Origin of the sequence: Streptococcus lishijunsis (assembly GCF_047290665.1) — a bacterium.
In the GTDB taxonomy this organism is placed as follows: Bacteria; Bacillota; Bacilli; order Lactobacillales; family Streptococcaceae; genus Streptococcus.
This window is the reverse complement of the sequence record NZ_JBLBUC010000001.1, coordinates 1-115343: the sequence shown is the minus strand read 5'-3', so window position 1 is coordinate 115343 and position 115343 is coordinate 1. Positions and strand designations below refer to the sequence as shown.

The following is a 115343-nucleotide window of genomic DNA, read 5'->3' as shown; positions in this document are numbered from 1 at the left end:
CTAGAAAAGGCTACGCAGGAACTATGTTTCTCTATAAAAAAGGGCTTAATCCTATCATCACCTATCCTGAAATTGATGCTCCAAGTACCATGGATCAAGAAGGACGTATCATCACTTTAGAATTAGCTGATTGCTTTGTCACACAAGTCTATACACCTAATGCAGGTGATGGCTTAAAACGCCTTTCTGAACGCCAAATTTGGGATCAAAAATACGCTGACTATCTAGCTTCTTTAGACAAAGAAAAACCTGTCCTCGCAACAGGTGACTACAATGTCGCTCACAAGGAAATCGATCTAGCTCATCCTAAGAGCAATCTTCGCTCACCAGGCTTTACTCAAGAAGAGCGAGATGGCTTTACCAATCTCCTCGCTAAAGGATTTGTCGATACTTTTAGATATGTCAATGGCGATCTTCCTCATGTCTATAGCTGGTGGGCACAGCGTAGTAAAACCAGCAAAATCAACAACTCTGGTTGGCGCATTGACTATTGGTTGACTAGCCAACGTATCGCCGATAAGGTCATCACTTCTCAGATGATTGACTCAGGAGAGCGCCAAGACCACACACCTATTCTTCTTGAGATAGCATTATAAAAAGGACCGCTGGTCCTTTTTATCATTTTTATGACAGCAACGTCTCATAGTCACTACGATAGCCGATTTGAAGAAGCTGATCATCCTTTACTAAAAGTGGGCGCTTAATCAGCATCCCGTCACTAGCTAAAAGTGCTGCTGCCTCTGCTTGAGACATATCAGCTAGTTTATCCTTTAAGCCAAGCTCTCGGTAGCGCTGACCACTGGTGTTGAAAAATTGCTTCAAGGTAAAATCACCTTGACTCATCCAAGCCAGCAAGCTCTCCTCACTTGGCGGATTCACTTTGATATTGATGTCGTGATAATCAAGAGCTAGCTGATCTAGTTCTTTTTTAGCACGCTTACACGTACTACACGGTGGGTATTGATAAAATGTAAACATAATGGCCTCCTCTACCTCTATCATATAAAAGGACTAGAATCTTGTCAACGACTAGGTCCTAGAGGATACCTTCATGTTGTAAAAGCCATTCTTTTCGAGAAAGTCCTGCTACATAGCCAGTCAACTTACCATCACGCGCTACAACACGGTGGCAAGGAATAAAGAGCACTAGCGGATTTCTAGCAATAGCCCCACCTACTGCTTGAGCTGAAGCACAGCCCAACTGCTTTGCGATTTGCCCATATGTTGCTACTTGGTGATGCTCAATACAGGACAACTGATACCAAACGTCTTTTTGAAACGAAGTCCCTTGAGTAATGATTGAAGGGCTAGGATAGCTAAAATCTCCTGAAAAATAAGCATCTAACCACGCCTTTGCTTGATATAGATGCTCCGTTTTCCTTGAGATTGTCTCTAGTTGTTGCCACCTCTCAAGATGCTTTTGCCCCACAAACCAAGCTCCGATAAGACCGTCTTGACTTGCTAAGAGAGACATCCTCCCAATAGGGCTTTCATAATCCCTCTTAAAGAAGACCATCACGCCATTTTTCGTTAATCTTTGGACTGCCATCAGTATTATAGAGAGGTGTTATCGCATGAAAATCACTTAAAATCCCACCTGTCTCAAGATACTCAAGTCCTGTTTCTTTATCAATAAGAAGCGCTAGATTTTGCTTACTATTGTCAAAGGTTATCGTTGTAAATCGTTCTTTTAGGTCATTTTTATAGGCCTTTAAAGCTGCTTTGTCCATAAGCCCTCCTCTATGGTAATGAAATGATCATTACATTTAACACTGTCAGTATAAAAAATCCGATACCAAAAGTCAAGCATCTACTCAATGAGAACTCTCTTAATCGAACCCCTTGATTAAGCGTACACGGACGATATTGTCATCTTCTTCAAAGGTTGACACTAACTGCTCAATCTTAGCCTTATCTCTTTCGTCAAGATCTAATAAGGTATAAGCAAAGTCCCCTTTTGAGCGGTTGATGATATTGTCAATATTGATCCCAAAATCAGACACCGCTGTTGAAATCTTAGCGACAATATTAGGCACATTTTTATTGATAAGGGTGATACGATAAGGAGCACTTAGAGCTTGATGGACATTAGGGAAGTTGACCGCATTGGTAATCTCACCTGTCTCCATGAAGCGACGAATCGTCTGCGAGGCCATAATCGCACAATTGAGCTCTGCTTCTTCTGTCGAGCCACCAACATGAGGAAAGACAGTGATAGCTTCTTTATTGAGAAGCTCTTCAGAGCCAAAATCAGTGATATAGCCTTTTACGACACCCGTCTCAATAGCATCAAAAAGAGCTTGGTTATCCACTAATTCAGCACGAGCAAAGTTGATAATGGTCACACCTTTTTTCATACTAGAAAAGGCAGCCTCATCAAAAGTATGACGTGTCGTCTCTGTCAAAGGCACGTGAACAGTGATATAATCACTACTTTCAAAAATTTCTTTTAAATCAGATACACGCTTGACATGGCTTGAGATATTCCACGCTGCCTCGATGGATACATATGGGTCATACCCCAGAACATTCATCCCTAAGCGGCGTGCGTCATTAGCGATACGAGCCCCAATAGCACCAAGTCCAATAACGCCAAGGGTTTTTCCTGCAATTTCACTACCTGCAAATTGTTTTTTACCTGCTTCGATTTGCTTTGGCACGTCTGCTCCAGACAAGGTATTGACCCATTTATTGGCTGCTAGATAGTCACGCGCTGACAACAGCAACGAACTTATGACAGCCTCTTTAACAGCATTAGCGTTGGCACCTGGCGTATTAAAGACAACAATTCCTGACTTAGTCGCCTCTTCAATGGGAATATTATTGGTCCCTGCCCCTGCACGAGCAATCGCTTTTAAGTTGTCTGGAAAAACCGTATCATGCAAGTTTTGACTACGAATGATATAAGCATCAGGATTTTCGGCTTTATCGCCATCAATTTGAAATTGATGGCCCAACTCCTCGAGCCCAATCGTGTTTATGTTATTGTATGTTTTGACACTAAAAACCATATCTCTACTAGACTAGCTCAGCTAGCACCTTTCTATTTTTACAAAAGACTGGCTTCATCTATTTCTTGATAAAGACTCGTCTCACTTTTATGTTTTATTTTTTGATACGCTAGACGGACACCATCTAAAGGCACTTTACCACAGTAGAGAAAGCCTAGTTTATCTAGAAGTTTTTGCATGGCCATATTTTTTTCATGCGTATCACATCTAAAGTCTGGCCCCTTATGCCCCTCTATCAAGCCTTGTAAGAAGATTTTCCCAAATCCCTTACCTCTATACTTTGTCGAAATCGCTATGCGATGAAAAGTGGTATAGTGATAGTTGTTGTGGCGCCATTTTCCCTCATAAATCTTATCATAAACTGACTCATGCCCCTCACAGACAGCTGCGTAAGCGACCAGCTCACCATCTTCTAACCCTACCCAGGCTTGTGCATTCAAGATATCAGCCATAATGGTCTCCTGAGTCGGATAACCATCATCTCCTTGCCACTGGTCACTTCCTGACTGCGCCAAAAAGGCACGCGCCTCCTCGATAATCGTCATGATAGCCTTTAGTTCATTTGGATAAGCTAAACGTATTTGCATCTCTACTCTCCTTTGACAAACTAGCTATTAGCCTCTTCAAAGTCTTTCATAAAGGCAATTAAATCAAGCACACCTTGACGCGGAAAAGCATTGTATAGACTAGCACGCATACCACCAACCGAACGATGTCCCTTGATATTTTTAAAGCCAAGTGCTGTGGCTTGTTCAACAAACAAGCTATCTAACTCTCTACTTGGTGTCACAAAAGGAATATTGGCTAGAGAACGTTCCTTTTTGTGGAGGACTGGGCTTGTGTAAAAGTCAGACTGATCGATAAAATCATACAATAGACCTACTTTTTCACGATTCATGGCCTCCATCTTATCGACGCCACCTTGTTCTTTCACCCATTCAAAGACTAATTTTGAGATATAGATACTAAAAGCAGGAGGCGTGTTATAAAGAGAAGCTGCTTCAGCTTGAATACGATAGTCTAGCATACTAGAGAGCGCTTGGTTATCATTTAAGAAATCCTCACGTATAATGACAATCGTCACTCCTGCAGGACCTATATTTTTTTGAGCTCCAGCATAAATCATAGCAAAATCCTCCACACGATAACGTGCAGCAAGGATATTTGAGGACATGTCTGCTATTAAAGGAACACCATTAGTATCTGGCGTCTCATAAATCGCAGTGCCTTCAATGGTATTATTGGTCGTTATATGCACATAAGAAGCACTTGGATCGATTAGGGCAGGATCAAAGCTTGGAATATGATTGTAACAACTCTCTTCTGATGACGCTAATAAAATTGGCTCAAAAGGAATGGTTTGTGACAATTTCACAGCTTCTGTATAAGCTTTTTTCCCCCAGGAACCACCGACCAGATAGTAAGCTTTAGCCCCTTTAGCAAGGTTTAGCGGAATCATCGAAAATTGAGTTGAGGCACCGCCTTGCATAAAGATAACTTTATAATTATCTGGTATTGCCATCAATTCACGAAGCAAAGCCTCAGCATCCTTGATGATAGCATCAAATTCTTTAGAGCGGTGGGACATCTCCAAGACGCTCATACCACTAGATTGGTAGTCAAGTAATTCGCTTTGCGCTTTTTTAAGAACTGACTGTGGCAAAACAGCAGGACCTGCTGAAAAATTGTAAATTGTCATTATTTACCTCCATATATAAGCTAGATTATAGCATAATTGTCTGAATTTTGTAAAGATTTTAGAGCGCTTTTTTCATATTGATAGCTTCTTTTTCGTGTTATAATACTTATAAAAACTAAAGGAGATCCCATGATTATCAAAGAATTTTGTGCTGAAAATCTCACCGACCTACATCAGTTAGATCCAAGTGATATTAAGCGTGTCGAGTTGTGTGACAATCTAGCTGTTGGAGGAACTACTCCTAGCTATGGTGTCATCAAAGAAGCTAGTCGCTATCTGCATGACAAAAATATCAGTCTTTCTGTCATGATCAGACCTCGCGGTGGGGATTTTTGCTATAACGACTTAGAGTTGAGAGCTATGGAGGAGGACATCTTAAAGGCTGTCGAATTAGAAGCAGACGCCTTAGTCTTTGGTGTCTTGACCAAGGAACTGAGGATTGATACCGAAGCTATTGACTATCTGCTTCCTGCTAGTCAAGGTGTTGACCTTGTGTTTCATATGGCTTTTGATCTGATTGCTAAAGAAGAGCAAAAAGAAGCCATTGACCAGCTGGTAGCCTTAGGTTTTAAACGTATTTTGCTACATGGCTCAGCCAAAAAAAGAGACATCTTTGACAATAGTAGCCACTTAAAAGAGCTAATCGCTTACGCTGATAATCGTATTGAGATATGTCTAGGTGGTGGTGTGACTGCTCATAACTATCAAAAGCTCTGCCAAGATACAAAAGCAAACTACGTTCACGGAACACATATTCACCGTATATAAAAAAGAGGAGTAGTACTCCTCTTTTTTAGCTTCAAAAGACTAATGTATAAAACACAGCTGCCAATAAACCACCGATAATAGGTCCCACAACAGGCACTAATGCATAACCCCAATCAGAGTCTCCTTTGTTCTTTAAAGGGAGAATCGCATGCATGATACGAGGACCTAAGTCACGTGCCGGGTTAAGAGCATAACCTGTCGGACCTCCCAGCGAAACCCCCAATGAGACGATCAAGCCACCCACCACAAGGGTACCCAAGCCAACAGGCATATCGTATTGGCTAAAGGCTAGCAGGCCCAAAACCAAGACAAAGGTACCGATTGCTTCTGTTATCACATTAGATAGCGGATTTCTAATGCCAGGACCTGTCGCAAAACTGCCTAAAATGGCTCCCTTATCCTCCGTTATATCATAGTGGTCCTTGTAGGATAGATACACTAAGATACTACCGATAAAGGCACCGATAAATTGTGCTAAGATATAAGGAAGCACAGATGACCAAGTGAGATTGCCAGCGTAAGCCATGGCAATAGATACTGCTGGATTGAGATGAGCTGGACCTAGTAGTCCTGAGACAAATGCCGCCATAGCCACTGCCAAGCCCCAACCTACGGTAATGACAATCCAACCTGCATCTTTTGCCTTACTTTTATCCAAGACAACGCCTGCCACAACGCCATTTCCTAATAAAACCAGCAGAGCGACTCCGATAACTTCGCCTAATAATTCCTTTGCCATAATATCTCCTTTTGATTAGTTTTTCAAATACGCCAAATCATTTTGAACAAGTGTATCAGCCAATAGTTGTGCTTGATAAGCGATGTCCTCAGCTGACCAATTGTAATAATGCGCCATCTCTGCCATGATGTCTTCAGAAACACTATCTAGCTGTTCTCTCATAAAGAGCATATAGTTGGTACGACGTAGCAGATAGTCAACAACACTCAAGGCCATCTCCTCACGCATAGCATAGTGGAGAGAGAGTAAATCACGCTGATTGAGTTGGCTAACAGGCTCTATTTGATGATTGAGGGCATAGACTTTTGGGGCATTAGAGCCGTATAGATTAGCTAGATAAAGGGCATCATCATGAGAAAGTCCTTTTTGGACACCTAATTGCGCTAGGTGCTCCAACTCTTCGTCCACATTAGAAGGGTTGAGCTCTCCGCCTGATACAGGATAAGTCTTTGAGTTGACTAGCTTGAAAGTCCTGGCATGCTCTTCTTTTAAGATAGCTGCAATCATCTCAAGAGCCCCTTCTGCCATCTTGCGAAAATCTGTAATCTTGCCACCAGCAAGCGTCAAGAGACCATTGTCATCACGCTCTAAGCTAGAGCCACGAGAAACAGCTGATGGGTCGAGAGTCTTTTCAGAAACACTGCCTTCTAGGTGTGTCAAATCATGCTCAACATCGTCACGTGATTTTTCATGATTGAGATAAGCCTTCACAGTATCAATCAGCTGATTAAAGCTATCATCACTGAGTTTGCCGTTGTTACCGCCATTATAATCAGATGCGCCATTTCCAGAGAGCAGTGGACGAAGCCCTGCCCAACCACTCTCAATATCATCAATCGTCAAGTGCGCTTCTGGGAAGCGATTATTGACAATATCAAGCAGGTAATCAACATCTTCTTGAGTCACTTGTGGGTGAGCTAGATCACCTGTATAATCCGTATCTGTCGTTCCAAAGTAAGTCTTGTTTTCACGTGGTAAGACAAAGACCATCCGCCCATCAGCACGACCTGTATCAAAATAAGTCGGTTGTGGTACGGATAGACGTGAGCTATCTACCACCAGATGGACACCTTTGGTTGGACGCATTTGAAGAACACCACTACCTTCGCCACCGAGATTGCGCACCTCATCGCTCCAAGGACCTGTCGTATTGATGACAAGACGAGCTCGGATTTCAAAGGTCTCATCCGTCAGAAGATCACGCGCCAAGATACCGATAACTTTTCCTGAGTCATCTTTTAAGAACCGCTCAGCTTTAACACGACTAGCAATCAAAGCACCATCTGTAGCTGCGCGCTTGATATTTTCAATAACCAATCTAGCATCGTTATTTCTAAAATCAAGGTAAACACCACCACCAAGCAATCCTTCTGCTTTCAAATGAGGCTCACGCGCCAAGACCTCTTCTTTAGTCAAGACTTTATTAGCCATATCAGTGTTATTGACACCTGCTAAGAGGTCATATAAATCCATGGCTACTTTAAGTCTAAAGAGACTAAAAGTAGAGCCTTCTTCATCATAGACAGGAAGAAGCATTGGGTCAGGCTTTGGGATGTGAGGGGCAATTTGTTGAACCACTGCACGCTCTGAAACAGTATCAGAGACGACTTCAACATCAAATTGTTTTAAATAACGAAGCCCACCATGAACTAGCTTAGTTGAGCGACTGCTAGTGCCTTCTGCGAAGTCCTGCATCTCAATCAAGCCTGTCTCCATACCACTAGCAGCAGCTTGAAGAGCTACACCTGCACCAGTGATACCTCCTCCGATAATCAAGAGATCGAGCTGTCTGTCTGCCATTTTATCAATAGCCAAACGTCTTGTTTCTTGTGAAAATGCCATAATTCATTCCTCTCTAGTCTTCTTTATCTAATTCTGCAAAGAGCTGTGTCGCAGCTACCGCTTTTTTCCAGCCTTTATAGAGCTGCTCTTTTCGAGCGTTATTCATCGCTGGCTGGAAGGATTGTCCGACAGCATTAAGGCTCTTTAGCTCATCCATATCTTTCCAAAAACCAACAGCTAAGCCTGCTAAGAAGGCTGCACCAAGAGCGGTCGTCTCTAGATTTTTAGCGCGTGCAATCTCAATACCCAAGATATCCGCTTGGAACTGCATCAATAGACTATTCATCGCTGCACCACCATCGACTTTAAGCATCGAGATATCCATACCTGAGTCAAGCTGCATAGTATCAATAACATCACGCACTTGATAAGCAATAGACTGGAGTGTCGCCTTAACAAAATCTTCTTTGGTTGTTCCACGCGTTAGGCCAAAAACAGACCCACGAGCATCCGAATTCCAATACGGCGCTCCTAAGCCTGTAAAGGCAGGTACAACATAGACTTCGTCATTATTTTGCGATTGACGCGCTAGCTCTTCTGATTCTGGTGATTCTTTGACCATACGCATGCCATCACGTAGCCATTGAACCGCGCTTCCTGCGATAAAGATAGAGCCCTCAAGAGCATAATAAACCTTACCGTTGATACCGTAGCCAATCGTTGTCAGCAGACTGTTTTGGGACAATTGCATCTCCTCACCAGTATTCATGACAATAAATGAGCCTGTGCCGTAAGTATTTTTAACCATACCAGGTTCAAAAGCCAACTGACCAAATAAGGCTGCTTGCTGGTCACCTGCCATCCCTGAAATCGGCACTTCTGCCCCGTAAAAATGAAATGGTGCCGTATGACCATAAATCTCAGAGTTAGACTTGACTTCTGGAAGCATAGCCTTAGGGATATTCAAAAGACTTAAAATCTCATCATCCCACTTGAGTTCTTTGATATTATACAGCATCGTACGTGCCGCATTAGAGTAGTCGGTCACATGACACTTACCATCGGTCAACTTCCACACCAACCAGGTATCAATCGTCCCAAAAAGCAATTCCCCACGCTCAGCACGCTCTTGACTACCTGGGATTTGGTCTAAAATCCAACGCACCTTAGTCGCTGAAAAATAAGCGTCAATCACAAGTCCTGTCTTTTGGTGAATCATCTCGGAATGCCCATCTACCTTGAGCTGATCGGCAATAGGAGCTGTCTGTCTCGACTGCCAGACAATCGCATTGTAGATAGGACGCCCTGTCTCTTTTTCCCAGACCACTGTCGTCTCACGTTGATTGGTAATACCGATACCTTCGATTTGCGTAGGGTTGATACCACTTTCGATAAAAGCACCTGCAATAACAGACTGTACTGAATTCCAAATCTGATTGGCATTATGCTCCACCCAGCCTGGTTTTGGAAAAATTTGTGGAAATTCTTTTTGGTAGCTTCCTATCTTCTCGCCTTGTTTATTAAAAATAATGGCACGAGAACTGGTTGTCCCTTGGTCAATAGCCATGATATATTTTTCTTGCGACATACAATATCCTCCTTTTTAAAAACGCTTTCACTTTTAACTATTTCCATTGTATCGTAATTTCTCAGAACTATCCTATCAAAAAAATAAAACGTTTACAAAAAAATGATAGATCTATTAACGTTCAAAATCACGCTGTGGCTTAAGGCTTAAAGAAAGCGGGGAGCTTGCTGTCTTGTCTTTTCTCACACGCTCAATCCATGCTTTCAAAAAGGCAATATCTTGCTCATACAAGTCACCATGTAGCATATAACTGTGCTCGTCCTTTTGATAAATGCCATCTGAAATCACTAGGTCATAGTCTTTATTATCGATTTGCCAGTCAATCAAAACCGTATAATGATTGGCCAAATGAGCACGTAAGCGCTCTAGTAATAAGCGTGCCACAATTTTGGGCTGACAAGAGACAAAAGCAATCTCCACTCTTTGTGGTCTCAGTTGGTGGACATAATCATATAAGAGCTGGATTTTAGACATCATATAAGTCGTATCAAAGCTTACTAGACTGACATAAGTCTGATAGATACCAATCACACCCTCGCTCAAATGAGCCGCACAGCCATCATAAGGAGAGGCTAACAGCTCCTCATCTAGTGCATAAACCACCTGCCCTTTAAAAAAATAAATATGATTTAGCAATTGATTCAGATAATAAAGCCCATCCTCCTGCAATGTAAAACCAGCTCCTACATCCTTCCGTAAGGTCTGAAATGCCCAACTCGCCGCTTCCATAAGGGGTCCAGAAAATCCCATCAACTGCTCTAGATGATGAGGTGGCAACATAAAATCACTCACCAAAAAAGCAAACATCGCTAAGCTATCACCTTCTCTAAGACGTAGTGATTGCTGCTGAGAAAACGTCACTAAAAGTCCCCTTAGCTTTTGATAGAGACGATGCTGACTATAAAAGGACATCTTACGCTCCAAAGCACTAAAGTCAACCTCAACAGCACGCCATCTCTTTTGAGAAATACCTAACCACAAGACCAACTGAGTAAGCTGATAAGAACTCAAGCTAGTCTCGTAGAATCGCTCAAAAATAGGTAAGAGCAAAAAGCAAGACTTAAAGGGTTGCTCCCCTTTTAAATCGTCTAACTCTTTTAACTGACCAAACAAACAATAATAAAAATAACGAATTTGTAGCTCGTCCCCTCGCAATTGCCCTTGACGGATACTAATCTCAAAATCAGACAAGAGACGATTTAGCTGAGCTAGATGACGGTTAAGAGTAGCTTCGCTAACAAAAAAAGATTGAGATAATTGTTGAATACTAAAACGCCCCTCTTCAAACAAGGTCACTAAAATCTGATATTTAATACTAGATTGGCAAAAATAAGCCAACAGTGCCTTTTCAGACAGCTGCATCTCCCTATCATAACGAACCTCATCCTCACTAAGCTCTAAGGATATGCCCAGTTGGTAAGCCTCGATATCTTCTCTAAACGAGCTTAAATAACGGACTAGCGTTGCTTTTGATACCTTTAGGCCTTGACTGAGCGTTTTTAGTGATACAGGATTTTTAGACTGTCGTAAGTACAGCAAAGCTAGCGCTAACAGGCGCTCTTTTTTAGCAAATAAATCCTCAATACGCATCAGACACCTCCCTACGGTTAGCGTATTGCCAGCAAGCTCTGCTCAACAATGGCTCTAGTGGGGTCTGCCGTGGCGCTGAATGAAAAGACTGATTGAGACAATCATAGGCTGTCATCTCCTTAGCAATCGCTAAAGCAATTGCATCCATATGATTATCATGTAGCACTTGTGATACCAACTGTGCTCCCAAAAGGCGATGTGTCTTTTTTTCAATAATCAACTTAAAATGAAGCTGTTCCTTACGCCATTGGTCAAACTGCTCCTCAATCACAACTGTTTCAACATCTGTCCACAGACTTGCTTGTAGCTGGGTTAAGCCCACACTAATCAAATGATAGCCAAACACATGACTAGAGACAATACGCTCGACCTCCTTTAGAGGAAAACGTTTTTGTACTATATTGTGAGCTGCTAAGCGTCCTGTCAGCAGCGCGTGATTGATGAGAGGGAGATAGCTACGTCCAAAAAAAGCAAACGGCATCTGGACCACATCTCCAATCGCAAACACATCTTGGCAACTCGTCTCTAGGTAATTATCCACCCATAGCGTCCCATCAGCATTCAAGTCTAAAAGCCCATAAAACACCTCTGTATGTGGCCTAAAATTAGTAGCTAACAAGAGATAATCCGCTTTATAAGTGGCAGACATGGTCTCAACACAGATACCACCATCTTTTGTTACGATCATCTGCTCTGCGATAGCTCCAAAATGCAGACGAACACCTTTTTCTTCCAACAACTGTTCAATAGGTAGTAGCATTTCTTTGTCAAAATACTTAGATAAAAGCCCATCTTGAGCTTCAATCAACTCAATTCTTATGCCTAGAGTCGTCAATGCTTCTAAGCTTTCTAACCCAATATGCCCACCTCCAACGACTAAGACAGACTGTGCTTGTTGCAATTTAGCATAACTCTCTTTAGCCTCAGATACGGTCTTACTAGCCAAAAAATGCTCTTTTAGCTGACTATCTTCTTGGTGCCAACTTTGCTTAGCCCCCATAGCTAAGATAAGCTTATCATATGATATGAAACCCTCATGGTTTTCCTGTTTATACTTGATTTTTTTCTTATCGGGATAAAGGGCTACAAGCTCACTGCCCAGTTGCCAAGTAACCGCATTGATCGCTAAAAGCTCTCTATAAAGAGCAATCCTAGCCTCCTCAAAATCCTCAATCACACCTAATAATTTCCAATTAAGACTATTTGGAAAATAAGCCACTTCTCTAGCCTTATCAAGCACTAAAATCTCAGCGTTAGGATAGCTTCTACTTGCTTCCAAAGCAGCACTCAAACCTGCAAACGAAGCTCCAATAATAACAATTTTCATAAGCTTCCTCCTCACTTTATTATAGCACCCTGACAGTTATTTTTCTAAGAAAAGGACTATACTTATAATACAAAAAAACTGCTCAAAAGCAGTTTTTACAAGTTATGATAGCGTTGATAGAGCTCTTGGCGACTCATGCCTAATTCTTTAGCGGCCGCTTTAATCGCCTGATTGGGTTTGTGACCTGCTTTTAGATAGTGCTCAATCAAAAGCATAGGGTCTTCTGATTTTGTGTCACTCATCTGACTAGCATCATAGCCTGCCACAACTAAAAGGCACTCTCCTTTTAGAGGGTGAGTTGTCACATAATCAATCAACTCACTGATGCTGGCACGCTGGTATTCTTCATAAAGCTTCGTCAGCTCACGCACCAAGACAATCTGGCGTTCCCCATAAACAGCTCTAATCTGCTCTAGTGTCTCTACAACACGATAAGGCGATTCATAAAAAATCTGGGTTTCAGGATAGTGTTTTTTACTCTCTAAAAAAGTTGACTTAGCGCCTTTTTTGCGTGGCAAAAAGCCATAAAAGATATGCGGTTGTGGCATTAAACCACTAGCAATCAACCCTGTAATACCTGCACTAGCTCCTGGCAATGAGATAACTGGGATTCCTTCTTTAATCGCGGCTTTAACCAAATCATGCCCAGGGTCAGAAATAGAGGGCATTCCTGCATCTGACACCTGCGCCAAAGATTGCCCTTTTTGAAGAAGAGAAAGCAAAAAAGGGATTTTTTCTCTCGCATTATGCTCATGAAAGCTGACTTGCTTGGTGCTAATATCAAAATGTTTGAGTAAAAGCCCTGTATTACGTGTGTCTTCGGCACAGATAAGATCAACTGTCTTCAAGATCGTGATAGCCCGAAAAGTCATATCCTCCAAATTACCAATAGGAGTAGGCACTAAATACAATTTACCTTGCTTTGTCTGGTCTTTAAAACTTCTTTGAACCTGCATTGTCTAGCCTCTATCTAATAGTTCTTGGCAAAACATACACTCTTCTTCATTTTCACGTCGCTGTCCATAAAAGGAATTGCAAATATGAAAGCCATCTTCATAGATACCTTCTAAATGTGCTTTTCCTTGTGTGGATTGTTTTGCTTGCTTTTCATGCTCTAGCTGCCCTAAGCGCTCACGCAGTTTGATATTTTCTAAGTGTAGTTGTGTGTTTTGTTCCATCAAGGTTTCAAATTGTTTTTTCATTTTATCTGCTTCTGCTAAGGTAACTATCAAATTTTGTGTCAAGTCATCAAAAGCATCAAATAATTCTTTCTTATCCATTTTCGACTACCTCCTCTAAAGCGTATATCACAGGGCTTATATGACCATCTAGGCGAGCCTTTATGGTCTTTGTAAAGACATCTATGGAGATAACCTCACATAAGCCATCCTCGGTATTGATATATGAGCCAACATCTGGAAAAGCTTCCTTTGCTTCCTGATAAAAAGTATCTTCATAGCTCAAGCAGCACATCAAACGACCACATAAGCCATTTGATTTTCCGGAGTTGAGCGACAGACCCTGATTTTTGACCATTTTGATAGAGACAGGCGGAAATTCGCCTAGAAAGCTAGAGCAACACAGTGCCCTGCCACAAGGGCCTAAGCCACCATACACCTTGTACTCTTCACGATGGTTAAGCTGACGTAGCTCAATACGCATCCGAAAATGTCCAGCTAAATCACGTAAAAGCGCTCGAAAATCCACTCGCCCTTCTGCTGTAAACGTAATCAACACATGGCTACGTTCAAGTGGAAAGACAATTCTCAAAACCTTCATCTCAAGACCATTTTTAGCCACTAGACTAGAGACTACAGGCATAGAAGCCTTTGCAAAAGCCTTATTTTTAGCGTAGCGCTCCTTATCTTTTGGGGTTGCTAGCCGTACAAACTGCACAGCTCCTTTTAAATCAAGAGTCGTATCGACTTTTTTAGCAGGCGTCACTACCCTGGCTAGATAGCTACCTTTGCCTTCCTTGACAACAACCAACTCATCCACTAGCAAATCCTCCTTAGCTAGCAGATAAGCTACTTGTCCAGTTTCTTCGTATTTTATACCAATCACTTGTGTCATGATAATACCATATACTCCAATGCATTTTGAAAATGAACATGTCGCTGCCACATCTCTTTTGAGACCGCCACTTTAGCTAATAAATCACGTGCCTTAGGATTTGTCATCTCTTGTGACAACAATAATGTCAAAAACCCAAAACTTTTTTCTTCCTCTTTTTTATCACTTGCTAGGCTCACTAAGCGTGCTACTTGCAAATAAGCTAATCCTTTATCGTTAAACAAATAAGTCACTAAATCTTGACACGCTTGAATGAGAGAAAAGGTTAGTCTATCTTGGCACAGGCTAAGAAGCTCACTTGGGCTATCTGCTAAGTTTGCCACAAGAGTCGCCTGACTCTTGAGAAGCCCCTCTTTTTCAGCAAGTTCGATCAAATAAGCCGTGTTTTTAGGGAAATGAAAGATCTGCGTTCGACTTTTTATCGTCGTCAATACTTTACTCTCATCACTTGTCAACAATAGGATATACGCTTCTATCTGAGGCTCTTCAATAGCTTTTAATAAGCTGTTAGCCGCGTTTGGATGCATTTTCTCACAATCTTTGATGATAAAGACTTGCCTTGCCCCCTCAAATCCTGATCTATAAAAATCTCCCAGCAACTGACGAATGGTCTCGGTTTTTATGGTTTGCCCTGTCGGCTCTACCACTTTCACATCTGTAAACTCACCTTGACTAATCAAGCGACAAGACCTGCATTCACCACAAGGGAGATTATCCTGTAATTGCTGACAAAACCTGCTCTGTGCCAAATAAATAGCCATCTCAAAGCTTCCAAAACCACCTGAAAACAAATAAGCATGGCTCAACTTACCTTCTTGTAAAATACGCTTAAAAGACGCCAATAAAGCTGGTTGTAATTGAGATAGCGTCCTTGTCATGCGTTTCTCTTTTCCATGAATGACATGATAGCATAAAAGGCTTGGTCTATCACCTCATGAAGTGGTTTACGAGCATCAATGATAACCATACGACTACTCTCTTTGTCTGCCAAGTCCAGATAGCCCTGACGAACCTTTTGATGCAACTCAAGAGCCTCTAAATCAAGACGATTCACCTCACGATCAGCATTTTTAGCAATACGTGCCAAGCCAACCTCTGATGGTACATCAAAATAAAGGGTCAAATCAGGTTTGATGCCATCTGTGGCATAGTGATTTAGCCAATCAATCGCCTCTATATCCAATCCTCGTCCAAAACCTTGGTAAGCCACAGAGCTATCAATAAAGCGATCCATCATCACCAAATGCCCTTCTTTTAGTGCAGGAGCTACTTTTTCCACCCAATGTTGGCGCCTAGCGGCAATATACAACAGTAACTCTGTCTTACTATCCATCTCAGTATGCCTAACATCTAAGATAAGCTCACGAATATGCTCTGAAATAGACACCCCCCCAGGCTCTCTAGTCACTAGAATCTCCTGCTCTAGCTGATCTTTTAGCAGAGGGAGGATGGCATTTAGCACAGTTGTCTTGCCTGCACCATCTGGTCCTTCAAATGATAATAAAATGCCCTCTGTCATAGTTTTTAGCTTCTCCTTTTTAGATTTCTTCTATTATACCAAATTTTTGGCAAATTTCTTGAGAAAAAAAGATATCGCTTAATCAAAGCGACACCTTTTCTTATAACATTTTAGCCTCAGTATGCTCAATCGCTTCAATAGTGACAGCAACATCCTTAAAGATAGCCTTGATAGCCTCATCTGTCAAAATACCATCTAGCTGAATTTCAATTGTTGTCTTATCCGTTTGATGGTTAGCAACCACAGTACGCTTGATATTGACAGAAGCATCCGCAATCGCATCAACAATCTTCGCCAATGTCCCTGCACTATCCTCACCAAGAAAAATCACGCGTGTCCCTGCTTCACCATATCCCGAAACTTCTAAAAATGCTTTAAAAATATCTTTATCTGTGATGATACCATACACTTGATTATTATCCACAACTGGTAGCACACCGACCTTATTTTTCATCATGGTGTAAATAGCATCTTCTAGGCTAGCATAGCGAGAGATGCTATAGACATCTTTAATCATAATGTCACGAATTTTAGTTTTATTGAGCAAATAATTCATCTCATAAATGGATAGACTCGTTGCCTTAGAAGGCGTTGCTTCTGCCATGACACCTTCTGTGACAAGTCCTACCAGCCTATCATTTTCAATAACTGGTAAGCGACGCAAACCTTGCTCGCGCATCAAATCTGCTGCGTGAGCAACTGTGGTATCAGGTGAGATGAAAATTACTTTTTTGGTCATATAATCTTTTACTGCCATTTGACTCTCCTTTTTCTATTCGTAATCATTGTCTGTCATATTTATTATAGCATTTTAAAACCGTTTTCACATCTTCTAAGAGCTACTAAAGAACACTGGCTCTTTCTTAGTAAAAAACAGAAGCTGATACTTCTGTTAGATACTAACCACCAAGATAAGCTTTACGGACATCATCTGAAGCAAGTAGGTCTTTTCCTGTGCCTGAGAGGACAATCTTACCTGTTTCTAGGACATAACCTCGATCCGCAATCGCTAAAGCTTTGTTAGCATTTTGCTCAACGAGTAATACAGTTGTCCCTTGCTTTTGAATATCTTGAATGATATCAAAGATTTCTTGGATAAAGATAGGTGCAAGTCCCATAGATGGCTCGTCTAAGAGCAAGAGCTTAGGGCGACTCATGAGCGCACGTCCCATAGCCAACATCTGCTGCTCACCACCTGATAACGTCGCAGCATCCTGATTTTTTCGCTCTTCAAGACGTGGGAAACGATCAAAAATCATTTTCAGATTTTTTTGATTTTGCTCACGATCGTTGTGTAAGAAAGCTCCCATCTCTAAGTTTTCCATAACGGTCAAACCAGCAAAGACATGACGACCTTCTGGTACTTGAGATAGACCACTAGAGACAATTTTGCGAGCAGGCGCCTTATGAATCTCCTCACCCAAAAAGGTGATAGAGCCCTGACTTGGTCGTACCAGACCAGAAATGGTTCTTAAAATAGAGGTTTTTCCAGCACCATTGGCACCAATCAAGGTCACAACTTCACCTTCGTTCACCTCAAAAGAGATGTCCTTGACGGCTTGGATAACACCGTAATGAATGGATAAATCCTTAACACTTAGCATTGCAGTCATTAGGCTTCACCTCCTAGATACGCTTCAATAACACGCTTGTTTGTCTTAATCTCATCAGGAGTCCCGTGGGCAATCACACGACCATACTCTAGGACGTAAATGCGCTCCGTTACTTCCATCACCAAGCTCATATCATGCTCAATCAACATGATTGTAATATCAAAATTTTCCTTAATCTGACGAATCAACTGGGTCAACTCTGCCGTTTCTTGCGGATTCATCCCCGCAGCAGGCTCATCTAAAAAGAGAATTTTAGGCTCTGTGGCAAGAGCTCTGACAATTTCTAAGCGACGTTGTTGCCCATAAGGTAAGTTCTTAGCTAGTGTCTCAGCAGAATCAGCTAAATCAAAGATAGCTAACAGGTCTAGTGCCTTTTGTCTCAAAGCTTCCTCGCTCTTATAATAAGCTGGAAGTCTTAACAGACTAGACAGAACGTTTGGTTTTTGTGTATTTGCCATACCGACTAAAACATTATCCATCACAGTCATGTCTTTAAAGAGACGGATATTTTGAAAAGTGCGAGACAAACCAAGTGATGCGATATGATATGGTTTTTTACCATTCAAGAGTGTCCCATCAAGCGTAACAGTCCCCTCGCTTGGCTCATAGACTCCTGTTAATAAGTTAAAGAGCGTTGTCTTACCCGCACCGTTTGGTCCGATAAGTCCGATGAGCTCACCCTTATTTAATTCTAAACTCACATCCCCAACAGCCGTCAAGCCACCAAAATGCTTCGTTAAATCTTTTACCTCAAGAAGTGCCATTAGTTCTTGCCCTCCTTATCTTTTTTTGAAAAGAATGTTGAAAATCGTAATTCACGTGTCCCAAGAAGACCTCCAGGACGAAAGACCATGACAAGAATCAAGGCTAGTGAGTAGATCACCATACGTAATTCTGAGAAGTTTTGCAGATACATATTCAAAACACCTAATACCACCGCAGCGACAATGGTTCCTGTCATCGAACCAAGTCCCCCTAAAACAGCGATAATCAAGTAATCAATAGACTTCATAATAGTGAAATCTTTTGGCACGACCGTTCCAATGTAACCCACATAAAGCGATCCTGCAATACTAGCTGTCATGGCTGCAAAAGCAAAGGTCACCACCTTAATTCTAGTCGTGTTGACTCCCATTGATTCTGCTGCAATCTCATCTTCACGCACCGAAATAACTTTACGTCCAGTAGCGCTTCTCAAAAAATTCATCATTAAAATAGCAATGATAACTACAAAAGCATACACAACTGGCCATGAGGTATATTGCAAAATATCTGTCAAACCTGCTGCACCATTAGTAAAGTCACCACCATTGACAATCGCAATACGAATAATCTCAGCAACACCAAGCGTTGCAATAGCTAAGTAATCACCCTTTAGACGCAATGTCGGAAAACCTACGATAACAGCAATCAAACCTGCTAGCAACATACCAACTAGCATAGACACATAAAAGCTAGCATAAGTATCGTTGTAGCCTGTCATGATAGCTGTCGCATACGCTCCAATAGCCATAAATCCTGCTTGACCAAGGGGAAACTGCCCAGAAAAACCAAGCACTAAATTAGTTCCCATAGCCATAATGATGGAAATACCAATGCCCATCAAAATTTGAATATAATAAGCTCCTAAAATCCCTGTCCCTGTTAAAAATGCAAGGATAAGATAACCTACTACGATCAATGCAGCCCAAGCCATAATTGATTTTAGATTTTGTTTCATATTCTACACCTTCTCCTTTACATTTTTTCCAAGGATACCAGCTGGGCGAATCAACAGAATCAGAATCAAGACGGCATACACAACGATATCACGATAACTTGAATAGCCAATTGAGATCGCAAATGTCTCCAAAAGACCGATAAGCACACCACCCAAAGCAGCACCAGGAATAATCCCAATACCACCAAGAACCGCCGCTACAAAGGCTTTGATACCTGGTGTCATCCCCATAAGTGGATCAATAGAGTTGTAGTACAAGCCAATCAAGACACCAGCCGCACCTGCAAGTGCTGATCCCAAAGCAAATGTGAAGCTGATGGCGTTGTTGACATTGATCCCCATCAGTTGTGCCGCATCACTATCGACTGAAACCGCACGCATGGCTTTCCCTATTTTTGTCTGTTTGACGATATATTGAAGCGCAATCATCAAGACAATAGAGACACATAAAATAATCAATTGCACATTTGTAATGGTAATCGGACCAAAATTGTATTTGACCGTCTCAATTGCTTGTGGAAAGGCACGTTTGTCTGCACCCACAAAGTACACCATGATGTACTCAAGGAAAAAAGACACACCAATGGCTGTAATCAAGGCTGCAATACGTGTCGAATGACGTAGCGGACGATAAGCCAAAAACTCAATGACAACGCCTAAAAACGCCGTAATCAACATAGTCAAAATCAGTGCCACAAAGAAATTTAGCTGGAACGTATTGATGAGGTAATACCCCACAAAAGCTCCCATCATATAAATATCACCATGCGCAAAGTTAATCAGCTTGATGATACCATAAACCATCGTATATCCTAAGGCAAGCAGTGCATACACGCTCCCTAGGATAAGCCCATTGACGAGCTGTTGTAACATGTTGTTCACCCAACTTTCTATCATAATAACAAAGGGAGTAGGAGAACCTAATATTGAGGTGGCTCTCCACTCCCATCTAATGACTGACCTAACGTCAGATTATCTCTATTAGTCTGGATTAACAATGACAGAAGATGACTCTTGTCCGTCTGTCAAGCCAATAACAGGCACAGACTTAACAGGATTATGCTTAGTATTCATTGTCATTTTTCCTGTCACACCATCAAAGTCCTTTAATGTGGCTAAGGCCTTAGCCACATCTTTAGAATCATCAGCACCCTTAGCAGCATCAGCAATCATATAAACTGAGTCATAACCAAGCGCAGCAAACATAGATGCTTCCTCACCGTATTTGTCAGCATAAGCTTTAGCAAAAGCCTCTGCTTTTGGAGAACTTTTCGCTGAAAATCCTGAGATGTAATACACATTTGTAGCATTTTTAGAGCCAGCCAACTCAATCAACTTAGCGTCAGCAAAGCCATCAGAACCAGCAATCGTTTGAGCAATACCTAACTCACGTGCTTGCTTGATGATAGTACCTGTTTCATTGTAATAACCAGGCATAATAATCGCATCAAAATCTAGCTTACTGATGTTGGTCAAGGCTGATTGGAAGTCAGTATCTCCTGACTGGAAGGTCTGCTCACTGACAATATTACCTTGATAATGCTTCTTAAACTCCTTAGCGATACCTTTTCCGTAGTCACTAGAGTTATCGTAGTAGAGGACTACTTTTTGGGCATTGAGGTCATCTGTTGCAAATTTAGCCAATACTTGACCTTGATAACTATCGATAAAGGTCGTTCTAAAGACATATTCTTTAGTCTCTCCTTTTTTAGTAACGGTAAGACTATCCATTGTCCCTGACGGGGTCACCATAGGCACACCATAAAGCTGAGAACTTGGTGATGATGACGCAACCGCACCTGAGGTTGCTGGTCCTACAATAGCATTGACTTTTTCTTGAGTCGTCAAGCTAGTCGCTACTGTTGCAGATTCACTGTTATCAGATTTATTATCTTTTGAGATAACTTCGATTTTTTTACCATCAATGCCACCAGCCTTGTTGATTTCTTCAACTGCCATCATGGCACCTTTTTTCTCAGCCGAACCATAGGCTGAAACACTTCCTGTAAGCTCAAAGTTCATCCCTAATTTAAAGGTATCTCCAATCTTAGTGCCTTCTGCTGACGAGCTGACACTTGGAGGAGAACTACAAGCTGCTAAAAGGACAGTGGAGATAAAGGCAACTGCTATAAAAGCCAATTTTTTCTTCATCTTTTATTCTCCTTAATAGAATCTTAAAAATAAATACAAATACAAGGATACAGAATTATCAGAAAATTGTCAAGAACTTTATTTCACAAATAATCAGACTAGATTATTTAGAGCCTTTATATGGCTATTCTAATAAGGTTATATCTTTTTTGGGATAAATGGTTAATTTATCATCTTGAGCAATATCCGCTAGATTACCGACAAAATGAACGTCAACTTCATCTTGGTGTGAACGCCTTACAGATTTAACATATTTTAATTTTTTTAATTCTGCTATAATATCATTTTCTAAAAGTGCATCTATATATAAACTCACATAGCGCATGCGTCTTGAGTGGTAATTGATATCTCCATATTTTTGAAGTTTTCGCACATCTCTATTGTAGTAGAGATAGACGATAAGATGCGTCCGCTTAGGATTATTCAGCATGAGAACTCCTTTCTCTGATAGGATTTTCATTAGGTTTATGGTGGCGCTTGTGAGGTGCCAAAGGAAGCCCTGTATCGACAAAAATATCGCTGGAAACCGCTTCTGATAATTGCCGACTAATCTTAGCTAGACTCTCTTGTAAGCGGGTCTCTGATTGGCGCAAGGCTACTAGCTTAGGATGGAGATCTAGCTGACGTTTTAAGCGATAGAGCTCTTTTTTCTGTTCTTTGATTTCAGAGCGAAAAGCGCTATAGGCTGCCTCTTTTTCATAACTAGAGCGCTTTTCTTCAAATATCGCCATCTTTTGGGCTAAGTCTCTATCTTTAAGGACAGCCTCTTTAGCTAAACGGTAGCACTTAGCCTCTTCTTGAATCACAAAGGCTTCTACTAACTCTTCAATCGCATCATCTATAGCAAGTAACTCTTCATCAATACGTAACATACCTTCATTATACTATAAGTTGATAGACAAAAAAAGCACCAATCACCTTCCAGTGATCAGTGCTTAGCTCACGCTTTATTGCAATTCATTATTTTCCATAATTTCGTCAATAAAACCATACTCTAGGGTTTCTTTAGCAGACATCCAATTGTCACGTTCAGCATCAATATGGACTTTTTCAAGAGGCTGACCAGAATTCTTGGCTAAGATTTGCTCTAAGTTTTGACGTGTTTTCAGCAAATGTTCAGCCGCGATAGCCATATCCGTCTGCTGAGTGCCACCGCCAGTACCACCCATTGGCTGATGAATCATATACTCAGCATTTGGTAGCATAAAGCGTTTGCCACGTGCACCGCTTGAGGCAATAACAGTCCCCATAGAAGCTGCCATCCCCATGACAATCGTTTGCACATCAGATTTGATGAAGTTCATCGTATCCACAATCGCAAGACCTGCTGACACAGAGCCACCTGGCGTATTAACATACAAGTAGATATCTTTGGTGCTATCTTGTGCATCCAAAAATAACAACTGAGCAATGATAGAGTTGGCCATATTGTCCTCAACAGGACCTGTCAACATGATAATACGGTCTTTCAATAAACGTGAATAGATATCATAAGAACGTTCACCACGACTAGTTTGTTCGATAACTACTGGAATCATAACGAGTTATTCTCCATTTCTTTGATAATTGATATTATTATAGCTTTTTGGTCAAAAAAGGTCAAATAAAAACTATTGTTTTTAGCAAAGGTTTAGCAGGAGTGCTAATTAGACAGGCTCCATATAGAAAAACGACCCTCAAACTCCAAGGGAGCTAACGGTCGTCTCAAGCCTATCTCTTGATAAGTAGCTTATTTAGTACCAAAGAGGCGATCCCCAGCATCACCAAGCCCTGGAACAATATAACCATGCTCACTGAGCTTTTCATCCAGAGCCGCTGTATAGATGTCAATATCAGGATGAGCATCTTGTAGGGCCTTAACCCCTTCTGGTGCTGCTACTAGACAGACAAACTTGATATTGGCTGCTCCACGTTTTTTCAGCGAATCAATAGCCAAAATCGCAGAACCACCTGTCGCTAGCATAGGGTCAACCACAAAAATCTGACGTTGATCGATATCTTCTGGTAGCTTAACAAGATATTCAACAGGCGTCAATGTCTCCTCATCACGATACATCCCAATATGACCAACCTTAGCCGCAGGTACCAAGCTCAACAGCCCATCAACCATACCAATACCTGCACGAAGGATAGGAACAATAGCTAACTTTTTACCAGCTAATTTCTTTTGGACAGTCTTTGTAATGGGAGTCTCTATCTCCACATCTTCAAGAGGCAACTCACGTGAGACCTCATAGCCCATCAACATGGCAATTTCATTGACTAATTCACGAAAATCTTTTGTTGATGTTGATGTTTGACGTAAAATAGACAATTTGTGTTGAATCAATGGATGTGAAATCACTTGAAATTTTCCCATAATAAAACCACCTTTTCTAGTCTGAGACTTTCTCTATTGTGAGCTTATTATACCATAAAAAGTTGATTTTGACGATCTTTTACGTGGGAATGCCTTAACCAAAAACCTGACACAACCGCTTTACAGCTTCTCTAATGATCGCTTTGGGAGCTGCTGCATTTAACCTAAAATGCTTCTCTCCTTCACGTCCAAAAGTAAGACCGTCATTTAACAGCAGCTTAGCTTCATGACGAAGTTTATAGGCTAACTCTTCATGGCTAAGATGGTAAGCCGAAAAATCTAGCCAGATAAGGTAGGTCGCTTCTGGTTTCATCACCTTGATCTGTGTCTCTTTTGCCAAAGTATCTACGACATAGGTAATATTGTCTTCTAACACCTGCTTTAAGGCATTTAGCCAAGACCTTCCTTCTCTATAGGCTGCCTCAGTTGCTACATAGCCAATAGTTGCTATCTCATGTTGGTTATTGACCAGCTGCTGATGCGTAAAAGCTTTTTTTAATGTTTCATTTTCAATAATAGCAAAACTATTTTTTGTCCCTGCGATATTAAATGTCTTTGTCGCACTAGTCAACACTACACTAAAGTCTTTAAAAGCTTCGTCAACCGTGTTTATCGTATGATGCTTATGAGAAAACAAGGTCAAATCTTGATGAATCTCATCCGAAACTAGGATAACACCATATTTCTGACAAAGCTGCCCTATTTTTTCTAACTCTGCCTTGGTCCACACGCGTCCTCCAGGGTTATGAGGATTGCACAAAATATAGAGTTTGACCTGATGGGCTACTATGTCTTTTTCTAGCTGTTCAAAATCCAACTCAAAATGCCCATTTTGCTCAATCAAGGGATGTGATAGCAATTGGCGTTTATTAAGTTTCACACTACGTGCAAATGGAGGATAAACAGGGGTATTGATTAGTACCGTCTCACCTTCTTTAGTAAACGCCTGAATGGCTAAACTAATAGCCGGTACAACTCCTTGCACAAAGACAAGCGCTTCTTTATCAAACACATAATCATGCTCTCTTTTTTCCCATTCTAAAATAGCTTGATAAAGACTTTCTTTAGGTGCGTCATAGCCAAATACTGACGTTTTGGCATACTCCGCTAAAGCCTCACTCATCTCAGGAAAGACTGGAAAGTCCATATCTGCTATCCACATAGCCAGTAGGTCCTTATCCTCTCTTACTTCCTGCCATTTGATAGCATTGGTTGAAAATCGCTCTGGTAATGTTGTAAAATCGTATGTCATAAGCCCTCCTTACCCTCAAGTGCTATGGTTAAATCCTCAATCAAATCCTCAATCGCCTCAATTCCAATGGATAAGCGCAATAAATCATCAGTTAAGCCATACGATGCCCTGACATCTGCTGGAATATCGGCATGAGTCTGCGTAGCAGGATAGGTAATGAGACTCTCGACACCACCTAGACTTTCTGCAAAGGTAAAGACCTCTAAATGATTCAAGACATAAGGAATAATGCTCTTATCCACAACCCTAAAGGAAATCATGCCACCTTTTCCTGTGTAGAGGACATCCTTTATTGCAGGATGCTGCTCTAGAAAAGCTACAATTTGCTGCGCATTTTGAGTTGAGCGCTCCATACGCAATTTTAACGTTTTTAACCCTCGCATCAACAAGTAGGAATCAAAAGGAGATAGAGTCGGTCCTGTGGTGTTTGATAGATAAAACAACTGGTCATAAAGCTCTTGATCATCTGTCACAACAACACCTGCCAGCACGTCATTGTGACCTGAGAGATACTTGGTTGCTGAGTGAATCACTATATCTGCTCCTAAACTGATAGGATTTTGATAGATGGGACTATAAAAGGTATTGTCCACCACTACTTTAGCGCCAACAGCATGTGCTTTTTGGCTAATTAGGGCAATATCAAACTCAATCATCAAAGGGTTAGTTGGCGTTTCGATAAAGACAAGGTCACACTCCTCACAAATCGCCTCAAGTAGCTCGTCTTGGCTATTAGCGTAGATAAAGCTAAAGCGCCCTTCATCTTCCTTTTGCTGAAACCAGCGAAAAGAGCCACCATACAAATCACGCGCTGCTACAACACGACTCCCTACAGGAAAAATCTCCATCGTTAAGACTAAAGCACTCATACCAGAGCTTGTCGCTAAGGCAAAAGAAGCCTTTTCAATCGCTGCTAGTGTCTTTTCTAAAGTCGCTCTGGTAGGATTTTTCGTCCGTGTATAGTCATAGCCTGTAGATTGTCCAAACTCAGGGTGCTGATAAGTTGTTGAAAAATGAAGAGGTGCCGTCAGAGCCCCTGTCTGCTCGTCTGAGCGGATCCCTGCATGCGCTAAAATGGTATCAATACGTTCTTTTCTACTCATTGTTTTTCTCCTTGCCTGTCATTGCCCTCTATTCTACCACGAATCACTTGTCACTAGTAGTCTTTAAGCTATTTTCATTTTACATATTTAGTTATAGTTTTAAACTATATAAAAACACTAAGTCAACACTTAGTGTTTATTACTATAAGCCTATTTTTTGACGCCATGTATTTGCCCTGCTACCGATAATCTTGTCTAACAGCCTAGTAGCTAGTGCTAAAAAGCCATAGACTGCTGCACCAAGACTTCCTATCAATAGCAGATAAATCACACTGGTCAGTCGATTGTCTGCTGGTAAGATAAGACCTAATAAGAAATCACCTACAAAGACCACCAAAGACATAATAGCTGTTAAAATCAAGACTAACAATGTTGAGCGTCTTACAGCCAAGCGGCTAAAGCCTGTGATACGCTGAATTTCAAGATACATCAAAACAATTGGAATCAATAGGGCAATAGACGTTGAAATCAAGGGGCCATAAGCGTGGAAAAGGTAAATCAAAGGCACTTGGATAATCAGCTTAACCAGCATACCATAAGCAAAATAAATCATAGCCTTACGATTTTCAAAAAGCGCCTGCAACATCGGTGCTAATACGGTGTAGAGCGAAAGTAAAATGACTTGTAACATAGACACAATAAACAGCCCTAAAGCTTGCCCTTGTGGTTGACCATAAAAGACTGTATATAAGGGCTTAGCCAAAATGACTGAACCAATAACAGCAGGTAAGATAAAAACTAGTAACATGCGAATATTGTTGATCACTAACCTAGCTGCTGCAAGTCGATCTTGCTTGACAAAGTTCTCTGTCAACAAGGCAATACCAACACCACCAATAGAGCTGGCTACGGCAATCAAAATCATGGTCACCTTACTTGGATTGCTAGAAAAATAGGAAAAGAGAACCTGCAAATCAGTACTCGAATAATCCGTAAATAAAGACATCACATTACCAAAGGTAAATTGGTCAATGATTTTGAAAAACTGAATGGCCGATCCTGTGATGATAAAAGGAATGGCTTCTTTGACAGTCTCAAGGATAAGCGCATTGGTATCAATAACCAAATGACTAGGCTCAACAGGCCCAAAGATCCCTTTTAGAGAACCATCTTTCCACAAGAAATACACCAAGATAGCAATACTAGCAAACATACCGACAAAAGCGGCAAAAGTTGATTGAGTCACAGCACTGACATAATCACCTGAGCCAAACTTCATGATGTAAAAGGCTGTCACAAGCATCCAGATAACACGCACAATCTGCTCTGCTATTTGACTAAGAGCCCCTGGTTTCAAGTCATTGTAACCTTGAAAATACCCTCTTAAAACACTCATCGCGGGAAATAATAGAACCGCTAACGTCAAACTCCGTAAGACCTTGACCAAATCCTCGCCACCATGGCTCAAAGACGCAAAAAGAGGTGCTCCTATATACATGATAGCTGCAAAAATAGCCCCTAAGAGTGCCATGATATGTAAGACTTTACGTACCATATAGATACTCGTTTGCGTTTGCCCTAAGGTATTGTACTTAGAGACCAGTTTGGCCACAGCAACAGGAATCCCTACCGTTGAAATGGAAAGAAAAAGAGCGTAAATTTCATATCCCATGCCAAAGAGAGCATTGGCTTCTGGACCATGATTGCCCATCCAAGCATACCAAGGAATAATATAGAGAGCACCTATTAGACGACTCACAAAATTACCGACAGTTGACCAAGCAGTCCCACGGACCATCGTCTCTTGCTGAGACATTTTTCTAGTTTCTGACATAGTCTTCTTTCTTTTTAGGAGATTTTACTAAAGTTATTATAAACTTTTACACAAGACTTGTAAAACAAGAACATTAAGTCTAAAATAGAAGTTATGATAACCATACAAACTGTTTTAGAAATTTTAAAGGCAGACCATAACTTTAGAGAGATGAGTCTAGCTGGATGCTATCACTACGAAGCTAAATCTGACAAAGTATTTACCAAAGTATCTTATGATAGTCGTGATATTGATAAGGATACTCTCTTTTTTGTCAAGGGGGCTACCTTTAAAAAAGACTATTTGGCTGATGCTATTGCTAATGGACTTGGCTACTATATTGCTGAAAAAGACTATGAGCTAGCGGCTACGGCTATTATTGTTAATGATGTCCGTCGCGCTATGAGCTTGATTGCACAACACTTTTATGGTAACCCTCAAGAACGCCTTAAGATTATCGCGTTTACAGGGACCAAAGGCAAGACAACAGCGGCTTATTTTGCCTACAACATCCTAAAAGAAAATCACAAGCCAGCCATGCTCTCTACAATGAGTACAACCTTAGATGGTAAAACCTTCTTTAAATCTCAATTGACCACCCCAGAAAGTCTTGATTTGTACCGTATGATGGCGCAAGCACTTGACAACAAGATGACCCATCTCATCATGGAAGTCTCTAGTCAAGCTTATCTGATGAATCGTATCTATGGGCTCAGTTTTGATGTAGGGGTCTTTCTTAATATCAGCCCAGACCACATCGGACCCATCGAACACCCGACTTTTGAAGATTATTTTTACCACAAACGCCTACTCATGACCAATAGCAAGGCTGTGGTAGTCAATAGTGATATGGCCCACTTTCAAGTGGTCAAGGAGCAAGTGGCTTCAAAGACACATCTTTTTTATGGGCAAAATAGCCAAAATCGTATTGAAAACTCTGAGGCTTTCTCTTTTGATGTCAAGGGACTGCTAGCTGGACATTATTCTATTAGGCTTATTGGTCACTTTAATCAAGAAAATGCCCTAGCTACTGCTCTTGCTTGCCATCTACTTGGTGTTAGTCAAGAAGATAGTCTAGCAGGTATCCAAAAAACGCAAGTCCCTGGTCGTATGGAAGTCTTGACACAATCTAATGGCGCCAAGGTTTTTGTGGACTATGCTCATAATGGCGATAGCTTAGAGAAGCTTCTCAGTGTTATTGAGCCACATCACAGTGGACAAGTCACCCTTATCTTGGGTGCTCCTGGAAATAAAGGCGAGAGTCGTCGTCGTGATTTTGGTGATGTGATCAATAAACACAAGGACCTCTCTATCATCCTAAGTGCCGATGATCCAAACTTTGAGGATCCTTTAGCTATCTGTCAAGAAATTCAACACTACATCAAGCGACCTGTGGACATTATCGTCGATCGAGATGAGGCCATAAAGACCGCCCTTAGTCGCACACAAAGCAATCAAGATGCTGTCATCATTGCTGGTAAAGGGGCTGATGCTTTTCAAATTGTCAAAGGGGTACGCACCGACTACCCTGGAGATAGGGCTATTGCTGAGCGTTATTTATAAGCTTGTCTTATTTTTAATGACTCCAATTTAAGCAGTTTCTTAAAAAAGGCTTATTAGAGCCTTTTTTCTATGTTATAATAAGCTTATTGTTGTGATATAACTCTACACAACGCTAGACTAGATTAGATTCTTAGGTCATCATAAACTAGAAAGGAGACTCTGATGTCGCGTCTATCCGCTGATCATATCACAGTAGCTTATGACAATAACGTTATCTTAGATGATCTTTCTCTTGAGATACCTGAAGGTCAAATAACGACTATCATAGGGGCTAATGGCTGTGGAAAATCAACACTCTTAAAAGCTCTTACTCGCATTGAAAAAGTATCTAGCGGCGCAGTCTTTATCGACGGGCAAGCTATCGCTAACCTCTCTACCAAAGACGTTGCCAAAAAAATAGCACTTTTGCCGCAGGTTCTAGAAGCCACAGAAGGTATCACCGTCTATGAGCTTGTCTCTTATGGACGCTTTCCTCATCAGCGCTATCTAGGCAGTCTCACCAGTCAAGATAGAGATAAAATCCACTGGGCAATGGAGGTCACCAAAATCACCGACTATGCCAATACAGAAGTCGATAGTCTATCTGGCGGACAAAGACAACGTGTCTGGATTGCTATGGCACTAGCGCAAGATACGGATACTATCTTCTTAGATGAGCCAACAACTTATCTGGATATGAACCACCAACTTGAGATACTCGAATTGCTTGATAAGCTCAATAAAGACGCGCATAAAACCATTATCATGGTTCTTCATGATCTTAATCTCTCAGCACGCTTTTCAGACCATCTCATCGCTATGAAAAGTGGTCATATCAAATACCAAGGTGATGTCAAAGAGATTATGTGCCCTTCTGTTCTTGAGGACATATTTGCTATCAAAGCACAGATCATCAACGACCCTATCAACCATCGTCCCATTTTACTGACTTATCAGTTATTATAGATTTAGGAGATTAACACATGAAAAAACTCATCTCTATCCTTATGACACTAGCTCTTGCCACTATCCTTGTGGCCTGCTCTCAGCAAAGTCAATCACAATCATCTACCACTGAACTCTCTAGCAAGCCTAAAATTGCTGGATTTAGTTATCATGGTGATATCCCTAAAAACCCTAAAAAAGTTGTCAACTTTGCCTACTCTTACACAGGCTATCTCCTCGAACTTGGTGTCAATGTCAACAGTTATTCACTAGATTTGGAAAAAAACAGCCCTGTTTTTGGTGACGACTTGAAAAAAGCTAAGGCTGTCCAATTAACTTCTGATGATACAGAAGCTATTGCTGCCCAAGAGCCTGATTTGATTATTGCCTTTTCAACAGACCAAAATGTCGAATCACTCAAAAAAATCGCACCTACTCTGGTCATCACCTATGGAGAGCGCAATTATTTACAAATGCTTACCGATCTTGGTAAAGTCTTCGGTAAAGAAGATAAGGCTAAAGCATGGTTGAGCCAATGGCAAACATCGGTTGATAACGCTAAGAGCGAGCTAGCTAACTACATTTCACCTGATACAACCTTCACTGTCATGGACTTCTACGATAAGGACCTCTATCTCTATGGTAAAAATTGGGGACGTGGCGGAGAGCTTGTCTATGACGCTCTTGGTTACAAAGCTCCTCAAAAAGTAGAAGAAGATGTTTTCAAACAAGGTTGGCTAGGTATCTCTCAAGAAGTGATTGGCGATTATATCGGTGATTATGCTCTGCTTAATGTCGATAGTAGCACAAGCCAAGCAGCAGCCTCACTCAAAGAAAGTGACGTCTGGAAAAATATCCCTGCCGTTCAAGCTGATCACGTCCTTGATGTGACAGAGGGTGTCTTCTATTTCTCAGATCCTTTATCGCTTGAGCGCCAACTAAAAGAATTTGTCGCAGCTATCAAAAACAGTTCAAACTAAAGGAATGTGACATATGGTGACACCTCATCTTCGTCCCAAAAAGAAGCCTAGTCACCTCTGGCTTCTTTTTTCAATAACGCTACTTCTATTTGTGACAGGTTGGTATTTGAGCTTACGCTTTGGAGCTATTGCTTATCGCCATGATGAGCTTATCCAAGTCTTAACACACCCACTGACTAACTCTAGCCAGCAAGATGTTATTTTTGATTTACGCCTTCCTAGAAGTCTGGCTGCTATTTTAGTCGGAGCTGCAATGTCTTGTGCTGGAGCTATTATTCAAGGTGTGACGCGCAATCCTATTGCAGATCCAGGGTTACTGGGTATCAATGCTGGAGCTGGGCTGGCACTCATTATAGCTTACGCTCTCTTTGGCAGTATTCACTATACTTTAGTATTATGTGTCTGCCTTATCGGCTCACTTGTCGCAACACTTCTAGTCTTTAGCCTTGCTTACCATAAAAAACGTGGTTACAACCAACTACGTCTTATCCTTGCTGGAGCTATGGTATCAACCTTATTTTCAGCTATTGGACAAACACTTGTACTCTATTTTGACTTAACAACAGCCGTCATTGGTTGGCAAGCTGGAGGATTTGTCCAGATCAATTGGAAAATGCTCTTTATTATCGCTCCTTTTATTCTTTTAGGGTTATTGATCAGCCAACTTTTATCGCATCAATTGACGATTCTAAGCCTCAATGAGACCGTCTCAAAAGCACTGGGTCAAAAAACAATGCTAATAACCATGTCCTCTCTGGCTGTCGTTTTACTCTTATCTGGTGCTTCTGTCGCTTTAGTTGGAAGTATTTCCTTTATCGGATTGATTATCCCACATTTTGTGGAAATCTTCGTCGGAAAAAACTATCGACTCCTGCTCCCTTTTAGTGCTTTTGTAGGGGCGACCTTTCTGTTATGGGTTGACTTTATCACACGCATCATCAATCCACCAGCTGAAACACCGATTAGCGCTATTATTAGTATTGTGGGCTTGCCTTGCTTCTTATGGTTAATTAGAAAGGGGAGACGATTTTGACGATGCTTAAATCCTACAAACGACACTTCCTCCTACTCGTTGCTCTCTTGTGCCTAGTCATTCTCATCGCTTTATCGACTGGCTATGACAATACCTCTATTAGCGATATTTTGAGACTCTTTGGAGGTAAGGGCAGTCAATCTACACTCTTTATTATGACAAGCATACGCCTGCCACGTATCCTTGCCTGTATGCTGGGTGGTGCCTCGCTAGCTCTATCTGGTATGTTGCTACAAACGCTAACCAAAAATGCCCTCTCAGATTCTGGTATCTTAGGTATCAATACAGGTGCAGGCTTTATGATTGCCCTTGTGGTCGGCTTTTTTGATATTACTGATAGCCACACCATCCGCTTTTTACCCTTTTTTGCCATGTGTGGTGGGATTATCACTATCGTTGTTGTCTATTTTATGTCTCGCCAAAAAAACCATAGCATTAACCCAACACGCCTCATCATAACAGGTGTCGGTGTCTCTACCATGCTATCTGGTCTGATGATTTCCATTATCAGCCACATCCGAGCAGACAAGATGGATTACATCGTCTCATGGCTCAGTGGAAAAGTAACAGGAGGCAACTGGGAATATTTAGCGCTACTAACACCCCTGCTCCTTCTATTATGGGGAATCACCCACAGCCGTAGCCGTTTTTTAAATATCATGGCACTCAATGAACAGACCGCCCTTGCATTAGGGCTTGATTTAAAAAAAGAGCGTCTCATCACACTGATTTTAGCGACTAGCTTAGCCTCTCTCAGTGTCGTCCTAGTGGGCAATATCACCTTTATCGGTCTTGTCGCTGGACATATCACACGAAAACTACTAGGGAGCGATCATCGTATTACCCTACCTGCTAGTATGCTCATTGGTATGATGATACTTCTTATAGCCGATACTCTAGGACGTAGCCTTCTGGTAGGGACAGGTATCCCAACAGGTCTAGTGGTCTCTATCATTGGTGCCCCTTATTTTCTATGGCTTATGACCAAGGTAAACTAAAAACGCCTTCTAGGCGTTTTCACTTATCAATAGCTCCTCTAAAACAACCTTAGCCTGATAAGCTGTCTCTGTCTCATCTATCGGCTCAATGTAGCCTAACAAGACTAAAGCCTGCACAAAAATATCAGGACGCTTTTGCTTAACCACTTTCTTTTTAGTCAATTTTAGTAAAAAACTAGTCATATACTTCAAGGCATAGTCTTGATTGACATCTCCTAAAAGCTGATACAGCACCTCTTGAGCTTCAGATAAAGGATAATGGTGGGAGAGTTTATAAAAATAATTTGACAGTGTCAAGCGATTTCTCAAAAAATCTGTCCTCTCAACCAATGCTAAATGATTGACATGATTGGTTAGTAGCGTTTGATATAAAGGCTCTGCGAGCTTATCATAAGATGTCTTTGTCGTATCTACAAAAAGCATCTGATCTAGCTGTGGTAATGTCTTGTCATCATAGTATTCAAGACTCAGCTGATAGCGCTTCTTGTGACGGAGAATATAACCAGCCTCAATGTAACTCTCTAGCTGTCTTTCTAAATGCTTAACCTCAGCAAAATCTGCTCTAATCTGGCGAAGGGTCACCTCATCATGACTAGCCAGATAGTTAATCAAGGCTTTAAAAAAAGGTTGGCTACTGAGTTTATCAGGATTTATAATCGTAATCATACCCTTTATTATACCACCCTTCACTCACTCTGCCTAGCCTTAGTCAACTATCTTATCAAGATTAAGCTAGCACACCCTAAAAGGAGGCGCCATGTCCTACACACCTCAACACTCTTACCAAGATTACCGTATCGCTATCACAAAGCTTAGCTACAATACTAAGCTCACCCAAAGAGAGCAAGACCTCTTTAAAAAGGCGGATAGAGCTATCGCTAGAGGGACTGAGACACAAAAGCTACTTCTAAATCTCAAAGACCAACTTGCAATACTGGCGCTACAAGAAGAACTTAGCTCTCCAGTCCTTGATTTTTATGCCAAATTAGTCAGACTACATCGCTAAAGACATGAAAATATCCTTAGGTAACCTAAGGATATTTTAGTTATGCATTGAAGCTTTCTGTCAACTGTGGAACGACTTGTTTCTTACGTGATACAGCGCCTTCTAAAAAGGCGTGATTATTGTCCAAGGTAAAGTTAAAGGCTGCTTCGACCTTATCCATGTGACTTCCAAGAGCTAAAATTTCAGAGTTTGAGTTGACAATATCTGTAATCATCAAGACAAAGTCAGAGTAACCTTGTGTTTCTTGTGCGTCTTTGATAGCTTCTTCAAGCTCAGCTTGGCGCTCCAAAACCTCAGCAATATCAACTGTATTGACCTGTGCGACACGAACTTGGTGTCCTGCTAACTCAAATGTTTTAGCATCAATATCAATCAATTCAGCAGCTGATTTACTAGCTAGATTTGTCCCTGCTTTCAACATCTCAAGACCATAAGTTTCCAAATCAACACCAGCAATCTCAGCCAATTCTTTTGCAACTTGTGGATCTGTTTCATGTGTTGTTGGTGATTTCAACAATAAGGTATCTGAAATCAAACCAGACAACATCAAGCCTGCCAATTCTTTTGGTACTTCGATCTGACTCTCTTTAAAGAGACGATAAACAATAGATGACGCTGATCCTACTGGCTCTAAGCGCATGTAAAGAGGACTAGCTGTCTCAAAGTTCGCAACACGGTGATGATCAACCACGCCATAAACGTCGACCTCTTTAATGTCTGCAACAGACTGTTGAAATTCATTGTGGTCTGTCAAAATAACTTGCTTAGCACCTTCTGCTTTAGCCGATGTGATGACACGCGGTGCTGGTACTCCAAAGTAGTCAAGTACAAAAGCTGTTTCTTCATTTGGTGTTCCAAGTGCTACGGCTTGTGTCTCTAAGCCGTATGCTTTTTCAGCCAGATAAGCAAAGGCAACAGATGATGCAATCGCATCGGTATCAGGATTTTGATGACCAAAAACTAAAATAGTAGACATAACTATACCTCTTTTTATGATTTCCTTTATTTTAGCAAATTTCAGCTCAAATGGCAAAGATAGGCTAGTGGAGATTACGCTTTATAAAAAGCGCTCAAAAAAGGTCTTTAGATAGTCGTATTCTTGGCTGACGTAAGGTTCTTTCCAGTAAGTTTCAATGTGGCTTGCTTTCTCAATAAGCTGGCGCTCTTTATAAGCAGCTTTAGTAGCTTTATCATAGACAGCATCTGTCATATAGCGCGTATCAGCGTCTTTTCCAGCAATCATCAAAAGTGGCTGAGTAATAAGCTCTACTCTATCTTCAGCATCAAAAGCCATCAAATAAGAAAGGCTTTCTGTCGTGTACCAGCTCTGCGCATTAGGATGATAATAAGTATCTCCATAATAAACCATACCGTCACGATATAGCCCTGCTGGAATCGCCTCTAATTGCTCCTGACTCAAGTGAGTTGGCCCATCAATATGAGTGCCTGTATAGTCAATCTCACCAGTCTCAATACGTTTTTGTCTTGCTTGACTAGCAGCGTTTAAGCGCTCAGTGATACTGTCTAGTTGATTATCTAAAAAGCCATTTCGACGGACACGCCCTGAGTTGAACATACTAATGGTAGCAACTGCTTTAAAGCGTTTATCTACTTTGGCTGCTTCGATAGTGTAGCCACCGCCACCACAAATACCAACAACACCAATACGTTCTTTATCAACACCTGGATAAGTCTCTAAAAAATCAGCCATAGAGAAAATGTCCTCAACACGCTGACTAGGACGATCGGTATTTCTCGGAAATCCTTCAGAAGCCCCTTGATAAGCTGCATCACAAGCAATCGTAATATAGCCTGCCTCTGCCATTTTTTGCGCCAAATAACCAGATACCTGCTCCTTGACACCACCATTAGGATGGGCAAAGGCAATCGCTGGATAAGACTTAGTCGCGTCATAGCCTGCTGGCGTATAAAGATTAGCAGAAACCTTGATGTTTCCACTCAAATAAGTCACAGGTCGAATCATCACATGACCTTCTTTGTTTTCAGTAAGCGCATGGTCATAGACCAAACCAAATGGATTCGTTGTTGTCATAATTGTTCTCCTTTGTTAGTATTGTCTTATCGACTAATAGCTGTTTTCAGTTGATTACTCAAGCTTGCTATCTCATCTTGACTTGTTGCACTGCCTTCTAGCGTCATACCAAGCTGTGCTGCAAAACGCTCCATCATATAAAGCGTATTTTCCTTCGCTAGCTCAGTTGGACTAGCTCCTTGTAAGAAAAAGTAAAGTTTCTTCCCTGCAAAAGTGTTGGTCGTCTCATCCAAGTCAGCGCTACGATCTAGCACTGCCTTTAAGCTAGCACTCATAGAATGCCAGTAAATGGGAGTTCCTATCACTAGCACCTCTGCTTGCTTGATGTCTTCTAAGAAATCAGCAAAAGCATCATCTGCCAGCTCTTGACCAAGAAAACCAATCGGATAATCCACCAAGTCAATCTGCTCATAATCAATGCCGTCCAAAAGCCCCTCTGCCATTTTCACGGTATTACCAGACTTATGCTGACTAGCATTGACAAAGACTACTTTTCCTTTTACCACATCATTTGCCTCCACATCCTGATTGATGACACTAGGTAGTTGAAAGGCAATAAGCCACCCCACTAGCAAGACTGCTAGTGCTAAAAAACTAGCTATCATAGCTTTTTTCATAGCATCCCTCCTTCTTGATTTTTCCCTTTTATCTTGCTACACTATATAATATATCAGTCGTGTCTTACACACGGTCAAGACTTTTTTTGAAAAAAAGAGGTAATTTTATGTATTCGATGAAAGAAGCTAGTCAATTAACAGGTTTAAGCTATGATACCATCAAGTTTTATTGCAACAAAGGCTTGGTCCCAAATGTCAAACGTGATAGCCGCAATTATCGTGTCTTTGACCAAGCTACCATAGAGTGGTTAAAAAGTCTCTCTTGCCTAAAGCAATGCCACTTTTCCATCAAAGAAATGTCAGATTATCTCAACCTTTGCTTAAAAGGGGAAACTAGCTTAAAAGAGCGCCAAGCTATGCTAGAAGATAAAAAAAACCATCTCTTAAAAGAAGCTCAAAACCTCAAAGAAGCACTAGCTTACATTGACCAAAAACAAGGCTACTATCAAGATGTCCTAGACCATAAAGTAGCCTACCACAGCAATCTAAAAGCTTAAAAACGCCAAGGTATATCCTTGACGTTTTTATTAAGCCTTGGCATCTGCTACATCTTTAGCAAAAAGCGTAAGCGTCACAGCTACATAAGGCAACAACCATATAAAGCCAATTCCAAAGCTGATATTAGCTAAAATAAACCAGCCAATAAAGCTTACTAAAAGAATAGCTAAATCTCCCTTATAACCATCCATAAGCTGACGGCTACGTGTCAAAAGCTCACCTGATGTCATCGTCTTGCCATAGCGCGCATATAAAAACGGTGCTTGAAAATAAGCAAGAGCTTTAACCAAAACAATAATCCAACCTATTACTGGGATTAAACCCCATAAGAATAGATAAAGGTAGATTTTAAAGCAAAGGATAAAAACAGGGACAAAATCATCTTTAGTAAAGTAACGAAAAGCCCCTTTAAAGCCGACTTGTTTGCCCTGAGGATGAGCTTGCCAATCAAGAATCTCAGCAGCCATACCGACTTTAAGCATCATTGAAAAAATCCCAAAAGCAAAACTCACCAGCGCAATGCCTATACCCCAAAAAATCGCTGCTACAATACCAAATGCCTCTAACCAGCTTCCCAGCTCACTTAGCATACCAATTCCTAAAAACGGTAAGGCAAATGTCCCAGCCAAAGTATAGGTCACTACGATAGAGAGTAACCACATGGCAAGCATCGATAAACTCACTAGACTAATCGCGCTCCACCAGTTTCCTCTTAATAATTGCTTAGCGTCTTCTTTTAAGACAGCACGTGTTCTCATGATATCTTTTCTCTCCTTTTCTTATTTGTCTTATTATATCATAGTTTTAGATATTGTGCCATATCAATGATACAAAAAATAAAAAAGATGGCTAGATATACTAGCCATGAACACGCTTGAGATAATCAGTATAAGACTCTGTTTTCATCAAGTCTTTAGCATGCTTGACACGCTCTGGAGTTGGTGGTTTAACTCCCTCTAGTGGATAAGGAATGCCCAGCTCACGCCACTTAAACTCACCCATAGTATGATAAGGCAAGATTTCAAATTTATCCACATTTTTCAAAGTCGCTACAAATTTTCCTAGTTCTTCTAAATCGGCATCGATGTCTGTCAAGCCAGGTACCAAAACATGACGAATCCACACAGGCACCCCCTTGTCTGACAAATATCTAGCACACTGCAAAATACTCTTATTCGTGTGTTTTGTGACTATCTTATGCTGCTCATCACGAATTTCCTTAATATCTAGCAAAACCAAATCCGTCACTGCTAACAAGCGATCAAAAATCTCATGATATTCAGGAGTGTCTCTAAAAGGCATAGCACAGGTATCTAAGGTACAATGAATACCCAATTGTTTAGCCTCGGTAAAGAGAGCTGTTACAAAGTCAATTTGCAATAATGCTTCACCACCTGATACCGTTATCCCGCCATTTTGTCCCCAAAAATGCTTGTATTTTAAGGCTTCTGCAAGGACATCCTCTACCGTACGTTCTCTTGATTGATTGGTCTCCATAGCCCATGTGTCAGGATTATGACAATACTGGCAACGCATCTTACACCCTTGCATAAAGACGATGAAGCGAATACCAGGTCCATCAACAGACCCAAAACTTTCGGTCGAATGCACCATTCCTGTTACTTTTTTATAATCAATAGCTGTCATGACCCTAAGCGCCTCCTCGTTTGAAACCGTTTTTATGATAGATTTATTATACCATGTTTCAGGATAAAAAGACTAGGGTTTGCCTAGTCTTTTTCCACTTCCTGTTCTATATCAGCCATGTGCATTCGAAGTTTTGTCACACGACCATCACGCACCTTATCATTTGTCAACTCGATATGCTTATCCTTGGTTTCAAAATGATAGGTCTGCTTACTTTCTTGCGTTGGGATGTTTCCTACTCCTGTCAGATAAAAACCAGCGATAGTATCCACCGTATCACTATCTAGGTCTGTATCAAAGTAATCATTAAACTCATTAAGGGTCATTGTCCCAAGAACAATATAAGTATCCTCAGCAATTTCGTGGACAAACTTTTCAGACTTGTCCGTCTCATCGTCAATCTCACCAACAATTTCTTCTAAGAGGTCCTCAAGGGTTACTAGCCCTGCCATTCCGCCATACTCATCTAAGAGAATAGCCATTTGATTCTGAGTTTTACGCAATTCACGTAGCAAGTCATCCACAAAAATCGTCTCAGGAACAAACAGAGGCTCTTGTAAAATTTTGCGAAGGTGTAGATTGTCAAAGCCAGCATCAAAACCAGCTTTCAAAAGACGCTTAGTATGTAAAATACCGACCACTTTATCCTTGTCGTCATCATAGACAGGGATACGAGAGAAATTTTGATATAAGATAGCCTTAATGTTGTCTTCAACAGGATCATTGATATCGACCATGAAAGCATCCGTACGCGGCACCATGACTTCACGCGCCATCAACTCATCTAGCGAAAAAATACCTTGGAGCATCTCGATTTCTTCAGCTGCTAGGGTCTCCTCACTATTGGTCAACATGTACTCAATCTCATCACGTGTCATCTTTTCATCAGCATCATCTAGGGTCATTGGGGTTAGACGACTTAGAAAGTTGGTCGAAGCAGACAATAACCACACAAACGGACGCATAATCGCTCCTAGAGCACTGATGACAGGAGCCGTTACAACTGCTAGATTTTCTTTGAGATTAAGGGCTATACGCTTAGGGTACAATTCCCCAAAAACGATAGACACATACGTCAAGAAAATCAAGGATAAGATACTCCCTGCACTTTGAGCCCAAACGGCGCCACCAAACCAGCCTGCGATAACCTCACCAAGACTAGCTGACAAGCTTGCTCCTGATAGCAATCCGATAAAGGTAATACCGACTTGGATAGTCGATAAAAAGTTGTTGGGTTTTTCAAGTACCTTTAAAAGACGTTGATATTGTTTACTTCCTTCTTCTGCTTTTTGCTCAACGCGTGAGCGATTAAGCGAGACTAGCGCCATCTCTGTCGCTGAGAAAAAACCATTTAATAAGGTTAAGACGATAAGTATGATAAATTGTAACAGCAGATTCTGACTGCTTGGGTCTTCCATGATAATTCTCCTAAATTGATAATATTCTTATTATACCATATTTTTGCTTTATGCTATACTATTAACATCAACTTTCTACAATAGCTTTTATAAGACAAGGAGAGATTATGACAGTGATTTCATTAAGAGACGTCACTTTGGAGCGTCAGGGAAAATACCTTTTAACTAATCTTAATTGGCAAGTCCAAAAAGGAGAAACATGGGCGATTTTAGGTTTAAATGGCTCTGGCAAATCTACACTTTTAAAACTCATTATGGCTGAATTTTTCCCTTCAAAAGGACAAGCCTCTGTCTTAGGGGCGACTTTTGGGAAAGGAGACATCAGTCATATCCGTCATCACATTGGTGTTGTCAGCAGCTTTATCTCAGAGCGACTATCTCCGCATATGCTTGCTGAGCAGATTGTCTTAACAGGTCAGTATAAAAGCAGTATCCTCTATAAGTCCTATACTCAAACAGAACTAGAAGAAGCCAGACAAATGCTTGACAATCTAGGAGCTAGCCATCTCATAGGACACTATTATGCTAGTCTCTCACAGGGCGAAAAGCAGCTCCTTCTCATCGCTAGAAGTCTTATGGACAAGCCACGTCTCCTTATTTTAGACGAAGCGACAACAGGACTTGACCTTTTTGCTCGTGACAAACTACTCAGGCAGATTGATACTATTTCTGAGCTAGAAAATGCACCAACCATCCTTTTTGTCACCCACCATCCTGATGAGATTACGACAAAAATGACTCATCTCCTTCTGCTTAGAGAAGGTAAAATAGTCGCACAAGGTCCCAAGGAGAGCATTCTCACCAAGAAACAGCTAGAAGCATTCTACCAAAGACCTGTTCATCTTATCTCTCTTGATGAGGGTCGCTTTTTCATCCAACCACGCTAAAACAACTGGACAGTTTGTCCAGTTGTTTTTAAGAAATGATTCGTTTTCTCGTGTAGTTGACAATATCATAAGACAAAGTATTGACGGTCTCTTTTAGCGAGTAATTTTCCAGTGCATTGACTTCTTTACGCAGTGCTTTAGCATAGCGATGCGAAATGAGCTCAGCGGCTTCATACTCTGCAATAATCTTACGCTCCAAATAATAACCACGCAACATTTCCTCAACATTATCAGGGAGACTGCGTGCCATGATACGCTCGATAAAGACCCCTGAGGTCACCATGGCCAGCTCCTCTTTTCTAGCATAAATCAAGTAATCAACCAAATCCGTCCGATAGACACCCTCTAGTTGTCGGAGAGATTCTAGGACTAGCTCTGTATTGGCTTTATAAAGAGCAATCAGATGCTCACGATTGTCCTGACTAATCAACTCTTTATCGTCCTTAGCCCGTAAAAATTGTCTAATGGTTGCCCCTAAAGTGACAATCTCATGGAGTATTTTGGGCAGAGCTCTCAAGAAAACAGCTAATAGATAACTAATATTAGAGATAAAACCACGATGAATACGCCCTTCTAAAAACTTAAGATAGCGCTGGTAGAGACGGTATTCTTTCATATCAATCTCACCATTTGAAAAGGCATTTTCTAGCCCCTCACTCTCGATACTTAAAATCATCACATTGATAAGCGCTAGATCAGACTTGACTTCTTGTGATTCATGATCTAAAACAAGCTCTTCAACACGATTATGGTAATTGTCAATCACTGCATAAATAGAGCTAGGGCGCTTACTATCTTTAAGGTCTTTTTGCAATTGGGCAATGACGTCATTTAAAATAGCAATCTGCATATAGTGGTTGCTTTGCTCAGGTGCCTTATCAGCTAGACGTGGTAGGACAACAATCCCTACTAAAAAACTCACCAAAGTCACGCCTGCTACGATAAAGAGTAGCATACTATTTTCTGCCGATGCTAAATTAGGCAATAACAAAATAGTAGCAATAGACACTGTCCCTTTGACCCCTGAGAAGGTCAAGACGAGGATATTATTAAAATAGCGCTTCATGTCCTTTTTCAGCTGAAAGAGACGATAAGCGTAAAAGGCCCAAATCATCACAAAACGAATCGCAAATAAAAGGACGCTCAACAAGACAATCACACCCAAAACAGCTAGCGTGTCAATCTCTTGACTAATCAAAACAGACTTGGCAAAAGCTATCAACTCCTCACCTAACATCAAAAAGACAAAACCATTTAAGACAAAGGAAATCATGTTCCATAAGACAGTACCCACATTATCCATTTGAGCATCCAAAAGAGTGATTCTCTTAAAACGACTGGCTTGTGAGATACCAGCAATCACCACAGCAATAATGCCTGAACCATGAATTTCCTCAGCCAAAAAGTAGGCTGCAAAAGGCAAGGCTAGCTCTAATAACATGGTACCTGCCACATCAGCAGCATCCATATTATCTAAAATAGCTAAAAAAAGTCTATTGATAAACGAGATGACAAGCCCTGCCAAAAAGCCTCCAAATAAGGATAACAAAAGCTTCAAACTAGCATTTTGCAATGAAAATACGCCTGTCATCAGAGCTGTCATAGCGACTTGAAAAGAAACCAAGCCACTCGCATCATTAAGAAGCCCCTCGCCTCGTAAAATATTTTGCACATGCTTAGGAAAGCTAAAACGCTTTGATAATGAGTTGAAGGCAACAAGATCAGTAGGTCCTAAAGCCGCCCCCACTGCAAAACAGGCTGCTAGAGACACGCCTGCTGGCAATAAATAATAGGTCGCAAAACCTAGGGACAAAGTGCTGATAAAAATCACAGGAAAAATAAGATATAAAATCACCTTCCAGTGCCTAAGCACATTAGTAATATCACTTTCTTCTCCCTCCCGAAATAATAAAGGCGCAATCACAAAGGCTAGAAATAGCTCACTATCTAAATGAACTGTATTGTCGCCTGCCACTAAGGAAATAAGCCCACCAAAGATAATCTGAATCAATGGCAAAGGGACTTTCGGAAAAAGGTGATTTAGCAAATTTGAGAAGATTAACACAACTAAGAAAATCACGATAAACATAGCCATATGCATAGCAATCTCTCCCCTTACGACTTGTCCTTACAAAGCTTTTTATAGGCTGATTTATTCGCAGCAATTTTAGCATCAATCTCTGCGACATCTTTTTTTACCATCATTTTCTGACAACGCTCAACCTCCAGATTCATCAGTTTTTTCTTGAGCTTAGTCAGCTTTTTCATATGACGTGCTTTTTCAAATTCTTCTTGATGTAATAATTCCTTAAACATAATCATCTACCTTAATTTTTCAATCATAATCAGAAAAGGAGGGGTGTTAATTTGATTTAGAGGCTGATAAAGCATAGTGGCATAGTGCTCTTGAGAGAGACTTTCCACAAACTCAAGAACAGCGTCTTTTTCCTTATCGCCACCCTCATGTCCATAATAGACCATCAGGGAAACACGCCCTCCTACTTGCAATTTCTCTAAAATAGCACTCAAGGCGCTAAGCGTCGTTGCTGGTTTTGTAATCAAAGATTTATCTGCACTTGGTAGATAACCCAAGTTAAAAATCGCAGCACTTATCGCTTTTGTAACATATCGAGCCACTTTTTCATGTCCATCTAAAATAAGATTGACATTAGCTAAACAATTGGCTTTTTCTAGGCGCTGACGTGTCCTTTCCAAAGCTTTTTTTTGAATATCAAACGCATAGACGCATCCTGCTTTTTGCGCTAGAAATAAGGTGTCGTAGCCATTTCCCATAGTGGCATCAACAACCACACTCTTCTCATCTATCACCTCAGCTAAAAAATCGTGCGACAGCTCAATCGGACGCTTTATCATCTCTCTACTCCTTCTACTTTACAGCCTTGATAAGAATCCCTTCGTTGCATTTCAGCATCAATGGCGTTTAATACTTCCCATTTATTAAGACTCCACATAGGACCTATCAGCATCTCTCTGGGAGCATCACCTGTGAGACGATGAATGATAATAGACTTTGGGATAATCTCCAGCTGATCACAGATAATAGAGACATACTCTTCTTGGCTAAGAAGTTTAAGACGACCTTCATGGTAATCTCGCTGCATTCTGGTATTAGTCATTAGATGAAGTAAATGTAGCTTGATGCCGTTGATGTCATTATCAGTCACACAGCGTCGGACATTTTCAAGCATCATCTCAGGAGTCTCCAATGGAAGACCATTGATAAGATGAGAAACAATCTCTACCTTAGGCGCTTTTTGACGAAGGCGTGCAACACTCTCTTTATAAAGGTCATAAGAATGTGCCCGATTGATTAGCTTTGAGGTCTCTTCATAAGTCGTCTGTAGCCCCAACTCTACAGTCACATGCATGCGCTCTGTCAACTCATGCAAATAAGCAATCACATCATCTGGTAAGCAGTCTGGGCGTGTCCCGATATTGACACCAATCACTCCAGGCTCATTGAGAGCTTGTTCATAACGCTCTCGAATAAGCTCAACAGAAGCATGCGTATTGGTAAAGTTTTGAAAATACACGAGATAATGCTTAACCTCTGGCCATTTGCCATGCATAAAGTCCACTTCTTTGTAAAATTGCTCTCGTATCGGCGCATCTGGTGCCACAATGGCATCGCCAGACCCTGATACGGTACAAAAAGTACAGCCTCCATGAGCTACTGTACCATCTCTATTGGGACAATCAAAACCCGCATCAATGGGCACCTTAAAAATCTTCTCGCCAAACAAAGAGCGATAATAATCATTTAAAGTATTATAACGTTTTTTCATACCCTTTATTGTAGCACAATCCGCTTTTTTCGCCTAGATAAGAAAAAGAAATGATACAAGGTACCATTCTTTGTCTTATTTTTGTTTTCCTGTGAAACGCCACTCAAAGCGCTTCTGATCATAATAAGGAAAAAGCAGATTGCAAATCGCATAGCCTAGCACAAAGCCACCCAAAACATCACTTGGATAGTGAACGCCTAGATAAATACGAGAGAATCCTACCAAAGCAATCTCAAGTGCTAGCAAGGTCACCACAGTCCACTTGATCACTTTATGCTGAATGCGTTGATAAGAAATAATCAAGAGACTACCAACAATCAAAAAACTTCCCATAGAATGCCCACTTGGAAAAGAATACCCACCTGCATACACCAAATGGCTAATGCTAGGACGAGGGCGTTGGTAGAGATACTTGAGTGACACAATGCAGATAGCTGCTAATAACCCATTAACAGCTAAAAAAGAAGCTTCTGCATACCATTTTTTGACTGCAAATATAATGACAAAAAGAGCTGCCACTAATACTTGCGTGCTGGTATTTCCAAGCACTGTGATTGTCTTAAAAAAGAAAGTCAAACCATCTGGTAAATCTCCTCTAACAGCTGTCTGTATAGTCTCGTCAAATGGTTGTAATACTTCAGGGTAAAATTTCACCACATATCCTAAAACTACAAAAATCAAAAAGGCAAAGGACGCACGCAACCAGTATGTTTGTCTTTGTTTCATGGTTAATTCTGATATCTTTCTAAAAGTGGTTTAGCAGGCACATACACGATGTAAAAAACAAGTGCTAATATAACTCCCTCTACTAGATTGAAAGGGATAACCATAGCCATAATGTATTTATTCAGACCGATAAAAGCATTGATATCAAATCCAGCAAACTCCGCATAAAGAGGAACAGCGTAGATAAGATTTAGCACCACCATAGCTAATGTCAAGACCAAAGTCCCAACTACACTTGCTTTAATGTAGTTAGCAATGCTAGGTTTCTTTTGCCATAATAGCGCAAAAGCTAAAATAAACAAGCCTAGGGCTACCATATTCATTGGCAAACCAATCAAGCTCCCCACATCTCTTGTGTTTAACAAGACTTTCAGAAGCGAGCGTAAAAACAAAACGCTAAAAGCACCTTTTAAATCTAGTAGCACCAATGCTAAAAGCATAGGTATCAGACTAAAATCAAGCTTTAAAAAATCCGCCCCTGGAATCAAGGGAAAACTCAAGTACATGAGTACAAATGATAGGGCTGAAAGCACTGCAAGCAGCGTCAAACGTCGTGTATTTGTCATAAAAAATTCCTCCAATTTTTACAAATTGAAAGAAGTGCCAAAGGTATGTCAAACCTTCGTCTTCTCCCATCCAGACTATACTGTCGGTTGTGGAATCACACCACATCAGCTCTCGCTCGCGGACTTAGGCTTAAAGCCATCACCACCGGTCGGGAATCACACCCTGCCCTGAAGACACCTCTAGCATATCAAAAAAGCCCTGCAATTGCAAGGGCTTTGCTTATGATGGTTAAGCATCTGTGATTTTGATGAATGTAGAAGGAACACCAGCACGGTCTTCTTGATAACGACTTTGTTCAGACCAAAGTTGAGAGACAGAATACCAGCCTGACAACATTGGAGTGTATGGATCTGAAACGTAAGTTTTTCCATTTTCATAGCCTTTTAGGACAAGCTCATGGCTTCCATTACGTACGAAAATATTATTTTGAATGGCTGCTACTAGATAGTGACCTTCTTGAAGAGCAGTGGTCACAGCTGATAAGCTCGGTAGAGCAGTTGCCTTATAGCCAAAACCATCTACTGCTTGCAAGAGACCTCTGACACCTGTCCCAGTCCATTTTTTATTAAATTGATCAGTCTTTTGATAAAGATAGCTGGCTACATCTGTCGGAAGGACAGCTTTATCATCGAGTGCCGAAAATACCATAGCTAGACTAGTTGGTACACAGCCTGTTTGATCCATATTGGCAAGACCATAGACTTGACTAGCCCACTTAGGATCACGCTGACGGTAATAAGGCGCCTTAAAATCAGCCTTATCAACAGCAAAGCTATCCTCAAACAGGAAGTTTAACTTATCAGCAGTCCTATGATAGACATGAACATGATAGTCTCCAGTATCTTTGTGATTCGTGACATTGACACGACTAATCGCTATATCATCTTGTTTATTAGCTTGATACCAACGAATATCATCTTGACCATTTTTATCAGACCAGACAGCCATTAAAATATCACCTGTCTTTGGTACACCATGTGCCTTGACCTCATAATTTCCAGTCCCCTTATAAGAGACACTGAGGGCATTGACAACCTCAATAGCGTATTTACCAGCATTGACACCATAGCTTGTCCCATCTGTAAAGTCTGTGTAAACATGGACATTGTAAGTATCTGTGTTACCTGCATGGTTTAGAATGTCGATAGTTTGTGTAATTTTATTATTATTTGCGCTTGGTACATACCATTTGATGTCGTCTTGGCCCTTTTTCTCTGACCAAACGGCAATTCGCGCACCTTTAATCACCTTAGTCTTGTCACTACCTGTCACAACCACATCAAAGGTTGGCTTAGACTTATCGTAGTTGACAACAGCTACTGATGGTTTTTCTGGCTCAGCTACTTCAATGTGTAGTTTACCTGCTACAACACCGTAGCTTGTCCCATCTGTAAAGTCTGTGTAAACATGGACGTTATAGTCACCCGTCTTATTAGCGTGATTACGGATATCAACTGACTGACTTAGCTTATTGTTTGTTGCACTTGGTACATACCATTTGATGTCATCTTGACCTTTTTCCTCTGACCAAACGGCAATTCGCGCACCTTTAATCACCTTAGTCTTGTCGCTACCTGTCACAACCACATCAAAGGTCGGCTTAGACTTATCGTAGTTGACAATAGCTACTGATGGTTTTTCTGGCTCAGCTACTTCAATGTGTAGTTTACCTGCCACAACACCGTAGCTTGTCCCATCTGTAAAGTCTGTGTAAACATGGACGTTATAGTCACCCGTCTTATTAGCGTGATTACGGATATCAACTGACTGACTTAGTTTGTTATTTGATGCACTTGATACATACCATTTGATGTCATCTTGACCTTTTTCCTCTGACCAAATGGCAATACGTGCACCTTTAATCACCTTAGTCTTGTCACTACCTGTCACAACCACATCAAAGGTTGGCTTAGATTTATCGTAGTTGACAACAGCTACTGATGGTTTTTCTGGCTCAGCTACTTCAATATAGTATTTACCAAGGTTAGTGCCTGAATGACTGCCATCTGTAAAATCCACATAGACATGCACATTATAGTTGTCAGTATTAGCCGCATGATTAAGGATGTTAACCTTCTGGCTCAATTGATTATCCTTAGCACCAACAGTATACCATCTCAAATCATCCTGACCTTTTTGGTCAGACCAAACAGCAATGCGTGCTTGCTTAACAGTTTTTGTCTTGTCGCTACCTGTCACAACCACATCAAACATTGTGCTTGTCTTATTGTAGTTGACAACTTTAATAGAAGGTGCTTCTTTAGCCACTTGAGCAGGTTTTACAATGGAGCTTTTTTGATATTTATCATAGTAACTTTGGATACCTTGAAAAAGCCCTTGAGCTAGGCGCTCTTGATAAGCGGCTGTATTGATTTTTGAAAATTCTGCTGCATTTGAGATATAGCCAAGCTCCACTAAAACAGCTGGTGCCACTGTTTCACGTACGACAGCAAAGGTCTCACGTTTGACACCATTATTTTTGAAGCCAGTTGTTGCTTGAACGTTAGTCTGAATAGCTTGTGCTAAGTCACTACTACGCTTTAGACGCTCAGCATCATTGTGGTAGGTCTTATTGAGCCTTGGGTTGTAATTAGCATCATACACGTAATAGTAAGTTTCAAGACCATTTGCTGCAGCACTTGTTGAGGCATTAAAATGAAGGCTCACGAAAATATCTGCCTGACTTTGGTTGGCATTTTGAGATCTATCTAATAATTCTACTGCCTTGTCTGTCGTACGACTCGTAACAACTTGATAACCAGATGCTTCCAACTTAGCTTTTAAGCGTTGTTGCACTTGTAAGGTTAAATTCTTTTCATGTTGTCCAAAATAGCTAGCCCCTGGATCATAGCCACCATGTCCTGCATCCAAATAAACCACACGATTGATAATATTATAATGCCCTTGTGACGCAGAACCTACGATACTTTTAGGATCCACTTCGATATGGTAACTACCAAGACTCACGGCATAGACACTACCATCAACAAAATCCGTATAAACATGAACAACATAATCACCAGTTTTTCCAGCGTGGTTCATGATATTAACGGTTTGACGGATTTGATTGTTGCTAGCAGCAGGCGTGTACCAACGAAGATCATCTTGATCATTTTCTTCTGACCAGACAGCAATACGTGCCCCCTTGATAGCTTTACTACTATCTGTTCCGACAATAGCTACATCAAAAGTGGTCTTATTACGGTCATAGTTTAAAACACCAACAGCAGGATTGCTTGAACTTTCTTGGCCTCTAGCTGCACTTTCTCTTGTCTCTTGTGTCTGCTGACTAGTACTTTCCTCTTGCATCTCGATAGCCTCTGATGCTGACGTATCTTGTGTGCTTACTTCCTCACTCGTCACAAGTGCTGAAACATCAGATTGGCTAGTCTCTGTCTGAGATGTAGTACTCTCTGAGCTAGCTGCGGCAGTTATCGTAACACTTTGACTCGCTTCAGTAGCATCTAAAGATTCACTAGCTATCTCAGAGCTAGCTGCTTGCACTTGGCTAGCATCTAAAGATTCTGTAGAAGCACTAGTATATGCTTTTGAGAGCGACGTCTCATCGCTACTTGCTTGAGTCTGTACAACAGTCTCTGTAACATGATTAAGAGCTGTCTCATCTGCTTTCACGCCTCCTGCAAAAAAGAGGCTTGTTCCCACCAAGGCAGATACAGCACCTATTTTTGAAAGTTTACGAATGGAAAAACGCTGCTTTTTGACAACTTTAGACGTATGCAAGCGCTCCACTCTCGAATACTGTGACATCCTAATTCTCCTATCCTAATTCCTTTTTACAATGATATCTTTATCTTAACAGAATCGCACCTTGATTTCAATAAGTTATTTTCGAAAAATAGTTTATTTTTTTTTTTTTTAATTTTACTTTAATTTATCGTTGTGATAGTGATGACTAAGCTCCAAATGTGGGAAGGATTGCTGACGCAATGCTTCATAGACAATCATGCAGACTGTGTTTGACAGATTGAGACTTCGGACATGCTGGTCATTCATGGGGATACGCAAGGCAGCCGCTCTATAATCGCGCATAAAAGATTCTGGAAGCCCCTTATCCTCACGTCCAAAGATAAAATAGTGGTTTTGACCATCAGCATAATGTTCTTGTGAATACACCTTATCAGCAAACTTACTAATCAGATGTAGCTGACCATCACAGGCTTTTAAAAAGTCCTCCAGACTATCATAAAAACTAATGTCTAACTTATCCCAATAATCAAGCCCTGCACGCTTCATTTTTTTATCATCAATGGGAAATCCCATGGGACGAATAATATGGAGAGGACTGTTAGTAGCAGCACAAGTACGTGCGATATTGCCCGTATTGGCTGGGATTTGTGGCTCAAAGAGCACGATATGATTCACATTATTGTCTGTGCGGTGCTCTTTTTGGCTCATGGCTTCTAAATTCATCGCTTTTCCCCTTTTTTGGCATATAAAAACCACATTGCCCGGAGTCACGCTCAGCAAACAATGTGGTTGTGGTTGCTCGTTACCTTAAATCATAACAGGTTTGATTTAAAACAACGAATCGTTGTTACCATTATATCATGTCTTTGCTATCTGTCAATGCTTTTAGCTTATTTTTTTAGCTGAAACTGTTTTCTTATTTCTTCTATTTTAACGACAATGCAAACAAAAACAGGCTTAACTTATTGCATTTTCCTAGAAAAATAGTATCATAGAAGGATAGCTCGGAGGTAACTATGAAGATTATTCTTGTTGGTGGTGGTAAAGTCGGTACTGCCCTTTGTCGCTCACTTGTCGGTGAAAAACATGATGTCATTCTCATCGAGGAAAAGGAGGCTGTGCTAAAGCGGCTAACGAAGCGCTATGATATTATGGGGATCGTCGGAAACGGTGCTAACTTCAAGATTTTAGAACAAGCGGATGTTAAAGATTGTGATATTTTTATTGCGCTTTCTGACAAGGACGAAGTCAATATGATTTCTGCCGTTTTGGCTCGTAAAATGGGCGCTAAAGAGACCATCGTACGTGTTCGCAATCCTGAATACTCAAATCCCTACTTCAAGGAAAAAAATGTCCTTGGCTACTCAATGGTCGTCAATCCTGAACTGCTTTCTGCACGCGCTATCGCCAACATCGTTGATTTTCCTAATGCGCTTTCAGTCGAGCATTTCGCAAATGGGCGTGTCATGCTTATGGAGTTTAAAATCTCGCCAAATAGCCGCTTATCAGGGCTTAGCCTGAGCCAGTTTAGACGACGCTTTGGCAACATTGTCATCTGTGCTATTGAGCGCTCAAATGACATTATCATTCCAAATGGTGATGTCATTATTAAAGAAGGTGATACTATTTTCGTGACAGGAAGTCGCTCTGAGATGGTCGGTTTTCACAATTCAGTCAAATCCAAAATCGTAAAAAATATGATGCTAGTCGGAGCTGGACGTATCGCCTATTACCTACTTAATATTTTAAAAAATACCAATATCAGCTTAAAAATTATCGAAATAAACCGCCAACGTGCTGAATGGTTTAGCCAAGAATTTCCTCACGTCAATGTCGTCCATGGTGATGGCACTTCTAAAAATATCCTCATGGAAGAAAACGTGACCAAGTATGATGCTGTGGCGACCATGACAGGTGTCGATGAAGAAAATATCATCACATCTATGTTTTTAGAGTCACTTGGTGTTCCTAAAAACATCACCAAAATCAATCGAACCAGTCTCCTCGAAATTATTGACCGCAAGGAAGTCTCCACCATTGTCACTCCTAAAAATATCGCAGTGGACAGTATCATGCACTTTATCCGCGGGCGCTATAACGCCAAAGATTCTAACTTAGAGTCACTCCACCACATTGCAAATGGGAATATAGAGGCCTTAGAGTTTGAAATCAACGAAGCCAATCCAACCATTGATAAACCGCTATCTCAAGTCACCCTCAAGCCCAATATTCTCATTGCAGCCATCATCCGCCAAGGTAAAACCATCTTCCCAACAGGAGAAGATGTCTTAAAATGTAACGATAAAATTATCGTTATCACCCTTTTAGAAAACATCACAACGTTTAGTGATTTAATTGCGAGGTAAGCCTAGTTATGAATAGAAGTATGGTACGCTATCTCCTATCCAAATTACTCCTCATCGAAGCCACACTACTTTTTGTACCGTTAATCGTAGCGCTCATCTACCAAGAACCCCTACAAAATCTCCTTAGTATCATCATGACCATCATCATACTGCTCTTAATAGGCGGTATTGGTGTTCTTATCAAGCCCAAGGACCATCATATCTACACACGTGAAGGAATGCTGATTGTAGCCCTTTGTTGGATTTTATGGTCTTTCTTTGGAGCCTTACCTTTTGTTTTTTCAGGACAAATTCCAAGCTTGATTGATGCTTTTTTTGAAACAAGTTCAGGCTTTACCACTACTGGCGCTACTATCTTAGCTGATGTTAGCGTACTATCACGCTCCATGCTCTTTTGGCGCAGTTTTGCTCATCTTATCGGAGGGATGGGCGTGCTTGTTTTTGCGCTTGCCATCATGGAAAATAGCCGTGGCAGTTTGCTTGAGGTTATGCGTGCAGAAGTTCCTGGACCAGTCTTTGGTAAAGTCGTCTCTAAACTAAAAGAGACTGCACAGATACTTTATATTTTGTATCTTGTCATGTTTGCTATTTTTACAGTGCTTCTTATCCTTGCTGGGATGCCTATTTTTGATAGTTTTATCACTGCTATGGGAACAGCTGGAACAGGAGGTTTCGCCGTCTATAATGACAGCATGTCCCACTACAACAGCTCTTTACTAACCAACCTTGTCTCTGTCGGCATGTTAGTTTTTGGGATTAACTTTAACCTCTACTACTTTTTACTCCTGCGTAAGGTCAAGATGTTCTTTAGTGATGAAGAGCTGCGCGCTTATCTTGCCATTGTCTTTGGTGCAACAGCACTAATTGCCCTCAATGTCCTTGGTATGTATGACCACTTTTTTGACGGTTTAGAAAAAGTCTTTTTTGAAGTTTCCACTATCGTCACAACCACTGGTTTTGGTCTTACAGATGTTATCCATTGGCCTATGTTTTCACAATGCATTTTACTGCTTCTCATGTTTATCGGAGGCTCAGCTGGCTCAACAGCTGGAGGTTTTAAAGTGATGCGTGTCCTCATGCTCTCTAAAATCTCACGCAATCACATCCTCTCGACACTCTATCCCAATCGTATCTTATCCCTTCATATCAACGATACGGTGATTGACAAAGAAACACAGCGAAATGTTCTTCGGTATTTGGCGACCTATATTATCGGTTTTGTCATTTTATTGCTCTTTTTAGCGCTTGATAGTAATGATTTTATGGTCGTCTTTAGCGCAGCAACCTCTAGTTTCAACAATATCGGACCGCTTTTAGGGACCACAGATACCTTTGCTATCTTTAGCCCTTTTTCAAAAGTCCTTCTCTCTTTTACCATGATTGCTGGACGACTTGAGATTTACCCAATTATCCTTCTCATGCTACCCAAAACATGGTCAAAAGTCTAAAAAACACCCCAATCACTTGGAGTGTTTTTTATCTTGTCTTGAGCGTCTCAAGGTGAAAACATCAGGAACTGGGTCATCTCCTCCTGCGACAAAAGGATGACAACGCAGTATTCGAGATAACCCCATTAACAGACCTTTTAAACCATGCTTTTCCAAAGCTTCAATCATATAAGCTGAGCACGTAGGACGATAACGACACGTCGCTGGAAAAAGAGGTGATAAGTAGCGTTGGTAAGCTCTCACCAACCAAATGCAAAAATCTCGCATTAGTTTTTAGTAACAGCAGCATTATGCAACTGACTAATTTCTTTTTTGCTAAGACGTCTTGACTCTCCTGGCTTTAAGCCTTTTAAATCAAGGGTACCAAAACGAATTCGAGAGAGCTTATTGACCTTTAAGCCCACAGCCTCAAACATCTTTTTGACCTGATGATTGCGTCCCTCATGAATGGTCAACTCTACTAGGGAGCGATTTTTATCACGCTCTACTTTAATGATATTATAGTGAGCTGGTTTTGTTTTTTTACCGTCAATATCGACTCCTCTAGTCAAGGGACGTAGATTATCCTTTGTAGCGATACCATCCACACGCGCTAAATAAACCTTATCAATCTCATTACGCGGATGAATCATCTTATCTGTAAAATCACCATCATTGGTCAATATCAACAGCCCAGAAGTATCCCAATCCAAGCGCCCAACAGGGTAGATGCGCTCCGTTACATTAGGTAAAAGGTCTATGACAGTCTTTCTTCCCACATCATCTGAGACACTTGAGATGACATTTCGTGGTTTGTTTAAGAGATAATAGACTTTTTCTTCATTGTAGATAGGTGTCCCTGATACCTCTACCTTATCACCTGACTTGACTTGTGTTGCAAGCTCTCTCACGACCTGACCATTGATTGTGACCAATCCTTGTTTAATTAGCTCTTCTGCTTTTCTACGACTAGCAATACCTGCATGAGCGATGTATTTATTGATTCTCACTTTCGTCACCTTCTTTCAACTCATCAACTGTAAATAAACTCAATTCCTCATCTTGATTGAGCTGATGCTCAACTGCAATCAAGTCATCTAACTGATTGATGCCAATATAATCTAAAAAATAATCGGTCGTCACATAGAGTTTTGGACGTCCAAGGACCTCTTTTTTCCCAGCTTCTTTAATCAAACCAAAAGCCAGAAGCTTGCTAATAGCACCGCTCGAATTAACCCCACGAATCTCATCGACCTCAACACGTGTCAAAGGCTGCTTATAAGCAATGATAGTCAACACCTCTAAGCTAGCTCTTGAGAGACTTTGGTGGATGGGAGATTTTGAAAACTCTTTTAGCAAATCAGCAAACGACTCCTTAGTGACCAATTTATAAGTTTTTGAAGTCTCTATCACACACAAGCTACTCAGCTCATCTGCCTGATACTTTTCTTGTAATTTTTCCAATTGTTGTAGCAAAGCTGATGGTGTCAAGTGTAGTAATTCTGCTAATTGGCGTAAGCTCAGACCTTCTTCACCAGCTACAAAAAGCAGGGCTTCAATTTGTGCTAAATACTCCATCTTACACCTCCACCTCCCTTAGCTCTTTGGCTTCATACAACATGAGATAAATATTCTCAAAGTTCTTCTCTTGTCTAACGACAATCTGCTGGCGCTTCATCATCTCTAAACAGGCTAAAAAAAGGGTAATCTTCTCTGCTTTAGACTGACACTCCTCAAATACAGCCTGCAATAACAATGGCTTGCTGTCAGAGAGCTTAGTGTCTAATCGTCTCATCATATCCTCAATACGATAATCCTCACGTGCCACTACGGTCTGTGAGTTTTTCTTCTGTTCAGCCTGATTAGCAAGAAGTTTTGAGAAAGTCAAAAATAAGTCCATAACCGTCTTGTCTTGTCTGAGTATTACATCTTCTAAAATCAACTCTTCTGGTGGTTTAGTATAAAACTTTGAGCGCTCTTGATGCTGATCTAATAAGCCCTGACTTAAGAGCTTAAAGCGTTTATATTCTTCAATCTGACTGAGCAATTCCTGCTCCAAATCTTCCTCGACAGGTACTTCTTTAGGCATGGTTGGCAGAAGTTTCTTACTTTTGATTAGCATCAACTGACTAGCCATCACCATATAATCACCAGCAATTTCTAACTTCATAGCTTGCAAAGTAGCAATATAAGCAAGGTACTGCTCAATAACCTCTACAATCGGCACATCATAGATGTCCATTTCATACTTTGACACCAAATGCAATAACAAGTCAAGTGGGCCTTCAAAATCTTTTAACTTAATATCCATTTTAAAAATATTTCTCCACTGTTATGGCACTTTGTAAGCCTAGCTGACGAGCAATCGTACTAGCACTAAGACCCGCTTCTTTTTCGTGCAAGATATATTGTACCCTAAGGCTTTTCGCACTTTCTTCTTCTAGGCCGATAGACACTAAAAACGCTCGTAATTGCTTAAAATACCACTGACGTGAGTAGGCCTTCCCTTGATGTGAAAAAAGATAAGGCTTCGTGTTAGATAGCTGTTTCGACAGATAAGGTAGCAATTCTTCTTTGACCTCAAGCACACGCAACCGCATCAAACGTACAAGACGAATGGTTTTAAAGTCAAGGCTTATATCCTCACACTTTAGATCGGCCAATTCTGCTGGTGTCAAGCCCAACTCTATCATAAGTAGGGCAATCAATTGCCCTACTTTATAATCCGTCTCTTGATAAAAAAGGGACTTGTCTATCAGTTGAGGAGACGTCTCTTCTCTGACAAGACGTTTTCTTACCTGTAATCTATAAGCCTTTAAAATGAACTCTTTCTCATAGAGAAACCAGAGAAATTGATTGACGGTTGATTGCTTACGCTTGGCGACAGAGGGCGCTTGACCATCCAAAAAACTCTCATAAAGGCGTAATTTGTCTGGGCTTATCTCACCCCTTGTCACTGTGATAAACTGCTCTAAGTCATAGCCATAACTTTTTTGAGAATTTAAGGATAGAGACTTACCCTCTAAAAAAGTCTCAATGGCTCTCTGTAGCGTCTTTTGCGATAATGTCATAATCATTTGTAAAGTCATGTAATAAACTATTGACAGCTTTTAAAATGGATTTACGTGTGATAATCCCTTGAAATAGCCCCTTTTCATCCACAACAGGTAAAAAAGGATAATCAACAAGCTGATGCATAATCGTCGTTAAGTCTGCATCAACAGCTACTGGCTTGATATGGGTGTTAACCATCGGTGCAATATCACAGCCTGTAACTTCCCAATCAGATAAATGATTGGTCGCCTTATAATTTAAGACATCAGCAATACTAATCGTCCCCACATATGTCTTATCTTTAGTGATAACAGGGACTCTCGACAAGCCATTAGCCGTAAGCACCAAAAGCACATGATCAGCATTATGCGTATCAATAAAAATCGCCAGATCATCAGCGTCAATAAGATAGTGGTCTAGATGGGTAAGTAAAAAGTCTTCAAATGCTTTAGCAATCATCTACTAAACTCCTGAGATAAACGAGGATAGAGCTTGTGCTCAAGGGTATAAAAGTCAACCTTGATGGTCTTGTCATCAACAGACACCAAAGCATACAACTTTTCATTGACCTCACCACGAGGTTGTAGGACACTGCCTGGATTGATAAAAACAATGCCAGCTTCACGCCAAGCGCTCGCACGGTGTAGATGCCCATATAGACAAATATCAGCCTGCGCTTCTTGAGCAAATAAGGCTAGTCTATCCCACATAAAATTGATACCGTAAAGATGCCCATGGGTCTGTGCAATGGTCACATCACCAAGCTTCACGACATTACTATCAGGATAACCATCATCATAATCACAGTTTCCACGAACAACATAGATACCATCCCAGACAGTGTCTGTGCTACTTAACTCTGAATCACCATTATGAAAAATAGCATCCACATCTCCTTGATAATGGTCTTTAATGGCCTTAACGACATCACGATCTTCATGCGAATCACTCATTACTACAAATTGTGTTGCCATTTAGGAAATACCTCCATCAATTTTTTTACTGCTAAACCTCGATGCGATTGAGCATTTTTTTCTTCTGCTGACAGCTGAGCAGCGCTACGTCCTGTTTCTCCAACTAAAAAGAGAGGATCATAACCAAAACCATTGTCACCTTTTGGACTAAAAGCAATATAGCCCTCCCAATCTGCTTCTACAACAAGGCTATCTCGCTTAGGCGCTGCAACGACTAATGTTGTGTGAAATTGGGCCGTGCGATCTTTAAGCTCAAAAACCATTGCTAGCTCGTGTAATAATTTGGCATTATTAGATTCATCTGTGGCTTTTGGACCTGAAAAACGTGCAGACCATACTCCAGGTAAGCCCCCTAAAGCATCAACTTTGAGGCCTGAATCATCAGCCAACACCATCTTACCTGTCATATTAGCAATCGTCTCAGCTTTCAAGCGTGCATTTTCCTCAAAGGTCATCCCTGTCTCTTCTACTTCTGGTAGTTCTGGATAATCATTTAGATTTTCGACCTTGATGCCAAGCTCTGCAAATAGACGTCTAAATTCTCTTGTTTTACCTTCATTTCGTGTAGCAATCAACAGCGTATCTCCAAAACTAGACGCCTCTCCAAAAAAGTCTTTTAAAGACACACCTTGCTTTGGCATATGCACTAATAATAGCTTATCTTTTTCACTAACCAAAACAGCTCCTTGGTGCTGCTTGACCTCTAGGGTACGATCCTCTAGCTCATTTAAGACACTAACGTAAAACCGAATCAAATTAAAAGCTGACTGATACTTAATGATGCCTACTGGCATGGGGTGCTCATGATTTTCTCCTGGGCTAAGACGGCAAAGCTCATCTAGGACAAGCTCTGCCTCACCGCTAGTTGCAAAGTGAAACATCTCTGCACCACCAGCTACATACCAGTCATTGTCGTCTTTGTATTCAAAAATTTTATTTGTCATAACTCTACATGCTCCACATTGATAGCTACACCCATCCATTCTTCAGCAATTTCTTTAAAACCCTTAGGACTTGCTGTCGTGTAAAAACGATGCTTTGGTTGGCTGGCTTTTCGCTCACGATTGATTTCAAAATAATTTAATAAAACAGAGATATCATGCACAGTCTCTGCACCACTATCGATAAGCTTAACAGATGGTCCCATCACATTTTGGATAATCGGACGAAGTAAGGGGTAGTGTGTACAACCCATGATTAAGGTATCAACACGACCAACCAGAGGTGCTAATGTCTCATAAACCACTTTTTTAGCGACACTAGAGGTCATCTGATTAGACTCCACAATAGGGGCAAACTTAGGACATGACAAGCTCTCAACCCTCATGTCAGGGGCTAACCTTTGAATTTTCTCTCTATAAGTATCTGATTGGATAGTCATAGGGGTACCAATTATCCCTATTTTCCCAGCTTTTGTTGACTTAATAGCTGCGCTAGCTCCTGGTAAAATCACACCCAAAACAGGTATAGACAGCTTATCCTTAATCTCCTTCCAAACGACAGCCGTTGCTGTGTTACAGGCGATCACGATCATCTTGACCTGTTGGGTCATCAAAAAATCTACCATCTGCCAGGTATAAGCTCGAATCTGCTCAGCTGGTCGTGGTCCGTAAGGCGCACGCGCCTGATCTCCGATAAAAACAATCTCTTCTTCTGGCAGCTGCTTAAACATCTCCTTGACAACAGTCAAGCCACCAACTCCAGAATCCAAAAAACCTATGGGACGATTATCCATACCTTCTCCTTACCTAGCTAATCCTCTTCAAAAAAGAGCCCGAGACCCTAGCCCCAAACTCTCTCATCATCTGAGCAAAGCTAGACCATCAATGGTGTCGTGGACGCTCACTCATTTACCTTACTAACATCTCAGCTTATGATACACTTATTTCTTGGCTTTGCTAGCCGCTGCTTTTGATTGTCTGATGATGTTGCGGTAAGTTTGTTGAATTTTTGCTTCACTTGGTTTTTGTCCCATCTGGCTCATCATTTCACGAATAGCATCTGGTGTCAGGCGAGGATATTCACTAATTTCTTTTGTAAACTGACGGCGAGCCAGAAAAATACCTCCCACAGCCCCTGCAAAAAGAGCTACAATAATCAATAAAATCCAAAGTGCAGTTGTCATCTTGAACATTCTCCTATATAAATTCTCCTAACCATTATATCAAAATAAGCGCTAGGAGACAAGAAAAGCCTAGCTATCCTAGCTAAGATAAAAATAATCCTAGTCTACACTAGGATTATCCTCTTAGTCAAAATCATGGCCATATAAGGTCGCAAAATAATCATCAGCTGTCTCTGCTCGACGAATCAGCTTACCTTTGTCATCTTCTGTCCATAAGACTTCTGCTGAACGCAAACGTCCGTTGTAATTATAGCCCATCGAAAAGCCATGTGCGCCCGTATCATGAATGATTAAAAAGTCACCTATTCTTGCCTGTTCAAGCTCTCTATTTTTAGCGAATTTATCGTTATTTTCACAAAGAGAGCCAACCACGTCGACAGTCTCTAGTGTACCCTTGGGATTTGAAATATTGGTGATATGATGATAAGCATCATACATTGCAGGACGTAGTAAATTAACCGCACAAGCATCCACACCGACATAACGGCGATAAGTATCTTTTAAGTGCAACACCTTAGTCACCAAATGTCCATGACTAGCTAGCATATAGCGTCCAAGCTCTGTATAAATACTGATATGACCTAAGCCCTTAGGGACTAAAATCTCGTCAAAGGCCTTATGGACCCCTTCACCAATCAAGGCAATATCATTTTGCTGATTCGAAGGACTATAGTCAACACCAATACCACCTGATAGATTGATAAAATCAAGAGAGATCCCCACTTCTTCTTTAAGTTCACAGGCCAACTCAAATAGTTGACTAGCTAAAGTTGGGTAGTAGTCATTTGTCACTGTATTTGACGCTAAAAAAGCATGTAAACCAAAGGATTTGACGCCTTTTTTTCTGAGTTCTTGATAACCTTTGAAAAGCTGTGCCTTAGTCATACCAAACTTAGATTCTTCAGGATGGTCCATAATAGCTGTCCCTAAACTAAAGACACCCCCTGGATTATAGCGTAGTGATACTGTATCTGGAAGTCCAGCTGCTTCCTCTAAAAAGGCAATATCCTCATAAGCGTCTAGATTGATAGTTGCGCCAATCTCTCTAGCATATACAAACTCTTCTGGGCGTGTATTGTTTGAAGTGAAGCTAATCTCGTCACTTGAAAAACCAACTTTGTGGCTCATCAAAAGCTCTACATCCGTTGCACAATCAACACCACAGCCTTCTTCTTTTAAGATGCGTAAAATAGTAGGATTAGGAGTGGCTTTGACAGCGAAAAACTCTTTAAAGCCCTTATTCCATGAAAATGCCTTATTGAGCGCACGGGCAGTTTGTCGAATCCCTTTTTCATCATAGAGATGAAAGGGTGTTCTAAATTGATTAGCTAGTGCTTCTACTTGTTCTTTGGTTACAAAAGGTGTCTTCATCACATCTCTCCTCCAGCACATAATGCTATCATTATACCATAAAAATACAGAAGATATAGCCTTTTTCCTAAAAAATCTGAAAATTCCTTCAAATAGCAAAAAAGCTGGGGTCCCCAGCTTTTTATTAGTCGTTTCGCGCAAATAAACGCAGCAAGTTTAAAAAGAGATTGATAAAGTCTAAATAAAGACTAAGTGCCATCGAGATAGCCCATCCATCTGTTACCTGACCTCTGTTGGACTGATAGACACGCTTAATCATCTGATTATCATAAGCAATCAAGCCTGAAAAGATAAGGACAGATAACAAGCTAATCACATAACTCATCATACTACTATGAAAGAAGATATTTAACAAACTAGCGATAATAATCCCAATCAACAGCCCCATAGATGCCTTTGCAATACCTGATAAATCTTTTTTGACAAAAACACCAATCAAAGCCATCACAAAGAACAAACCAGCAGCAGACAAGAAGGCTTGTAGAACAACTGCTTGCGTGTAAGCCGCAATGATAAAGCTAAGCGTAAAGCCATTTAGGGCCGAATAAACTAAAAAGAGTGGCAGAGCTGCAGGGGTATTTCGACGCGCTGCATTGCTTGCCAAAAAGACCAAAGCCAACTCGACAATAATCGCGCCATAATAAAGCATAGGACTTCTTGTGCTGATAGCGATGAGATTGTCTGTAAAGACAAATAACATCAAATAAGACACAAAGGCTGACAAGCCAATACCCATACCAACCAAGCCATAAATCTTAGCAAAAAAGCGGTTCAATCCAGCATCTGTCTGACTGTAAATCACATTATCATTCATGATAAATCCCTCCTCATTAGACTTAACATAGTGCTTATTATTCTACCATAAGTTAGGTGTAAGGACAAAGAAAAATATCAAAAAGAATCTAGGCACTCGTCCTAGATCCTCTCTAACGGTGGTGGCTACCTAAGAGCTTACGACTATACTGAACAGGCTTTTTAAACCATTTTTTAAGTGGACGAGAGGCCTCTCTAACTGCCCAATACTTATCCACCAAAGTCACAATATAGGCTTCCTTATAACGGGGAGGCGCAATAGTAGCTCCCCACATGTGTTTTAAAATGATATCTTCTTCACGCTTATTAAGAACGGTCAATTTTTTCGCATTTCTAACAGCAATTCTAGGATGTACCCAAGCATGCCCTTTATTGAATTTTGTGGTGCGCCAGTCATAGTAGAAAAAATCATGCAACAGCCCACCACGTGCTGTACTTCTAGCATCCCAACCAAAGCGTTTGGCGATTTTGTAGCTCGTATAGCTGACATTGATAGAATGCTCCAATCGTGTCGAGTGATGATGCTGGACGATATGCTCTAACTTTTGAAAACGGGGATGGGCAATCAAATGTCCAACATGTGACATAAATTCTTTATCATATTTATAAGATTTCATCGCAATCACCTCTAACACTATTATACCATCTTTACTTAAAGGAGTCTGAACATAAGGATACCTGCAGCTACGGCAACATTGAGACTCTCAGCCTGACCATACATAGGAATATGTAACAGCTTATCAGAAGCTTCTATGACGCTTTGTGAAATGCCTTTTCCTTCATTTCCCATCACAAGAGCAAAGGGAACTTTCGGACTGACCTCTCTATAGTCAACCGATACCTCTGACAGAGTCGTTGCCAAGATACTGACTTCTCTTTGTTTAAGCTCTTGTAGCAACTCAGACATAGCACGACGGTAAATCGTCAAATGAAAATGACTGCCTTGCATAGACCGTAGGGTCTTTGGATTGTAAATATCGGCTGATTTATCAGATAAAATAACCGCATCAAATCCTGCTGCGTCGGCTGTTCGCACCATCGTTCCAAGATTGCCTGGATCTTGGACATCTTCTAGCACCAATAGACGATCTAACGTCGTTAGGTCCCACTCGTTAGAGGGCATTTCAACTTCCGCTATAACACCTTGAGGTGTAGGCGAATCACTAAGCTCTCTTAACACCTCCTCAGACACCAAAACAAGCTCTTTGATATCGTGACAACGCTCTTTATAACACTCTAGCGTAAACACACGGCGAAGAGTCGCTTTGGCTGCTATGGCTTCCTCTAATAAGTGCCATCCTTCAATCAAGTAAGAATCCTTACGATACTTTTTTTGATTTAATTTTTTAGTTTGTTTCACCAATGCATTGGCTTTCGATTGAATCACTATCATATTGCTATTATACTCATTATCTAGCTCTTTTTCAAATAAAGACCTTAGAAACTCTTACAGCTTTTCAGTGGCAAACTCGCTCTAAACAACGTATAATAAAGGTACATCATCACAAGAATCAAAGGAGAATTAGCATGAAAAAAATCAGAATGCAAGTCTCAGGACGTGTCCAAGGCGTTGGTTTTCGCTATGCCACTTATAGCTTAGCTCTTGAGATTGGAGATATCTATGGTTGTGTCTGGAACAACGACGATGGCACAGTCGGTATCCTCGCTCAGTCTAGTGATAATCATAAAATGGCACGTTTTATAGAAGGTGTCCGTCAAGGCCCATCTAAATGGTCCAAAGTGACCTATCTGGATGTCCAACTAGACCATTTTCCTGACTATCATGACTTTAAGATTAGCAACTAAAAATCAGACCAAAGAACTATTGTATTCTATACAAAAAAACAGTAAAATAGTAAGGTAAGACTATTTTAGAAAAAGGACTATAGCATTGAACAAACACATTAAACGTTTCTTATTTTCTGGTATGATGCTCTCTTTACTCTTGTTCTTATCAGCCTGTGTCAAGACAAACAAAACAGGTCAAGCAACAGGTGAAGGGTGGGTATATAATCTCTTTGTGGTACCTATGGGCTCCATCATCAAATATTTTGCTAATGATTTAGGCTTGGGATTTGGTGTAGGGATTATTGTTGTTACAATTATTGTACGCCTCATCATCCTTCCTCTAGGGCTCTACCAATCATATAAAGCTAGCTATCAAGCTGAGAAAATGAACTACCTCAAGCCTCTGTTTGAGCCAATCAACGAGCGTATCAAAAAAGCTTCCACTCAAGAAGAAAAAATGGCAGCTCAAACAGAACTCATGCAAGCTCAACGAGAAGCAGGAATCAGTATGTTTGGTGGGATCGGCTGCTTGCCTCTTCTCATCCAGATGCCTTTCTTCTCTGCTCTCTTTTATGCGGCACGCTTTACAGAAGGCGTCTCTGAATCAACCTTCCTTGGTATGCACTTGGGTGAGCGTAACCTTGTCTTAGTCTTAGTCATTGCTGCGCTCTACTATATCCAATCATGGCTCTCTCTTCAAACGACACCTGAAGCTCAAAGAGCTCAAATGAAAACCATGACGTACACGATGCCTTTAATGATGGTCGTGATGTCTATTAGTTTGCCAGCCAGTGTGGCACTCTATTGGTTTGTCGGTGGTATCTTTAGTATCATCCAACAATTGATAACCACTTACATCATTAAACCTCGTCTTGCTCGTCGTGTTGCCGAAGAATACAAAAACAATCCACCACGTATCAAGACTCAAAAACGTCGTAAAGACGTAACACAAAACACGACTACTCATCAAGGCGCTATTAGCCAAAGCAAACAAAACACTAAAAAGCGCAATGCTGGAAAACAAAAGAAACGCCAAAAATAATCTATCCTAAAAGGCTTGACGATAAACATCAAGCCTTTTTTGTATCAAAAAAGAGCAAATATGCTCTCTTAAAGAAGCTACCGTAAATCTAGCTACTAAAAAAGAGGTTGGGATAAACCCTCCTCTTTTTTAGTTTGTTTTTTCCACACTGATAATCTCTACGGTGTAAGAACCAGCAGGTGAATCAATCACTGCTTCATCTCCTGTTTTTTTACCGATAAGTGCTTGGGCGATTGGACTTTCATTTGAAATCTTACCTGAGAAAATATCTGCACCTGCAGCACCTACAATAACGTAGGTGTCTTGTTCATTTGTACCAACTTCTTGGACGACGACTGTCTTTCCGATGGCTACTTCGTCTTTGGCTACGGCATCGCTATCAATAATTTCAGCATAGCGAATTTTTGTCTCAAGTGTTGAGATTTGCCCTTCTACAAAGGCTTGCTCATCTTTTGCCGCATCATATTCACTATTTTCTGAAAGGTCACCATAAGATCTAGCAATCTTGATACGTTCAACCACTTCTGGACGACGAACCAATTTTAGCTCTTCTAATTCTTGCTCCAATTGTTCCTTTTCAGCTTGAGTCATTGGATACGTTTTTTCTGCCATAATTCATTCTCTTTTCTAATTTGAAATTTGACTGTTGACATACTGCTCAACATTCTTCTGATGGGTCTCATAATCCTCAGAATAATAGACCTTGCCTGTCTTGACATCTGCGACAAAATAGAAATAATCACTAGAGTCAGGATTGATAGCCGCTTCGATGGCTGATAATCCTGGGCTATCCACAGGTCCAGGCATGAGTCCAGTATGGGTATAATCATTATAAGGCGAATCAATGCCTGTGTCAATATTAGCATCCTCAGCTAAAGTAGTGACTTCACCTAATTTACCCATAGCATACAGCACGGCAATATTACTTTGCAGTGCTTGACCAGCATTTAGACGATTATAAAAGACACTCGCAATCAACCTTCTATCATCGTCTGTCTGACCTTCTTTTTCAATCAAAGATGCCATGGTCAAGATGTCGTTGACCGTCATATTTTTAGAGGCAATGCTTGCATAATAGCTAGAGAGATTATTATTCATGGTAGCTAGCATACTATCAACCAAGTCCTCAAGACTTGTCCCCTCATAATAATCATAAGTAGCAGGAAAGAGGTAGCCCTCTAATTGATAAACCGCAGCCTCTTTAGACGGGATATTAGCCAACAGCGTCGGGTATTTTTCCACCATCTTAGCAATAAAGGTATCATCCTTCATTAGATTACGGAAGTCATCAGCACTGTATGGCGTTTTTTCAGCGTTTTTACTATTTGCATTCACTTCAATAGCAGAAGCAATCTGCTCGATAGTATAACCTTCCTTGACTAAGACCTTGCCAAGAACAGGCTGACTTGGCTGACTCGTACCTTCTTCTTGGAGAGCTTTTGCAATCGTATCAAGCGACATGCTCTTTTGTAAGTTAAAGTAGCCACTTTGATAATTACTATAATTTTTAAATTTAGAATAATAATTGAAGATAGCCGCATTTTTAATCAAGCCATTTTGCTGTAAGATTTGCCCAATCATCTTTGTCCCAGAACCAGCTGGAATCTCAATTTGAACATAACTTTTAGCCTTGCTATCTACTGGCTGCAAAGCACTATAGACATAATAGGTCCCAAAGACACCTAGAGCCAATAAAACCACCACCGTCACAGAAATAATGTAAAGCGCTAATTTCTTTGCCATATGATCACGGCGCTCTCGACCTGTCTCTCTAGGGACGGCAACTTCCTCAAGAGGAGCTTTATCATGTTCGGCTAGCTCAGAATTACTTTCAAGCATCGCTTCCGACTCACTAGAAGCTACATCAAGTGATGTAAAATCTAGGTCACTTGATGGCAAGACCTCTTCTTGCCACCCCTTAACATCCGCTATCAACGTGTCTATCGTAGTTGCTTCTGCCTCTTTAACACTCGTCGCTTTATCTGTCATCTCCGGGCTAAAGACTCGCTCTAAATCATCTAGAACTTGATTAACTTCTTGACGTCCAGCAGTAACATTTAATAAAGAATCAGGTGTCAGACTAGCCTTAGGCTGATCTGCTACTTCTGACTCAATCGATGCCGCAACTGAACTAAACTCTGATGCCAAGACACTCTCCGAGCTACTAAGCGTTTGACTAAAAACCACAGGCTGCGCTAAAAGCTCTTCCTCTTGGTCTAGCTTAGATGAAAACTCTGAAAACTCTACTGGCTCAAACACCGTCTCAGAGGTAACTGTTGGGCTAAGGCTGACTTTTGATAAGTTAGAGGTCTCCCAACCAGGCTCTACCTGTGCCTCACTAGACTTGTCTGCCACCTTATCCTTAACACCTTGTGAACTACTTCTCTTTTCTAATTCTTTTGCTAATAACTCAGCAGCTGTTTTGCGCTCTTCTTGCGCTTGTTGTTCAGCTTGATAAGCTGCTTCTTCACGCTCCTGTCGAATACGGGTTGCTTCTTGCAACTCAGCTAGAATACGCTCTTTAAAGCTCGTAATCTCTTCTTTAGCTGTTTGCTTCTCGTCCTTATTATCCGCCAAAGCATTATCCTCCTAATAATAATCAAACTATTATACCCTAAAATGCCTGTAAAAGCAACTACTTGCGCTTGTTGAGCTATTCTAGCTTCTTTTATCGCTATCAAAAACACTAGGGAAATTCCCTAGCGCTTATTATTGACGATTTTTAGTGAGATTGGCTAAGAGCTCTTCAAAAGAACGCTCATAGAGTTGAATATCACCAGCCCCCATAAAGACATAGACCGCATTATCGTGATTTAGAAGTGGTGAGACATTCTCAACAGTCACGACTTGGTTTGGTTTGACGATTTTAGCTGCCAAGTCCTCAACCTTAACATCTCCGTGGTCAACTTCACGCGCTGAACCATAGATTTGCGCTAGATAGACGCTGTCTGCTTGATTGAGCGCTCCAGCAAATTCATCTAACAAAGCGATGGTACGGGTAAACGTATGAGGTTGGAAGATCGCCACAATTTCTTTAGAAGGGTATTTTTGGCGGGCAGCATCAAGTGTCGCAATGATTTCAGTAGGATGATGCGCAAAGTCATCGATGATGATAGTATCATTGACAATCTTTTCAGTAAAGCGTCGCTTAACGCCTGAAAAGGTCTTCAGATGCTCTGCTACCAAAGCCATATCAAAACCAACAATATAGAGATTAGCGATAATAGCTGTAGCATTCAAGATATTGTGGCGCCCAAAAGCTGGTACATGAAAACTGCCTAGGACATGATCCTGATACTTGATTTTAAAGTCAGACCCATGTGTTGTACGGGTAATGTCAAAGGCTGTAAAATCATCCGACTCATTAAAGCCATAATAATAAATGGGTGCATTAGCTGTAATCTGTCTAAGATACGGATCATCCCCATAGAGAAACAGGCCTTTTTTCACCTGCTTGGCATAATCATTAAAGGCATTAAAGACATCATCGATACTTGTAAAATAGTCTGGATGGTCAAAGTCAATGTTTGTGATAATGCTATACTCAGGGTGATAAGGCATAAAATGACGTTCATACTCATCTGACTCAAAGACAAAATACTGTGCATTTGCTGAGCCTCGCCCTGTCCCATCACCAATGAGATAAGACGTGTCTGTGATGTTTTTGAGTACATGTGCCAAAAGTCCCGTTGTAGAGGTTTTACCATGTGCTCCTGCAACACCTAAGCTAATGAACTGCTCCATAAAGCCACCAAGAAATTCATGATAGCGTTTAAAAGGAATACCGTGTTTTAGCGCATAAGCGATTTCCACATTGTTATCTTCACGAAAGGCATTTCCAGCAATAAGCTCAACCTCATCTGTGATATTACTCTCTGAAAATGGCAAAATTGCAATGCCAGCTTGCTCTAAACCTCTTTGGGTAAAATAGTACTTTTCGACATCGCTACCTTGAACTTTATGCCCCATTTGGTGTAGCATAAGAGCCAGTGCGCTCATACCTGAGCCCTTTATTCCGATAAAATGATAGGTTTTTGACATAATATTTCCTTCTTTGACAATCGCATCATTACCCTTCAAAACGTGCTAAATTCAACTCTTGGGTCGGTCTTTTTTCAGACGTTTTTGGCTTTGGATTATAGATTTGACTGGTTTTTAAAAAATCATAATTGTTTTTGTCAGACTTACGTTGAGCTTTATTATTAGGTTCCTTGTAAATCTTTGGGAGTTCTGCCAAGATATAATGATCTTGATGCAGTCTTTTGGATAAAGCGGACAGACGACTTTGCCCTTCTCCTTTAGGTTTTGCTGTTTTTTTAGAACTCTCAAAACCTGTTGTTTTTTTGATATCCTTGGTCAGATAAGTCTGACGTTTCTTTTTCACATCTACTTTAGCTTGCTCTCTAGCCTGTTTGGCATAGGACTTGCCACTATCAATATCTGCCTGATGACGCTTTTCTTGACGTAGGCTAGGACGCAACGATTGCGTGGTTGGGCTGACATCCTCATAGTTTTTTTCTTGATAAGCCCCATGGATATTACTAATCAAATCCTCATCATTATACAATGACATAATGGTCTCTTCCGTACTAACAGGCTCACCGTCTGCTACCAAAGGAAAGGGTCTGGCACTTCTATCCATAAGATTATCCTCTCTACTTGTTATGTCGTTTGCCTAGGAAATATTCCTATATGTATAAAACATACTTGCAACATTCCTATTATAAACTAAATAAGACATTTTTTCAAAGACTAAACAAGAAAAGCTTAGCCCTTCTTGTCTATTCCTAATATTTCTCTAATATCATCTACAGACATACTGCTCAAGACCTCGCTACCGTCTAAAACACTCTTGACCAGATGCTTTTTGCTCTCTTGTAACTCTAAAATCTTCTCTTCAATAGTCCCTCGAGTAATCAAACGATAGACATCCACATTTTGCTTTTGTCCTAGACGATGTGCTCGACTAATAGCCTGCATCTCAACAGCTGGATTCCACCATAAATCTAGTAAAATCACTGTGTCTGCTCCTGTGAGGTTGAGCCCTACACCACCTGCTTTTAGCGAAATCAAAAACGTATCGCATGACCCTTGATTAAAGGCTTTAGTCATCTCCTGACGCTCACGTGCAGGGGTTGAGCCTGTTAGTTTATAAGTCGTCATCCCAAGCTCTAACAATTCTTTCTCTGCAATATCAAGCATACCGCGAAATTGAGAGAAAATCAGCGCCCGATGCCCATTATCTCTAATCTGCTCAAGCAAGGTCTTTAAGCTCTCAACCTTACCGCTCTCTTCCTCATAGTCCATAAAGAGCTTTGGAGAGTCACAGATTTGACGTAAGCGCGTAATGCCTGAGAGGATTTCCATTTTTTGACGGTTAATAGTCTCATCACTAGCTCCTGCCAAGTGCTCTTGCATTTGCCTAAGCTGCGCCAGATAGATAGCTTTTTGGCTGTCTGCAAGCTCATTGACATAGGTGATTTCTGTTAAATCTGGCAATTCTGGTAGCACGTCTTCTTTTCGACGTCTTAGGACAAAGGGGCTAATGTAGCGTGCAATCTGCTCTGATGGCATTTTAGCAAAAGCACGCTTAGGCGGCAAAAGCCCAGGCATGACGATCTGAAAGATAGACCAAATCTCTAGCAATTTATTTTCAATAGGCGTTCCAGACAAGGCAAAGCACTGCTTCACCTCAAACGCACGAAGGCTTTTAGCTATCTTGGTCTGAGTATTTTTCATAGCTTGCGCTTCATCAAGGATCAGGTAGTCGTAGCTATAAGCTCTGTTTTGATACATCTCAAAATCCTGACGAAAAGCGGCGTAGCTGGTAATAATAACCTGATGATTAGTTTCGATAATCTTATCACGCGCAGGTTTTAAACCATAAGAAACGGCCACATCTAGCTGGGGAGCAAATTTACGAAACTCATCTTGCCAATTAAAAATCAAACTAGACGGTGCTAAAATAAGCACGTGGGTATCTGGTGTCAACTTGGCGCTTAAAAAAGCTATCACTTGTAGTGTTTTTCCAAGTCCCATATCATCAGCCAAAATACCACCAAAACCATAATAATCTAGCATAGACAACCATCTAACACCTAAGCGCTGATAATCTCGTAAGTTGGCCTTGACCTTAACCTCTGGCATCTCAAAATGCTCAGGATGCGTGACATCATAGGCTAGCTTTTCAAAAGCTTCTGAAAAATCAACATACTCTTCTTTGGCAAATAAGCCAGCTAAGCGGTAAGCCTCACCACGATTTAGCTCTAAACGTCCTGATTGAAAATTGCTTTTAGGTACCGCTTGCAAGTGCTTGCTGACTTTTTTCATCTGCTCATCAAAGACCAACATCTTACCTGTCTTATCGACAAAATAAGCCTGATTATCTAATAAGGCACTGAGAGCTTGGTCAATATCATCTTCGGCTAAATCCGAAAAATCAAACGAGACCTCTAAGAAACCGCTTTTATTTATATCAAAATTGATTTTGGGGCGCTCTTTGATACGACGAGCGTCCAATGTCTCTGATAAATGAACCACACCTCGCTTTTGACACTCTGGGACTAGCTGTGTAAAAAAGTGATACAGCTCTTTAGTCCCTTCAAAAGCTTTTCGATTGTAAAAAAGCCCTTGAAAACCACTGTGCTCTAAAAAACGAAATAGCTTTTCTTGGTGACGATAATGGCTAGTAAACGGGAGATTGATCAGGTCTTCACGCTTATCAACGACAATGTCATTGCCATAATCAAAGGCTATCTGCAAACTAAGGATGTCTTCTTCAGGATTGTCAAAGTAAAAATGCGTCGTAAAGTCCTGAATCATATAATTTTTAGGAGCATCGACAGGACCTACTAACTTAAAATACAATAACCCTGTCGCTAGTGCTTGCTGGTCATCATGCGTAAAAAACAGACAGCGACGATTGTCAGCTTCTAAAGGAAGGCTGTTGATCGCTTGGATAATTTTGCGTTGCCTCGGTGTCAATAGATAAAACGTATCTTGACGTCTCAAAAGATGATTATTTAACAAAGAAGAAAATCCATGCTCTTCAATAATCAAAATAACGCTATGGCGCTCAGCTACCACACTAAAGCTAAATAGCTCATCTTCAGGCGCTAATCCTTTAGCTTCAATCATGTCATACGACTGACTATCTGCTTCAAAGTCAAAGGTAGAAAGCGCAGTCAAGTACTTTACCGCCTCCGCAAAAAAACCACTGGCAAAACTCATATACCGACCGTTATTACGTAAAAAATTATCCGCCCCAAACTGCTCTGAATCAGGTACAAACTTCCATAAAAAGAGCAGTAGCTGCTGACTTGGCTCATCAAACTGATCAAAGGTTAGTGGCTCAAAGTAATGTTTACCAATCTGATAAAATCCCTCTTTTTGGACAGTCGTCAAAAAGGCTCTGACATCTCGGATGATATAAGACTTCTCATCTGGCAGACGATTGAGCTTTAGCGTCCACCACACCTCACTTCCTGTCGCACTCAGCTCCCCGTAAGCAAATAAACGATAGCGTGTCGTATCATCATCTTGTCCCAGAAGACTATCTAAAAAAAGATGACTAAACGAAGTTTCCTTGGGCTCTTTATCGTCACTAACCTCCTCATCTAAGGCTTTAGCAAAGGCTTGTCCCTTACGGTCATTTTTAAGATAGTACTCAAGTGCTGCTAGGTGCTCACAATAATGCTTTGCGGCAAACAATTGGCAACTACAGTCTGAAAAGTCATCAGCTAGGGTATATCGTAGGTGCTCACCTTTGATATCAGCATCGATGACACCCTCAACTTCAGCTACGGAGCTGATAGAACCTTCTTCGTACAGAGCTATCCCTTGATTACGAACACGTCCTGGAATCATTCTACCCATACTACACCTCCAAATCCTTATCACTTCATTATAACAAATTTATGTGAAAACTTCGCTGCTTTTGATTTAAAAGTGTAAAATACTTTTTGCTCTAAAGTATAACGCTACAAAACACCTTGTTTTGTGTATCAAAAAAGAGCTGGGTTTATCCCCAGTCTCTATTAGCTACGTTTTCTTGCAATAAGATGAATCGGTGTCCCTTCAAAACCAAAAGCTTGACGGATTTGATTTTCCAAAAAGCGCAGGTAAGAAAAATGCATCAATTCTTCTTCATTGACAAAAATAACAAATGTCGGTGGTTTAACAGCCACTTGTGTCCCGTAGAAAATTTTGAGGCGCTTTCCTTTATCTGTCGGTGTTGGATTGATAGCAATAGCATCCATGATAACATCATTTAACACAGCAGATGGGATGCGTTTGTTTTGACTCTCGCTGATTGCCTTTATCATCTCAGGTATCTTATGCAAGCGCTGCTTGGTCATCGCTGAGACAAAGACAATCGGAGCATAGCTGATATATTGGAATTGGTCGCGGATATCAGCTTCCCATTGACTGACTGTGTGGTTGTCTTTTGAAATCGTATCCCATTTATTGACGACAATAATAACCCCCTTGCCAGCTTCATGAGCAAAGCCTGCAATACGCTTATCATACTCACGAATGCCTTCTTCAGCATTGATAACCATCAAGACAACATCCGAACGGTCAATAGCTCTCATTGAGCGCATGACAGAATATTTTTCTGTATTTTCATAGACCTTACCAGACTTACGCATCCCAGCAGTGTCAATCATGGTGTATTCTTGCCCATCCTTATCCACAAAATGCGTATCAATAGCATCTCTAGTCGTCCCTGCAATAGGACTTGCGATAACACGATCCTCACCTAAAATAGCATTGATTAGACTTGATTTACCGACATTAGGACGACCAATCAAGCTAAATTTAATAATATCAGGATTATCATCTTGCTCTTCCACAGGCAAATTCTCAACAATAGCATCAAGAACATCTCCTGTACCAATCCCATGCACAGATGATAAAGGATAAGGATCGCCTAAGCCCAAAGCGTAAAAATCATAAATGTCATTACGCATCTCAGGATTGTCCACTTTATTGACCGCTAAAATAACGGGCTTATTGGTGCGATAAAGGATTCTTGACACGTACTCATCAGCATCAGTCACTCCTTCTTTACCAGAGACGACAAAGACAATGACATCTGCTTCTGTCATAGCAATATCTGCTTGATGTTTGATTTGCTCCATAAATGGTGCATCAACATCATCAATACCTCCAGTATCAATCAACGAAAACTTACGATTGAGCCATTCTCCTGTCGTGTAGATACGGTCACGAGTGACACCCTCCACATCCTCTACAATAGAGATGCGCTCCCCCGCAATACGGTTAAACAAGGTCGATTTGCCCACATTGGGACGACCGACAATGGCAACAGTTGGTAAAGCCATAATCTCCTACTTTCTTTTTAATATTTATGATTACTCTTGGCGACGATTGCGCCCTTTTAGATGAAATTCCTTAGCCAGATAGCGCACGCGCTCCATCACGCGCCTTGCCTGCCAAGTCTCATCTGCTCCTCGAATACTCGCCCACTTTTGCTCCAAATCTGAAAAAGAATAATTGGAGGTGAAAAAGGTTGGTAATTCCTCAGTCATACGATATTGCAAGATGACTTGCAACACCTCATCACGCACCCAAGACGTTGATTGCTCTGCACCTATATCATCAATAATCAAAACAGGTGCCACTTTGACTTTATCAATCTCATCTTTGACCGAACCATTTGAAATCGCATTTTTGACATCTAAGGCAAAGCTTGGAAAATGCAATAACATCGTCTCTACTTGGCGACGTTTAGACAGTTCATAAGCCAGTGCTGCCATCATATAAGTCTTACCTATCCCCATATCCCCATAGAGATAGAGACCTTGTCTGACATTGGGGTAATGTTCAATAAAATCCATCAACTGTGGCATCAAAACAAGGCGACTGTCATCCCCACCATCTACTAAAGCAAGGTTAATATCACGATAAGAACGAGGTAAATTGACCAAATGAATACGATCTAAAATAGCATTAGCCTCTCGCGTTTGGATTAGCCCTTTGGTTTCTTGATAGCTAACATCAGCGTAACCTTCATTCATAACTAAAATCGGCTGATAACCTTTAGCCACATAGCTTTTATCATTAGACTCAAACTTCTGACTTTCTGTGATAAATTGGTTAAACTTTGATAAACTGATCTTTATCTGCTCTGCAGTTAACTGATGGTGATTGATAAATGCAGCTACTTGTGGGTGCTTTAAAATAGTCTCTTCAACACTTGCCATAGAGGCGTGTTTATAGTTTGGCATAGCATCACTGATTGACTTCATCTCGTCACCACCTTTCTATAACTCATCCAAGCGTTTTAGCATATCGGATTTTAGTTTGTCAAATTCAGCCTGTTTTTCAGGCGTCATCTCTTCTTTATAGTCTGGATTACTCCATTCTGGGACATTGCTCTTAGGTACTTTTGGCTTAGTTTTTGTCGTCTTATTATGCTTGTCACGCAGGAAGATGACTGCCTCTTCAGCAGTCTTGATCTTTTGATAGACAAAATCATTGGCTATCTTCATGACATAGGCTTTATTCAGATTAGCAGATTTAGCTAAGGTATAGCTCACTAAAACATTGATAACCTCATCTAAAAAGTCCATCTGAGCAAGATCATGGAGCACTTTTTTCTCACTCGCTAAAACAGTCGTCTTTTTAATCTGCTTTGCCGTCTCTAGAAACTCAAGAGCACTCATACGTCTAGCATAAGCCACTAAATTGGCTTCTTTTTGATTTAAGGGACGACTAAGATTAAGTTCTCTACCTTTATCAGAAGACTTGCTGTTTTCTAATTCCACTTTCATACGACTAGGGGAGATATTACCATCGATAGCTGTCTTTTTAGCCAACTGATACGTATCAAACCAATCCATGTGATAGCGCTCAGATAAGGAATAAATACTGATTACGTCTGCTTGTTCATCCGTAAAAAGCAGGCCGTCATGCCCCATCAAACGTTTAAAGCTAGCTAAATCAAAGGTCATCCCATTATTAGGCGTGACTGCTTCTGCCTGTTCATCTAATAGCCCAAACACATCTGAAAAACGTTTTGAGCGCTTCACTAAGTCTTTTGGTAGAACATAATCTAGCTCCTCAACAGCCACCTCACCTATCCTAGACTCTAGTAATTTGCGAAAGACGCTATTGGCTAAAAACTGCTCGCGATCAAGCACCGACTGCAACTTAATCACATAAGCACCAGCTGGATTTTGATAAACACTCACTAAATTCATCGCTGACAGCATATCCAAAGCCTGCTCTAAACGCGGCATGCCAAATTGAAGATGGTTGAGAATATCACTAATCCTGTGATCATAAGCGCCATTATCAAAAAAACTCTGAAAATAAAGATAAAGGGCTTGAGCATCGTTGCCAATAATCGGCTGATACAGCTGACTAAGATTATCTAAATCTCGATTGGTCTGATTATTTTTGACATAGCGAAAATGCTCAATTGGCATCATGATGACCACTCTCCTTTTTCGTTTCTTTCTTCGTTCTAACACGCTTAGTGATTTGCTGAAGGAGATCTTCGATTTCATCAACATCTTTAAAGGACTTATAAACACTAGCAAAACGAACATAAGTAATCTCATCAAGCTCTGCTAGCTCATCCATCACTAGATTACCAATAACGCTACTAGACACTTCTGTCTCATAGTCTCCACGTACTTGCTGCTCAATACGACTAATCACACTCTCAATATCATCGCTTGAAACGGGTCTCTTTTGTGCCGACTGCACGATACCATTTAAGATTTTATCTCGCGAAAACTGCTCTCTTGTCCCATCTTTTTTGACCACTAGTAGTGGCAACTCCTCCACACGCTCAAATGTCGTAAAACGATGGTGACACGCTTCACACTCTCTACGACGTCTAATCGTCGTCCCCGCCTCAGCTTGACGACTATCAACGACACTTGATTTATGAAAATGACATTTTGGACAACGCATCTCAACACCTCCATTCACACTATTTTCAGAACTAGCGTCTCTATGTATTATCTATTATAACATAATCATTTATTATACCATATCAGGCTTGAAAAGCTATCAAAAACGCTGTTATCAAGGGATTTGGTTACCGCCTTAAACCTCAAAACAGCAATTTGTGAACCTTTTTCGGAACTACAAATTTTCAATGGCTTTTTCATAGTAAAATACCGCCTCACGTTCCTTTTCTTTAGATAAGTGACTGTAAGTATCCATAGTCATGGCCAACGTTGCATGACCTAAGCGGTATTGTAATTCTTTATAGCCGATACCGGCATTTAGCAATAAACTAGCGTGAGTGTGTCGGAAGGCATGGAAGGTAAAGCGAGGGATATTCAATTCCTTTAGTCGGTTAGTTAGAGCTGACTGTCTTATATCGGCGCTTTGATATTCCCTTGTGGGTGTCGCAAAGACCACCGCGGGCGATTGTCCCCCACATTCAGAAAACAGTTGCCCTTGTCTGACTTTATAAAGCTTGAGCATGCTAACGGTCTTTTTATCAATGCTAATAACTCTTATGCCAGCTTTACTTTTAGGAGTACATAGGGCATGTATGGCAGGGTTATAGGTCTTTTTGATGCTGATAGTCCCTAGCTCTAAATCTACATCAGACCATTCAAGAGCGATAGCCTCACCGATACGGCAACCAGTGGCCAACAGGACACTATATAGCATATAGTCAAAATAATAGCCGTACTTCACCTTAGCTAGCTTTTCCATGTAAGCCATCAGGGCTTTTAAATGCTCTTTGTCTATAAACTTAATCGCGTTGCTAGCTCTTTCTTTTCGTTTTGGGAGCATAACATCACGAGCAGGGTTATAGGGTATCAATCGCATAGTCACGCCTAACTGTAAGATACGACGGTTGATAGAATGGATTGTCCCAAATTGTACATAATGGCTAGATAGCTTATTAATAAACTTTTGGATATGGTGGGTCTGTATCTTATCTAACTTCATATCACCAAAAACAGGTAAGATATGCTTATTCAAACCGCTAATGGATTGCTGATAGCTTTGTGGCTTAACGGTCAGTCTGTACGTTTCTAGCCACAAGTCAGCTAATTCCTTATAGGTCTTGATACTCACCATTTTAGAGACGGTAGCCCCATTCTTTTCAAAATCAATAATAGCCCTCTTAGCCCTTTGTCTAAGCTCTTTCTTTGTCCTAGCCGTGATAGTCTTTTTTATCTTTTTACCCGTGACCCTATCCATTCCCAGATAAACTTGGGTACGGTAAACAATAGATCCATTTTTCTTTTTGACCTCAGTTATTGTCATGATATACCTCTTTTTTTCATCAACAGGCAAGCGATAGTTAAACTATTTTTGATATATCATTCATAGGGCTTACGAGAACGCCCCTATTTTAACGTTTACGGTCAAGGGTGGCTAATAACATAGCTAAGCGTTAGTCAGCGCCAGAGGGTGCTTAAAATGCGATTTGAGGCGATAGCTTTTACCTATCAAACCCACGCGCAGCGCGTGAGATTGAGCTATGTAATATTTTTTTCCGACTTTTTCCGACACTATATATAATATTTTTCCCGTATTTTCTAGTATTCATTGTGAGAGGTGACCTACAAATGTCACGCCCTATATAGGTTTTAATTGTAGTATTTTGTAGTATTCATAAGCCAGTGCACCAAATCAGTACATCAGGTCAAACTGTTAACTTATAGTTGACTTTTTCTGTATTCATTATGGGCAAAAGCCCTAAAATGTCCTTTTTGGTGTCGCGTAAGTCAACTTTTTCATTCAAAAATACTAATTTTTACTAATTTGGAAGGAAGTCCCGACCTATAGAGTACTGATAAAAACTGACTTTTTTCAATGCGAGTACTAAGAAATCTTAAGTTTTTTATATTACAGGAGATTGATTTTTGAACCCCTTCATTCTTGAAATGTTAACTAATGTTAACTTTTTTCAGAACCTCAGAAAACCTCAAATAAAACTTAACTTTTTTTTGCCTCGCAAAAATTGAGCATTTACTCAAAAAAGAGTAACAGTTAGATAAAGATGTAGTCCCGATTCAGGACTCCATCGGTCAAGTTTAGAGCCCCCCTATCAGATCTATTGCCACGGGGTCAAATTTATTAATCACTTCACAATTTACAGAGACATTAAAAAAACTAGAGAGAGTTTTCTTTACTTCTTCAAGGATATCATTCCTAAACTGAACAGGTATTGTTTCAAAAATATCTACACTCGAATTGCTTTCACTAGGAGTTATATCTTTTAAATAAAAAATATAACCGCTATCGAAGGGATAACCGCTTTCAAATTCCCCAATATACATAAAACTATAATCAAAATTGTATTCAAGCTCCTTTTTTCTATAAAACGATATAGAAAGCCAAGCTTTTTCCGCATTCAAATCCAAAGGGCTACTCTCGTGAGCCTCTTGTGCCAATTCTAATGAGTCAAAGTCATCAAAACCACAGTGTATTTTGACTTCATAGGGTAAAAAATCAAAGAAATCATTGGGCGTCACGCCCAGATAATTACACATTTTATCTATAGTCTGTAAACTAATTTTATCCGTATTGTTATTTGAAATTTTTGAGATAGTAGAACGAGCTATCCCCGTATCATTAAACATTTGAGTTGCTGATATTCCTCTATCTATCATCAATTTTGCTAAATTATTACGAAGCATTTTCTTTTCCTCCTTTTACTTATATTTTAGCTTATAAGCTACTTTTTTTCAACTTTATGTATTTTTTTGCTTGACACAACAATTTTATAGCGTATAATAAGAGATATATTTTTAGCGCTAACACTAAAAATATATTAAAAAATAACACACAGGAGTTGATGCGCTATGAGAAATAACATGCGTGTTCTATTGGCTAAGAAACGCCAAAAGGTGTCAGACGTCGCTAGAGGTACAGGGCTATCAAAAAGTACCCTAACCGCTCTTTACTATGAACGTACTAAACGGCCAGACATTGAGACCTTACAAAAGGTTGCTGACTATTTAGGCGTAACTATTGATGAGTTTTTGAACGTAGAAGACTAAGGAGAAACACTATGAACCTAGTTTACATTGACGGCAAGAAAGAGCCGTACACGACAAGCGAGATTATCGCAGAATGCGCTGATCTACAGCACCACACTATCACACGCTTACTAAGAAATCACAAAGAACGATTTGAGGCGTTTGGGTTTTATGGATTTGAAATCCATAAAATAGACGGTAAAGGACGACCAAGAAAAGTTTATAGGCTAAATGAGCAACAGGCGACCTTGCTTATCACTTATTTAGACAATACACCGCAAGTTGTAGAATTTAAAACAAACCTAGTCAAAGCTTTCTTTGAGATGAGGGATGAGCTTGCTAAGGTTAGAATGCAACGAGCGCTAGAAAAGCCAAAAAGAAAAAGCCTTAATGAAGCCATCAAAACATGGGCAAACGCACCTAAGCACGCTTACGCTAACGTTTATAATCTCTTACTCAAAGGCGCTAGCGGATTGAACAAAAAGCAACTGATAGCCTCACGAGGTGGGGACAATGGTATTGATTGTCTAACAAGCCATGAGCTAGAGCGTTACCAGAAATTGGAAGACATGGCGATAGCTCTTATTGGTCTTGACATGACTTACAAGGAAATAAAAACAATGGTCTTTAGACCTTATGGCGCGTGAGAAAGGAGAAACGACATGACAACACTAGACAAGACACTTGGAAGTATTTTTCACACAGAAGACAACGACGGTAACTTACTTAATTTGATTGAGCTAAACGGTGAGGCTTACACGACTAGCCGAATGATGGCAGAGAAATTCAACAAGCGACATGATCACGTTATGAGAGCTATAGACGAAATCCGAGGGGGTCTCCCCAAATCTGGGGAAACCCCCAACAACGCCCCTATGTTTGTTGATTCTACTTACACACACGACCAGAACAAACGAGAATACCGCGAAGTTTTGGTTAGTAAGAAGGGTTGTTTACTCTATATGTTTAACATTCAGGGCTATCAAGCTGAAAAGCTATTGTTTATTGAAAGCTTTGAACGTATGGAACAGCAACTCAGAGAGCAAACACAGACAACCACCCTCCCCAACGACTACTACACCGAGGACGGAGCGGAGCGCCATTTTATCGACACGCTAACAAGACTAATGCTTGAGGCTACGGATCTAAACGAAAAAGAACGCCTTAATCAACGCCTCAGGGTCTTTATGGAAAACCGTATCTACTACCGCCCTAGCGTAACATTCTAGGGCAAAAAGAAAAAGGCTTAGAGAGCGACCAACTAGCTAAGCCTAAAACAACAATTATAGTTATAACTAAAGCAGGCAAGCGATAGTTAAGCTATTTTTACTTATTATACCACAAAAAACGACCTTTGAAAAAAATAGAGTACGTAAAAATAGGGTTAGGGATTGACAAAAAGTGTCCGACAGATATATAATAAAATCTGTCAGACAAGAAAGGGGGCAATCCATGACTGACAAACCCAAAAAAGTAGGTCGCCCAAAATTGGAGAACCCACAGGATAAGCGGGTCACTTTCAGAATGAACGTAGATACTTTTCAAAAGCTTGAAGAGTATTGTAAACGTGAGAACGTGACTAAATCCGAGGGTATCCGCCGAGCGGTTGATTTACTTAAATAAAAAAACTCTATGAGGTGTTAACGTCGCCAAACAATCGACACCTCACAGAGCCAGCACTCACAAAGAGAGTACGTAAATATTTTACCATGCGTACTCTATTTTGTGAACCCTTAAAACAAGATGAGTGCGCTTTTTGCGTACTCAAAAAACGACCACTAGCACCTCGACTAACTAAAATTTTGCTAGTGTGGCGCTAGCTAGCTACTATACAAGAAAAACAGGAGAGTCCGAAACATGACAAAAACCATCAAACCTAAAAATCCTTTCACTTTATGCAGGGAACACTACACCAACGAGCAGTGGAAGAAGATAAAACGTAGGCAAAAATCAAAAGAGCAAGCAGTAGAATTTTTATTCCCACTCTTTGGACGACAAGCCACATGGGTTATGGTGGCTAATATCTACGAACAAGCAAGACGTCAAACTGGCAATGGCTGTATGACCTTTGAGGAGGCATGGGCCACGTTAGACTATCAAACAACCATTGATACTATATTCAGAGCAATTGCAGGCTTACCGTGTCGGGATAAAGACACAGGAGAGCTAAAAGCTTACTTAAAGGAGATTAACCATGATTGAAGAATTGAACTTGACCCCAACGCAAATGATTATAACCCTAATCGTGGTATTGATTATTTTGATTTTGCTGATACATCACAAAAGCCATTTAGAGCTTGATTTTGAGCAGGAAGAACCAAAGAGGGATAAACCCTCACAAGAGGTTGTACAAAGCCGATATGGCGCTGTCATGCAGATACAACACTATCACTGAGGGGAGGTCTTATGAGTTTACCAGAGAATTACAGACGAGTCTTAAGGTTGATTAAGACAGGGGCAGAGAATGCGACTACAGGCGCTGAGATAGCCCTTATTTTGAAGTTAGATGAGCGGACAGTCCAAAGTATCATAAGCCGACTAATCACGCGCTACGGCGTGCCTATCATTGGTATCAGGCACGGTCTAAATCGTGGCTATTTTATCCCAGAAGATAAGGCTGAACTGTTAGACGGTGCTAGAGCTTTTTATAATCAGGTACAGGAAGAACAAAAGCGCCTTGGGGTACTTTTAAACGCTGATTTGAGCGAATGGCAGGATTTACTAGAGGGGGACTAACTATGAGTGTATTAAGCGCAGAGACAGAGCAAGCTTTTAGTATGGAACTTTTAGCAATGATTGACAATTACATCAAGGCGCGTGACCGACCGCATCAACGGGTGCTAGGCTTGATGACAGCCGAGCAGGTCAAGCATGAGTTAGACGTTAGCCATTCAACCCTTCTACGTTGGGAAGAGCTTGGCTTGAAACGCTATTCACCACCGCTTGAAGACAGTCGTAAGGTCTTTTACAAGGTGAGTGACATTTTGATATTTTTGGGGGTAGATGATGATTGATGACTTGATAGCTGAACTAATTGATTTACAAACATTAACAGATATGGCTGTTATTAACGACACGATGGATAGTTACGCAGCAACAAGCCGAATAGTAAACCGAGAACTCGGGCGAATAATTGCAAAACTAGAGAAGGAGAGTCAAACCAATGGTTAATATGCTGTTAAGAAGAGGTTCGGGAAGATTCAGTACCCACCCAGCTAGAAAAGGACTTAAAGCCTTTAGTGGCGTGGCTTATAAGAATAGACAGGCAAGCTATGAAGACATCAAGCAAGCCCAACAAGTCAAAAAGCTACGTAAGAAACGCAGGAAGGGGCGCTGATATGGCATTCTATGAGAGCCGAGGGGTCAAACAGGCTAGCTTGCATAAATTTGATTATAAAGGTGATCCCTTTGACTACATCAAGAACTTTAAACCTAAAGTCATCCCACAAGGTACTGACCTAGCAACTTACAAGCAAACCAAAGCCCCTTATGTTATCAGTGGGGAGATGAAAGCCGAAAGCAACGGTACTTATAAGCGTAGCAATGCCACCCTCTTATGCCGTGATTTGGTATTCCTTGATTATGATGATATTGCTATGGGTGATGACGAGTTTATAGAGCACATCGCAAAAGCCTTGTTTGGTTATGCTTATGTCTTATATCCGACTATCTCACATACTAGAGACAAACCACGGTATAGGTTAGTTGTCAAACCTAGCCATAAGATGAACGAGTCAAGCTATAAAGCGACAGTCAAGGATATAGCCGACACAATAGGACTACCGTTTGACCTATCCAGTATGACATGGGCACAGTTGCAGGGGTTGCCAGTGACCACAGGAGACCCACAGGACTATCAAAAGATAGTCAGTGACGGTTTACCTTATCCAGTAGCTAAAGAGCCTACACAGGCTCAGAGGGCTGTTTCCAGCTACACACCAAAAGCCAGGACAGGAAAATCTATCACTATGCGAGTTATAGACACCCTCTTAAATGGCTTTGGCGATGAGGGAGGGCGCAACGTCGCAGCTACTAAATTCATCGGGCTACTCTTTAATAAATGGGTTGATTGTGACCTTGAAACAGCCTATGAGCTGACTAAAATAGCCAACAGCGTGACAAGCCAACCGCTACCACTAGCAGAGCTTGACAGGACTTTTGAGAGCATAGCACGCGCAGAAATCAGAAAGAGAGGACTAGGGATAGAGTGAACCTAGAAGAATTATCAAAAGAGTTTGAACAGAGCAAAGCAGAAAGTGATTTTTCAGAACCTAGGACGATGAAAGAACTTGAAGATAAAATCTATCAAGCAGGCGAACTATGGCGAGCTGAAAACACTACGATTAACGAGAAGAAAGGTAAGAAAACTGTTCCGCTACCTAGTCATGGCGTTGTGGCTAAGTATCTGATAAAGCTATGTCAGTTTACCTTTATCGGGAAAGGTGGGAGAACAGACAACAGCCCTTTATATGTGTATAACCTAGATACGGGGCTATATACATTCAGCCAAGACTTGTTAAACCGTCTATGTTATAAATTTGACCCACGGTTAAAATCAACCCATGTCAAAGAGTCCCTATTGGTGATCAGGACAAAAACTAAGATGAGATTACCTTTTGACAATCCCAATCTTATCCCAGTTGCTAACGGCGTTTTTAATAAAAAGACACATAAATTGGAGCCCTTCTCACCTAGCTATATCATCACCGCTAAAATCAAGACCGCTTACAACGAGGAGGCAAGCAAACCTATTCTAGGCGGCTGGTTTGATTTTGAAAGATGGCTAGAGTCAATCGCTTGTGATGATGAGGAGATTGTCACGCTATTATGGCAAGTTATGGATGAGGCTATCAACCCAAACCGAACACGAAACAAAATGGCGATATTGTACGGTGAGGGCAATAACGGTAAAGGGACTTTTCAGAGCTTGCTTGTCAATCTGATAGGCATGGAGAACATAGCCACCTTAAAGCCCGACCAATTCAAGGACTATCACCCATCTACCCTTGAGGGGAAAGTGGCCAATATTGGTGACGACATCAGCAATAAATTTTTAGATGACGTTTCTGACTTAATGAGTATTGTCAGTGGTGACCCTATCACGGTAAATCCTAAAATGCAGAAACCCTATGAGGCAACATTTAAATTATTTTGTCTTTTCTCAGGCAACGACCTACCCAGAGCACGCAATAAAAGCCAAGGGTGGTACAGGCGTTTGTGTATTATCCCGTTCAATGCCGATTTTAACGGTCAAAAGGAACGGCCAGAGATTAAGAGAGAGTTTTTAAAAGACAAAAAGCTTTTAGAGTGGGTGCTCTACAAAATCTTGAACATGGCCGACTTTGAAACATTCATAGAACCAAAAGCCGTGTCAGACGTGTTAGAGTCCTACAAGAAGGACAATGACTATACAGTTGCATTTATCGTTGATGACTACATGGCGCGTGATCTACATCTTGTCCGCAGGGTACCGTTAACGTGGATTAAAGAAGAATATATCACATTCCTAGAAATGAACGACTTACAGCAACACATTCCCTACGGGTTCGGCAAAGGGTTTGTAAAATCACTAGCAGACCAAACAGGCGGGACGTACATTCTCAAAAAAGGACGAATGGGAAAAAAAGACGTTGAAGAGTTCCCCGAGCTATTGACAGATACCAAATACGTCGGCAATACAGACAACCTAGTTGTAAAACAGAAATGATTTTTGTTGACGTTCGTTGACGTTCGTTGACGTTGTTTTTGAGAACGTCAACAGAACCAAAACCCTTGAGCCATAAGGGATAAATATAAAATGTTGACGTTGTTGACGTTATAAAAATAAATATATATATATATAGATTTTACTTTTTACTTAAATATATATGCTTTCTGAAAAGAACGTCAACATCATCAACATTTTTCAAAACCCTTGGGGGAGTAAGGATTGGGCGATATTATAAACGTCAACAAAACAGGAACATTTTTTTAGGAACTGTAAAAAATAGAAATGGAGACTAAAAAATGACAGAAAATGGCTACCTAGAACAAGCGGAAAAAGACAGACTGGAACTTGAACAGCACCGCTTTAATTATATGGCTGATAATACACCTATCGAGCATAGCGACATTCCAAAACTACTAGAGATAGCTAACAAGTTGAGGGAAGAAGATATTAGTTTAAACATCTATGAACTATACAAACACCCAGAGGCGCGTGCTAAACTATTCTCACAGATAGCTGAAGCTTGTTATATGGCTTTGAGTGCAACACCAACACAAGCCCAAAGATTGGTATTTTGTGACTATTTAGAACAGCGATACGAAACAATCCTAAAGAAAATGATTGCCAGCACGGACAAACAGGCGCTAGGTGAGTTACTAGATTTGTTAAAGCTACCGCCAGAGACAGAAAGCCAATTTATCCGAGACATGGCAGTCAGTGGGTTATTATCCAAAGATTGAGACAGAGAGGTACGCGCCTCTTTTTGTCATTTAATCAATAAATTTGGGTTTTCTCTATAAGGGAGGGGAAAATGATCGAATTGACCATAGAAAGCATAACCAAACCACTGAAACAAAAAGGCTTATCAAAAATATCTGGTAAGTTAAAGGGAGTAGGTATCACTATTGACCTTAATAACCTAACTGTTAACTACGATAGCCAAGAGATAAACCTAGCCAGCATACCAGGAACTTACGGAGGTATCCGCTACTTCTTCCTTTGCCCTGTTTGTGGTAGGCGGTGTAGAAAACTATTCAAATCCAAAATTATTTTTTCTTGTGGAACTTGTCAAGACAGGCACAAGGACACTTTGAACCGAAGTAAAACCGATTGTCAGTATTATTTTGGTCTAGCATTGAAAGAGGCTAGGAAAATAGACCCTAATTATTATCCAGAAAAGGGCTACGTAGATTATGACAACTTTCCAAGTCGCCCTAAAAGAATGAGAGGCAAGACTTATTGGAGACATTACAAAAGATTTACTAGCTACCTAGACAAAGGGCTGAGATATTGGCAAGGTGGACTGAGCTAACAGGGTGCATAAGTTTGGAACGTGGCTTGGTACAACGTTCTGAAAAAATGGCGAAGTTTTGGTGAGATAGTACGTGATTGAACAAATAGGTTTTACTCAATTGAACAAAGGACGAAACAAAGAACACGCGCAGGCAGTTACAGAATTTTAGGCATGAAAAAGCCAAACTGAAAAAACTATATTTTTTGAGCTTTTGCTATCGTTTTTATATACCGCCCCCACCATATCAGGATAAGGAGAGCCACAGCAAGGTGTTTGCTTATATCGCACGCCGATTTTTTTAGATTTTTAAGGGGTGTCATGCGTGGCTAGCAAGCCTTGATATATATAAGATTTTTATATATTATAAAGGGTATAATCATTCAGTTTTTAGACACATTGTTTAAAACATTAAGAGGTGAGTCAGTGATTAAACCAAGTCAAAGATTAAAAGAGATTAAAGCACTTGATGGGTACATTGATAGTCAGGTAAAGCAACTTGAGAAGATAGAGAGCCAAGCCCTAAAGGTCACTAGCACTATCAAAGCCGACAGGGTAAACGGTGGGCGACAAACTAAAAGAGATGACCTTTACATTGAGCTAATCGGTTTGAAAGAGGATATACAGAAAAGCATTGCTAAAGCCGTCACCCAAAAACGTGAGTTTATGGCCATGATTGACCGTGTCGAAGATTTGGAAAGTCAGACCTTATTATTCCAGTACTATATTGAAAAGGTGGATATATGGCAGATATGCGAACAATGGGAGTTTTCACGAAAGACTTTTTACCAAAAAATCAAAAAAGCTAACCAGCAACTAGACGAGATACTCACGCGCAATCAGTAAATAAAACAAGTGTTTTTAATGCGTGTTATTTTTGACAAGTGTTTGAAACAAGTGTAGATTATACTTGTTAATACGATAAAGGAGCTTTATGACCTATCATGAAATACACATATCTAGCACTTTTTGAAACAGGCAAAGGCGGTTATACAATCACATTCCCAGACTTTCAAGGGGCAATCAGTGAGGCAGATAGTTTAAACGAGGCTATCTATAAAGCCCGGGAAGTCCTAGAAATCTATGCGATTATGTACGAAGACGACAAGAAAGAGTTTCCTGCACCTTCAAGTTTTAAAGCCCTAGCCAGTGAGCTAGTAAGCGATGATGACATTATCCAGGCTATCACGGTTGACACTGAGCTTGTGCGTAAGCGTGAGCGCTCTAAAACAGTCAATAAGACAGTCACCTTGCCGAATTGGTTGGTAGAGGTTGGCAAAGAACATAATATCAATTTTAGCCAGCTCTTACAGAAAGCCATCAGGGAAGAATTAAACGTCTGACCGTAGCGCGTGGGATTTATGCTATAATGGATCTAGTGGCAATCAAAAAAAGCGTATCTGAAATACGCTAGTTTCTTGCCTATTGAACTCGTTATTTGACCCTTAATTTAGGGTCTTTTTTTGTGAACTTTTTTCGGAACTTTCTATGAAAATCTATGATTATCTATAATAAGTTGATTTTGCCTAAACCCCAATAATAGCAAGGGTTTTGGCGTTCTATGGTGAACTATGAAAAAGCCTTGCTTAAAGTCATTTATTATACCATATCAGGTTTAAAATAACGCACCTAAAAACTGGTCAAGTGATACTTAACCAGCCTCCTAATACCTGCTTAATTGTCTCGAATGATATAGCCAACTCCACGGACCGTCTGAATAAAGGAGTCTTTACCTGGAATATCAATCTTGCCACGTAAATAACGGACATAAACATCAACGACATTGGTCTTAGCGTCTAAATCATACTGCCAAACATTTTCAAGGAGCGTTTCACGGCTCAGCGCTTGCCCCATATGTTGCATTAAAATGCTTAAGAGATCAAACTCACGTTTGGTTAAAGCAATTTCCGTATTACCTCGCTTCACGGAACGATTTTGCTTATTTAAAACCAAATCATGCGCTGCCACTTTTGGTTCTGCCTGAGCATCATGACCAGACTTTTGCTGACGTCGAAAGATAGCACGGACATGTGCCATCAGCTCTTCAATCGCAAACGGCTTGATAATGTAGGCATCGGCACCGCTATCTAAGACTGAAATCACATCCATAGCAGAGTCTCTAGAGAGCATCATCATGACATAACCAGCTTGCTTTTCTTGCAATTTCTTTGCCACTTCCTCACTGTCATCATCTACTAGACTACCATCTAATAAAATCAAATCATACTCTTTATCCAAGGCACGCTTGATACCAGTCTTTGCCGTACGCTCTGTATCAACACTATGACCTTCATTCATCAGCTCTAAGGACAATAAGCGTGTTAAACTCTTCTCCTGTTCAATTATCAATACCTTTTTTCTCATCTAATAAGACACCTCCCTTTCCCTATTAACTTATCTATCCCAGCAACAAAGCGTGATTAGACAGATAACTGCTCCCAAACAGTTATCTTTAATCGTCAAAAAGACCCTCCAGAGCCGAAAACGGATTCGTTTCTTTTTTCTTTTGTGCTTGTAATGTATCATACTGCTCTTCAGTCATAACAGCCCAGTCTTGTCCAGACGGCATGGACGACTCAGCTTTTTCTTCCTCAGAGAGTACACTAAGGGGAATAGCTAGTAAAATATTGTCAGCGACACTTTCAGCTAAATCAATAGCATCACCTTCAATCACCAGAGCTAACTGTTGCTCAACCAAATCTTCTTTTTGAACAACGTGACTCACTTCGATAAAGACCTCATCTACAAGCTGCTTCTCAGATAAGGAAACGGGCATCATAGAACGACTAGATGGCAAGGTAATATCATAAGTCAACGTATAGTTAAGGAGATAAAGCCCATCATCATACGAGGCTACTCCTACGGCATGGATATTATCCACTGCTAAAATCTCTGGATTTCGTTTGACCAAAAGGTCGTTTAACTCTAATTTTCTGTCAAAGGCTAAACCTTCAGCATTTTTACGAATCTCCGCTAGTGTAAGCATTATTTCTCCTTATCTATGTTTTCAGAGCAGACTAGTACACAATCTTCCCCACTATATTATAACACATAGTAATTAAAAAAACTAACAATTTATTGTTTTCTTATCGAAATAGTTTTCATCATCAACCCATCTACTAAAAAAGAGTTTACTTAAAGTAAACTCTTTGGGTGTTATGCTCATACGCTACATATTTTTGAGGCGTTCGATACGATCAGCAATAGGAGGGTGGGTGTAAAATAGCGACTTTAGTCCCTCTTTTTTCTTAGGATCATTGATAAATAAAGCCGCACTTGCTGGATCAACTGTTTGTTTCATGGGACTTGATTGATCCAATGTTTCAAGAGCTCTTATCATGCCTTGAGGGTTTCTGGTTAATTCCACCGAACTCGCATCTGCCAAATATTCCCTCTGACGCGAAATAGCCAACTGTACCAAAGTAGCCGCTAAAGGAGCTAGTAATAACGCCAAGATAGAAAACAGTAGGATGATAAGATTGGCACCACCTTCATCTCGATCATCATTACGACGCCTAGAAGCACCGCCATACCACATCATTCGACTACCAATACTTGATAAAAAGGTAATGGCACTCGCCAAAGCTACCGCAATGGTTGAGATACGAATGTCATAATTGCGAATATGACTTACTTCGTGCCCCATCACACCTTCTAGTTCTTCTCGATTCATCACAGCCAAAAGACCGCTAGTCGCTGCTACGGCTGCATTATTGGGATTAGAGCCTGTGGCAAAGGCATTAAGAGACGGATCATCAATGATAAAGACCCTAGGCATAGGAATCTGCGCTACCATAGCCATATCTTCAACAACATGGTAAAGATCAGGCGCTTCTGCTTCTGTCACCTCACGTGCATTATTCATGGACATGACGATAGAGGTTGACTGCAAAATCATAGACATGGCGTAAATAAAGCCTATAATAAGCGCAATAGCAACGCCTCCTGTCAAGCTACCCAACCATAAATAACCAACTGCTGCTCCAATTAAACCCAATAAGAGAAAAAAGAAGACAAGCAATAACACTGTTCGTCGCTTATTTTGTGCGATTTGCTTATATAACATAGATTGCCTCTCTACGATTTAGATGCCAACTTAAAAATCAAAGGATACTTTTGGCACAGCCTTTTCTTCTTCAGGAATCTCTAAAAAGGCACTTGCTTTAAAGCCAAATAGTTTGCCAACGATATTAGACGGAAATGTCTCCAACTTAACATTGTAATTAGCAGTGGTTGTATTGTAGAGTTGGCGTGAGTAAGAAATTTTATTTTCCGTGTTGGTTAGCTCATCTTGTAATTTCACAAAGCTCGCATTGGCTTTAAGGTCAGGGTAATTTTCAGCTACTGCAAAAAAACCACTCATCTGACGACTAAGCTCATTACTTGCTGCCATAGCCTCTGTTGGATTTTGTGCTTTAGCGACTTGGGCACGCAATTCTGCAATTTTTTCTAAGGTACTTCCTTCGTATTTTGAGTAGCCTTTAACTGTCTCAATCAAATTGGGAATAAGGTCATTACGGCGTTTGAGTTGGACATCAATCTGACTCCAAGCCTCTTGTGTACGCATGCGATTAGTGACCAAGCTATTGTAGCTAAAGACCAACCATAAGACAATAACAACCAGAACACCGACTAGAATCCACATCATATTATTTTCCTCCATCTTCTATTTGATTACATTATAACAATTTTTAAACAAAACACAAGATAAAGACACCTTTCACGAACATTTGTGGTAAAATATTAGCCAGTAATGGATAAGGAGACACTATGACACCTGAAGAATTTTACATTGCCTTAAGCAAGCACTCTATCGTGCTTTCTGACACTCAAAAAGAGCAATTTGAGCACTATTTTGAGCTACTGATTGACTGGAATCAAAACATTAACTTAACGGCTATCACAGGCAAAAATGACGTTTATCTAAAACACTTTTATGACTCTATCGCTCCTATTTTACATGGGACTATCCAAAATGATGACTTGCGATTACTTGATATTGGAGCTGGTGCTGGTTTTCCGAGTCTTCCTATGAAGATTATCTTTCCAAATCTTCAAGTCACCATCATTGACTCGCTTAATAAACGCATTAGTTTTCTCAATCAAGTCGCTAAAGACCTTCAGCTTAATCAGGTCGCTTTTTACCATGGTCGCGCTGAGGATTTTGGACAAGACAAAGCCTTTCGTGGACAGTTTGATATCGTGACAGCACGCGCCGTTGCTCGTATGCAAGTCCTCTCAGAGTTGACCATCCCCTTTTTAAAAGTCAACGGCCAACTCATCGCCTTAAAAGCCGCAGCAGCCGATGATGAGCTAAAAGATGCCAAACAAGCTCTTAATCTCCTTTTTTCAAAAGTCATTGAGAGCTATGATTACCACCTACCAAATGGAGATATGCGCAATCTCACAGTGATTGAAAAGAAAAAGGAAACCCCAAATAAATACCCTAGACGTGCTGGTTTGCCAGCTAAAAAACCACTATAAGCGAGGTTAGTTATGCTGTTATTTCATCACTTAGAGCGTTTATCTGTCACCAAACGCCTTAGTATCAGCTTTTTAATCGTCATCCTTATCGGTAGCCTAGTCTTGTCACTACCTATCATGCACTATGCTAATGCGCCAGAGACAAGCTATCTCGATCATCTCTTTACGGCGGTCTCAATGGTCTGTGTGACTGGGCTTTCCGTCTTTCCCGTAGCTGATGTCTATAACGGATTTGGACAAGTCATCTCCATGATACTCATGCAAATCGGAGGTCTGGGCTTAGTCACCTTGATTTCTATCTCTTACTTTATCCTAAAGCGTAAACTGTCTGTCAAAGGCCAAGACCTCTTACAAAGTGCCATTACCTATAATAGCGCTGATAACTTAAAGAGCTATCTCTTTACGATCTACCGTGTGACCCTGCTTCTTGAGGGAGTCTGTGCACTTTTATTAGCCATTGATTTTATTCCTCGCTATGGCGTAGCTAATGGTATCTTTAATAGTATATTCCTAGCCATCTCTGCCTTTTGTAATGCTGGCTTTGATAATCTAGGCTCAAGTAGTCTACAGGATTTTAAACTCAATCCTCTCGTCAACCTCGTCATCGCCTTTTTAATCATTTCTGGAGGCCTTGGCTTTATGGTTTGGCAAGACCTCTATCAAGCCAGCAAACACTTTCTAAAAAGCAAGCCCAAACGCCTAAAAGCCTTCACCAAAAGGCTTAGTAACCACACACGTATCGTCTTAAGCGCTACTGCTTTTTTACTGGTTACAGGAACTGCTCTCACATGGCTTCTTGAGGCAAGTAATCCAGAAACCATCGAAAAACTGCCCTTCTGGGGACAAGGTTTGGTCAGCTTTTTTCAAAGCGTCACCATGCGTACAGCTGGTTTTTCAACTATCGACTACACCACAACCGAACACTCTACAGGACTCATCTATATCCTACAGATGTTTATCGGAGGAAGCCCTGGAGGGACCGCTGGAGGTCTAAAAGTCACTGTTTTAGCAGTCTTATTTCTCCTCATCAAATCTGAAATTCGTGGTCAGACGCAGGTCACTTATCGCTTTAAAGGGATTCCCAGAAGGGTCATCAGACAGACCTTGAGTGTCCTTGTCTTCTTCTTTAGCGTGCTCATTATTGGCTATCTCTGCCTACTTGAGGTAGAACCTCAGCTTGATCCCTTTGCACTCTTTTTTGAAGCGACAAGTGCTCTTGCCACCGTCGGTGTCTCTATGAACTTAACAACTCAGCTCTCAACAGCTGGACAGCTCGTCATCATAGCGCTCATGTTTATTGGACGTGTCGGTCCTATCACAGTCATTATGGCTCTTTTACAAAATCAACAAAAAGACATTACTTATGCTGAAACTGACATCATCCTAGGTTAGAATCTAATGAAAGAGGACTTTTTTATGAAACATAAGATTATCGGTGTACTAGGTCTTGGTATTTTTGGACAAACCGTCGCCTATGACCTCAGTAAATTTGATCAAGAAGTCATTGCTTGTGACAAATCTAAAGACAATGTCCAAGCTGTCTCAGAATATGCTACCAAGGCTGCCATTGGCGACATTGCAGACCTTGATTTTTTAAAACACATCGGCATTGCTGATTGTGATTGTGTCGTGATTGCGACTGGTAATAGCTTAGAGGCTTCTGTTTTAGCCGTTATGCACTGTAAAAAACTAGGTGTCCCTAAAATTATCGCCAAAGCACGAAATACAACTTACCAAGAAGTACTTTATGAAATTGGCGCTGACTTAGTCATCTCACCTGAGCGTGAGTCTGGTAGCAGTCTGGCCTCACAACTCCTACGCCAACGCATTACAGATGTTTTTGAAATCGAATCAGACATCAAAGTCATTGAATTTAGCGTCCCTAAAGACTGGATAGGAAAAACCATTGTCGAGCTAGATGTCAGACGTCAGTACAATCTCAACCTCATCGGCCTACGTCACTCAAAAACGGACAAGCTCCATACTGACCTAGCTCTACAACAACCACTTCAAGAAGGGGATATCATCGTTGCTATTTCTAATAACGATACCTTTGAAAAATTTGACTACCTAGGTTATTTTAAATAAACTAAAAAGCCTTGACCAAATGGTCAAGGCTTTTAATAAGTTCTATTATTTAACCGTTTTTTTCTTACCCCAGACAGATTGCTCTGCAATAGCTGTAAAGAGCACATCTGTTGATGAATTAAGAGCCGTTTCACAGGAATCTTGGACAACTCCAATGATAAAACCAACCCCTACGACTTGCATGGCAAGATCATTTGAAATTCCAAAAAGACTGCACGCCACAGGAATGAGAAGCAGCGAGCCACCTGCCACACCCGATGCTCCACAAGCTGATACAGCTGCGACAATGCTAAGTAAAAGTGCTGTTGGAAAATCAACAGTGATACCTAGTGTATTGACAGCAGCAAGCGTCAATACATTTATAGTAATAGCCGCTCCAGCCATATTGATAGTGGCCCCTAGAGGAATAGATACTGTATAAGTATCAGGGTCAAGCCCTAGATCTTGACAGAGCTTTAGATTGACAGGGATATTCGCAGCCGAACTACGTGTAAAGAAAGCTGTAACTCCTGATTCTTTCAAACAACGAAACACCAAAGGGTAGGGATTTTGACGTGTCATGATAAAAGCAATGATAGGGTTGACGACCAAAGCGACAAAAAGCATCGTAGCAATCAATGTCACAATCAACAAACCATACTTGCTCAAAATCCCAATACCGTTTTCAGAAATGGTCGTAAACACTAAGCCTAAGATGCCAAAAGGCGCTAAATTGATAATCCAGCTGACCACTTTTGAAGTCACTTCTGCCATCGTTTGCATCAGGTCTTTGGTATGTTGACTAGCTGTTCGCATGGCTAGCCCAAAGACCACAGCCCAGGCTAAAACACTGATATAATTAGCCGTTGCTAGGGCATTGACAGGATTATCAACAACCTTTAATAACAAATCTTGAAAAACTTCAGCAACCCCTTGAGGAGCAGAAAGTTCTGTTTGTGTGGTTTGTGTCAATACTAAGGTCAAGGGGAAGAGATAGTTGACTAAAACAGCTACTAAGGCCGCTGCAAACGTCCCTAATAAATACAAAAAAATGACCGTGGACATATTGCTTTTTTGCCCAGACTCATGCTTTGAAAGAGCGCTAGCTACCAAGGTAAAAACCAAAAGAGGGGCAACTGCTTTTAGCCCTCCTACAAACAACTCTCCCAATAAACCGATAACAGCTACTTTAGGCAAAAGTAAGCCTAGTAACATACCGACAACCACACCCATAGCAATTCGTTTGATTAAGCTGGTGCGATTCCAAGTTTTAATGAGGCGTTTCATAGTGTCTCCTAACTAATTCATTGTCTTTATCATAGCATATCCACTAAAAGTCGTCAAACCAGCTAAAATGTCTATTTCTTTTTCACTTTGAGGTTATCTGAGCATAGTTGATTGCAAAAAAGGTTACTTCATTTTTAAACCATAAGGCTGAAAAATGAAGTAACCCTTTACTGACTATAAGCATACCATTATTTATGACTGAGTTTTTTGGTCAAAAAATCCCCTAAAAATTGAATGATAAAAATTAAAACTAAGATTAAAATAGTTGCCACTAAAGTAATGTCGTCTCGTGAGTAGTTGTACCCTTTCGTAATGGCAACAGACCCTAGACCACCTGCACCAATGGCACCAGCCATGGCTGTTTCACCGACTAGCGAAATCAAGGTTACTGTTGACACCCGAATCAAATCAGGCAAGCCTTCGCCGAGATAAACCAGAATAATATCCCAAAGTGTCGCACCAGAAGCTTGTGCTGCTTCTATAACACCTCCATCAAGCTCTGCTAAAACGACTTGTACTTGTCGAGCAAAGAATGGGAAAACTGCCAAAGATAACGGAACTAGCGCAGCTTGTGAACCTAAGGTTGTTCCTATAATCGCACGTGTCACAGGTGCAATAAAGGCAAGTAAAATAATAAATGGCAAGGCTCTAAAAACCGAGACAATCTTATCAAGGATGTTAAAAGCAAGGCTGTTGGCAATGACCCCACGAGGCCCCATCAAAACGAGGAACAAGCCCGCTACCAAACCCATAAAACCACCGATAAGAAAAGACCAAAAAGTCATATAAAGCGTCTGATTGATAGCTGTCAACCAACCGTAACTTCCTGTCCAGCCCATTTGATATACATTTGGGAGATATGTTTGTATCCATTCTGTCATGCCTTGTCACCTTCTTTCAATACAGTTAGGGCAACTTCCGTTGCAGCAATCGCTTTAAAAGCCTCATCCAGATTTTTCTCATCGCCTGATAAGACGACAACCATTTCACCGACAGGTACATTGTCTAAAATCTCGATATTACCATAAAGGATGTTAGTTGTAATACCAAAGCGCTTATAAATACTATTTAAAAGCGGCTCATCTGTACTATGCCCTGCGTATTTGAGCAAGACCAATCGTGAATCGTCTGGCAAGTCTTTAATCAATGGCTGTTGGTAAATCTTCTCCAGCGCCTCATCAATACCCGTAGCCGTTTTGATGAAATCTTTAGTCAAGTCTTCTCTAGGATTAGTGAAGATATCCAGAACAGACCCTTCTTCTATCAAGTGCCCATTTTGCATAACAGCCACACGATTAGCAATATCTTTGACAATCTGCATCTCATGCGTGATAAGGACAATGGTCAAACCTAATTTTCGGTTTAACTCTTGTAGAAGGGCTAAAATTTGCTTGGTCGTCTTAGGGTCTAGTGCTGATGTTGACTCATCTGAAATCAAAATCTTAGGGTCATTTGCTAGCGCTCGTGCAATAGCCACACGTTGTTTTTGACCTCCTGAGAGTTGTGAAGGGTAATTTTGAGCGCGATCTGACAAACCAACCAAGTCTAGGAGCTTAGCTACTTTTTCTGCTTTTTCTTGCTTAGATAAACCCGAATGTTTGAGCGCAAAGGCAACATTTTGCTCTGCTGTTAATTGACTCATCAAATTAAAATGTTGGAAAATCATCCCAATATCACGTCTTTTTTGACGTAATTGACTACTGCTTAGAGTCACCTTATCCTCATAGATAATGTCTCCGTCAATACTAATCTTACCCTTACTTGGTACTTGCAAGAGGTTGACAACACGCACAAGTGTTGATTTTCCAGCTCCCGAATAACCTACGATACCGTAAATGTCCCCCTTGTTAATCTGCAAACTCACGTCTTTAACTGCCTCAATAGTGCGTTTTTTTTGACGGAAAGTCACATCGATATGGTTTAAATCTATCATTATATTCTTACTCATAAGATTCTATCAAAGCCTCCACTAATTCGATATGTGTATAATAATCAGCTATGCTAACATTTTCATCGCCACCATGGTCATGACTATTAGCATTTCCGATACCAAAAGCTAGCATGGGAGCACCAAGTGCCTGATAAACAGTGTGCATAGGTCCTGTGCCAGGAGAGGTCGGAAGAACTGACACCCCCTTTTCATAAAATGTCTCTGCCAATGAAATCACATTTAACACTGCATCATCCGATAAATCGCTACGATAACTCATCTCTCCCAGAGTATATTCTATCTCCACAGCCTCAAAGCCTGATCTATCTAAATGGTTACGAATCGCCTCTAAGACCCCTTCTGGTGTCAAACTAGGTACCAAACGCACCTCAGCCTTGCAACTAGCTGAAGCAGGCAGGATAGGCTTTACACCTTCACCCTGATAGCCTGACTCTATGCCTTCAATATTAAGAGAGGGCTCAAAAAACAAACGGTAAAGCAACTCACGACGCTCGCTCTTTAAAGTCGGCAAGGTCAAACCGTAGATTTGCTTTAGGCTGTTAGCTGTCCTATTGGCATAGCGCTCCACCAATTCTAACTCACGCGCATTTGGTGGTATAACTTTGTCATAAATGCCTTCTACTAACAACCTACCCTGACTATCTCTAAGACTTGCTAAAGCATTGATCAAATACCAGGCAGCTGAGTCAATAACCCCTCCAAAAGAAGAATGAATATCAGCATCAGCTGAGACGACTTTGAGATTAAAGGTGACGATCCCTTTATTACCTCCTGAAATTTCAAGCTGGTCATTGATATTTTTACTACCATCTTCCCAAATCAGCAAGTCAGCACCCGCTAAGCGCTTTTTATACTTAGCCAAATAATCCGCTAGGTTAGTCGAAGCCGACTCTTCTGCACCTTCCATGATAAAGATAATATTAACAGGAAGTTGATTATCATGCTTTTTCATGTACTTTTTAACGGCAGAAAGACGAGCTGTAATATTACCTTTATCATCATTAACCCCACGACCATACATCAGACCATAGTGAACACTCAAGGTAAACGGATCCGTTGACCAGCTTTGCTGGCTGTCTGCTGGCACTGTATCATAATGATTATAGATAATAATAGTCTTAGCATTAGGACGACTTGCCTTAAACTCCGCAATGATAAATGGCGCCTTATAACTATCATCGATGGTCACATGAGCACCAGCTGCTGTGAATACTTCCCCCAAATAAGCTGCGGTTTCTCGTAAACCTATATTTTGCGAAAAAATAGACTTTTTAGCAATTAGCGTTCGTAATACTTCAAAATAATGCTGGACAATTTCATCTGTTTCAAATTTTGCGATTTGTTCCTTTTCAGTTGAAAATGGCATAATGTCTCCTCAATCAGTAAAGAAGTTGAAACCCTTGTCTCAACTCCTTTACCCATACTTTTAGTCAACAACCCTCTATCCCAAAAGGAATTACCATTGTGGGATATCTGATGAGGTATCTTTAATAACTTTTTTCACATCATCTGTGTGATAAGCATCAACGATAGCTTTGATAGCATCTACGTTGGCTTGCTTTTCCCAATCTTTACGAGCTGCAATAACGTTAATCCATTGTTGTGAATTATCATCTTTTTCCTCAACAAAGATCGCATCATCTGTGGTCAAGTTAGCTTGCTCTAAGTAAGTATTATTGATGATAGCGGCATCAACATCAGCTAGTGAACGTGGTGTTTGGCTAGCATCTAGCTCTTCGATTTTAATATTCTTTGTGTTTTCCTTGATATTAGCTACTGTGGCAATCTCTTTACCAGACACATCTAGCTTAATAAGCCCTGCTGCTTGAAGAACATAAAGAGCACGACTACCATTTGATGGGTCATTTGGAATAGCGATTGTCGCACCATCTTTAAGCTCGCTCACTTTTTTCACTTTAGTTGAGTAAAGACGGATAGGCGCTAGATAAGTGTCTGCAATAGCGACAAGGTCTTGATTATTTTCTTTATTCCAATTTTCAAGGAAATTATAATGCTGGAACGCATTGATATCAATTTCTTTATTGGCTAAGGCTTCATTAGGTTGACTATAGTCGGTAAACTCTGTAAACTCGATATTAGCTTTATCACCAACCAACTCTTTAATCTTATCCCAGCGTGCCCTTTCAGTATCTGACATATTAACAACTCCAACTTTGACTGTCTTACTATCATCTGATGAGGCACTTTTATTGGACGAACATGCTGCCAATCCTAAAACGGCTACTGTCGCAAGAGCAAATCCTGTTAATACTTTCTTAAATGTCATAGCTTTTCTCTTTTCTTTTTTGATATGGTCTTATTATCCCATATCCCTCGGTATTTTTCCAATTGTTAAAAATAGAGGGTTAGTTATAGCTTACAACTATAAGCTATCTTTCAGACACTAAAAAAAGACGTCTTACACGTCTTTTTTGGAGATTAGTCAGCCGATGGAATCTTCATTTCATCAGCACTTGGAGCGTAATTACCACCAAGGTACTCTTCAGATAATTTAGCCAATGTGCCATCTTTTTCAAGCTCTTTCAAGCGTTTATTGACAAAGTCTTGCAAGTCTTCTTGGTCAGAGCCAAAGATAAAGTAAATAAACGGCTTCTCATCTGATGGTAAATCGATAGTCTTTACATTATCCAACCCTTGGTCTTTGATGATAGTGTTAACCGATGGGGCATCAAAAATCTTAAAATCAAATTTACCACTATTGACATTAGCTAACATCTGGTTGATATTTTCTTCAGTATAGTTGATATCTACTGGATTGCTGCTGTGCTCTTTATTATAGTTTTCAAGTTGTGTAGCTGTTGAGGTCCCTTGGACGACCTGAGTCGAGTGTCCTGAAATGTCGTCATAAGAGGTAATGTCGCTATCCTTTGGTACCACTAGCACAGATGGTGTTGAGCCAATCGGAGTTGAAAAGAGGTATTTAGACGCACGTTCCTTTGAAAAGCTGATATTGTTTCCACCCATTTGATACTTTCCTGCGTCAATACCTGTAAAGAGTGATGACCATTCAATTTTTTCAAAATTGACCTTATACTTGTCCGAATCTTTAAAGACAGCCTTTGCCACTTCGACATCATAGCCTGTTAATTTGCCATCTTTTTCATAAGAAAACGGTTTTGTAGTGCCGACTGTTGCAAAGTTAACTTCTTCTTTACCATCTGATGAGCTTGTCTTAGAGCCACAAGCCACTAAAACAGCGCTAGCTACTACAGCCAGCCCAGCGATTCCCAATAATTTCTTTATTTTCATAAGGATTATCCTCCCATACATAATTTACTTTTTTATCATACCACGTTTTTGCCCTAAAACCTAATAGAAAATCTCTATCATAACGATAACAACTCTTTATCACCACTGACAAATCCAACACAAAAAAAGACATCCAAAAATAGCTCACTTCCTATCAAAAAGAACAATCATATTGCCTTTTAAGGCTTTTTTTTATAAAATAGGTAGGGTATATTATTTTTCAGGAGTATGTAATGAAAAAACTTTTTATAAGTATTACAGCTGCTCTTTTTCTACTCTTTGCTGGAGTATCCACAGCCCAAGCTGATGAATACTTACGTATAGGGATGGAAGCAGCTTATGCGCCGTTTAACTGGACACAAAACGATGACAGTAATGGCGCTGTGAAAATTGAAGGCACCAATCAATACGCTAATGGCTATGATGTGCAAATCGCTAAAAAAATCGCCGAAGGGCTTAATCAAAAACTCTTAATCGTCAAAACCAAATGGGAGGGGCTTGTACCTGCGCTCACTTCAGGAAAGATTGATATGATTGTGGCAGGGATGAGCCCGACAGAAGAGCGTCGAAAAGAAATTGCTTTTTCAGATGCCTATTATATTTCTAAACCAACCTTAGTGGTGAATGCTAATGGAAACTATGCTAACGCTAGTAGTCTAGCTGATTTTTCAGGCGCTAAAATCACTGCCCAACAAGGTGTTTATCTCTACAACCTCATCGACCAAATCAACGGCGCCAACAAAGAAGTCGCTATGGGAGACTTCAACCAACTCCGTCAAGCGGTCTTGTCTGGTGTCGTAGATGCCTATGTCTCTGAGCGCCCTGACGCTATCTCAGCTCAAAACGCCAACCCAAATCTTAAAATGATCAATTTGACAGATGGCTTTAGCACTGCCGAATCAGATACGAACATCGCTGTTGGTCTTAGAAAAGACGACAGCCGTATCACTGAAGTCAATAAAGTTTTAGCTGGTATTTCAAAAACACAGCAAGACGACCTTATGGATGAGATGATTACCATTCAGCCTGTTGTGGCTAATGACGACAAAGACGCTTCTTTTATCAGCCAAGTGCTTACAATCTTCAAGGAAAACTGGCAACAATTTTTACGTGGAACAGGGATTACCCTACTGATTTCTATTGTAGGGACTATTGTAGGTCTTATTATCGGTCTTTTGATCGGAGTCTATCGTACAGCACCAATCGTCTCTAACAAAGTGCTTGCCTTTTTACAAAAAGCTTTTGGCTGGTTGTTAAATGTCTATATCGAGATTTTCCGTGGGACACCGATGATTGTACAAGCTATGGTCATCTACTACGGAACTGCACAGGCTTTTGGTATTTCTATTGATCGTACCTTAGCTGCCCTCTTTATCGTCTCCATCAACACGGGAGCCTACATGAGTGAGATTGTGCGTGGTGGTATTTTTGCTGTTGATAAGGGGCAATTTGAAGCTGCTACTGCACTTGGATTTACACATGCTCAGACCATGCGAAAAGTCGTCTTACCACAAGTCATTCGCAATATCCTTCCTGCAACAGGAAATGAATTTGTCATCAATATCAAAGACACCTCTGTCCTAAATGTTATCTCTGTAGTAGAGCTTTACTTTGCTGGAAATACCGTCGCTACGCAGACTTACCAATATTTCCAAACCTTCTTTATCATTGCTGTCATCTACTTTATCTTGACATTTACTGTGACACGTATCCTACGCTACATTGAAAAGCGCTTTGACCAAGACAGCTACACCACTATCGGAGGAAATAACTAATGACTGATACGATTTTAGAAATTAAGCATTTAAAAAAATCCTTTGGTAACAACGAAGTGTTAAAAGACATCTCTCTGTCTGTCAACAAAGGAGAAGTCATCTCCATTATCGGCTCTTCTGGTTCTGGTAAATCAACCTTTTTACGTTCTATCAATCTCCTTGAGATTCCAACAGACGGCGAAATCCTCTATCATGGAACCAATGTGCTTGAAAAAGGCTATGATCTGACGACTTACCGTGAAAAGCTCGGCATGGTATTTCAATCATTTAACCTTTTTGAAAACCTCAATGTCCTTGAAAATGCTATCGTTGCTCAGACAACTGTGCTCAAGCGTAGCCGTTCTGAAGCCGAAGAAATCGCTAAACAAAATCTCAACACGGTTGGTATGACCGAGCAGTATTGGAAAGCTAAACCAAAACAGCTCTCTGGTGGGCAAAAACAACGTGTCGCTATCGCTCGCGCACTGTCTGTCAATCCAGAAGCTATGCTCTTTGATGAGCCAACCTCAGCTCTTGACCCTGAGATGGTCGGTGAAGTCTTAAAAACGATGCAAGAACTAGCCAAATCAGGCTTGACCATGATTATCGTGACTCACGAAATGGAATTTGCTAGGGATGTCTCTGACCGTGTCATTTTCATGGACAAGGGACTTATCGCTGAAGAAGGTACACCACAGCAAATCTTTGAAAATCCCCAAGAAGAGCGAACTAAAGAATTTTTACAACGTTTCTTGGGCTAATGCGAAACCATGATAGCTCTAAGGCTATCATGGTTTTTTTCTCAGCCAAGTTTATTGACAAGCTTATCTTAAACTTGCTATAATGAATTGTCAAACAATTATAGTCAAATATATACAATTTGGAGGACCATATGCGTCAAAAATCAACTTATTGGATTGTTGGGCTCATGCTCTTTGCTCTCTTTTTCGGAGCAGCCAATCTTATCTACCCTGCCCTCCTTGGTATCTACTCTGGTGCTAATATATGGCAGTCTGTCCTAGGCTTCATCATTACGGGAGTGACACTACCACTTCTAGGGGTTGTTGCTGTTGCTTACTCTGGTAAAAATGACGTCGAAACCTTAGCAGCACCAGCTTCTAAGGGCTATGCGCGCTTCTTTGCTATTGCACTCTACCTCTCTATAGGACCTTTCTTTGCTATCCCCCGTACAGGTGCGACATCTTACTCTGTCGGCATTGCTCCTATTTTTGGTAATAGCCTTGCTATTAAAGTTATCTATGGTCTCTTTTTCTTTGGGCTATCTTATATTTTAGCCATTCGTCCTAGCAAAATTGCAGACCGTATCGGAAAGTACCTCACACCGACACTGCTTTTGATTCTTCTTATCCTTATCATCGCTTCTTTTATCTCTCCAGCAGGTGATTTAGGCCAAGCTTATAATGCCAGTGCTGCTGTTAGCGATAGTTTTAAAGACCTTCCCTTTGTCGCTGGACTAATCCAAGGATATGGAACAATGGACGCCCTTGCTGCTCTTGCTTTTGCTGTTTTAGTCGTCAATGCTGCCAAACACTACGGAGCTAACTCACCAAAAGAAATTGCACAACTCACTCTTAAATCAGGCGTAATCGCAGCTGTTTTGCTAGCCGCTATCTATGTCTTTGTTGCACGTATCGGTGCCACTTCTCAATCACTCTTTAGCTTTGCTGATGGAAGCTTCCAGTTAAATAACCTACCTATTGATGGCGGAAATGTCCTCAGTCAAGCTTCTTCATATTATATGGGTAATATCGGACAAGCTATCTTAGCCATGGCTATCTTCCTTGCCTGTGTTACCACCTCAACAGGTCTCATCACAGCCTGTGCCGAATACTTCCACAAGACATTCCCAAGACTATCACACGTGACTTGGGCAACTATTTTCACCTTGATTGCCACACTCTTTTATTTCGGTGGATTGAGCGAATTGATTAAATGGTCACTACCTGTCCTCTTCCTCCTCTACCCATTGACAATCGTCCTCATTCTCTTGGTATTTCTCAAGCCTGTCATTGGAGAAAATACACTTGTTTATCGTAGTACAGTAGCTCTAACAGCTATCCCAGCGCTCTATGACGCACTTAGCACCTTATCTGCTCAAACCGAGCTTTTCCAACTACCAGAATCGCTCAATCACTTCTTTACAAGTGTCGTCCCTCTTGGAAACTACAATATGGGCTACATTACCTTTGCTCTTGTAGGACTTGTCATTAGTACACTCTTTGTCAAAGTCACACAAAAAAACTAAATGAAAACTCGTAAACAATGTTTACGAGTTTTTTTAGTTCACTTTTAAAGCTGATAAGACTTGCGTACGAATATCTGTAACCCCATCTGGGTTATTAGGTAGAAAAATCGCTTGATTACCCTTATCAGCAAAGGTATTTAGGGTATCGAGATATTGATTAGTCAATAAAATAGACATAATCTGCTCTTCACTGAGGTGAACATTTGCGGATTTCAAATCTTGAATAGAATCTGCCAAACCATCAACGATTGCTTTACGTTGTTGTGCAATACCGACACCATGCAAACGATCTTTTTCCGCCTCAGCCTCTGCAGCCGTTACAATTTTAATCTTGTCAGCTTCTGCTAGCTCCTGAGCAGCCACACGCTTACGCTGAGCGGCATTGATTTCATTCATCGACTGCTTGACTTCAGCATCTGGCTCTACTTTAGTAATCAACGTCTTAACGATAATATAACCATAAGTCGACATTTCTTCAGCTACTTGATGTTGAACTTCAAGTGCTATCTCATCTTTTTTCTCAAACAACTCATCTAAAGTCAATTTAGGAACAGAAGATCTAAGCGCATCCTCAATGTAAGATTTAATCTGTGCTTCTGGTTTCATCAATTTATAATAAGCATCTGTGACATTTTCCTCGCTAACACGGTACTGAGTAGCGACATTCAACGTCACAAAAACATTATCTTTAGTCTTGGTTTCAACCACAATTTCACTCTGTAAGAGACGCAATTGAACCTGTGCTGCTATACGATCGATCCCCAAAGGCAACTTAATATGAATACCGCTCATAGCTGTTCGGTGATATTTCCCAAAACGCTCAATAATCACAACCGACTGCTGACGGACAACATAAAGAGCGCTGATAAGTATCATTGTCACAAATACCACTCCAACAGCCAAGCTAACTAATGCAATAACCATAAATCTCTCCTATTCCTTTTTGTAAGCGCTATGCTTACTGTGAGTATACTCTTTAGACTTAACTCTGTCAAGAAAAAACCAGCAAATCATAGCTTATACGAGCATATTGTAAAGACTTTCATTACCGTGAAGATTGATATAATGTGGGTCAAAGCCAGATAAGCGTGTAATTAAAGCCTCATAATCATTCTTATCCCCCAAAGTAATCCCAATAAGAACAGGACCTTTACCTTTGTTAGCACGCTTAATATACTCAAAACGTGTAATATCATCATTAGGTCCCAAAATATCATTTACAAATTCACGCAAGGCACCTGGACGCTGTGGAAAATTAACCACAAAGTAGTGCTTAACGCCGTCATAGATAAGGGCACGCTCTTCCATTTCTTGCATACGGTTAATATCATTATTACCTCCAGAAATGATACAAACCAAAGTTTTCCCTTTTATCTCGTCTTTCATTACCTCAAGTGCTGCAATGGAAGCTGCTCCCGCTGGCTCAGCGATAATCCCTTGCTTCGAATACATATCAATCAAGGTTTCAGAAATCAAGCCTTCATCAACACCTATTAACTGATCCACATGGCGACGAGCCACTTCATAAGTGCGCTGACCTACTTTTTGAACAGCAATACCATCGGCAAATTTATCAATTTCCTCCAATTTTACAGGATAGCCCTTATCAAAAGCAGCTCTCATGCTACGTGCACCATTTGCCTCAACACCAATGACCTTTATCTCTGGTGAGACATCTTTAAGATAAGTGGAGACACCAGCGATAAGACCACCTCCACCGACAGGTACAAAAATCTCATCAAAAGATACCCCCTCTTCTCTAGCCTGCTCGTAAATCTCATAGGCTACTGTCCCTTGACCCGCTTGAACATTATCATCGTCAAAAGGATCAATGAAGGTCATCGCTTCTGATTTTGTAAATTCTTGAGCTGCCTTAGCAGAGGCGTCAAAAGTATCACCCACCAGCTTAATAGTCACATATTGCCCACCAAAAAACTGAACTTGACCAATCTTTTGCTGTGGTGTTGTTACAGGCATGAAAATAGTTGCAGGAATTTTCATCTCATTACAAGTATAAGCCACTCCTTGAGCGTGATTTCCTGCACTTGCACAGACCACTCCGCGCTCTTTATCCTCTTGAGATAGTTGGGAAATAGCATAATAAGCACCACGCAACTTAAAGGAGCGCACTTTTTGCATATTTTCACGCTTCAGATAAATGGTCGCACCATACTTTTGAGATAAATAGCGATCAAAATCAAGCGGCGTTTTCTCCACCACAGGTTCTAATACCTTATAGGCATTACTGATGTCTTTTGCAGTTATCATTTGTCTTCCTTTTTATATATAATCGTCTCTATTTATAACATTTAGTATCTCTAAAACAAAAGAGCCTGAAGGCTCTTTTGTTAGACAATAGATACTTAGTTATAGATTTTGAAAGCATCATCGTCGTTTTGACCCACAAATGGCATCGCTTTACGTAATTGCTCGCCCACTTTTTCAATCTCAAGGTCAGCTGCTTCTTTACGATACGCTTCCAAACGTGAACGTCCATTTTTATAGTCTGTCACAAACTCATCGGCAAATTTACCAGATTGAATATCAGCCAAAACAGCTTTCATATTTTCTTTAACTTGACTTGTGATAACACGTGGACCTGATACATAATCACCAAATTCTGCTGTATTTGAGATAGATTGACGCATTTTCTTAAATCCACCTTCATAGATAAGGTCAACAATCAATTTCATCTCGTGAAGCACTTCAAAATAAGCCAACTCTGGTGCATATCCTGCTTCGGTCAACACTTCAAATCCAGCTTCGATAAGAGCAGTCAAACCACCACAAAGAACCGCTTGCTCACCAAAGAGATCTTCTTCTGTTTCTTCTTTGAATGTTGTCTCAAGTAAGCCCACACGCGCAGAACCCACACCTTTTGACCATGCCATTGCAATATCTTTAGCATTACCAGTTGGGTTTTGGTAAACAGCATAAAGAGCTGGTACACCAAAACCTTCTGTATAAGTACGACGTACTAAGTGACCTGGACCTTTTGGCGCACACATAAAGACATCAACATCACTTGGAGCTTTGATATATTCAAAGAGAATGTTAAAACCATGTGCAAAACCAAGAGCATTACCTGCTTCAAGGTTAGGCTCGATTTCATTAGCATACAAATCCGCTTGAATCTCATCAGGTGCTAAAATCATGATAACATCAGCTAATTTTGTCGCTTCAGCTACTGGGTAAGTTTCAAAACCATCTTCTTTAGCTTTGTCAAAAGACTTACCAGGACGAACACCGATGATAACGTCTTGTCCTGAATCACGCAAATTTTGGGCGTGCGCATGACCTTGTGAACCATAGCCAATGACAGCGATTTTCTTGCCATCAAGTGCTGCTACTTTTACATCATTTTCATATTCCATTTTTACTGCCATAATCGTCTCTTTTCTATTGATAATTTGGGGATTTTAAAGATAGCGCTTAGGAAAAATCCCTTGAAAATCCAGTAGCGCCAGTGCGTGCGATATTACGAATACCATAGGGACGAATAACCCTAAGCAAAGCCTCAATCTTTTCACCATCACCTGACATCTGAATAGTGATTGACTTAGGTGCCACATCAACAACGCTGGCACGAAAAGGCTGAATAATAGCTAAAATTTCTGCCCGCTTGGTCGGAGGTGCTGCTAATTTAACTAAAATAACTTCACGCTCCAGATGAGGAATATCCGTAATATCACGAACACGAACAACATCAATCAGACGATTGAGCTGCTTAATAATCAACTCAACCTCCTCCAAACTCTCCACATCAATAATAATGGTAATACGTGAAATATTAGGCTCGTCTGTATGTCCCACCGAGATAGACTCGATATTGACCTGACGGCGTGAGAGAACACCCGTAAAGCGATTGAGAACACCTGTCGAATTTTTCAATTTAGCTGTCAACATCCTACGCATTAAATCTCACCCCCAACATCTCACGATTACTCTTACCTGTCGGTACCATTGGATAGACGTGTTCACGATTAGAGATATGCACCTCAATCAATAGTGGTCTATCTTTTGTAATAACCTCCAAATCTTGCTCTAGACTGTCTGGATGTGTTATCTGGTAGTGGTCGATACCATAAGCCTCAGCCAACAATTGAAAATTTGGCTCATCATCAAATGTTGATTCACTACGACGTTCCTCATAAAATGACTCTTGCCACTGGCGGACCATCCCTAGAGAATGATTGTTAATCAATACCACTTTGATAGGAACACCATAACCATTTAAAATGGCTAGTTCTTGATTAGTCATCTGAAAGCCACCATCTCCGACAAATAGAATGACTTCCTTATCAGGATTGGCCAATTTAGCCCCAATAGCCGCAGGAATACCAAATCCCATTGTTCCCATACCCCCAGATGTGACCAACTGACGTGGATGCTTATAAGGGTAAAACTGTGCAGCCCACATCTGATGCTGACCAACATCTGTCACGACAATAGCGTCCCCATTCGTCAATTTCCCAATTATCTCAATCACTTTTTGAGGTTTAATCACTTCACTAGAGTCTTCGTAACTAAATGGTGCTCTTTGTTTATTCTCAAGAACTTGCGCTAGCCATGCTTGGTGGTCACACCTCACTTCATCAAACTGCAATAGCATCTCTAAGCTAGCCTTGGCATCTCCAACAACAGGAATATGCGTCTTGACAACTTTGCCAATCTCAGCAGGATCAATATCAATATGTGCCACTCTTGCATCGACAGCAAAAGTGGAAGGCTTACCTGTTAGACGATCATCAAAACGCGCACCAATATTGATAATATAATCTGCCTCGCTTAAAGCCATGTTAGCCGCGTAAGAACCATGCATCCCTCCCATGCCCAGGGAAAGCTCATGATCTACCGATATAGCGCCCAGACCAAGTAAAGTAGATACCACAGGAATACGATAACGCTCAGCAAAAGCACGTAATGCCTCCGAAGCATCCGCATAATTGACACCACCTCCCGCTAAAAGGAGAGGTCTTTTAGAAATGGTCAATTCCTCTAATATCTTTTTAACCTGTAAACCATTGGGCTCTAGTGTCGGTTGATAACTCGGAAGATTAAGCTCTGGATCGTAATAGCTATCTGTTCTAGCCTCTGCAATATCCTTTGGTAAATCAATCACTACTGGTCCTGGTCTTCCTGTGGTCGCAATATGTACCGCCTCTGTAATAATACGAGGAATATCGCGAACATCACGAATTTGATAATTATATTTAGTGATAGGCATGGTAATACCGATGATATCAGCTTCTTGAAAAGCATCTTTTCCGATACCTGCTCTAGCTACCTGCCCAGTAAAGACAAGGAGCGGAACACTATCACTCATAGCATCAGCGATACCTGTAATAGCATTGGTAGCCCCTGGTCCACTTGTCACGATCGCAACACCTAATTTACCAGTGGATTTAGCATAGCCTTCTGCTTCATGAAGAGCACCTTGTTCATGTCTTGCTAAAATGTGACGAATACTATCAAATTGATAAATAGCATCATAAAGCGGCAAAACAGCACCACCTGGATAACCAAAGATAGTCTCAACACCTAGCGTAAACAAGGTTTCAAGCACTAATTGCGAACCTGTCTTACTTGTTTTTAGCTTGATTTTTTCCACAAGATCCTCCTTTAATCCATTTCTTATTCGAATTTTCTAAAAATTCAAAGTCTTACCTATCATAATAACACTTTATCCTAAAATTTCAAGTCATTATAGAAAATTTTTCCAAAATTCTCAAAAAAGACAATCGTCATTCCTAAATAACTTACTTAAAATACTAACATTTTAAAATCAATTGTCAACAATTATCTGAAAATTCCGCTGTTTTTGGTCAAAAAAAGTTATCCCTGATGGGATAACTGTATTTTATACTATTCAACACTCATCAAATATGGATATACTGGTTGGCTACCTTGGTGGATTTCCACTTCAATATCTTCATATTTTTCTTCAAGATTAGCTGCCAAGTCTTCAGCAAGATCATTATCACCATCTTCTCCAACAAAAATAGTAACAATTTCGCTATCTTCATCAATCATCTGTGCCAATGTTGTATTAAGAACATACTCGATATCAGGATTAGAAACAACAATCTTACCATCAACCATACCGAGATTATCATTTTCATGAATCTCAAGTCCATCAATGGTAGTATCGCGTACAGCTAAAGTAATACTTCCACTTTTGACATCTAATAAGCTAGCGGTCATAGCTTCTTGATTTTCTTCTAGTGGTCTCGTCATATCATAAGCCAACAAAGAAGTCAGACCTTGCGGAATTGTCTTTGTTTCAATAACAACTGCTGGTACCTCAACCACCTCAGCTGCACTTTGAGCCGCCATGAAAATGTTTTTATTATTTGGAAGAATAATAACAGATTTTGCATTAACAGATTCAACAGCTTTGACAATATCCTCTGTTGATGGGTTCATCGTCTGTCCACCTGAGATGATATAATCAGCACCTTGCGCTTTGAAAATATCAGCTAGACCGTCTCCTGCCACAACAGCAATAATAGCACACTCTTTTTCCTCAGGAATGTCTTCTGCTTCTTTTTGTACTTGAGCTTCGTGCTGATTACGCATATTGTCCACTTTGACTTTTACAAGAGCACCGTATTTGAGGCCTTCTTGGATGACAAGTCCTGGATCTTCAGTATGAACATGGACCTTAACAATTTCATCATCATTAACCACCAACAGTGAATCACCCAAATTACTCAAGTAACCTTGAAACTCTTCATAGTTAAATTCTTTGACATATGTCGGTCCTTGCTTTAAGCCAACCATAATCTCTGTACAGTAACCATAGGTAATGTCCTCTGTTGCTACATGACCTGCTACTGATTTATGATGTTCTGCATTGATCATCTCAGTCATCGTTGCTGGTGTAGCCTGAAACTCTTCAGATGCGATATACTCACCTGTAAGGGCAGCTAAAAACCCTTCATAGATAAATACCAGTCCTTGACCTCCAGAGTCCACAACACCTACTTCTTTAAGAACTGGCAACATTTCTGGCGTTTTAGCAAGAGCACCCTTAGCACCGTCTAAAGCTGCACGCATAACTTCAATAGCATCACTTGTCTCATCAGCCTTTTTTAAAGCAGCAGTAGCCGCACCACGTGACACCGTAAGAATCGTTCCCTCAACAGGCTTCATCACGGCCTTATAAGCCACTTCAACACCCGCCTGAAAAGCATGCGCTAAAGCTTCCCCATCTAACTCTTCTTTATCTTTGATGCTTTGAGCAAATCCACGGAAAAGTTGAGACGTAATGACACCAGAATTTCCACGAGCACCCATCAATAGACCTTTCGCCAAAATCTGACCGACTTCCCCCACTGTCACAGCAGGCTTATCAGACACTTCTTTAGCTCCATTTTCCATAGTCATACTCATGTTAGTTCCCGTATCACCATCTGGTACTGGAAAAACATTAAGCGAATTCACATACTCTGCTTGTTTTCCAAGACGGGTACTTCCAGATTGCACCATTTCTTGGAATAAACTTGTTGTAATATTTGACACTAACCTTCTCCTACAACTTTAATATTTTGAACATAAACAGTCACTGTCTCAACACTCAAACCTAATTGGTTTTCTAAATTAAACTTGACACGCTCCTGAATATTTTTAGATACTTCACTAATTTTGACACCATAGCTCATTACAGTATAAACATCTACTGTAATCCCTGCATCTGTTGATTTAACCACAACACCCTTAGCAAAGTTTTCACGACGTAAGAGGGCTTGAAAATTATCTTTAAAAGCACTTTTGCTAGCCATGCCTACAACACCAAAAATCTCTGTTGCTGCACCACCAACAACTGTTGCAATAACATCATCAGATAGCTCGATTTGACCATCTTTTGTATTGATTTTTACAGTCATATTTTTTACCTCAAAAAGTTTCTATCACTTTATTCTACCACAGTTTGAGACTCTTGTAAAAAAATTAACGAGAGCTTTAGGTTCTTATAAATGAAAAGAGCCCCAAATGGGCTCTCGACTCAATTAAACGCGTTCAACTTTACCTGATTTAAGTGCACGAGCTGAAGCCCAAACTTTTTTTGGTTTACCGTCAATAAGTACAGTCACTTTTTGAAGGTTTGGTTTAACGCTACGTTTTGTTTTGTTCATCGCATGTGAACGGTTGTTTCCAGATACAGTTTTACGACCTGTAAAATAACAAACTTTAGCCATAATTGATTCCCTTCCATTTATTTTATTACGGATGTGCTAGCACCACATACCTGTCTATTATACTATCTTTTTATAGATAATGCAACCTATTTTTCCATGTTTTTCGTCTAAAAGGCTCCCAACTATCTTTTCACATAAAAAAAAGACTTGCTAAAGCAAGTCTTTTTTAGTGATTAAGCTTTGTTAGCTGAACCAAATACATCAATACGTTCTTCAACCGCTGCTGTAATAGCCTCAAAACCAGGTTTCAAGAATTTACGTGGATCAAAGAGTTTTTTCTTGTCGTATTCAGCTTCATTAGCATCATATTCACGAACGAATTGACGAGTAGCGTTTGCAAAAGCAATTTGACACTCAGTGTTCACATTTACTTTAGCAACACCAAGTTTAATAGCTTCTTGGATTTGATCATCAGGGATACCTGAACCACCGTGAAGAACGATAGGAGTTCCTGGGATAGCAGCAGTAATCTTTTCAAGGTGATCAAGGTGAAGACCACTCCAGTTTTCTGGGTAAGGACCGTGGATGTTACCGATACCTGCAGCCAAGAAGTCAATACCTGTTTCAACCATTGCTTTAGCATCTTCGATTGGTGCCAATTCACCATCACCTACGATACCATCTTCTTCACCACCGATAGTTCCTACTTCGGCTTCAACTGAGATACCTTTTGCATGTGCTTTTTCAACAACAACACGTGCTTTTTCAAGGTTTTCTTCAATTGGAAGATGTGAACCATCAAACATTACTGAAGTGTAGCCAACTTCGATACATTCAAGAACATCTTCATAATGACCGTGGTCAAGGTGAATAGCAACTGGTACAGTAATACCCATTGATTCTACCAAGTTTTCGATAAGCGCTTTACAAAGTTTGTAACCACCCATGTATTTTGCAGCACCCATTGAAGTTTGAATAAGAACTGGTGCTTTTTTAGCTTCTGCAGCACGCAAGATAGCTTGAGTCCATTCAAGGTTGTTTGTGTTAAATCCACCGACTGCATAGCCGTTATCACGAGCAGCTTGTACAAATTTTTCAGCTGAAACGATTGCCATTTTAAGGCCTCCTAATTATTTTTTTGGGCTAAACCCATTACATAGTAAATTATATCACAAATCTAAAAAAATACTAGCTTTTTTATTGTTTTAAACCCTAGTCTAGTAATTTCTAACTAACTTGCTCAGCTATCTACTAACCTACGAACTTTCTGTAAGCTAGCCTAATCCTTCTCGTTAAGAAGAGAAACTTCCTTTTTGTTTCAAGTAAAGAGTTAGAGCTAGTTGGTAGTAGCGATAGAATTCGCATTCATCCTCTAGTAGTTCTCGCCTTTCAAGTAGTTTGGCCAGAAGAAGACGGCTGATACGCTCCAATTCTTGGCGCTCAGTTTGGCTTTGACAAGAAAGCTTAGCTTGGCAGAGGGTAGGTTTCATAAGGATAGTCATAAACTCAATACGGTCTTTCATCTTAAAACTCCTTTTCCATTTGATGAAACTATTATAACCCAATTAAACAGAGCTGAACAGGACATCCATGTCCTTTACAAATAATGATTTTTATGGTATAGGGAATATAATAGTTAGATGTTTAACAATAGCTTGAGTTTATGAACAGAGTATTTAGATATATAATTAAGCCCC

Annotated in this window: 123 protein-coding genes, 2 pseudogenes and 1 riboswitch (1 of these 126 running past the window's edge); of the genes and pseudogenes, 35 read left to right on the top strand and 90 right to left on the bottom strand. The window is 40.6% G+C overall.

Features of this window, described 5'->3' with window-relative positions; all coding sequences use genetic code 11:
• A protein-coding gene (locus tag ACLN19_RS00625) for an exodeoxyribonuclease III (RefSeq protein WP_413381950.1) crosses the window boundary here: on the top strand, window positions 1-596 show its 3' portion. The gene continues 232 nt to the left of window position 1, outside the view; the window shows 596 of its 828 coding nt (coding positions 233-828); its start codon lies beyond the left edge, outside the window; it ends in the stop codon at window positions 594-596.
• A 28-nt stretch (window positions 597-624) separates the two neighbouring features.
• On the opposite strand, the gene ACLN19_RS00620 is transcribed toward ACLN19_RS00625, so the two are convergent.
• From ACLN19_RS00620 to serC, 6 genes are all read right to left on the bottom strand, one after another.
• Entirely contained in the window at window positions 625-978 is a 354-nt protein-coding gene (locus ACLN19_RS00620; protein WP_413381946.1) for an arsenate reductase family protein, read from the bottom strand.
• A 58-nt stretch (window positions 979-1036) separates the two neighbouring features.
• A complete protein-coding gene (locus tag ACLN19_RS00615) occupies window positions 1037-1516 on the bottom strand; it encodes a methylated-DNA--[protein]-cysteine S-methyltransferase (RefSeq protein WP_413381943.1) in 480 nt (159 codons plus the stop codon).
• A complete protein-coding gene (locus ACLN19_RS00610; protein ID WP_413381940.1) occupies window positions 1503-1730 on the bottom strand; it encodes a DUF6440 family protein in 228 nt (75 codons plus the stop codon). Before ACLN19_RS00610 ends, ACLN19_RS00615 begins: the two co-directional genes overlap by 14 nt.
• Before the next feature lie 99 nt (window positions 1731-1829).
• Window positions 1830-3011 carry a 3-phosphoglycerate dehydrogenase family protein gene (locus ACLN19_RS00605; RefSeq protein WP_413381937.1) on the bottom strand — a complete coding sequence of 394 codons (1182 nt, stop codon included), beginning with the start codon at window positions 3009-3011 and terminating at the stop codon, window positions 1830-1832.
• 38 nt (window positions 3012-3049) lie between these two features.
• Window positions 3050-3598, bottom strand: coding sequence for a GNAT family N-acetyltransferase (locus ACLN19_RS00600; protein ID WP_413381935.1), 549 nt, complete (start codon window positions 3596-3598; stop codon window positions 3050-3052).
• Between the two features lie 20 nt (window positions 3599-3618).
• A complete protein-coding gene (serC, locus tag ACLN19_RS00595; RefSeq protein ID WP_413381932.1) occupies window positions 3619-4710 on the bottom strand; it encodes a 3-phosphoserine/phosphohydroxythreonine transaminase in 1092 nt (363 codons plus the stop codon).
• Window positions 4711-4839: 129 nt separating this feature from the next.
• Between serC and ACLN19_RS00590 the strand changes: the two genes are divergently transcribed.
• Window positions 4840-5478 (top strand): copper homeostasis protein CutC, encoded by a 639-nt coding sequence (locus tag ACLN19_RS00590; RefSeq protein ID WP_413381929.1) that lies wholly within the window; start codon window positions 4840-4842, stop codon window positions 5476-5478.
• 31 nt (window positions 5479-5509) lie between these two features.
• On the opposite strand, the gene ACLN19_RS00585 is transcribed toward ACLN19_RS00590, so the two are convergent.
• The 24 genes and pseudogenes from ACLN19_RS00585 to ACLN19_RS00470 form a co-directional block, all read right to left on the bottom strand.
• The gene (locus ACLN19_RS00585) at window positions 5510-6217 is read right to left on the bottom strand and encodes an MIP/aquaporin family protein (RefSeq protein WP_413381926.1); all 708 of its coding nucleotides are present in this window, start codon (window positions 6215-6217) and stop codon (window positions 5510-5512) included.
• A gap of 15 nt (window positions 6218-6232) precedes the next feature.
• On the bottom strand, window positions 6233-8059 hold the full coding sequence (gene glpO / locus ACLN19_RS00580; protein ID WP_413381923.1) for a type 1 glycerol-3-phosphate oxidase: 1827 nt from the start codon (window positions 8057-8059) through the stop codon (window positions 6233-6235).
• A gap of 13 nt (window positions 8060-8072) precedes the next feature.
• Complete coding sequence (gene glpK, locus ACLN19_RS00575) at window positions 8073-9587, bottom strand: glycerol kinase GlpK (RefSeq protein WP_413381920.1); 1515 nt, start codon at window positions 9585-9587, stop codon at window positions 8073-8075.
• Window positions 9588-9701: 114 nt separating this feature from the next.
• The gene (locus ACLN19_RS00570; protein WP_413381917.1) at window positions 9702-11177 is read right to left on the bottom strand and encodes an AcpB/EbpR/MafR family transcriptional regulator; all 1476 of its coding nucleotides are present in this window, start codon (window positions 11175-11177) and stop codon (window positions 9702-9704) included.
• Window positions 11167-12504: an FAD-dependent oxidoreductase gene (locus ACLN19_RS00565; RefSeq protein WP_413381914.1), complete on the bottom strand. Its 1338-nt coding sequence runs from the start codon at window positions 12502-12504 to the stop codon at window positions 11167-11169. Before ACLN19_RS00565 ends, ACLN19_RS00570 begins: the two co-directional genes overlap by 11 nt.
• Before the next feature lie 95 nt (window positions 12505-12599).
• Window positions 12600-12695, bottom strand: a pseudogene (locus ACLN19_RS00560) (16S rRNA (cytidine(1402)-2'-O)-methyltransferase); the annotation flags it as partial.
• Window positions 12669-13376 (bottom strand): annotated as a pseudogene (gene rsmI, locus ACLN19_RS00555) (16S rRNA (cytidine(1402)-2'-O)-methyltransferase); the annotation flags it as partial. The pseudogenes rsmI and ACLN19_RS00560, both read right to left, overlap by 27 nt.
• Window positions 13377-13463: 87 nt before the next feature.
• Window positions 13464-13784, bottom strand: coding sequence for a DNA replication initiation control protein YabA (gene yabA, locus ACLN19_RS00550; RefSeq protein ID WP_413381911.1), 321 nt, complete (start codon window positions 13782-13784; stop codon window positions 13464-13466).
• Window positions 13777-14577 carry a regulatory iron-sulfur-containing complex subunit RicT gene (ricT, locus tag ACLN19_RS00545; protein WP_413381908.1) on the bottom strand — a complete coding sequence of 267 codons (801 nt, stop codon included), beginning with the start codon at window positions 14575-14577 and terminating at the stop codon, window positions 13777-13779. The genes yabA and ricT overlap by 8 nt, the downstream gene beginning before the upstream one ends.
• Window positions 14574-15455: a DNA polymerase III subunit delta' gene (locus ACLN19_RS00540; protein ID WP_413381905.1), complete on the bottom strand. Its 882-nt coding sequence runs from the start codon at window positions 15453-15455 to the stop codon at window positions 14574-14576. Before ACLN19_RS00540 ends, ricT begins: the two co-directional genes overlap by 4 nt.
• Complete coding sequence (tmk, locus tag ACLN19_RS00535) at window positions 15452-16096, bottom strand: dTMP kinase (RefSeq protein ID WP_413381902.1); 645 nt, start codon at window positions 16094-16096, stop codon at window positions 15452-15454. The genes ACLN19_RS00540 and tmk overlap by 4 nt, the downstream gene beginning before the upstream one ends.
• Before the next feature lie 100 nt (window positions 16097-16196).
• Complete coding sequence (locus ACLN19_RS00530; protein WP_413381899.1) at window positions 16197-16853, bottom strand: CBS domain-containing protein; 657 nt, start codon at window positions 16851-16853, stop codon at window positions 16197-16199.
• A 142-nt stretch (window positions 16854-16995) separates the two neighbouring features.
• Window positions 16996-17709, bottom strand: a complete 714-nt coding sequence (locus ACLN19_RS00525; protein WP_413381895.1) for an ABC transporter ATP-binding protein — start codon at window positions 17707-17709, stop codon at window positions 16996-16998.
• On the bottom strand, window positions 17709-18473 hold the full coding sequence (locus ACLN19_RS00520; RefSeq protein ID WP_413381892.1) for an ABC transporter ATP-binding protein: 765 nt from the start codon (window positions 18471-18473) through the stop codon (window positions 17709-17711). The genes ACLN19_RS00525 and ACLN19_RS00520 overlap by 1 nt, the downstream gene beginning before the upstream one ends.
• Window positions 18473-19429 carry a branched-chain amino acid ABC transporter permease gene (locus tag ACLN19_RS00515; protein WP_413381888.1) on the bottom strand — a complete coding sequence of 319 codons (957 nt, stop codon included), beginning with the start codon at window positions 19427-19429 and terminating at the stop codon, window positions 18473-18475. The genes ACLN19_RS00520 and ACLN19_RS00515 overlap by 1 nt, the downstream gene beginning before the upstream one ends.
• A gap of 3 nt (window positions 19430-19432) precedes the next feature.
• Complete coding sequence (locus ACLN19_RS00510; RefSeq protein WP_413381885.1) at window positions 19433-20302, bottom strand: branched-chain amino acid ABC transporter permease; 870 nt, start codon at window positions 20300-20302, stop codon at window positions 19433-19435.
• Between the two features lie 108 nt (window positions 20303-20410).
• A complete protein-coding gene (locus tag ACLN19_RS00505) occupies window positions 20411-21580 on the bottom strand; it encodes an ABC transporter substrate-binding protein (protein ID WP_413381882.1) in 1170 nt (389 codons plus the stop codon).
• Between the two features lie 124 nt (window positions 21581-21704).
• Window positions 21705-22010, bottom strand: a complete 306-nt coding sequence (locus ACLN19_RS00500) for a DUF2129 domain-containing protein (protein WP_413381879.1) — start codon at window positions 22008-22010, stop codon at window positions 21705-21707.
• Window positions 22000-22452 carry a YlbF/YmcA family competence regulator gene (locus ACLN19_RS00495; RefSeq protein ID WP_413381876.1) on the bottom strand — a complete coding sequence of 151 codons (453 nt, stop codon included), beginning with the start codon at window positions 22450-22452 and terminating at the stop codon, window positions 22000-22002. Before ACLN19_RS00495 ends, ACLN19_RS00500 begins: the two co-directional genes overlap by 11 nt.
• A 75-nt stretch (window positions 22453-22527) precedes the next feature.
• Window positions 22528-23118, bottom strand: a complete 591-nt coding sequence (locus tag ACLN19_RS00490) for an ATP-dependent Clp protease proteolytic subunit (protein ID WP_413381873.1) — start codon at window positions 23116-23118, stop codon at window positions 22528-22530.
• 191 nt (window positions 23119-23309) lie between these two features.
• Window positions 23310-23939: a uracil phosphoribosyltransferase gene (upp, locus tag ACLN19_RS00485; protein ID WP_413381870.1), complete on the bottom strand. Its 630-nt coding sequence runs from the start codon at window positions 23937-23939 to the stop codon at window positions 23310-23312.
• A gap of 94 nt (window positions 23940-24033) precedes the next feature.
• Complete coding sequence (locus ACLN19_RS00480) at window positions 24034-25191, bottom strand: MalY/PatB family protein (RefSeq protein ID WP_413381868.1); 1158 nt, start codon at window positions 25189-25191, stop codon at window positions 24034-24036.
• Complete coding sequence (locus ACLN19_RS00475) at window positions 25188-26294, bottom strand: cystathionine gamma-synthase (protein ID WP_413381865.1); 1107 nt, start codon at window positions 26292-26294, stop codon at window positions 25188-25190. Before ACLN19_RS00475 ends, ACLN19_RS00480 begins: the two co-directional genes overlap by 4 nt.
• Before the next feature lie 142 nt (window positions 26295-26436).
• The gene (locus ACLN19_RS00470; protein WP_413381862.1) at window positions 26437-28068 is read right to left on the bottom strand and encodes a putative polysaccharide biosynthesis protein; all 1632 of its coding nucleotides are present in this window, start codon (window positions 28066-28068) and stop codon (window positions 26437-26439) included.
• Between the two features lie 93 nt (window positions 28069-28161).
• On the opposite strand from ACLN19_RS00470, the gene ACLN19_RS00465 reads away from it, so the two are divergent.
• The 5 genes from ACLN19_RS00465 to ACLN19_RS00445 all read left to right on the top strand — a co-directional run bounded on the left by ACLN19_RS00465 (window position 28162) and on the right by ACLN19_RS00445 (window position 33545).
• On the top strand, window positions 28162-29610 hold the full coding sequence (locus ACLN19_RS00465; RefSeq protein WP_413381859.1) for a UDP-N-acetylmuramoyl-L-alanyl-D-glutamate--L-lysine ligase: 1449 nt from the start codon (window positions 28162-28164) through the stop codon (window positions 29608-29610).
• A gap of 162 nt (window positions 29611-29772) precedes the next feature.
• Window positions 29773-30555 carry an ABC transporter ATP-binding protein gene (locus tag ACLN19_RS00460; protein ID WP_413381856.1) on the top strand — a complete coding sequence of 261 codons (783 nt, stop codon included), beginning with the start codon at window positions 29773-29775 and terminating at the stop codon, window positions 30553-30555.
• A gap of 17 nt (window positions 30556-30572) precedes the next feature.
• Entirely contained in the window at window positions 30573-31514 is a 942-nt protein-coding gene (locus ACLN19_RS00455) for an ABC transporter substrate-binding protein (protein WP_413381853.1), read from the top strand.
• A gap of 13 nt (window positions 31515-31527) precedes the next feature.
• A complete protein-coding gene (locus ACLN19_RS00450; RefSeq protein ID WP_413381850.1) occupies window positions 31528-32547 on the top strand; it encodes a FecCD family ABC transporter permease in 1020 nt (339 codons plus the stop codon).
• A 2-nt stretch (window positions 32548-32549) separates the two neighbouring features.
• On the top strand, window positions 32550-33545 hold the full coding sequence (locus ACLN19_RS00445; RefSeq protein ID WP_413381847.1) for a FecCD family ABC transporter permease: 996 nt from the start codon (window positions 32550-32552) through the stop codon (window positions 33543-33545).
• Between the two features lie 9 nt (window positions 33546-33554).
• Here the strand turns inward: ACLN19_RS00445 and ACLN19_RS00440 are convergent, their stop codons facing one another.
• The gene (locus tag ACLN19_RS00440) at window positions 33555-34211 is read right to left on the bottom strand and encodes a DUF1803 domain-containing protein (RefSeq protein ID WP_413381844.1); all 657 of its coding nucleotides are present in this window, start codon (window positions 34209-34211) and stop codon (window positions 33555-33557) included.
• A gap of 91 nt (window positions 34212-34302) precedes the next feature.
• Between ACLN19_RS00440 and ACLN19_RS00435 the strand changes: the two genes are divergently transcribed.
• Complete coding sequence (locus ACLN19_RS00435; RefSeq protein ID WP_413381841.1) at window positions 34303-34551, top strand: bacteriocin immunity family protein; 249 nt, start codon at window positions 34303-34305, stop codon at window positions 34549-34551.
• Between the two features lie 40 nt (window positions 34552-34591).
• On the opposite strand, the gene ACLN19_RS00430 is transcribed toward ACLN19_RS00435, so the two are convergent.
• The 3 genes from ACLN19_RS00430 to ACLN19_RS00420 all read right to left on the bottom strand — a co-directional run bounded on the left by ACLN19_RS00430 (window position 34592) and on the right by ACLN19_RS00420 (window position 37221).
• Entirely contained in the window at window positions 34592-35527 is a 936-nt protein-coding gene (locus tag ACLN19_RS00430; RefSeq protein ID WP_413381838.1) for a manganese-dependent inorganic pyrophosphatase, read from the bottom strand.
• Window positions 35528-35608: 81 nt separating this feature from the next.
• Window positions 35609-36604: an alpha/beta hydrolase gene (locus tag ACLN19_RS00425; protein ID WP_413381835.1), complete on the bottom strand. Its 996-nt coding sequence runs from the start codon at window positions 36602-36604 to the stop codon at window positions 35609-35611.
• A gap of 26 nt (window positions 36605-36630) precedes the next feature.
• Window positions 36631-37221, bottom strand: coding sequence for a flavodoxin family protein (locus ACLN19_RS00420; RefSeq protein ID WP_413381832.1), 591 nt, complete (start codon window positions 37219-37221; stop codon window positions 36631-36633).
• A 107-nt stretch (window positions 37222-37328) separates the two neighbouring features.
• On the opposite strand from ACLN19_RS00420, the gene ACLN19_RS00415 reads away from it, so the two are divergent.
• On the top strand, window positions 37329-37718 hold the full coding sequence (locus ACLN19_RS00415; protein WP_413381829.1) for a MerR family transcriptional regulator: 390 nt from the start codon (window positions 37329-37331) through the stop codon (window positions 37716-37718).
• A gap of 30 nt (window positions 37719-37748) precedes the next feature.
• Here ACLN19_RS00415 and ACLN19_RS00410 read toward each other — a convergent pair whose 3' ends face one another.
• The 3 genes from ACLN19_RS00410 to ACLN19_RS00400 form a co-directional block, all read right to left on the bottom strand.
• On the bottom strand, window positions 37749-38477 hold the full coding sequence (locus tag ACLN19_RS00410) for a DUF975 family protein (RefSeq protein WP_413381826.1): 729 nt from the start codon (window positions 38475-38477) through the stop codon (window positions 37749-37751).
• A gap of 100 nt (window positions 38478-38577) precedes the next feature.
• Window positions 38578-39366, bottom strand: a complete 789-nt coding sequence (pflA, locus tag ACLN19_RS00405; protein ID WP_413381823.1) for a pyruvate formate-lyase-activating protein — start codon at window positions 39364-39366, stop codon at window positions 38578-38580.
• A gap of 83 nt (window positions 39367-39449) precedes the next feature.
• On the bottom strand, window positions 39450-40784 hold the full coding sequence (locus ACLN19_RS00400) for a hemolysin family protein (protein WP_413381820.1): 1335 nt from the start codon (window positions 40782-40784) through the stop codon (window positions 39450-39452).
• A 107-nt stretch (window positions 40785-40891) separates the two neighbouring features.
• Between ACLN19_RS00400 and ACLN19_RS00395 the strand changes: the two genes are divergently transcribed.
• A complete protein-coding gene (locus ACLN19_RS00395; protein ID WP_413381817.1) occupies window positions 40892-41671 on the top strand; it encodes an ABC transporter ATP-binding protein in 780 nt (259 codons plus the stop codon).
• A gap of 28 nt (window positions 41672-41699) precedes the next feature.
• On the opposite strand, the gene ACLN19_RS00390 is transcribed toward ACLN19_RS00395, so the two are convergent.
• From ACLN19_RS00390 to ACLN19_RS00355, 8 genes are all read right to left on the bottom strand, one after another.
• Window positions 41700-43772 (bottom strand): cation:proton antiporter, encoded by a 2073-nt coding sequence (locus ACLN19_RS00390; protein ID WP_413381814.1) that lies wholly within the window; start codon window positions 43770-43772, stop codon window positions 41700-41702.
• Window positions 43773-43786: 14 nt separating this feature from the next.
• Entirely contained in the window at window positions 43787-43987 is a 201-nt protein-coding gene (locus ACLN19_RS00385; RefSeq protein WP_413381811.1) for a hypothetical protein, read from the bottom strand.
• Window positions 43988-43993: 6 nt separating this feature from the next.
• Window positions 43994-44545 carry a tRNA 5-(aminomethyl)-2-thiouridylate-methyltransferase MnmM gene (mnmM, locus tag ACLN19_RS00380; RefSeq protein ID WP_413381808.1) on the bottom strand — a complete coding sequence of 184 codons (552 nt, stop codon included), beginning with the start codon at window positions 44543-44545 and terminating at the stop codon, window positions 43994-43996.
• The gene (gene mnmL, locus ACLN19_RS00375; RefSeq protein WP_413381805.1) at window positions 44542-45477 is read right to left on the bottom strand and encodes a tRNA modification radical SAM protein MnmL/YtqA; all 936 of its coding nucleotides are present in this window, start codon (window positions 45475-45477) and stop codon (window positions 44542-44544) included. Before mnmL ends, mnmM begins: the two co-directional genes overlap by 4 nt.
• 75 nt (window positions 45478-45552) lie before the next feature.
• Window positions 45553-46203: a phosphatase PAP2 family protein gene (locus tag ACLN19_RS00370; protein ID WP_413381801.1), complete on the bottom strand. Its 651-nt coding sequence runs from the start codon at window positions 46201-46203 to the stop codon at window positions 45553-45555.
• Between the two features lie 2 nt (window positions 46204-46205).
• Entirely contained in the window at window positions 46206-46769 is a 564-nt protein-coding gene (locus ACLN19_RS00365) for an ECF transporter S component (RefSeq protein ID WP_413381798.1), read from the bottom strand.
• A gap of 54 nt (window positions 46770-46823) precedes the next feature.
• Window positions 46824-46949, bottom strand: a riboswitch (FMN riboswitch).
• A 49-nt stretch (window positions 46950-46998) separates the two neighbouring features.
• On the bottom strand, window positions 46999-50538 hold the full coding sequence (locus tag ACLN19_RS00360) for a GBS Bsp-like repeat-containing protein (RefSeq protein ID WP_413381795.1): 3540 nt from the start codon (window positions 50536-50538) through the stop codon (window positions 46999-47001).
• A 114-nt stretch (window positions 50539-50652) separates the two neighbouring features.
• Window positions 50653-51201 carry a tRNA (cytidine(34)-2'-O)-methyltransferase gene (locus ACLN19_RS00355; protein ID WP_413381792.1) on the bottom strand — a complete coding sequence of 183 codons (549 nt, stop codon included), beginning with the start codon at window positions 51199-51201 and terminating at the stop codon, window positions 50653-50655.
• Window positions 51202-51494: 293 nt separating this feature from the next.
• Between ACLN19_RS00355 and trkA the strand changes: the two genes are divergently transcribed.
• Window positions 51495-52844: a Trk system potassium transporter TrkA gene (gene trkA / locus ACLN19_RS00350; protein ID WP_413381789.1), complete on the top strand. Its 1350-nt coding sequence runs from the start codon at window positions 51495-51497 to the stop codon at window positions 52842-52844.
• A gap of 8 nt (window positions 52845-52852) precedes the next feature.
• Complete coding sequence (locus ACLN19_RS00345) at window positions 52853-54292, top strand: TrkH family potassium uptake protein (protein ID WP_413381786.1); 1440 nt, start codon at window positions 52853-52855, stop codon at window positions 54290-54292.
• 12 nt (window positions 54293-54304) lie between these two features.
• On the opposite strand, the gene yidD is transcribed toward ACLN19_RS00345, so the two are convergent.
• The 14 genes from yidD to ACLN19_RS00275 all read right to left on the bottom strand — a co-directional run bounded on the left by yidD (window position 54305) and on the right by ACLN19_RS00275 (window position 64001).
• Window positions 54305-54559 carry a membrane protein insertion efficiency factor YidD gene (gene yidD, locus ACLN19_RS00340; RefSeq protein ID WP_413381783.1) on the bottom strand — a complete coding sequence of 85 codons (255 nt, stop codon included), beginning with the start codon at window positions 54557-54559 and terminating at the stop codon, window positions 54305-54307.
• On the bottom strand, window positions 54559-55281 hold the full coding sequence (locus ACLN19_RS00335) for a pseudouridine synthase (protein ID WP_413381780.1): 723 nt from the start codon (window positions 55279-55281) through the stop codon (window positions 54559-54561). The genes yidD and ACLN19_RS00335 overlap by 1 nt, the downstream gene beginning before the upstream one ends.
• Window positions 55268-55849, bottom strand: a complete 582-nt coding sequence (gene scpB / locus ACLN19_RS00330; protein WP_413381777.1) for an SMC-Scp complex subunit ScpB — start codon at window positions 55847-55849, stop codon at window positions 55268-55270. Before scpB ends, ACLN19_RS00335 begins: the two co-directional genes overlap by 14 nt.
• A gap of 1 nt (window position 55850) precedes the next feature.
• Entirely contained in the window at window positions 55851-56582 is a 732-nt protein-coding gene (locus ACLN19_RS00325; RefSeq protein WP_413381774.1) for a segregation/condensation protein A, read from the bottom strand.
• A 1-nt stretch (window position 56583) separates the two neighbouring features.
• Complete coding sequence (gene xerD, locus ACLN19_RS00320) at window positions 56584-57360, bottom strand: site-specific tyrosine recombinase XerD (protein ID WP_413381771.1); 777 nt, start codon at window positions 57358-57360, stop codon at window positions 56584-56586.
• Window positions 57305-57784, bottom strand: coding sequence for a cyclic-di-AMP-binding protein CbpB (gene cbpB, locus ACLN19_RS00315; protein WP_413381768.1), 480 nt, complete (start codon window positions 57782-57784; stop codon window positions 57305-57307). Before cbpB ends, xerD begins: the two co-directional genes overlap by 56 nt.
• The gene (locus ACLN19_RS00310; RefSeq protein ID WP_413381765.1) at window positions 57781-58299 is read right to left on the bottom strand and encodes a metallophosphoesterase; all 519 of its coding nucleotides are present in this window, start codon (window positions 58297-58299) and stop codon (window positions 57781-57783) included. The genes cbpB and ACLN19_RS00310 overlap by 4 nt, the downstream gene beginning before the upstream one ends.
• Window positions 58281-59243, bottom strand: coding sequence for a nucleoside-triphosphate diphosphatase (locus ACLN19_RS00305; protein ID WP_413381762.1), 963 nt, complete (start codon window positions 59241-59243; stop codon window positions 58281-58283). The genes ACLN19_RS00310 and ACLN19_RS00305 overlap by 19 nt, the downstream gene beginning before the upstream one ends.
• On the bottom strand, window positions 59240-60034 hold the full coding sequence (racE, locus tag ACLN19_RS00300; protein ID WP_413381759.1) for a glutamate racemase: 795 nt from the start codon (window positions 60032-60034) through the stop codon (window positions 59240-59242). The genes ACLN19_RS00305 and racE overlap by 4 nt, the downstream gene beginning before the upstream one ends.
• A 147-nt stretch (window positions 60035-60181) precedes the next feature.
• Complete coding sequence (locus ACLN19_RS00295; protein ID WP_413381756.1) at window positions 60182-60424, bottom strand: YneF family protein; 243 nt, start codon at window positions 60422-60424, stop codon at window positions 60182-60184.
• Window positions 60425-60547: 123 nt separating this feature from the next.
• On the bottom strand, window positions 60548-61795 hold the full coding sequence (locus ACLN19_RS00290; RefSeq protein WP_413381753.1) for a diaminopimelate decarboxylase: 1248 nt from the start codon (window positions 61793-61795) through the stop codon (window positions 60548-60550).
• 124 nt (window positions 61796-61919) lie between these two features.
• Window positions 61920-62609, bottom strand: coding sequence for a Bax inhibitor-1/YccA family protein (locus tag ACLN19_RS00285; protein WP_413381750.1), 690 nt, complete (start codon window positions 62607-62609; stop codon window positions 61920-61922).
• Between the two features lie 112 nt (window positions 62610-62721).
• On the bottom strand, window positions 62722-63225 hold the full coding sequence (locus tag ACLN19_RS00280) for an HD domain-containing protein (RefSeq protein WP_413381747.1): 504 nt from the start codon (window positions 63223-63225) through the stop codon (window positions 62722-62724).
• A gap of 35 nt (window positions 63226-63260) precedes the next feature.
• Window positions 63261-64001 (bottom strand): TrmH family RNA methyltransferase, encoded by a 741-nt coding sequence (locus ACLN19_RS00275; RefSeq protein ID WP_413381744.1) that lies wholly within the window; start codon window positions 63999-64001, stop codon window positions 63261-63263.
• 134 nt (window positions 64002-64135) lie between these two features.
• On the opposite strand from ACLN19_RS00275, the gene ACLN19_RS00270 reads away from it, so the two are divergent.
• Window positions 64136-64414, top strand: coding sequence for an acylphosphatase (locus tag ACLN19_RS00270; RefSeq protein ID WP_413381741.1), 279 nt, complete (start codon window positions 64136-64138; stop codon window positions 64412-64414).
• An 85-nt stretch (window positions 64415-64499) separates the two neighbouring features.
• Window positions 64500-65438: a membrane protein insertase YidC gene (gene yidC / locus ACLN19_RS00265; protein ID WP_413381738.1), complete on the top strand. Its 939-nt coding sequence runs from the start codon at window positions 64500-64502 to the stop codon at window positions 65436-65438.
• A gap of 129 nt (window positions 65439-65567) precedes the next feature.
• On the opposite strand, the gene greA is transcribed toward yidC, so the two are convergent.
• The 11 genes from greA to ACLN19_RS00210 form a co-directional block, all read right to left on the bottom strand.
• A complete protein-coding gene (gene greA / locus ACLN19_RS00260) occupies window positions 65568-66050 on the bottom strand; it encodes a transcription elongation factor GreA (protein ID WP_413381735.1) in 483 nt (160 codons plus the stop codon).
• A gap of 15 nt (window positions 66051-66065) precedes the next feature.
• Window positions 66066-68015, bottom strand: a complete 1950-nt coding sequence (mltG, locus tag ACLN19_RS00255) for an endolytic transglycosylase MltG (RefSeq protein ID WP_413381732.1) — start codon at window positions 68013-68015, stop codon at window positions 66066-66068.
• A gap of 132 nt (window positions 68016-68147) precedes the next feature.
• Window positions 68148-69479 carry a UDP-N-acetylmuramate--L-alanine ligase gene (murC, locus tag ACLN19_RS00250; protein WP_413381729.1) on the bottom strand — a complete coding sequence of 444 codons (1332 nt, stop codon included), beginning with the start codon at window positions 69477-69479 and terminating at the stop codon, window positions 68148-68150.
• 28 nt (window positions 69480-69507) lie between these two features.
• Window positions 69508-70080 carry a divisome accessory protein ZapJ gene (zapJ, locus tag ACLN19_RS00245; protein ID WP_413381726.1) on the bottom strand — a complete coding sequence of 191 codons (573 nt, stop codon included), beginning with the start codon at window positions 70078-70080 and terminating at the stop codon, window positions 69508-69510.
• Window positions 70081-70205: 125 nt separating this feature from the next.
• Window positions 70206-73313: a pilus expression-regulating Snf2 family helicase gene (locus ACLN19_RS00240; RefSeq protein ID WP_413381723.1), complete on the bottom strand. Its 3108-nt coding sequence runs from the start codon at window positions 73311-73313 to the stop codon at window positions 70206-70208.
• A gap of 161 nt (window positions 73314-73474) precedes the next feature.
• Entirely contained in the window at window positions 73475-74785 is a 1311-nt protein-coding gene (gene der, locus ACLN19_RS00235) for a ribosome biogenesis GTPase Der (protein ID WP_413381720.1), read from the bottom strand.
• Window positions 74786-74815: 30 nt separating this feature from the next.
• On the bottom strand, window positions 74816-75712 hold the full coding sequence (gene dnaI / locus ACLN19_RS00230) for a primosomal protein DnaI (protein ID WP_413381717.1): 897 nt from the start codon (window positions 75710-75712) through the stop codon (window positions 74816-74818).
• Window positions 75713-75727: 15 nt separating this feature from the next.
• Window positions 75728-76897 (bottom strand): DnaD domain protein, encoded by a 1170-nt coding sequence (locus ACLN19_RS00225; RefSeq protein WP_413381714.1) that lies wholly within the window; start codon window positions 76895-76897, stop codon window positions 75728-75730.
• Window positions 76884-77387 carry a transcriptional regulator NrdR gene (nrdR, locus tag ACLN19_RS00220; protein WP_413381711.1) on the bottom strand — a complete coding sequence of 168 codons (504 nt, stop codon included), beginning with the start codon at window positions 77385-77387 and terminating at the stop codon, window positions 76884-76886. The genes ACLN19_RS00225 and nrdR overlap by 14 nt, the downstream gene beginning before the upstream one ends.
• Window positions 77388-77561: 174 nt before the next feature.
• Window positions 77562-78707, bottom strand: a complete 1146-nt coding sequence (locus ACLN19_RS00215; protein WP_413381708.1) for a tyrosine-type recombinase/integrase — start codon at window positions 78705-78707, stop codon at window positions 77562-77564.
• A 773-nt stretch (window positions 78708-79480) separates the two neighbouring features.
• The gene (locus tag ACLN19_RS00210; protein ID WP_413381705.1) at window positions 79481-80086 is read right to left on the bottom strand and encodes a helix-turn-helix domain-containing protein; all 606 of its coding nucleotides are present in this window, start codon (window positions 80084-80086) and stop codon (window positions 79481-79483) included.
• A 165-nt stretch (window positions 80087-80251) separates the two neighbouring features.
• Here ACLN19_RS00210 and ACLN19_RS00205 point away from each other — a divergent pair, with 165 nt between their 5' ends.
• The 15 genes from ACLN19_RS00205 (at window position 80252) to ACLN19_RS00135 (ending at window position 88769) form a co-directional block, all read left to right on the top strand.
• Complete coding sequence (locus tag ACLN19_RS00205; protein WP_413381702.1) at window positions 80252-80449, top strand: helix-turn-helix domain-containing protein; 198 nt, start codon at window positions 80252-80254, stop codon at window positions 80447-80449.
• Between the two features lie 11 nt (window positions 80450-80460).
• A complete protein-coding gene (locus ACLN19_RS00200) occupies window positions 80461-81075 on the top strand; it encodes a Rha family transcriptional regulator (protein ID WP_413381699.1) in 615 nt (204 codons plus the stop codon).
• 15 nt (window positions 81076-81090) lie between these two features.
• Entirely contained in the window at window positions 81091-81657 is a 567-nt protein-coding gene (locus ACLN19_RS00195) for a Rha family transcriptional regulator (protein ID WP_413381696.1), read from the top strand.
• A gap of 628 nt (window positions 81658-82285) precedes the next feature.
• Window positions 82286-82630 (top strand): hypothetical protein, encoded by a 345-nt coding sequence (locus ACLN19_RS00190; RefSeq protein WP_413381693.1) that lies wholly within the window; start codon window positions 82286-82288, stop codon window positions 82628-82630.
• Window positions 82623-82823 carry a hypothetical protein gene (locus ACLN19_RS00185; protein WP_413381690.1) on the top strand — a complete coding sequence of 67 codons (201 nt, stop codon included), beginning with the start codon at window positions 82623-82625 and terminating at the stop codon, window positions 82821-82823. Before ACLN19_RS00190 ends, ACLN19_RS00185 begins: the two co-directional genes overlap by 8 nt.
• Before the next feature lie 11 nt (window positions 82824-82834).
• Entirely contained in the window at window positions 82835-83164 is a 330-nt protein-coding gene (locus ACLN19_RS00180) for a hypothetical protein (protein ID WP_413381687.1), read from the top strand.
• Between the two features lie 2 nt (window positions 83165-83166).
• Complete coding sequence (locus ACLN19_RS00175) at window positions 83167-83442, top strand: XRE family transcriptional regulator (RefSeq protein WP_413381684.1); 276 nt, start codon at window positions 83167-83169, stop codon at window positions 83440-83442.
• Entirely contained in the window at window positions 83432-83599 is a 168-nt protein-coding gene (locus ACLN19_RS00170; RefSeq protein WP_413381681.1) for a flagellar biosynthesis protein FlgC, read from the top strand. Before ACLN19_RS00175 ends, ACLN19_RS00170 begins: the two co-directional genes overlap by 11 nt.
• Complete coding sequence (locus tag ACLN19_RS00165) at window positions 83592-83765, top strand: hypothetical protein (RefSeq protein ID WP_413381679.1); 174 nt, start codon at window positions 83592-83594, stop codon at window positions 83763-83765. Before ACLN19_RS00170 ends, ACLN19_RS00165 begins: the two co-directional genes overlap by 8 nt.
• 1 nt (window position 83766) lies before the next feature.
• Window positions 83767-84639: a primase alpha helix C-terminal domain-containing protein gene (locus ACLN19_RS00160; RefSeq protein ID WP_413381676.1), complete on the top strand. Its 873-nt coding sequence runs from the start codon at window positions 83767-83769 to the stop codon at window positions 84637-84639.
• A complete protein-coding gene (locus tag ACLN19_RS00155) occupies window positions 84636-86135 on the top strand; it encodes a DNA primase family protein (RefSeq protein ID WP_413381673.1) in 1500 nt (499 codons plus the stop codon). Before ACLN19_RS00160 ends, ACLN19_RS00155 begins: the two co-directional genes overlap by 4 nt.
• Window positions 86136-86434: 299 nt before the next feature.
• On the top strand, window positions 86435-86875 hold the full coding sequence (locus ACLN19_RS00150; protein WP_413381670.1) for a hypothetical protein: 441 nt from the start codon (window positions 86435-86437) through the stop codon (window positions 86873-86875).
• A 71-nt stretch (window positions 86876-86946) separates the two neighbouring features.
• Entirely contained in the window at window positions 86947-87447 is a 501-nt protein-coding gene (locus ACLN19_RS00145; RefSeq protein WP_413381667.1) for a hypothetical protein, read from the top strand.
• A 405-nt stretch (window positions 87448-87852) separates the two neighbouring features.
• Window positions 87853-88272 carry a DUF1492 domain-containing protein gene (locus ACLN19_RS00140; RefSeq protein WP_413381664.1) on the top strand — a complete coding sequence of 140 codons (420 nt, stop codon included), beginning with the start codon at window positions 87853-87855 and terminating at the stop codon, window positions 88270-88272.
• A gap of 98 nt (window positions 88273-88370) precedes the next feature.
• Complete coding sequence (locus ACLN19_RS00135; RefSeq protein WP_413381661.1) at window positions 88371-88769, top strand: type II toxin-antitoxin system HicB family antitoxin; 399 nt, start codon at window positions 88371-88373, stop codon at window positions 88767-88769.
• A gap of 331 nt (window positions 88770-89100) precedes the next feature.
• Here the strand turns inward: ACLN19_RS00135 and ACLN19_RS00130 are convergent, their stop codons facing one another.
• The 4 genes from ACLN19_RS00130 to ACLN19_RS00115 form a co-directional block, all read right to left on the bottom strand.
• On the bottom strand, window positions 89101-89790 hold the full coding sequence (locus ACLN19_RS00130; protein ID WP_413381658.1) for a response regulator transcription factor: 690 nt from the start codon (window positions 89788-89790) through the stop codon (window positions 89101-89103).
• 88 nt (window positions 89791-89878) lie between these two features.
• Window positions 89879-90412, bottom strand: coding sequence for a DUF177 domain-containing protein (locus tag ACLN19_RS00125; RefSeq protein ID WP_413381655.1), 534 nt, complete (start codon window positions 90410-90412; stop codon window positions 89879-89881).
• 183 nt (window positions 90413-90595) lie between these two features.
• Window positions 90596-91492, bottom strand: a complete 897-nt coding sequence (gene htpX / locus ACLN19_RS00120; protein WP_413381652.1) for a zinc metalloprotease HtpX — start codon at window positions 91490-91492, stop codon at window positions 90596-90598.
• A 30-nt stretch (window positions 91493-91522) separates the two neighbouring features.
• The gene (locus tag ACLN19_RS00115) at window positions 91523-92074 is read right to left on the bottom strand and encodes a LemA family protein (protein ID WP_413381649.1); all 552 of its coding nucleotides are present in this window, start codon (window positions 92072-92074) and stop codon (window positions 91523-91525) included.
• A 122-nt stretch (window positions 92075-92196) separates the two neighbouring features.
• Here ACLN19_RS00115 and rsmG point away from each other — a divergent pair, with 122 nt between their 5' ends.
• The 3 genes from rsmG to ACLN19_RS00100 are packed head-to-tail and all read left to right on the top strand — an operon-like array spanning window position 92197 to window position 94998.
• Window positions 92197-92910 (top strand): 16S rRNA (guanine(527)-N(7))-methyltransferase RsmG, encoded by a 714-nt coding sequence (gene rsmG / locus ACLN19_RS00110; RefSeq protein ID WP_413381646.1) that lies wholly within the window; start codon window positions 92197-92199, stop codon window positions 92908-92910.
• 12 nt (window positions 92911-92922) lie between these two features.
• Window positions 92923-94302 carry a TrkH family potassium uptake protein gene (locus ACLN19_RS00105; RefSeq protein ID WP_413381643.1) on the top strand — a complete coding sequence of 460 codons (1380 nt, stop codon included), beginning with the start codon at window positions 92923-92925 and terminating at the stop codon, window positions 94300-94302.
• Between the two features lie 24 nt (window positions 94303-94326).
• Complete coding sequence (locus ACLN19_RS00100) at window positions 94327-94998, top strand: potassium channel family protein (protein WP_413381639.1); 672 nt, start codon at window positions 94327-94329, stop codon at window positions 94996-94998.
• Window positions 94999-95043: 45 nt separating this feature from the next.
• Here ACLN19_RS00100 and sstT read toward each other — a convergent pair whose 3' ends face one another.
• From sstT to ACLN19_RS00070, 6 genes are all read right to left on the bottom strand, one after another.
• Window positions 95044-96264 carry a serine/threonine transporter SstT gene (gene sstT, locus ACLN19_RS00095; protein WP_413381636.1) on the bottom strand — a complete coding sequence of 407 codons (1221 nt, stop codon included), beginning with the start codon at window positions 96262-96264 and terminating at the stop codon, window positions 95044-95046.
• Between the two features lie 188 nt (window positions 96265-96452).
• Window positions 96453-97145 carry a methionine ABC transporter permease gene (locus ACLN19_RS00090; protein WP_413381633.1) on the bottom strand — a complete coding sequence of 231 codons (693 nt, stop codon included), beginning with the start codon at window positions 97143-97145 and terminating at the stop codon, window positions 96453-96455.
• On the bottom strand, window positions 97142-98212 hold the full coding sequence (locus ACLN19_RS00085) for a methionine ABC transporter ATP-binding protein (protein ID WP_413381630.1): 1071 nt from the start codon (window positions 98210-98212) through the stop codon (window positions 97142-97144). The genes ACLN19_RS00090 and ACLN19_RS00085 overlap by 4 nt, the downstream gene beginning before the upstream one ends.
• On the bottom strand, window positions 98205-99581 hold the full coding sequence (locus ACLN19_RS00080) for a M20/M25/M40 family metallo-hydrolase (protein ID WP_413381627.1): 1377 nt from the start codon (window positions 99579-99581) through the stop codon (window positions 98205-98207). The genes ACLN19_RS00085 and ACLN19_RS00080 overlap by 8 nt, the downstream gene beginning before the upstream one ends.
• Window positions 99582-99671: 90 nt before the next feature.
• Window positions 99672-100502: a MetQ/NlpA family ABC transporter substrate-binding protein gene (locus ACLN19_RS00075; protein WP_413381624.1), complete on the bottom strand. Its 831-nt coding sequence runs from the start codon at window positions 100500-100502 to the stop codon at window positions 99672-99674.
• Between the two features lie 152 nt (window positions 100503-100654).
• The gene (locus ACLN19_RS00070) at window positions 100655-101485 is read right to left on the bottom strand and encodes an amino acid ABC transporter substrate-binding protein (protein WP_413381621.1); all 831 of its coding nucleotides are present in this window, start codon (window positions 101483-101485) and stop codon (window positions 100655-100657) included.
• 233 nt (window positions 101486-101718) lie between these two features.
• Between ACLN19_RS00070 and ACLN19_RS00065 the strand changes: the two genes are divergently transcribed.
• The 3 genes from ACLN19_RS00065 to brnQ all read left to right on the top strand — a co-directional run bounded on the left by ACLN19_RS00065 (window position 101719) and on the right by brnQ (window position 105505).
• Window positions 101719-103260, top strand: coding sequence for an ABC transporter substrate-binding protein/permease (locus ACLN19_RS00065; protein WP_413381618.1), 1542 nt, complete (start codon window positions 101719-101721; stop codon window positions 103258-103260).
• Window positions 103260-104000, top strand: a complete 741-nt coding sequence (locus ACLN19_RS00060; protein ID WP_413381615.1) for an amino acid ABC transporter ATP-binding protein — start codon at window positions 103260-103262, stop codon at window positions 103998-104000. The genes ACLN19_RS00065 and ACLN19_RS00060 overlap by 1 nt, the downstream gene beginning before the upstream one ends.
• Window positions 104001-104131: 131 nt before the next feature.
• Window positions 104132-105505 carry a branched-chain amino acid transport system II carrier protein gene (gene brnQ / locus ACLN19_RS00055; RefSeq protein WP_413381613.1) on the top strand — a complete coding sequence of 458 codons (1374 nt, stop codon included), beginning with the start codon at window positions 104132-104134 and terminating at the stop codon, window positions 105503-105505.
• 33 nt (window positions 105506-105538) lie between these two features.
• Here brnQ and ACLN19_RS00050 read toward each other — a convergent pair whose 3' ends face one another.
• From ACLN19_RS00050 to ACLN19_RS00005, 10 genes are all read right to left on the bottom strand, one after another.
• Window positions 105539-106429, bottom strand: a complete 891-nt coding sequence (locus ACLN19_RS00050; protein WP_413381611.1) for an SPFH domain-containing protein — start codon at window positions 106427-106429, stop codon at window positions 105539-105541.
• 93 nt (window positions 106430-106522) lie between these two features.
• The gene (ilvA, locus tag ACLN19_RS00045) at window positions 106523-107773 is read right to left on the bottom strand and encodes a threonine ammonia-lyase IlvA (RefSeq protein ID WP_413381608.1); all 1251 of its coding nucleotides are present in this window, start codon (window positions 107771-107773) and stop codon (window positions 106523-106525) included.
• A gap of 95 nt (window positions 107774-107868) precedes the next feature.
• The gene (ilvC, locus tag ACLN19_RS00040; RefSeq protein WP_413381605.1) at window positions 107869-108891 is read right to left on the bottom strand and encodes a ketol-acid reductoisomerase; all 1023 of its coding nucleotides are present in this window, start codon (window positions 108889-108891) and stop codon (window positions 107869-107871) included.
• Between the two features lie 46 nt (window positions 108892-108937).
• Window positions 108938-109420: an acetolactate synthase small subunit gene (ilvN, locus tag ACLN19_RS00035; protein ID WP_413381602.1), complete on the bottom strand. Its 483-nt coding sequence runs from the start codon at window positions 109418-109420 to the stop codon at window positions 108938-108940.
• Window positions 109413-111116, bottom strand: a complete 1704-nt coding sequence (locus ACLN19_RS00030; protein WP_413381599.1) for an acetolactate synthase large subunit — start codon at window positions 111114-111116, stop codon at window positions 109413-109415. Before ACLN19_RS00030 ends, ilvN begins: the two co-directional genes overlap by 8 nt.
• A gap of 254 nt (window positions 111117-111370) precedes the next feature.
• Window positions 111371-113029, bottom strand: a complete 1659-nt coding sequence (locus tag ACLN19_RS00025; RefSeq protein ID WP_413381596.1) for a DAK2 domain-containing protein — start codon at window positions 113027-113029, stop codon at window positions 111371-111373.
• The gene (locus ACLN19_RS00020; RefSeq protein WP_413381593.1) at window positions 113029-113394 is read right to left on the bottom strand and encodes an Asp23/Gls24 family envelope stress response protein; all 366 of its coding nucleotides are present in this window, start codon (window positions 113392-113394) and stop codon (window positions 113029-113031) included. The genes ACLN19_RS00025 and ACLN19_RS00020 overlap by 1 nt, the downstream gene beginning before the upstream one ends.
• A 123-nt stretch (window positions 113395-113517) precedes the next feature.
• Window positions 113518-113706 (bottom strand): 50S ribosomal protein L28, encoded by a 189-nt coding sequence (gene rpmB, locus ACLN19_RS00015; protein WP_115270836.1) that lies wholly within the window; start codon window positions 113704-113706, stop codon window positions 113518-113520.
• 173 nt (window positions 113707-113879) lie between these two features.
• Window positions 113880-114761 (bottom strand): class II fructose-bisphosphate aldolase, encoded by an 882-nt coding sequence (locus ACLN19_RS00010; RefSeq protein ID WP_413381590.1) that lies wholly within the window; start codon window positions 114759-114761, stop codon window positions 113880-113882.
• 177 nt (window positions 114762-114938) lie between these two features.
• Entirely contained in the window at window positions 114939-115169 is a 231-nt protein-coding gene (locus ACLN19_RS00005) for a hypothetical protein (protein WP_413381587.1), read from the bottom strand.
• Between the last annotated feature and the right edge of the window lie 174 nt (window positions 115170-115343).

Coding starts and splice junctions, on each gene's coding strand:
- racE (WP_413381759.1), bottom strand. CDS start 60,034: ATGGATAATCGTCCCATAGGTTTTTTGGATTCTGGAGTTGGTGGCTTG.
- ACLN19_RS00165 (WP_413381679.1), top strand. CDS start 83,592: ATGGTTAATATGCTGTTAAGAAGAGGTTCGGGAAGATTCAGTACCCAC.
- ACLN19_RS00295 (WP_413381756.1), bottom strand. CDS start 60,424: ATGACAACTGCACTTTGGATTTTATTGATTATTGTAGCTCTTTTTGCA.
- ACLN19_RS00435 (WP_413381841.1), top strand. CDS start 34,303: ATGTCCTACACACCTCAACACTCTTACCAAGATTACCGTATCGCTATC.
- ACLN19_RS00395 (WP_413381817.1), top strand. CDS start 40,892: ATGACAGTGATTTCATTAAGAGACGTCACTTTGGAGCGTCAGGGAAAA.
- htpX (WP_413381652.1), bottom strand. CDS start 91,492: ATGTTATATAAGCAAATCGCACAAAATAAGCGACGAACAGTGTTATTG.
- ACLN19_RS00505 (WP_413381882.1), bottom strand. CDS start 21,580: ATGAAGAAAAAATTGGCTTTTATAGCAGTTGCCTTTATCTCCACTGTC.
- glpK (WP_413381920.1), bottom strand. CDS start 9,587: ATGTCGCAAGAAAAATATATCATGGCTATTGACCAAGGGACAACCAGT.
- ACLN19_RS00090 (WP_413381633.1), bottom strand. CDS start 97,145: ATGACAGAATGGATACAAACATATCTCCCAAATGTATATCAAATGGGC.
- ACLN19_RS00190 (WP_413381693.1), top strand. CDS start 82,286: ATGACAAAAACCATCAAACCTAAAAATCCTTTCACTTTATGCAGGGAA.
- dnaI (WP_413381717.1), bottom strand. CDS start 75,712: ATGAAGTCAATCAGTGATGCTATGCCAAACTATAAACACGCCTCTATG.
- ACLN19_RS00050 (WP_413381611.1), bottom strand. CDS start 106,429: ATGGTTATTGCATTAGTTAGCTTGGCTGTTGGAGTGGTATTTGTGACA.
- ACLN19_RS00170 (WP_413381681.1), top strand. CDS start 83,432: ATGATGATTGATGACTTGATAGCTGAACTAATTGATTTACAAACATTA.
- ACLN19_RS00525 (WP_413381895.1), bottom strand. CDS start 17,709: ATGACTGCAATGCTAAGTGTTAAGGATTTATCCATTCATTACGGTGTT.
- scpB (WP_413381777.1), bottom strand. CDS start 55,849: ATGGAGTATTTAGCACAAATTGAAGCCCTGCTTTTTGTAGCTGGTGAA.
- ACLN19_RS00365 (WP_413381798.1), bottom strand. CDS start 46,769: ATGACAAATACACGACGTTTGACGCTGCTTGCAGTGCTTTCAGCCCTA.
- ACLN19_RS00070 (WP_413381621.1), bottom strand. CDS start 101,485: ATGAAAATAAAGAAATTATTGGGAATCGCTGGGCTGGCTGTAGTAGCT.
- ACLN19_RS00270 (WP_413381741.1), top strand. CDS start 64,136: ATGAAAAAAATCAGAATGCAAGTCTCAGGACGTGTCCAAGGCGTTGGT.
- ACLN19_RS00275 (WP_413381744.1), bottom strand. CDS start 64,001: ATGATAGTGATTCAATCGAAAGCCAATGCATTGGTGAAACAAACTAAA.
- cbpB (WP_413381768.1), bottom strand. CDS start 57,784: ATGATTGCTAAAGCATTTGAAGACTTTTTACTTACCCATCTAGACCAC.
- ACLN19_RS00005 (WP_413381587.1), bottom strand. CDS start 115,169: ATGAAAGACCGTATTGAGTTTATGACTATCCTTATGAAACCTACCCTC.
- rpmB (WP_115270836.1), bottom strand. CDS start 113,706: ATGGCTAAAGTTTGTTATTTTACAGGTCGTAAAACTGTATCTGGAAAC.
- ACLN19_RS00135 (WP_413381661.1), top strand. CDS start 88,371: ATGAAATACACATATCTAGCACTTTTTGAAACAGGCAAAGGCGGTTAT.
- ACLN19_RS00150 (WP_413381670.1), top strand. CDS start 86,435: ATGACAGAAAATGGCTACCTAGAACAAGCGGAAAAAGACAGACTGGAA.
- ACLN19_RS00185 (WP_413381690.1), top strand. CDS start 82,623: ATGATTGAAGAATTGAACTTGACCCCAACGCAAATGATTATAACCCTA.
- ACLN19_RS00290 (WP_413381753.1), bottom strand. CDS start 61,795: ATGAAGACACCTTTTGTAACCAAAGAACAAGTAGAAGCACTAGCTAAT.
- ACLN19_RS00445 (WP_413381847.1), top strand. CDS start 32,550: ATGCTTAAATCCTACAAACGACACTTCCTCCTACTCGTTGCTCTCTTG.
- ACLN19_RS00430 (WP_413381838.1), bottom strand. CDS start 35,527: ATGTCTACTATTTTAGTTTTTGGTCATCAAAATCCTGATACCGATGCG.
- ACLN19_RS00400 (WP_413381820.1), bottom strand. CDS start 40,784: ATGGAAGACCCAAGCAGTCAGAATCTGCTGTTACAATTTATCATACTT.
- ACLN19_RS00360 (WP_413381795.1), bottom strand. CDS start 50,538: ATGTCACAGTATTCGAGAGTGGAGCGCTTGCATACGTCTAAAGTTGTC.
- ACLN19_RS00065 (WP_413381618.1), top strand. CDS start 101,719: ATGAAAAAACTTTTTATAAGTATTACAGCTGCTCTTTTTCTACTCTTT.
- pflA (WP_413381823.1), bottom strand. CDS start 39,366: ATGACAGCTATTGATTATAAAAAAGTAACAGGAATGGTGCATTCGACC.
- ACLN19_RS00605 (WP_413381937.1), bottom strand. CDS start 3,011: ATGGTTTTTAGTGTCAAAACATACAATAACATAAACACGATTGGGCTC.
- mnmL (WP_413381805.1), bottom strand. CDS start 45,477: ATGAAAAAACGTTATAATACTTTAAATGATTATTATCGCTCTTTGTTT.
- ACLN19_RS00495 (WP_413381876.1), bottom strand. CDS start 22,452: ATGTTACGTATTGATGAAGAGTTACTTGCTATAGATGATGCGATTGAA.
- ACLN19_RS00180 (WP_413381687.1), top strand. CDS start 82,835: ATGAGTTTACCAGAGAATTACAGACGAGTCTTAAGGTTGATTAAGACA.
- ACLN19_RS00310 (WP_413381765.1), bottom strand. CDS start 58,299: ATGGCAACACAATTTGTAGTAATGAGTGATTCGCATGAAGATCGTGAT.
- ACLN19_RS00620 (WP_413381946.1), bottom strand. CDS start 978: ATGTTTACATTTTATCAATACCCACCGTGTAGTACGTGTAAGCGTGCT.
- ACLN19_RS00540 (WP_413381905.1), bottom strand. CDS start 15,455: ATGACAAGGACGCTATCTCAATTACAACCAGCTTTATTGGCGTCTTTT.
- ACLN19_RS00080 (WP_413381627.1), bottom strand. CDS start 99,581: ATGCCATTTTCAACTGAAAAGGAACAAATCGCAAAATTTGAAACAGAT.
- ACLN19_RS00585 (WP_413381926.1), bottom strand. CDS start 6,217: ATGGCAAAGGAATTATTAGGCGAAGTTATCGGAGTCGCTCTGCTGGTT.
- yabA (WP_413381911.1), bottom strand. CDS start 13,784: ATGGATAAGAAAGAATTATTTGATGCTTTTGATGACTTGACACAAAAT.
- ACLN19_RS00410 (WP_413381826.1), bottom strand. CDS start 38,477: ATGAGAACACGTGCTGTCTTAAAAGAAGACGCTAAGCAATTATTAAGA.
- ACLN19_RS00590 (WP_413381929.1), top strand. CDS start 4,840: ATGATTATCAAAGAATTTTGTGCTGAAAATCTCACCGACCTACATCAG.
- ACLN19_RS00480 (WP_413381868.1), bottom strand. CDS start 25,191: ATGACATACGATTTTACAACATTACCAGAGCGATTTTCAACCAATGCT.
- ACLN19_RS00075 (WP_413381624.1), bottom strand. CDS start 100,502: ATGACATTTAAGAAAGTATTAACAGGATTTGCTCTTGCGACAGTAGCC.
- ACLN19_RS00020 (WP_413381593.1), bottom strand. CDS start 113,394: ATGACTGTAAAAATCAATACAAAAGATGGTCAAATCGAGCTATCTGAT.
- ACLN19_RS00415 (WP_413381829.1), top strand. CDS start 37,329: ATGTATTCGATGAAAGAAGCTAGTCAATTAACAGGTTTAAGCTATGAT.
- ACLN19_RS00345 (WP_413381786.1), top strand. CDS start 52,853: ATGAATAGAAGTATGGTACGCTATCTCCTATCCAAATTACTCCTCATC.
- ACLN19_RS00085 (WP_413381630.1), bottom strand. CDS start 98,212: ATGAGTAAGAATATAATGATAGATTTAAACCATATCGATGTGACTTTC.
- upp (WP_413381870.1), bottom strand. CDS start 23,939: ATGGGAAAATTTCAAGTGATTTCACATCCATTGATTCAACACAAATTG.
- zapJ (WP_413381726.1), bottom strand. CDS start 70,080: ATGGATAGAAGTGCCAGACCCTTTCCTTTGGTAGCAGACGGTGAGCCT.
- ACLN19_RS00455 (WP_413381853.1), top strand. CDS start 30,573: ATGAAAAAACTCATCTCTATCCTTATGACACTAGCTCTTGCCACTATC.
- ricT (WP_413381908.1), bottom strand. CDS start 14,577: ATGACACAAGTGATTGGTATAAAATACGAAGAAACTGGACAAGTAGCT.
- ACLN19_RS00325 (WP_413381774.1), bottom strand. CDS start 56,582: ATGGATATTAAGTTAAAAGATTTTGAAGGCCCACTTGACTTGTTATTG.
- glpO (WP_413381923.1), bottom strand. CDS start 8,059: ATGGCATTTTCACAAGAAACAAGACGTTTGGCTATTGATAAAATGGCA.
- ACLN19_RS00105 (WP_413381643.1), top strand. CDS start 92,923: ATGCTGTTATTTCATCACTTAGAGCGTTTATCTGTCACCAAACGCCTT.
- greA (WP_413381735.1), bottom strand. CDS start 66,050: ATGGCAGAAAAAACGTATCCAATGACTCAAGCTGAAAAGGAACAATTG.
- ACLN19_RS00425 (WP_413381835.1), bottom strand. CDS start 36,604: ATGACAACAACGAATCCATTTGGTTTGGTCTATGACCATGCGCTTACT.
- ACLN19_RS00600 (WP_413381935.1), bottom strand. CDS start 3,598: ATGCAAATACGTTTAGCTTATCCAAATGAACTAAAGGCTATCATGACG.
- ACLN19_RS00420 (WP_413381832.1), bottom strand. CDS start 37,221: ATGAAAAAAGCTATGATAGCTAGTTTTTTAGCACTAGCAGTCTTGCTA.
- ACLN19_RS00130 (WP_413381658.1), bottom strand. CDS start 89,790: ATGAGAAAAAAGGTATTGATAATTGAACAGGAGAAGAGTTTAACACGC.
- ACLN19_RS00520 (WP_413381892.1), bottom strand. CDS start 18,473: ATGGCACTTCTTGAGGTAAAAGATTTAACGAAGCATTTTGGTGGCTTG.
- yidD (WP_413381783.1), bottom strand. CDS start 54,559: ATGCGAGATTTTTGCATTTGGTTGGTGAGAGCTTACCAACGCTACTTA.
- nrdR (WP_413381711.1), bottom strand. CDS start 77,387: ATGCGTTGTCCAAAATGTCATTTTCATAAATCAAGTGTCGTTGATAGT.
- ACLN19_RS00610 (WP_413381940.1), bottom strand. CDS start 1,730: ATGGACAAAGCAGCTTTAAAGGCCTATAAAAATGACCTAAAAGAACGA.
- ACLN19_RS00465 (WP_413381859.1), top strand. CDS start 28,162: ATGATAACCATACAAACTGTTTTAGAAATTTTAAAGGCAGACCATAAC.
- ACLN19_RS00160 (WP_413381676.1), top strand. CDS start 83,767: ATGGCATTCTATGAGAGCCGAGGGGTCAAACAGGCTAGCTTGCATAAA.
- ACLN19_RS00305 (WP_413381762.1), bottom strand. CDS start 59,243: ATGACAAATAAAATTTTTGAATACAAAGACGACAATGACTGGTATGTA.
- ACLN19_RS00145 (WP_413381667.1), top strand. CDS start 86,947: ATGATCGAATTGACCATAGAAAGCATAACCAAACCACTGAAACAAAAA.
- ACLN19_RS00510 (WP_413381885.1), bottom strand. CDS start 20,302: ATGTTACAACAGCTCGTCAATGGGCTTATCCTAGGGAGCGTGTATGCA.
- ACLN19_RS00175 (WP_413381684.1), top strand. CDS start 83,167: ATGAGTGTATTAAGCGCAGAGACAGAGCAAGCTTTTAGTATGGAACTT.
- ACLN19_RS00460 (WP_413381856.1), top strand. CDS start 29,773: ATGTCGCGTCTATCCGCTGATCATATCACAGTAGCTTATGACAATAAC.
- brnQ (WP_413381613.1), top strand. CDS start 104,132: ATGCGTCAAAAATCAACTTATTGGATTGTTGGGCTCATGCTCTTTGCT.
- ACLN19_RS00385 (WP_413381811.1), bottom strand. CDS start 43,987: ATGTTTAAGGAATTATTACATCAAGAAGAATTTGAAAAAGCACGTCAT.
- ACLN19_RS00205 (WP_413381702.1), top strand. CDS start 80,252: ATGAGAAATAACATGCGTGTTCTATTGGCTAAGAAACGCCAAAAGGTG.
- rsmG (WP_413381646.1), top strand. CDS start 92,197: ATGACACCTGAAGAATTTTACATTGCCTTAAGCAAGCACTCTATCGTG.
- ACLN19_RS00225 (WP_413381714.1), bottom strand. CDS start 76,897: ATGATGCCAATTGAGCATTTTCGCTATGTCAAAAATAATCAGACCAAT.
- ACLN19_RS00215 (WP_413381708.1), bottom strand. CDS start 78,707: ATGACAATAACTGAGGTCAAAAAGAAAAATGGATCTATTGTTTACCGT.
- ACLN19_RS00240 (WP_413381723.1), bottom strand. CDS start 73,313: ATGGGTAGAATGATTCCAGGACGTGTTCGTAATCAAGGGATAGCTCTG.
- mnmM (WP_413381808.1), bottom strand. CDS start 44,545: ATGATAAAGCGTCCGATTGAGCTGTCGCACGATTTTTTAGCTGAGGTG.
- ACLN19_RS00570 (WP_413381917.1), bottom strand. CDS start 11,177: ATGCGTATTGAGGATTTATTTGCTAAAAAAGAGCGCCTGTTAGCGCTA.
- der (WP_413381720.1), bottom strand. CDS start 74,785: ATGGCTTTACCAACTGTTGCCATTGTCGGTCGTCCCAATGTGGGCAAA.
- ACLN19_RS00530 (WP_413381899.1), bottom strand. CDS start 16,853: ATGGCAGTAAAAGATTATATGACCAAAAAAGTAATTTTCATCTCACCT.
- ACLN19_RS00100 (WP_413381639.1), top strand. CDS start 94,327: ATGAAACATAAGATTATCGGTGTACTAGGTCTTGGTATTTTTGGACAA.
- ACLN19_RS00440 (WP_413381844.1), bottom strand. CDS start 34,211: ATGATTACGATTATAAATCCTGATAAACTCAGTAGCCAACCTTTTTTT.
- murC (WP_413381729.1), bottom strand. CDS start 69,479: ATGTCAAAAACCTATCATTTTATCGGAATAAAGGGCTCAGGTATGAGC.
- tmk (WP_413381902.1), bottom strand. CDS start 16,096: ATGACAGAGGGCATTTTATTATCATTTGAAGGACCAGATGGTGCAGGC.
- ACLN19_RS00355 (WP_413381792.1), bottom strand. CDS start 51,201: ATGAATTTAGAAGCCATGAGCCAAAAAGAGCACCGCACAGACAATAAT.
- ACLN19_RS00450 (WP_413381850.1), top strand. CDS start 31,528: ATGGTGACACCTCATCTTCGTCCCAAAAAGAAGCCTAGTCACCTCTGG.
- ACLN19_RS00285 (WP_413381750.1), bottom strand. CDS start 62,609: ATGAATGATAATGTGATTTACAGTCAGACAGATGCTGGATTGAACCGC.
- ACLN19_RS00615 (WP_413381943.1), bottom strand. CDS start 1,516: ATGGTCTTCTTTAAGAGGGATTATGAAAGCCCTATTGGGAGGATGTCT.
- ilvC (WP_413381605.1), bottom strand. CDS start 108,891: ATGGCAGTAAAAATGGAATATGAAAATGATGTAAAAGTAGCAGCACTT.
- ACLN19_RS00370 (WP_413381801.1), bottom strand. CDS start 46,203: ATGAAACAAAGACAAACATACTGGTTGCGTGCGTCCTTTGCCTTTTTG.
- ACLN19_RS00125 (WP_413381655.1), bottom strand. CDS start 90,412: ATGCTTACACTAGCGGAGATTCGTAAAAATGCTGAAGGTTTAGCCTTT.
- ACLN19_RS00490 (WP_413381873.1), bottom strand. CDS start 23,118: ATGATTCCAGTAGTTATCGAACAAACTAGTCGTGGTGAACGTTCTTAT.
- ACLN19_RS00195 (WP_413381696.1), top strand. CDS start 81,091: ATGACAACACTAGACAAGACACTTGGAAGTATTTTTCACACAGAAGAC.
- sstT (WP_413381636.1), bottom strand. CDS start 96,264: ATGAAACGCCTCATTAAAACTTGGAATCGCACCAGCTTAATCAAACGA.
- ilvA (WP_413381608.1), bottom strand. CDS start 107,773: ATGATAACTGCAAAAGACATCAGTAATGCCTATAAGGTATTAGAACCT.
- ACLN19_RS00060 (WP_413381615.1), top strand. CDS start 103,260: ATGACTGATACGATTTTAGAAATTAAGCATTTAAAAAAATCCTTTGGT.
- ACLN19_RS00475 (WP_413381865.1), bottom strand. CDS start 26,294: ATGAGTAGAAAAGAACGTATTGATACCATTTTAGCGCATGCAGGGATC.
- ilvN (WP_413381602.1), bottom strand. CDS start 109,420: ATGCGTAGGATGTTGACAGCTAAATTGAAAAATTCGACAGGTGTTCTC.
- ACLN19_RS00500 (WP_413381879.1), bottom strand. CDS start 22,010: ATGCTGAATAATCCTAAGCGGACGCATCTTATCGTCTATCTCTACTAC.
- xerD (WP_413381771.1), bottom strand. CDS start 57,360: ATGACTTTACAAATGATTATGACATTATCGCAAAAGACGCTACAGAGA.
- ACLN19_RS00010 (WP_413381590.1), bottom strand. CDS start 114,761: ATGGCAATCGTTTCAGCTGAAAAATTTGTACAAGCTGCTCGTGATAAC.
- trkA (WP_413381789.1), top strand. CDS start 51,495: ATGAAGATTATTCTTGTTGGTGGTGGTAAAGTCGGTACTGCCCTTTGT.
- ACLN19_RS00115 (WP_413381649.1), bottom strand. CDS start 92,074: ATGATGTGGATTCTAGTCGGTGTTCTGGTTGTTATTGTCTTATGGTTG.
- ACLN19_RS00515 (WP_413381888.1), bottom strand. CDS start 19,429: ATGAAACAAAATCTAAAATCAATTATGGCTTGGGCTGCATTGATCGTA.
- ACLN19_RS00280 (WP_413381747.1), bottom strand. CDS start 63,225: ATGAAATCTTATAAATATGATAAAGAATTTATGTCACATGTTGGACAT.
- serC (WP_413381932.1), bottom strand. CDS start 4,710: ATGACAATTTACAATTTTTCAGCAGGTCCTGCTGTTTTGCCACAGTCA.
- ACLN19_RS00200 (WP_413381699.1), top strand. CDS start 80,461: ATGAACCTAGTTTACATTGACGGCAAGAAAGAGCCGTACACGACAAGC.
- ACLN19_RS00390 (WP_413381814.1), bottom strand. CDS start 43,772: ATGCATATGGCTATGTTTATCGTGATTTTCTTAGTTGTGTTAATCTTC.
- ACLN19_RS00470 (WP_413381862.1), bottom strand. CDS start 28,068: ATGTCAGAAACTAGAAAAATGTCTCAGCAAGAGACGATGGTCCGTGGG.
- ACLN19_RS00210 (WP_413381705.1), bottom strand. CDS start 80,086: ATGCTTCGTAATAATTTAGCAAAATTGATGATAGATAGAGGAATATCA.
- ACLN19_RS00565 (WP_413381914.1), bottom strand. CDS start 12,504: ATGAAAATTGTTATTATTGGAGCTTCGTTTGCAGGTTTGAGTGCTGCT.